Source organism: Dyella acidisoli (assembly GCF_030160295.1).
In the GTDB taxonomy this organism is placed as follows: domain Bacteria; phylum Pseudomonadota; class Gammaproteobacteria; order Xanthomonadales; family Rhodanobacteraceae; genus Dyella_B; species Dyella_B acidisoli.
Genome location: NZ_BSOB01000005.1, coordinates 57,672 through 173,014, shown reverse-complemented (window position 1 = coordinate 173,014; position 115,343 = coordinate 57,672). Strand labels below are relative to the sequence as shown.

Sequence of the window (115,343 nt, the reverse complement as noted above, 5' to 3'; positions counted from 1 at the left end):
GGATATCCATGATGTTTAAGAGAAAAATTATTACGTGCCTGACAATGGCACTTGGGTCCGTTTCGGCACATTCGGACCGAGCGACGCCAGCCATCCGGGTATTTTATTCAAGCTGCTTTGACAGTGCAGTGCGATCGCGATGATCTGTCTTGCGTTATCTACCAGCAGGGGAAACATTATTAGGTCGTGCGCGTCTCGCTGTTTGAAACGGCAAGTGGTTTAGCGTGAACGATAAAGTTCTCTCATGGGGAATCTAGTCTATTGCTTCGATGATTTTCGTCTCGATCCTCTTGCACGGGAGTTGACTCGGAATGGCTCGCCGATTGTGTTGCCCGCCAGCACGTTCGATTGCCTGGTGTATCTGATCGAAAACCGGGCGCGCGCCGTTGGAAAGGACGAGTTGATTGCCGCCGTGTGGGGTCGCGCGGACGTCAGCGACAATTTGCTGGCGCAAACCATCGTGCGTCTACGGCGTTCGTTGAGCGATGCCGGCCATGAGCAGCGTTGCATCAAGACCGTTCCTCGCGTGGGATATCGCTGGGCGCTGGATACGGTGGTGGAATTTCAAACGACCGGGGCGGTATCGGCGCAGGGGCAGGTGACTGAGCCGTTGATCGCACTGGGCCCGCGCAACAGCGCGTCATCGCCTAAGTGGCTGCGGCCCCCTTCGCTGTTGATCGCCTTGCTGCTGACGATCGTCGCAGCTACGGGGTATGGCGTTTTGCAGTACCAGCGCAACAAACCGGCTTCGCCAGTGCAGCGCTTCGATCACAATCTGGCAATCGTGCTGCCGGCCACCGTGAATGGCCCGGAAGATTGGAAATGGCTGCAGCTTGGTTTGATGGAGTTGATTTCAAACCACTTGCGCATTGCGGCGATACCCACCGAAAGCAGCCAAAACGTACTCCGACTGTTGAAGCAGGCGAATAAGGAGCATGGCGACAGTCTGGCCTCTTCCGCGCTGATCATCAGTCCGCGAGTGACGTTGACCGGCACTACCTGGCACGTACATCTGGACGCGAAAGTCCGCAATGGACAGAACTGGCAAGCAGAATCTTCCTCCACCAGTGTGCTCGACGCGGCGCATGCGGCAAGTGACATGCTACTGGCGCAGCTCGGCTACGGTGCCGTTTCCATGCGGCATGGTGGCGATCCGCAGCAGGAATATTTGCTACGGATCGATGCGGCCCATCTGGCGAACCGTTCGGATCTTGCGCGCACGCTGATCGACCAGGCGCCGCCCGCGGTGCGCCGGATGCCGGAGTTCGTCTATGCGGAAGCCAATGTCCATTGCAAGCAGGGCGACCTCGCGCGCTGCAAGCAAGGACTTACCGATCTGCTCCAGCAATTGCCAGCCGATAAAAAACCGCTGTTGCGTGCCAAGGTGCTGACCAGCCTGTGGTACAGCTACTACCAGGAGCGTCAGTTTGCGCAGGGAGAGGCGGCTCTGAGCGAAGCGATTCGTCTCCTGCAAGGACAAAAGGATGCCGAAGCGTTAGCTACCGCTTACCTGGATCGCTCGCATCTTGAATTCTTCGACGGCAAGCTGGAGGAGGCTGCCGGGGATCTAGGCCTGGCACGTGTCAATTACACGCTGGCAGGCGATAGCGCAGGACCATCGAAGGCGGACGTGGCGATGGCGATGATCGCCATGCAGCGCGGGCAATTTGTTCAAGCCCTGCAGCTGCAGCAGCAGGCGTATGAGCAGTATCAGCGCTTAGGTCTGCGCGAGCTGCTTTCCTTGCCGCTACAAGGGCTGGCTTACTCGCACAAGATGCTGCTGCAGTTTCCTGAAGAACTGGCGGTCACCGATCGGTACTGGCCGTTTGAGCAGAAAAACCTGCAGTTTTACGACGACTATGTGCGCAGAGACATGACCATCCTGCGTGCCATCGCGCTGGCCGATAACGGCCGCACGTCCGAAGCCAGCGCCGTGCTCGAACAACTGAGCACACAATTCAAGACCGATGACAAACCGGCCCAGCGTGCATGGGTAGAAGCCTTGCTGGCCAAACTGGCGTTGGAGCGTGGCGATACGCGAGTGGCTTTGTCGTGGATAGCCAAGGCGATGGAAGGATCGGCGTTGACACAGGACGAAGACAAGCGCCATTACGCCGAAGCGTGGTTGATCCACATCAACATTCTGTTGCGTGCAGGCAAGCTCGACGAGCTCAAGCACAGCGTCGCCGCCATGCAAACCTGGGCAACGCCACTGAAGGAGCAAGATGATTGGATCAAGCTTTACCTCGTGCGCGCGACAGCGGCAGAAGCCTGGAGTCAAGACCAGCACCAACAGGCGCTCGATCAGCTGAAACTGGCCATGGCCCAGGCAGACAGACTCGGTGTACCCGAACTTATCGTGAGTGTTGGGCAGTCGTATGCGCAGGCTTTGCTCAATAGCGGCAATGTGGATCCGGCCGTAGCCGTGAGTGGCCGGTTGTCGAACTGGAGCCAACTCGACTGGCGCGCAGCCTGGACGGAAGCCTGTGTGTATAAAGCTTTAGGGCAGATGCCTGCGTGGGAGAAGTCTCGAAGCAAAGCCCAGGAGCTCGCTGGTGATCGCCAGCCCTTGACGGAATCCGCCGTGCTGGGGTTTTGAGGAGAAGGAATTACACCCACTTTATAGAGCGAATGCTTCGCATGTCGGAGAATCGATGCTTCTGTAAGGCCTAACAGGGCAGAAGCCTAGGTAACCCATAAACGGAGTGGTGTGAGTCATGGCGGAGGGTATTTCCTGGGGAGCCGAGGCTCTAGACCGCCAACCCAAATCGCAAGATTGGCGCTAGGTGGGGTAAAAATTTAGGTCGCTACAAATTGCACGAAAATCAAGACAACCCCTAAATGGAGTCGCTACGGTCTTGCCCTAAATGGAGTCGCTACGGTCTTGCCTTGCGGTCGCCCATCAAGCGGGGCGAGTGAACGAAAACTAAGCCGAGAAAGAGTCCCCAGAATGCAGCGCGGATCGTTCTGTATCTTATTGATTAAAAGGGGCGAACCGGCCCTATAACTGTTTTACGTTCCATTGGCACCTTCATTCGAAAACTTGCGCTTGATGCTTAGTGTTTCCGACGCTGCCGTCTGCCGATTAGGCGACGATGGGGGCTACCAAGCCTGGTTCTGACCAACCAAACCCGAAAGCTGTGTCATAAAAAGCAGAACCGTCAATCCTGTATCTTCTTGATTAAGAAGGTCGAATCGGCCTTGTAACTGTTTTACGTTCCATTGCTCCCCAAACCCCTCATTCAGCGCGGCAGACGCCCGTTGTGTTCATGCATCGAATCAGCTTTTCCATTTCACTGGCCGATCCGGATCCGAGGATGGACTCGGTAAGCCAGCAGCGATGTGTACCACGTCCCGCCGTATAACCCGCCCGAGAATGAGCTAACACCGGATAACGTCCAATTATCCGGTGTTAGTTTTTTGGTCCGACCCCTGGTTATGATTGCTTGAAGTATTACGTAATTGCATGGTATGTAATACATTACGAAATAAACAGGGCACCACCATGGCTCGCGGCGGGATATACAGAACCGATATCGAAAAGGCGCGTAATACGTTGATTGCGCAAGGAAAGCGCCCGTCTGTTGACGCAGTACGTGTGGCGCTGGGAAATACCGGATCGAAAACGACGATTCACCGCTACCTGAAGGAGCTGGAGGCAGAAGATACGGCCGGAGGCGACAAATTCCCGATCAGCGGCGTGTTAGCTGATCTGGTCGGTCGCTTGGCCGGGCGGCTCAATGAGGAAGCAGATGCCAAGGTAGCGGAGGCCACACTTCGTTTTGAGGCACAACGGAGAGAGCAGGGGAGCCTTCTGGAGCAAGCTCGGCGCGAATCGGCGGATGCCCTTACGCAGCTACAGCGTACGGAAACCGCGCTCCACGAGGAACGCGCCCAGCACGATACAACTCGTCAAGCGCTGAGTGACACCACGGCGCACCTTCGACAACTCGAAGAGCGCATTACAGGATTGCAGACCCGTTTGGCTGAGCACGAAGCACATGCGCAATCACTAGAGGAGAAGCATCAACATGCCCGCGACGCGCTGGAGCATTACCGAACTTCTATCAAGGAACAGCGCGATCAAGAGCAGCGTCGGCATGAACACCAGGTCCAAGAGTTACAGGTCGCATTGCGCCAAGCCAATGAAACCCTCACAGCCAAGAACCACGATCTGATGCAACTCAATCGCGATAACGGCCGTTTGACCGAACACGTCGCACGACTGGACAAGGATTTGCAGCAGGCACGGAGCGCGACGCGCCTCGCGCAAGAGGAAGTGGCTACATTGAAGCCCGTCGTAACAGAATTGGCCGATTTGCGCACGAGGTGGGGCCAGGATGTAAAAACTCTCGAATGCCTGCGGGCTGACTTGGAAGCCGCCACGCGATCACTAGATTTGGAGTGTGTAAAGCGGCAACGCGCTGAAGACCATAGCTCGAAAATCCAAACGCGGCTCAGCACGTTAGAGGAGATCCTTTCCAAGTTGCAGCCCTCGGCCGTCGCAACGTTGTCACCATCGACATAACTGCATGGTGCCGGTGGCCGGCACCCAACGAGGCGACGATCTTATTTATATATCAATGTGTTATCGCCGAAGTGAGCGTTTTCGGGCAAATGTCGGCCATCCCTCTAACCCTTCAGGTGAATTGTCAGGCGCTACCTGTTCCGACGCTGCCTGCGGCGTCACCGGCAACACCAACGTTACCCACAGTTTCCTGGTGTCCAAGCAGGGCGTCTTCTCAGCGACCTTCGACCCACCGGGTGCGGCCAGTAGTACCAGCAGTGTGGTGATCCCATCTGGCGCAGTCGTTGGTGCTTACACACACCTAAGTGGAACGACATGTTCCACACAGTGCCAAGGGTATCTGCTGTTCCACGGATCGTATGCCACCATCAACTATCCAGGCGCCGCGTTTACGTTTGCTGGCGGTGCCAACGCGCCGGGTGACGTCGTGGGGGTTTACACCGATGCTTCGGGCGTCAGCCACGGTTTTCTGTTTAATGGTGCTTACACGTCGTTCGACTACCCCGGAGCGAGTTTCACTGAGGCGACAGGGATCAACCCTGGCGGTGTCATCGTGGGGCTCTATGTGAACTCCGCGGGCGTCGTGAACGGATTCGTGCGGACGCCGTAGCGACACGAGAGCTAGGCCTCAGGCCGCGTTTTGTAATCAGCCCACGCCGCCTTATCCGGCGGCGTGGGAATCGTGCGTTTTCAGTTCCTCGCCAAACCTGCTTTTGGGTATCTTCTACTCGTCGATGAGTGCAGGGGCAGGGATGGATACTCGTGTGTTCTGGGGCGTGCTTTGCGCGCTTTTGGTTTTTTCCGGCTTGGTCGTAGCCGGTGCCGCTTTGCTGGGTGTCTTACATGCTGATTCTCAGCCGATTGTGGTGCGGCCGATTGCTGATTCTTTTCCGGAGGTGATGCCTCCTGAGGAAATGTCTCGTCGGGAGCTACTTGGACCACGCTGGTTGTGTGCGGGCACAGGTTTTGTGATTGAGCGGATAGATCAGTCGCATATGCGTCAGACCGATTATCGTTGTGCGATGTTGTCTGATCGTAGGCTGCGTTGATCCATCGAAGGAATGCTCGTGTCGTATCGGGCTTGAGCGCTGCGGTCGATCCGGGTGGGTATAGCCGGTCGCCACGCATACGCCTTCAGGCGAGGGCGTTTCCGTGGCACAAATCAGCGCCATGCGGTTGGAAGGTCCATGTAGCCAGGCGTGTACCAGCGTTTCGGAGGCTTCGAATTCAATTTGACATAATATACATTATGCGCAATCAAGGATGGGTCCGATGAAGAATCAGGACCCGGACCAGACCTGGCTGGAGCTGGCCCTACTGCTGCTCGCCCTGGCCGTCGCCGTCCAAGTTGCCGCCGCATGTGGCTCCTGTCTCCTGACGGATTCCGCGAGCTGCGGCTCAGCGTGCGCACGATTCGACACTGGGACGCTGGCCGTTGTCGGGTCCCTTGGTCGGCGGTACGGCTGGTACGGCTTGGTGACCTTGGCGCGCTGCATGACAGTTGGAACGGCTGGACCCTTAACCGTAATGGCTTGTGGTCCCCGGATGGCAAGCGGTATTCGGAGGCGTCCATGCGGCGCTGGTGGCTGACCAGTGAACAGGCCCGTTTCTGGCGTGATGACTATGATCGCCGCGCGCCTGGCGAACCGCCCTGCTGCTCTTTTGCCGTGCGCCGCCACCGCCATATGCGCGCCTTGTGGAAACAAAAGCAATTCGATCAATTTATCGAGAAAATCTTTAGTTTCCACACCGCGGAGAGCCTCATGCGAAGAAGCTATCGTGTGTCAGAAAACGGTTTTGATAACCTTATCTACGCCATCAATTAGTTCCAGCACCTCTTCGTCAGTTGGCTCGCGATGCTTGCCGTGGTCGCAGAGATTCCGAATATCAGTGAGATGTTGCACGAAACGCCACTTGACGAGGTCAATGATGCTTGCGTCTTTGAGCAGTTGATTGAAGTCACCGATGGTTGGATGTCCCTTTCTGCTCTTAATCTGATGCGTCGAACAAACATTGCCCAGATGTTTTTCAAGTACGACCCCTGCCACGGCGCCTGAGGCGCGAACGAAGCCGTTTTTCACCAGAGAGCGTGCAGCGTCCAGTTCGGAATCAAATAGATCAGCCTGGACAACTTCGCGAATGTCAAATAGCGAACTCGAAAATCGCTTTTCGGCGGATTTGACAATTGCTACCTGGGCTCCCATTTTTGGGATAGACGCGTTCGCATCCGCTACAATGTTTACGCCAAATTTGACGACGAGGCTATTCAATGCGTCGGAAATTCCGTATGACGCATATGTGATTTCCTTTCGTTTTTCGTCTTTGTATTGTCGAGTGAAGTCACCGAAACGATCGGGGAGCAATTGTTTTACTAACTGAAGAGCTTCCGAGTACCAAATTTCGTACTTATCTCCAAACTTGGGAAGTTGAAACTTCCGCTCCTCGATAATGGCGAGCTCAGCTTTTGAGAGATTTTTGCAGGCTTTGCGCAGAGAAAAATAGAGGAGCTCACCTTGAGCAGCAAGTGCTGACACTTCGTCTCTCAAGGCGTCGAACTTTGTAGTCATATCAATCCCCGCGACGTGAACTTGCTAAGATACCGAGCCTTCTTCTTTCATGAATTTATCGAGATTGACGCATGGACTGCAGATGTTTGGGGAGAGACATGGAGCTACTTATGGGCGTCTACGCAACACGGGCCTCGGAAAGAAAAAGCAACCTTAAACTTCAACCTATCTCCGGGACGCAAGTCTTGCCATCCCCCGCCTCTTAGCTGTGTGCTGTGTAGGAAGATCGATCCGCTAAGAGCAGAGCAATCGACAAAGCCAAAGTCACCCTTTAGGCTTCTTACTGTTCCTTCAAAGTCAGTCGCTAAGCCCCTCCGATCTTTGACGATTCCTCGCCGCTCGCTTGAGTCCACATAGGGCACGGGGACTGCTTTGAACTGAGCATACATCGTCAGACCCTTCTGACGGTCGCCATACAGGAACTCATGTCGTGCACTCCAGAATTGGGCTTCAAAGTGAGTGTCCCCGTCAGTGAAGCTACGTCGCAAAAGCTTAGATATCTCCCCAGCATTTGCTACTTCGTCTTCTCGCATCAAAATTTTGGCAAGTTGATAGCTGAGCGCCTTGGATGAAGGATTTAATGATACAGCTTTACGCAACACTGCCTTACCCTCTTCGACTTGCGCAGTTTCCTCGCTATCAATTAGTTGTCTTGAAAGACGCAACGCAACGAACTCATTTCCCGGTCCACGCTGGAAAGCAGAACGCAGCATAGCCAGAGCCTGCGGATGCTTACTTAGAACACCATAGAGGCTAGTTCTGACCCCCATCAAATAGGTGTCGTCAGGCCATCTTTGCAGACCCTCTGCCAAGCTCCTTTCCAGTTCCCCCATCTTTCGAATCGCCACTTCCTCGGACAGTTTCTGCGCATTGGACGAATCTGCGTCCATACGTAAAGTGATCTGATCCAGCAAGACTTCGCAGTATGTGACTACTCCATGCTTAGAAGACTTGAGAAGTCCGTGATCCTTAATCTCATTTAACGCAGCCTCGCGATATCTCTCCGCGAGAACAGGATCTATGCCCTCTTCGCGAGAAAGCTCACGCAAGACCACTGCCTTAGTGTGATGTAGAACACCAGTGGATCTCTTACCTGAAGCAATGGCCTCGTCAATGTACTTTTGAGCACGAGCAGCGGATCCGCCAGGATGCCTCAATTCGAAGATCGCCCGCTGCTGAAGAAGAAAAGACCTATCAACGCCGGATTGCTCGGCTGCATCGAAGATTCGATCTGCCAGGGATCGATCGGCAAATTCATCCGCCATGACGCGCCCCCTCAGAAGAAGGGTTGCCGCGTCGTCGTCACTGGAGTAGTCCGTGTTGAGTGAATGAACTACGCGCGCAATCTGGTTCGCTTTATCGGAAGGGGCGGGAAACGCCTCTTCAAATACAATTTGAGCAATTTCGGTGTGCCGCGTTCGATACGCAAAGTCCTTGGATCGCCAATCAGAATAGGAAGTGACTACTTTCTCCAACGGCCGAAAGAAGCGGTCCTCAAATTGGTGGAAGCTGGTTCCACTCATACGCGATATTAAGCCCGCCCTAACAGGGATGTTCAGGCGATGGAGCGAACAAATGTCCAGATACAAAACCTGGGCTTCTGGTGGTGTGATGTTTCGATATTCGTCGCGAAGAATATTTCGAATATCAGACCCCATTGTCGCCTCATGAAGCGCAACCAGAAGCTGACGCTCATACAGCTGCATCAATCGATCAATTCTTTCCGCAGACGGGACGTGCTTAAGCTCACCTAAGCAATCATGTCTCTCCAATAGATCGCACAGCATGCCAGCCTCATCACGAGACAAATCTCCAACTGTGTACTCCTCACCTTGGATAAATTTTGCGCCGGAATGCGCAGTGTTCCACTCATTGGTACGCGCTCCGCAGATGAACGTCACTGGAAGTCCAGCTCTTTCCGCGTAGCTGTAGCACTCGTTGAGGCTAGCAATGTCAAAGAGCGCATTGTCCACGAAAATGAAAATTCGCTCGCCAGAGACCTCATGCAGCTCCTGAAGAACCTCTTTTACGCCCTTCAACGAGGTGTCGCAGTAAAAACAGAGTGCGGGATTCGAATCGCCTGCGAGCCCCCATGCAGCCCTCTTCAGCACGACGCTCTTTCCGGAACCTGCATGGCCATTCACGAGCACGAATTCCGCACCTTTATCGAGCCGAGATAGTCCCGTCACTAACCCATAGGTAGTCCGTCGAGGGAAGTCAAAGCCATGTTTTATCGGGGCCCAGGACGTCGAGTCTCCGCGATAGAACTTCGACGGATCTGGATTCTCAACTGGCATGTCATGATGGACATGTAGTAAGCGTCCGGTCATGACGGCCTGCAAGCTGTGGCTAAGGGTCGCATTAACTTTTATCCAGCGTGAAATCGATCCCATTGACCCAGTGAAAAGCTGACCCAAAACACGTTGGTTGGGAAGAATCTCCTTGTCGATGGTCCTCAGGAACTCCTCAAACGTTCCCGGAATCGCGTCCATTTTGTACTTTGCCCAATACCGACGATCGTGGTCGTCGAAACGGGGATTTATGGCTGTGTAGGAGGGGCGATCCTGGAAGCCCTCTTCCAACGAAAACAGTATTTGAGCAATATGGGCATCGCCCAACTCATACCCGCAAAAGATGACCGGATAGTCCTTGGCCATCTCCTGAAAGGCAGTAATTAGCCTTCCTCTCCCATCCCTGTACTTTGCATACTGTTCGTTCGCAATGATCAAGGGAAGCTGCGTGTCCGAAGCGTTGCTTATGCAGCCATGAATTTTAAAAATAGGGACAGCGTTCGCCTCCCCCTCGTATGTGCGGATATCTCCATCCCGAACTAAGACGAGTGGATCCTGGAGGCGCTCCTTGACCTTCTCATATGCCTTCTCAACTACACGGTCATAGTTGGTAGTAACAATGGCCTTCCATTTGAAACGAGGGATAATCTGATGAAAATCCAGAGGGTCGATAGGATCGAATGCATTTCGAATGAAATGCTGCACTTCCAAGACGCTGCCGTCCGTAGAAGCGTAATCCGCAATTCGCGCAAGAGCTTCGTCTGCGCGCCTCCCACCAAGAAATTCATTGGAAAGTGCCTCGCCCAGCTGCCTTCCGGTCAGCGCACTCTTTGCCCCATCGGCAGACTTGCACCCATAAGAAGCGCCGGCACCGAGAAATAGGATTGCCTTACCTTCCTTGATCTGCTGGATAAGGCGCGGCGACAACTGCAACTTCCTTTGCATAGATGCTCCCCCTGCGAGCCCTATTCAGAAGACAGTAGGGATATCGTATATGAATTTGTCTTTGTGCAAGCATCAACGATGGCTGGCAGATATTTCAGGGCGTTCGGACGGTGATCACCGGCGACATGACCCATCGCCCCGCCAGATGCCGCACCCGGACTAGTCGCTTGGCAACAATGATCCGGAGGCCATGCACTTGCCCGCTCGCTCCGCTTTGCCGGATGCGCTGACCAAACGATCCTTGTCATCGGCCCCACTTTGCCACCCCACCGCCGGCCACACAGTCCGCGACGGCGCAGCCTTCAGATTTGCGGCGTAAGGGCGGTGAGCTCCACTTTTGCTGTTTCAGGCGCCCTTGATCAGCACATTATTAGCTGGCGGCTACAGAAAACGTGCAAACCGACTGAATTATTTGTAGTCGAAACACGTATGGCGGTATTTACGCCCATAAACCAGCAAGCAGCGCGTCAGGCCAATCCATGAGAGTGATGGAGAGTCCAAATGAACATTGGAAGTTACATCCGTACTCTCGATAACACAGGCTAATCGCCCTGCCCTGATGCTGGCTACGGGTCGGAAGCGGGGCTTCACTCTTGCATTCCGAGCTGCCGGGTTATCAATGCAAATCGGCGCTTGCCGGCGCCTCCGCCGCAGCACGCTTGGGAGTATCGGTTGGACACCAGCTCTTGAGGCGCTTGCCAGCCCGATAGAGATCGACGCACTCGCGCATTTGAGCCTGGAAAATAATTTCAGGCGTATTGACCGGGCAGCCTTGCGACAGGCCCTTGCCTTGGCTGTACTCATCGATGCAGGTTAGAAGTGGTACCGGCTTGGCTGGCGTGCCGCCTCCAGCCAACGCCGATGGCGGCAGATTGAGGCGCTCGTCGGTGTCCTTCGGGTCAGGAGGTATCGGCGGCGCGCCGCACAGCAGATTAGTAGCCGTGCTGCGCTTTTCCGGATCGCACATGGTCTTAGCTATTTCCTTGATCACATCGTCGATATGCCGGCCTACCGCGCCACCAAGGGTTTCGTTCGGCGGCGGGAAATACTTGTTGAAGCGAGTCGGCCGGTAATGCGTGAAGTCGGTATGCTCCATGATCTGACGGTCATCCTTCGGCTTGCTCGTCTTTACCTCGGATGGTGTATTGGCCGAGTACTGGATATGTTCGGGCGGCAGCCGGATCGAGCCGCTGGCGGAAAATATTTGGCTGGCGTCAGGTTTGTTGCCAGGCGGGGCTGGCGTTGGCGCGGGCTTTGTAGCCGACGCATCGATCAACGCTTTATGCGGCTTTTCAGTTGGCTTGGGTTTCACAGGCGGCGCCGATGCCAGCGACACCATGACGGGTGCCGCGGGCGACGGCAACTGTTTCGCTGGTGTTGCCACGTCGATCAAACGCACGCTTAGCGGCTGCTCTCTATCCTCCGAGGGCGGTCGCATCGCGTTCCAGAGCACCAGGGCGAAAAGCGCGTGTAGAGCCAGCACTACGGCAAGCACCAGCACCCTCTCCCGCGGATTCAAGGACCGCGCGGACCAGGGCACCTGATTTTTATACGTATCAATCTTGCAACGCGCAGCGTCCTGCACATGTACTTGATCGCGATCCTGTCCGGGCGCTTCGATAACCCCGCCTCATTCAAGCTGATTGCTCACACAACACTAACGCTAGTATCCACGCGTGTATTGCAGCCAGCCCAGTAGACCTGCCGTGTTGACCAAGGTTCCTCGAAAAAACGGTTGTAACGAAATCAGGATCCATCAGGCTAAGTTGAATGCGCAACGCATTCGGCCATTCGTTTTAATTTGCGATCAGGAATCATAGGCCGCGCGAGCAAATCCCGCAGCCTTCATGCTTGCCAGGTTTAAGTGTCCCGATCAGAAGCTCGTAAACGAGTGTGCCTCTAATTCTGTGGATCGATAACCTCAGCTTGCTTCTTCTCGTCGGGCAATGGCAGCTATAGGCGAAAGCAGGCTCCCACCCTACCCTCGATAACCCCATCTAATCGTCATCGCGATAAGAGAGGGGTATCGGGACCACCGGGGCCTGCCTCAACTTCTACTTAAACTAAATTTACAACTGCATTGGTTAATGTGGACGACTCAAACGCGCCAATTCCCTGGCATCCAACGCAATGCGTCCAGCCAAGTCCACAGCTGCACGCTGACAGGCGCTCACCATCTTTACATAGCCGTCAGCAGTAGCTTCATCGAAGCGATCGGTATGCACCACGCGCGCGCTTCCCGGGTCATTTGTAAAGCTCAATTCCCAATCCGCGACTAGTTGGACTTGCTTGCCGGGCCACGCATCAAGGCGGCGGATTTGAACCTTCACTTTCATAACAGGCTTGTCGGACTGGATGGGCAATCCGGCCACATCTTGCGTGCTCAACAACGCGCTCAGTTCGGAAGAGAGTGCGCCGCGAACCTCGTCGCCAAAGGGACTGACCCAGCGCTCGCTATCGAGCACAACCATATCGCTCTGGCCTTGTCGCACCACCAACTGTGACTGGTCGAGTTGAGCGGGAATGCCGACTGGCAACACATCGATCAGAAATGCGGCTGGCGGTTGCGCGGCTGCCTCATGAGTCATGGGCGGTAGCATGGTGTGGTAGTGGACAGGTGTTGAAGCACACGCCGTTAGCGCGAGAGCCAGCGCAATAGGTACCGGGCGGAAGATCAGGCTCATGGCGAATGTCCCGGGTTGGTGACATGGGAGGAAGAGGGAAAATCTGCCGCCGGTGGATCGTTCGGCAAACCCTTGAGCAACGCATCGGGATGGCGGCCGAGCATGTCGGTGAGCGTACGTACCGATTGCGCGGTACGTTGAACTTCCAGCAACGTCTGTTGAAGGTTTTGCTGCAACGGCGCGTTATCACTGAACGCGCCTTGTACCGTCTGAAAAGTGCGGTCCGCCTGCTGCAGGGTTTGCGTGGTGGCAGGCAGTACCTGTCCGTTGACTTGCTTGAGGCTCTTGTCCAGGTCCACCAACGAAGCATCAAGGTGCTGGCCCATGGCATCCAGTGGCATCTTCTCGATTTTGCTCACGATGCTGGCCACTTGTTCCTGCATGTGATCGAAGCTGCTGGGAACGGTGGGTACTGCGATCGGACGCGCGTCAGGGTCGAAGTCGACTTTCGTTGCATTGGGCACGAATTCAAATGAGATGTAGAGCTGCCCAGTGAGTAAGTTGCCAGAGCGCGCCTGGGCGCGCAGACCATGCTGGATCATATTGGCAAGAAAGGAAGCCGCCTGCTGGTCGGGGTTACCGCTGTACTTCGGTAGTTGCGCCAGCACGCCACCAAGGCGGCTGGGATAAATGACGACGCCGACTACGGTCGGAAAGCGGTGCTTGGCCGCGTCATAACCAAGATCGAGCGATGCTACCCGCCCGATATTCAGTCCGGCGAACTCCACCGGTGCACCTATGACCAGGCCACGCAATGAATCCTCAAAACGCAACTGCAAATACTGCGAAGGGCCATCGGGCGGCGCCATGGCCGTTTGCTGATCCTTCGCCAGGTCGAACGTGCGCCGGGCCGGCGCGGGCGCGTCAGCGACGTTGGCTGGATTCGCGAACGCAATGCCGCCGGCAAGCACGGTGGTCAATGATTGCGTATCCAATTTCAAACCATCCGCGCCCAGCGAAATATCTACGCCGCTCGCGTGCCAAAAACGTGTTTGTGCGGTGACGAAACGGTCATACGGCGCATCGATGAATATCTCCAGGGTAACGCCGCGGCCATTGGCATCCAGCTGGTAGGAAGCTACACGGCCGACGCGGATACGGCAGTAGTAGACGGGCGAGCCAATATCCAGCGAACCCAGATCATCGGCATGCAACACGAAGCTTTTCCCCGCCGTACCGTTGATAACGGTAGGCGGTGTTTCCAGCCCGACAAAGCTGTTGCCCGGCCGATGAGACGCTCCCTTGTCGACACCGATGTATGCGCCAGACAGCAAGGTGTCGATGCCCGACACGCCCTGTAAGCCAATGCGTGGCCGAACGACCCAGAAGCGTGTATCGGCGCGGGCCAGGTTCTCGGCACGCTTGTCCAACGTTACGGTCGCGACAACATAGGAGCCGTCCTCGCTCAAGGAAATGGCGGAAACCACGCCAACCGTCACGTCCTTGTACTTCACCGGCGTCTTGTCTACTTCAAGACCCTCGGCCGTTTGGAACATGATGGATATCTCCGGTCCGACCGAGAGCCACGCATGAATCAGCATCGATAAACCGATCAGGGCCGCCAGCACTGGAACGATCCAGATCACGGAAATACGTCGACGGGGCCGAATGATTGCGGCTTCATCCGGAGGCAGCACGTGCTTCATTGCGTCACTCATGTTTCGTTACCATCCCAGGTCAACCGGGGATCAAATTGCATGGCGGAGAGCATGGTGAGGATCACCATGCCACCGAAAAAAAGAATGCCCAGGCGCGGCTCGATGTCAGCCAGCGACTTGAACTTGACGAGCCCCGCGACGATCGCCACTACCAGCACATCTAGCATCGACCAGTAACCGATCTGTTCCACCAGGCGATAGAGCAGCGCCCGCTCGCGTCGAGCCCACGGCGTGCGACGTTGGGCGGTCACCAGCAGTAAACCGATAATCAAAAATTTGGCACATGGCACCGCAACGCTGGCGGTGAAAATGACCAGTGCGATGCCGTAGGAGCCCGACTTCCAGAACTCGACAATGCCCGCGGCGATGGTGCTGCCGCTGCTGCTTCCCAGCATGTCGGTATGCATCACCGGCAACAGGTTGGCCGGGATATAGAAGATCATCGCCGCCCACAGCAATGCCCACGCAAGTGAAAGACTATTTGGACGACGTGCATGCAGAACAGCGCCGCAAAGAAGGCACTGCGTTGCATGGGTTGTGGTGCCGGGTGCTTCGCAAACCAGACCACAGGCATGGCAGCCGATCACACCGAGTTCGTGAGCGCGTGGACGCATGCTCATACCGCCACGTCGCTTTCGGTAAGTGACCACAGATGGCGTGTGTCAGGACTGGCGATGAGCGTAAACAACACCGTCAACACACCCATGGCCCACAGGCCAACGCCAGGGACCACGTGCAGAAAGCCTGCGAGCTTGATGATCGAGACCAGGATGCCGATCAGCGCCACTTCGATCATGCTCCATGGACGAAGCGTGACGAGAAGTTTCATCACGATGCGGAAGCCCGGCGCCCGACGGCCTCGACGTGCGTACAGCAGCACCCATCCAAGCAGCAGCATATGCAGCAAGGGCACGACGATCACCGTCAGTGTCGCCGGTACGGCCATCAATGTGACGGGACCGTGTGCCAGCGCGGCAACGGACCGCCAGAGCGTGGTCTCGTTATGCAGTCCGTTGAAGCTGACACGTATGATTGGACATACGTTGGCTATGACGTAGATGACGGCGGACGTCATGGTCAGGGCCAGCCAGTGATCGACATCCAGCCGGCTCAGGCGTAAGAACGGCGCCGCACAGATTTCGCAGCGCACGCCTTCACCTGGCGCCAGCGTTGGACGTCGGTACACAGCGTCGCAATGTTCGCAGACGATAAGAGTCGGAAAGGCTTTCATGATTTCACAACACCTGCCAACTTCCTGCGAAACGAGGAGCCGGCGGCAAGTAATCGAATGCGCACTACGTGGTTGCCGTAATGCCGTGGGAAATTGGAAACAGTCCCAACCGTCATACCTCTCGATATGAACTAGTGCGCCTGCGACGTATCGGCAATACGTGTGGGTTTCGGCGAAAACCACACCGCCACCGCGGCGAACACGAAACAGAATCCAACCACCATAAAGAGTTGGTTGGTGGCGAGCATTACCGACTGCGACTGCGCAAGATTGCTGATTTGGCCGCGCGCCTGCTCAGCACTCCATCCTGCATGCGTCAACGTGGTTGCATAGTGCCCCGCCTTGTCGACCAGTCCAGACAGTTCCGCGCGAGCGTATTTGGTCTTGTTCTCCCACGACGTATTGACCAGTGCCGTGGCGATTGCTCCACTGAACGTTCGACAAAAACTCATCAGGCCCGCCGCGGAGGCGGTTTCAGCCTCGTCGACGCTGCTTAGCGCGAGTCCCGTCAATGGTACGAAGAAGAACGGCAAGCCGACGCCTTGCAACAACAGCGGAAAAGCAATGCCCCAGAAAGGCATATCCGTGTTGGCGTGTGTGCGTACGATGGTCACCACGCCCAACCACATCACGCCAAAGAAGACGAGCCAGCGACCATCTATCTTGGAAGACAGCATGGCCGCCAAGGGCGCCGACGCCACAGCAAGAATACCGGTCATCGCTACAGCACAGCCGGACCACGTCGCGGTGTAGCCCATGTTGTTCTGCAGCCACAAGGGCGTGAGCACGGCCGTGCCGAAGAATGCACCGAACGCCAGCACGATGGTGATGACGCTCGCACTGAATCCGCGATGGCGGAACACTCGCAAGTCCACCGCCGGATGGCGCTCCGTCAACTCCCAGATCATGAACGCCGCAAAGCCGATGGCTGCAATGATGCCCAGCACGCGGATTTCAGGAGAGGCGAACCAATCCGCATCCTTACCTTCGTCGAGCAAGATCTGCAGCGATCCGACCCAAACGATCAACAGCACGATCCCCACCCTGTCGATGGGCAGCCGCACGAGCGATGTCTCATGGGGCTTGAGCAGACGCCAGCCGAAGTAGCCGCAGAACAGCGTCACCGGCACGTTGATATAGAAGATGTAGCCCCAGTGCATCCAGTCGCAAATCACGCCGCCGAGAACGGGGCCGACGACGGGCCCCAGCAGCGTCGTCATGCTCCACATGCCGATCGCCATAGCGGCCTTTTCTTTGGGAAAAATCTGCAGCAGCAAAGTTTGCGACAGTGGCATCAGCGGACCGCCGGCAAACCCCTGAAACACACGAAACACCACCAGCATGCTGAGCGACGTCGCCATACCGCAGAGCGCGGAACACACGCCAAACATGATCAGCGAGGTGATGAAAACCCGCACGGTGCCGAACCGATTAGCGAGCCAGCCGGTCAGCGGCACGGTAATGGCCTCGGCCACAGAATAGGACGTGATGACGTTGGTGCCCTGACTGGACGACGCGCCCAAGGCACCGGCGATGGTCGGCACGGAGACATTGGCGATGGTCGTGTCGAGCACCGCCACAAAGTTTGCCGCGGCCAGGATCAAACCGGCAGCGATCAGCATGCCGCCCGATAGCGGGGGTAACGGGATATCCCGACTTTGCTGGGAAGACATGGGGAGGCCTCAGCTTGCCGGGGTGTCTTTGCCGCCGCGGGTATCCACGGTCGCTTCCATGGAGAGCCCGACGCCGAGCGGATGCGCGCGAAGATCGTTCGGATCAATCGCCACGCGAATCGGCAAGCGCTGCACCACTTTGATCCAGTTGCCGGTAGCGTTCTGCGCCGGAATCATCGCAAATGCGGAGCCGCTACCGCCGGCGATGCCTGCGACCTTACCGTGGTAAATGACATGGCTTCCATAAAGGTCGGAAGTCAGTTCGACCGGTTGACCCAAATCCACCTTTTCCAGCTGCACTTCCTTGAAATTGGCGTCGACATGCACAGCATCGATGGGTACCACCGACAACAGCGACGCGCCCGGCTGAACCCGCTGCCCGATCTGAACCTGACGGCTTGCGACAATCCCATCGACCGGAGCGCGCAACACAGTGCGATCGAGATCGACGCGCGCTTGGTCTCGCTTGGCGCGCGCCAGCAACACTTCCGGATTGGTGTCGACCGTTGTGTCGATGATCAGCACCTTGTTTGCATTTCGCGATCCGATCGCGGCTTCGCGATTGGCCTTTGCTTGCAAGGCGGATGCGCGTGCGGAGGCCAAAGCCGCTTGGGCGCTGGCGAAGGACGTTCGCGCGTTGCTCAGTTCCTCTCCGGACACGGAACCGGAATTGGCCAACGCTTCGCGACGCTTCAGATCAAGCGCCGCACGATCATAGTCGGCCTGCGCCGAGGTAACCTGCGCGGCCATGCGCGACTCATCGGCGGCCCGTGCATCGATCTGTGCGGTCAGGCCAGCATCGGTCGCAAGATACGCCCGGACTTTCCGCTCAGCCGAGCCGACTTCGGCTTCGGCCTGTGCGAGTGCGAGTTTTGCGTCGGTATCATCGATCACCACGAGCACATCACCTTTGTGCACGTACTGCGTATCGACTGCGTTGACACTTTTCACGATGCCACTTACCGATGGAGTGATCGAAGCGACTTCCGCACCGGTATAAGCATTGTCGGTCGATACGAAGCGTGAGCCGATGAAATGCCAGTAGCCGGCATATCCCAGGCCCGCTACCGCTACGACACCCGCCAACACAGAGAATAACTTTTTACGCTGGACACCATGCGCGGTGAGATCGGCAGGCGAAGCGGACGTGATTGGCCCTTCAGCGGCCACAGATTGGCTCTGAGACATGTTCAAATCCTTAAAATTAGCTTGCTGGTTTCGTGTTTGTTGAAATCGACGGGTGCTGGTAACCGCCGCCGAGGGCGCGCACCAGCGATACATCGAGCGTGAAGGTTCTTGACTGGATGTCGGCCAATTGGCGCTGTGCCGTGGTCATGGTGTCGGCAGCACTCAGTACGTCCAGGTAACCGGAAAGACCCACTCGGTAGCGGTCGACAGCAACACGATGCGCCTGCGCCGCAGCGTCGTAAGCCGCCTGCGTCGCGCGCAGCCGATCGGCCAACGCACGCCGGCTCACCGCAACGTCCGCGACGTCATGCAGCGCTTTGGTCAACGTTTCGTCGTAGTTGGCCACAGCCTCGTCATAAGTGGCACGAGCACCGCGCAATTCGCCGCGCAAACGTCCACCATTGAAGATCGGCAAGGTGATCGCCGGACCTACGTTGCCGACTTCCGATCCTGATTTGCTCAACATGTTCAAGCCGAGCGATTGCACACCGATCATCGCGCCCAGATTGACGTTCGGATAAAACCCGGCGCGTGCGACATCAATGCGTTTGCCAGCCGCCTCGGCGCGCAGTCGCGCAATCACCACGTCCGGGCGACGGCCAAGCAGGCCCAGGGCGAGATTCGCGGGCATGTCGGCGGGCTGCGTCAAATTCACGGCCGGACGCTGGATGCTCAAGCCGCGATCGGGGCCTTCGCCCATCAACGCGGCAATCCGGTTGCGTGCGAGCCCTATCGATTCATCCAGTGACAGCAGGTCCGCTTCTGCGCTCTGCCGTCTCGATTCGGCTTGCTGCACGCTCGCCTGCGTTTCCAACCCATGAGCAAAGCGGTCGGCGAACAATTGCGCGGATTGCGTGCGTACTTTCACGGCGGCCTCGGCGCTGTCGCGTTCGGCATAGAGGCGCGCGAGATCGGCGTACGCATCGGCGATCGAGGCCGCCAGCACCATCCTGGCTTGCGCTAGGTCTGCCCGGGATGCATCAAGTTCGGACGTCGCAGCCGCCAGCGCGGCGCGGTTCTTGCCCCAGAAGTCTATTTCGTAGCTGAAATTGAGTTCGGCGCTACCGTATTCGCGCCACCCCTGGGGCACGAATGCCGCAGGAATACCGTTGTTGTAACTCTGCTTTTCCTTCTCCACCAATCCCTGTGCGCTGACCTGAGGCAGCAATGCCGCGCCCGCTTCCTGCGCCGAAGCCTCGGCGTTGTGCAGGCGTGCTTCGGCAGCCGCCAGCGTTGGCTCACCCTTCAGTGCTTCGGCAATCAATGCGTTCAACTGCGGATCGTTGTAGCGCTGCCACCACTGCTCGTCCGGCCAAGTGGATGCAGGCTGCGCTGCATCGGCCACGAAACTCTGCGCGGTCTGGTAGCTCTGCACGTCTTTCGTCACCGGCTTGGGTGGCATGCTGGGAAATTGCGCGCACGCGCTCAAGAGCATCGCTACTGCCAATGCGCCGCCCATTTGGCTGGGTACACCCCATGTCCTCACGACCTTCTTCACAGTAACGCCCCTTCATAACAATACCGTACAGTCTAGTTATAATTTGGCGAGTGTCAACATATCCAGACCGACTGGTTTAGTTTTGATAGAATCCCCCGCCGGCATAACCACAGTCATACCCGCCCTGCCCTTGGCTGACGTTGGCGCACCTCACGCGAGGAAATTCGATGAGAAAGAAGACGGAAGAAAAACGACAGGCGATCATCGACACCGCCCTTGAGGTATTCCTCGAACTTGGATACGAGCAGGCGTCGATGGCCGAAATCGCCGCTCGCGTCGGCGGATCTAAGGCAACGCTCTATGGCTACTTCGAATCCAAGGAAGAAATGTTCATCGAGGTCATGCTTGGATCGGCAGCTGACGAAATCAAAATCGCGATCGCTTTACTCGATGTTTCGAAGCCTATTCGCGAGACGTTGATGAACTTGGGCAAACAGTACCTGACTGCTTTGCTCAAGCCGCAGTTGCTTGCGATGCGCCGCCTGGCCATGCATGAGGCGGGGCGCTCTTCGATCGGCGTGCAATTCTATGAGCGAGGACCGAAGCACGGCTGGAGCCTGGTGACAGAATTCTTGCAGCAAGCCATCCGACTTGGGCACCTACGCAAGTGCAATGCAACGGTGGCGGCGGCGCATCTTCGCGCGTTGTACGAAGCTGAATTGTTGGAGCCCAGCTCGTTGGGCGTATCAGTGGACACTTCGCCTCGCAATGTTGCGAAAGTTGTCGCACGAGCGGTGGATGCCTTTATGGCGGCATACGGGAATGGTGATGCGGAAGGATGAACCCTAGCCCTGATTTGCTCGTAGAGGGATCAGTCTGCCCTACCCCGATAACGCTCCCCAATCGCTAGCCAAACCCCGCGCCATGGTTCTCCCATGACGAATTCGCTGGCCATGGCGCTAACCGTTACGCCCCACGGCAAAGGCACGTGTCATGCGCCGCAAGGCACGCCGGCACCGGAAATGCCTGGGGTGTCGTGCAAACCGCAGTGAGCATTGATACGCGTGTCCTGCCACTTGGGGCGCGACCTGTTCGCAAACTAGGTCGCATTCCTTGGATTGGCCTGCTAATCAGGTCATGGTTCTCAGCTAGAAGTCGCCACGGACGGCGGCAAGTTATGCAACCGATTGATTTCTAAAAATATAATTTCGACGACCGAGTTAATGAAACTGCGACAAAACCCGACTGCTGTTCTCGGCAGCAAGACCTCAGCACTCACGGCAGAAATCCTACGCAAACTGCGTTCGCCAGAACCGAGAAGCACAGCAAGCTTGCGACGAAAAGAAACTTACCCACAACCTGCTCCTTATTGGTAGAAACCCAGGTCAAACCAGGATGGATATTCGCTGTTAATGCCCGTCGATGGGAAAATTATGAGCCGGAAGACGGCAGAAACCCGTAATACTCACCGTGAAGTACGGCCGACGATGGAATGGTTTTCAGAACTTGGTAGGTCAGCAGCACATCGCCGGACGCGGCCAATCCGTTGATGATGGAGAGCGAGGCCAAGAAAGGCACCCACTCCGCTGGCACCATCGTCGAAACCACATAAGGAACGATGGTCAGAACAACGAATGGCGCCAGGAGCATGACAATGGCGCGGCCACGACTGTGCTCACCATTGTAGGCGGCGTAGAAGAGAAAGCTTTTCGGCAACACGCCAACAATGGAATGTCGCGACAGCCCCATCCAAGGATGAGCCAGTAGGTGAACGAATTCATGCACCACGATGATGGCCGCCAACGTCCCCAGAAAGATGCCAGGAGGCTGGTCGAAAACACCGAAAATGATGTGGTTTTCCCAGCGCATGCGCCAGGCGGCATAGAGGATAGGGCCGACCACGAAAACCCCTATCATCAGGGCAATGATGTGAACCCTTGAATAGTCGGTCACCAACTTACGGGCTTCCACAAGCCTGTAACTGACCGCCGGGGGCATTCCTACTTTGAAACGCATGGACACCTCTACTGCGTGTGGAACCGGGACGGTGCACGCATCCCGGCGTACAGCATAATCTTTAGCCCGTCGGCCTCAAATTACTTACAGCTTGGAGATCTGATAGGCGTCATACGCAATGATGGCGACGTCGAACACGGCCAGCGCGATCAACGGGAGGATGCCACCACCGACTTCATCGGCCTGAGCCATCGAGATTTCCTGAATGCCCATGTTTTCCATTTGCTTCTTCCTTTGCACTTGAATGCGTCCACTTTGCCAAGCATGTCGACGGGACGCGTCGTCGACATATCCATGCAGCACCACCGTCCCAAAGAGCCAGTGGCTTCAAAAACTATGTCCGTTTCCCGCTCAACGATGGGAGCTGCACAACGCGGTCCGCACTGGCAATGGTCTCTGGCCGGTGCGCGATGATGAGCCGTGTCGTTCGAAGTGTTTTGACGGCGCTGTTGACCTTGCTTTCGCAGACCAAGTCGAGATGACTGGTGGCTTCATCCAGTATCAAGAGCCTGGGTTCCCGATAGAGCGCTCGCGCCAAAATGAGGCGCTGCTTTTGACCGCCGGATAGGGCTGATCCCATGTCCCCTACCGCTGACTGGTAGCCCATGGGCAATCGCGCAATGTCGTCGTGCAGCTCAGCGACCTTCGCAGCCTCGATCATGCGTTCGGGTTGCATGACCTGAGCCCCAAAGACGATGTTTTCTGCAATAGAGCCAGCCAAAAGACTGTCGTCCTGCATCACCGCGGCAAGGACAGACCGATACCGCTCCATCCCCAGCTTCTCAATGGGAACGTCCGCAAAGCACACCTCCCCTTCGGTCGGCTTGAGCAGTCCAGCCACGATTTTGGCCAGGGTGGTCTTTCCACACCCCGATGGCCCACAGATGGCCACCGACTCACCATCACCCACTTCGAAACTAACGTTGTGAAGGATCCAGGGCTCCTGGTCCGAGTATCGAAACGACACATTCCGCACGCTCAGTCGCCCGTTGGCCAACGGGCCATCCCATGGCGTGATGGTCTCGGCTTCGACAGGAGACAAGGCGATGTCGGCCAGGCGCTCGGCATGGAGCCCTAGCATTCGGAACTCAATCAACTTGTCGATGAGCCCTGATGCCCGCGTTGAAAACTGGTCCGCGTAGGCGACAAAAGCCACCAGCATGCCGGCCGACAATTGCCCGTCCAGCACTTTGGTGGCAGCAAACCAAAGAAGCAGCACACGCCCCAACCCAAAGAGCGCCTGATTGACAGCGCTGAAGCTGATGGCCAGCCGTTGAGTGTGAACCTCCCGGTTGGTGGTGGTCACTACCGTGTTGATATACCGGCCAGCACGCGATGCCTGCTGGTTCGCCAATTGGATGGCCATGATGGCTCGAATCGATTCCAGGATTTCCGTCTGCTGCTTTGCATTGGCAATGATTTGCTCTTCATTGGCCCGGCGCAGAGGTTTGAAGAAAGCAGTTCTGGCAATGCTGTAGACGATAAACATCGCCAGTACAAACAGCATCAACGGGACACTGTAAAACCCCAGAACGACCAGCGTTGCAATTGACATCACCCCATCGAGCACGGAGCCGATGAATTGGGTTGTCAACGTCCTCTGGATGGTTTGCGTCGCACCAATCCTTGAAATCACATCCCCCACATGTCGCTTCTCAAACCACGACAGCGGCAGGCGTAGCAGGTGATGGGCGATGTTGCCCATCCACTGCACATTGATCACAGCACCCAGCCACGTGGTCATCCAGGAACGAAGAGCTGTGATCGCAGTTTGGAAAACAACAATGAACGTAAACCCGATGCCTAACACCAACAACAGGTCTCGGTCAGCCCCAACCAAGACTTGGTCCATGATCCATTGCATGTAAAACGGGACGGTGAGATTGAGTGCCTCCAGTGCCACCGCCAGCAGGAAAATTTGGATGGTCGCGCTACCCAACCCTTCGACCTTTCCAACCAATGCGCCGATGGAAACCTTTCGACGGTCCTGTACCGGCTCAAATGTCTCGGACCGAACGACTTCCAACGCAATGCCAGTGAAATGCTTCGACACCTCTGCCATCGGCATTTTTCGAATGCCCACGGCAGGGTCATGAATCACGGCAAATTTTGCTGATGCCGATTTCATGACCACGAAATGATTAAGATCCCAATGCAGGATGGCGGGAACCTTCAACTTGGGTAGTGCTGAGAGTTCTACCTTGACGGGTCGACAGTTGAGACCCAATCGACCTGCCATGCCGATGATTTGAGCAAGGGTCAAACCTTTGAGTGACGAGACAAACCGCGCCCGCAGCGCTGGCAAGTCCACATCATGGCCATGAAAATTAGCCACCATGGCCAAACACGCCAAGCCACATTCCGTGACCTCGCTCTGGTGCACCATGCTCAACTGAGGACGCCACGAAAACTGGAGTCGACTGCTTAAGTTGCCACCTGGCTTTCCTGAAGAAGCCTGCGATCCATCAGCCATGCCCTGCATCCAATCTACGTTGCGCGCCATAGAGCGGCTCAAACATCCACTGCAACAGTGTTCGCCGGTCTATGCGGACGTCCGCATCCAGGGCCATTCCGGGTAGGAGCGGTTCCTTCCGTCCATAGGCCTGAACACTGTCCTCGTTGAGGTCCACCATGACGCGATACACCGGCTCGTCCGGATGGGTTGGTCCACCCACCGCACTCACCTGCTCCGCTGACAGAGCCGTTCGTGAAATGTCGGTAATGCGGCCAAAATATTGGCCGAACTCTTGATAAGGGAACGCCCGATAGCGAAGAGTGACCGTATCTCCCTGACGAATGAATCCGATAGCCCGACTAGGCACCAGCAACTGGGCATAGAGTGCAGAGCCACGGGGCAATATCGTCATCAGCGATTGTCCGGCACTGAGCGTTTGACCCGGTTCGACAATCAATGCAGAGACAATCCCGTCTGCCGGTGCATGCAGCATCAAACGATGCTTCTCTTCACTCTCCGCTTGCGTGCGATTCAGTTCTGCCATCTGCCGGGAGGTTTCGTTGTTGCGCGTTGTCGTCTCCAGCGGAATCTGCTCAAGGTCGCGTTTGGCAGCGCTGATCTGTGTCAGCAAATCCAGGCGCTGTCGTGCCAAGAGCTTCTGTTGCCCCTCGTTATCCAGGGAAACGGCTTCCTGTTGTTGAAGCTGAAGGTCTGAAATGTATCCCGATTTATTCAGCGGCTTCATGCGGCCCACCATTTCCTTGGAGGCCGTCGCTTTTTGGTTGATCAAAACTTCTTGGCTGCTGATCTCATCCACCTGCGCTTGAAGCAACGCAATCCGCCTGATGAGCTCATCGGACTGAAGCTTCGCTTCCTTCGAACGCTCGGCCATGTCGCTCTCAAGATGAGAGCGCTCCTTATCTAACTCCGTTGAAACAATGGTGTGCGTGTCGCCCAACGTCGTGGAACTTTGAGGTTCCGTCAGCTCCGCAATCAACTGACCTTTGGAAACGGCCTGCCCTTCACGCACATAAAGCTTGGTGATGGCCCCTTTCGATGAAGCATCGACGGAGATAAGTCCAGTGCCGGGCAGCAATTGACCCGACACCGATTCACGGCGAGTGTATTTCGCAAAGCATCCGAAGAGCACCAGGCATATGACCAACGTCAATGCAAAGATGCTGATAATCCAATGGGATGGTTTCGACGCAACCACAATCGAACCCATCGATGACGTTCGTTGTGCTTGCAAAACTTCAGAACGATAGACAACTGACAACGTGCGCCCCCTGCACAAGCTTCCTTGTTATCCATGCAATCGAAGCTAACAAACAGCCTGCACCTCTGCAACAGCAAATGACGCATTCTTTGCTATCAATTGAAAGAATTTCTTTGCGTGAATCATCAGATCGATATAAGCGCGCATCTGTCCCAAATTGATAGCAATGTCGCGACAATAAATTGTCCCAATCTGACAGTGTTATCAATTGCTCGTTTGAGATTAACCATGAGCAATGCGATCACGTAAAGGCTAGAACTGATTCCAATTACCAAGAGGTAACACCGTCATTCCTATGCCCGCTGCGGGGTGCGAATTCAGCCGGTCGACGCAGCACACTATAGACGCGCAAGCTCCTAACTCAGTGCAAGAAGCCGGCGCACAGCCAAATCTGTGTCGCTATCTGTCCGCAAATTCATTCGCCTGTCTGTCCTGTGCATTTCTTGGCCCATTCTGACCTTGAGCGCGGCCATTCATGAAGCAGATTATCGTCCAACATACATCACTGCCCTCTACGTTAATTCTGACGTGAAGCTGTTTACACGCAGGATGTGTGCACCTGTTGCACGCCCGACATATTGCTCCTCAATAGCAGTTTGGTAATTGATCAGAAGGATCCTCAAGCAGTCGAACAAGGTCGTGGCGGTGAGTTGTCGCCACTGAGTTTAGATGGAGCCGGACGGATGATCCGGATGAGAGGGAAGGAGTGGAGGTCACATTCCGTCGGGAAGTGTTGGAAGCTCAATTCAGCGACTCGCTGGGTGCTATCGAAATCGTATCGCCTCTTCGCCGCCAGGCGTTGGCCGGTTTAATCGGCTCCCTGACGGTCGCGTTGATCGCCTTGCTCTGCTACTGCAAGTTGGTTGTAGCCACGATGCAGGAGGGTCACCTCTTCGCTGGCTCAATCGCTGAGAACATCTCGTTCTTCGATGAACACGCCACCAAGCAAAACATCGAAGACGCAGCAGAACTCGCATCGATTCATGGGGGCATCGTCGCACGGTCCATGGGCTCGATGCTCTCGGGTGGCCAACGCATCCCCCTGGCGCGGGCGCTATACCGGAAACCAAAGCTGCTGCTGCTCGATGAGGCCACAAGCAGCCTGGACATTCAACACGAAGGGATGATGAACGAAGCCATCCGCGCCCTGCCGATGACGCGAGTCATCATCGCACACCGACGAGAAACCTTTGGTTCCGCGGACCGCATTCTGCTCTTGGGGACGCGCCACGAAAACCATGAGATCGAGGACATAACGGCGGCCCTAAAAACCGAGCCGGTTAGCGCGACACCCGTCATGGCATGACATGCCTATTCAAAGCTTTGTGTGCATCGTGCACACAAAAATCGCGGCCATGAAAAAACCGCATCCACTCAAAGGAAAGCAACATGAACGACATGATCGAAATGACCGAGATCGAGGTTGAGGAAGTCAGCGGTGGCTTGCCGGAGCCGAGCGTGCTGGGCTTTATTGCCTACTTGGCAACTGGCTACATCAACGGCGTCAAGTTTTAATCAGATGCCAATCTAAAATGGAAAGGGGACGCCCTGCCCATGCAAAGACAGCCCAGTATGACTGGGCTGTCTTTCTTGTCTCGCGAGGGATATCCCACGTTATCGTATTGCAGCTCCTCACGTCTCGGAATCATTCATGCTCAAGATCGAGGCACTCACCAAAACCTATGCAAATGGCCATAGGGCGCTCGGAGGCGTCACCCTCGATATTCCGACGGGTGTCTTCGGCTTGCTCGGGCCCAATGGCGCAGGCAAGTCCACACTCATGCGCACCATCGCTACGCTGCAGCGGCCCGATGCTGGCTTGATCACCCTGGATGAACAGGACTTGCTCGCTTCTCCGGAGCGCACGCGCCAGTTGATCGGTTACCTTCCGCAGGACTTCGGGCTGTATCCACGCGCTACCGCACAAGCCATGCTCGATCATCTGGCCGTGCTCAAGGGCATGACGGCTCGTGCGGAGCGCAGAGAGTTGATCGAAGGTTTACTGGCCAGCGTCAACCTTTGGAAACACCAGCGCGCTCGCCTACAGGAATTCTCGGGTGGCATGCGCCAACGCTTTGGTATCGCGCAGGCGCTCATCGGCAACCCTCGATTGATCATTGTGGATGAGCCGACCGCAGGCCTGGATCCGACGGAACGTAACCGTGTGCTGGATCTTCTGGCGGAGCGTGGCGAACACGCAGTGGTCATCCTGTCCACGCACCTTGTGGATGACGTCGCCGACCTTTGCCCTCGCATGGCGATCATGGTTGACGGGCAAGTGCGCCTGACTTCGACGCCGGCGAACGCCATCGCCGCCTTGCGCGGACGCCTTTGGAAATACCCCCTCACGCCAGAACAAGCGAGCAAGCCCCTACCGTCGTCCATCATCTGCACCCGCCGCGTGGCGGGCTCGATCATGGCTTACGCGATCGGAGAGTCATCTGCGGTCCACCAAAGCACCGAAGCCGAACCGGATTTAGGCCACGTCTTCTTTTGCATCACGCGCCTGGGTACCACCTCGCCCCAGCCATGCGTAACGCAGGAAACAGCGATCGCATGAGTCCGTTCCGAAGTCTGTTTGTTTTCGAGATGCGTCTGCAATGCGCTGGGCCATTGTTCTGGTTGGTCGTTCTTGCATTTGCGGCCATAGGCTTCGACCTAGCCATCTCTGATCCTGTCCCAATCAACGCAGTCAGGGAGGGATTTCACCGAAATGGACCAACACTGTTGATGATTGCCCTGGGCGGTCTGAGCATCATCGGTCAGTTGGTGGCGGTCATGTTCGTGGGCACTTCGCTGCTGCGAGATGATCGCGCACGCACAGTCGAACTCATCCAAATGACGGGCGTGCCGCGCGCCAGCTATTTCAGCGCGCGCTTCGCAGCGGGTTACCTGCTGTCGTTGTTTACCCTGCTTGCCACGGTCGTGGCGCTAGTCGTGGGCTACCAGATGCCTTGGCTTCCCGCCAACAGTCTTGGACCGATGCCGTGGTCGGCATTTGCGATGGCCACCGGTGCGCTCATCGCACCCAACCTGTTTTTCGGCGCTGCGATGGTCGCGGCGAGCATCGCGTTCACCCGGTCCATGAAATACACAGTGGTGGCTGTCGTTAGCGTTTTGGTGTTGCACAACGTCGGCAACACGATGACGCATGGTGCCTCGATGCTATCGGCCATGCTGGACCCGTTTGCTGGGCAGGCCATGATTCAGATGGCCGATAAGTGGACCGCCGACCAGCTCAATAGCGCGATCCCACTAAGTGGCACTTTTTGGCTCAATCGACTGTTCTGGCTGGCGGTATCAACCGCCTTGGCATGGGGTGCGTATTGGCGGTTCGGCTCACTGCCCGATGCAGGCAAGGCGGCGCATGCCAACAGCACAACGGAATCTGCAGTCCCCCCGATTGCCCATACACCTTCCGTCATCACAGTGCCTCGTGTGGGAGGATGGTCAGAAGTCATCAAAGCCTGGCATATCGCCCGCACTGAATTTGCGCAATACGTCAGTGGCGTTCCCTTTCTGTGCTGCGTTGTTCTGATCGCTGGTGTGGTTGCGGTCTACCTTCTGTTCGAGCGCTCGATCGAAGGCACGCCCGTCTATCCGTTGACCCATTTCATGCTGCGACAGATCGAAGCGGCAATCCCTCTTCCGATATCGGCGATCCTGGCCTTCTACTCAGGCGAAATGATCCATCGAGAGAGAGAGGAACGTTTGGCCTCACTGGTCGATGCCTACCCTGTGAGTGAAGGCGCCTGGCTCGCTGGCAAGACCTTAGCGCTGCTTGGGCTGCTTACTGTTCTGGTGGACACTGGCGTGATGACCGCGATTGGCTTCCAGTTGCTGCGTGACGTCACGGCCATCGAGCCAGCGCTTTATGTACAAGGGGCGCTTCTTATCGCGCTGCCGCTTGGCATCTTTGCGGTTGCAGCGTTGGCCATGCAATTGCTCGCCGGAAATCGGATGGCCGGATATGCGCTGACGGCCTTGCTCGGGGCATTACCGATCGGCTTGGCCAAACTCGGTGTCCAGGACCATCTCGCCCTGTTTGGCACCACACCTCCGATACGTTATTCCGACATGAGCGGCTTCGGTTCGTCCTTGGCCGCGGCGGGTTCGTTCGACCTCTATTGGGGCGTCGTTGGGGTGGCGTTGCTCCTGTTCGCATCGGCACTTCACATTCGCGGTGACTCGGACGATGCCAGGTCTCGCTGGGCGTTGGCCAGAGTCACCTTTCGCAACCGCCGTCGCTGCGCATGGCTGGCCAGCCTCATGGTCGTCTTTGCGGTCACAGGCGCTTGGATTTTCTACAACACGCACCTGCTCAACGATATCCATCCGGAGGAAAGCGCTCAAACGCGACAGGCCACGTATGAACACAACTATCGCAGCTTGATCAAAGTGCCGCAGCCGCGCGTTACAGACGTCAATCTAAGCGTGGACCTTCACCCCTCGGAACGTCGTGTGTGCGTCGATGGCATCTATCTGCTGACCAACGAAAGCAGCCAGCCGATAGATACACTGATCGTTTCCGTCGACCCAACCACGAACACTACGCTGCATGTCATGGGGATGCGGTCGATGTCGACCGATACGATGGCCGGGGTCATCCAGATTCACCTCGCTGCGCCGATCGCTCCGGGTCAGTCTTTACGCATGGCGTTCGAGACCACGGATGAACGACAGGGATTCACCAACAACAGCGAGGACGATGATTTGGTGGCCGATGGCACCTTCCTGGACAACAGGTTGCTGCCATCGATCGGCTATAACCACATGCGCGAACTGACCAATGCGCGAGTTCGGAGCGCGCATGGATTACCGCCCTACATCGCCGTCATGGACGCTACTCATCCGTATGTGTCTGACGATGCAGGCCGCATTACCTTTCACGCGGTGGTGGCCACCGACGGTGATCAAACGCCGCTTGCGCCCGGTCGCCAGGTTCGTGCATGGCGAAAAGACGGACGTTCCTATGCGGAATACGTGTCGGAGCGTCCGATGCTCAATCTCTACGTGTTCCTGAGCGCACGTTGGCAGGTCACTCGCACAACATGGAAAGGGGTCGTCATAGAAGTGTATGCCGATCCGAAGCATCCATGGAACGTCAATCGCATCATCACTGCATTGAAAGATGGGCTCGATGCCTATGGAAAGGCGTATGGCCCCTATCCGCTCAGCGAGATTCGTGTGGCCGAATTCCCAAGTTACCGGGTGTTCGCGCAATCCTTTGCAGGACTGATTGCATATTCGGAAGCCCTAGGCTTCACTTCGCACCGCGATGATCCCAGTGGCATCGACTATCCATACTTCATCACAGCCCATGAATTCGCCCATCAATGGTGGGGGCATCTGCTTGTTCCTGCTGATGCTCCAGGCGCGCGACTACTGACCGAGTCCATGGCTCAATTCAGCGCCATCCAATTGGTTGATCAACACGAGCACACGAGCCTGAATGCACTCCTGGCCAGCGAACGTGACGCTTATCAAACGGGCAAGCAAGGCCTTGCAGAACCCGAAGAACCACTGGATGAAGTGCAACGTCAAGACTTTGTGGCTTATCACAAGGGGGCACTGGCCCTGATGGACTACCAGCGGCTGGCTGGGGCTCCTCTCGCCGAGCAAACAATGCGTCAATTCCTTATCCAATACCGAGAGAAGGAAGCACCCTACCCGCTCGCGCGCGACTTCATCGACGCATTGCGTGCAAGCTTGCCGAGCTCGGATCATGCCCGTGTTGAAGCATGGTCTCATCGTTCCGGGTTACCAGAATAGCAAATGTTGGGTTGGACCCTTATCGCCATCCTGATACTTCATGAGATGCCTCCTGCTAACACCTCCGTAGGTCCATATACGGACCTTTGGACAAGGTTTCAAAAAGCGAACCAAGATCGTTATGGAAGTCTTCCCGCAACCACGTCACTTTGTGACAAACAAATGATCCACAAAGACATAATCAAAAAGTAAGTCGAACAAACCAACCGTGTCGTTTTAGATCAACACAACCCGTCATTGCATACCGCTGATGGCTGATCGAATGTCTTGTCCATAGATCTTTTCTGGATAGGCAAGCAGATCACCATCAAGGTTAAAGACAACCACGTCCTCACTATCCTCGACAGGCAATGCGCACAGCGATATGGCCTCCAAGCTATTTGGAGCAAGCCCCTTGATCACCTGATTGACGGTGACACGGACAAGCAACCGTGATGGCGGAACCCAGCGACTGCTTTGGACCGTTCCACGAGCAATATAAATGGCGTGACGTGCTTCGTTTGCATCCGGAGAAGCCGGACTACAGGCCATGGAACAAAGCGGGATTGCCGTTACGAGAACACCCATCGCGATCTGCAGAAATCTCATATGCACGAACCTCTTTAGCATCTACGCCAAATAGAAAGCGAACATTATTCAAGCTCAACATCATCCGTGGTTACGCTCAACCATTTTTTCGATATCGACATACGGCGCCATGGGTGGCCACGGCGCCTCGCCTTCGAGTCCACGTGAGGCGAGAATGTCATTTTGTATTTCGAGCAGTTTTTCCCTTGGCATCACAATGCTCGAAAGCGTCATGACCGTACGAACCACCCATGTAGAAGATGCTGAAATCAACGATGACCATCACTCCACCTGCCTTTCCTATAGCGTTCGCCTTGGGCTGGAAATGTGAAAGCATCCATCAGATGCATGACCGCCTCCCGCAGGACAGCGACTGGGTAGACACACCTCAAATGCGGCGATTGCAAATGAATAAACATCATTCGCCCCCGTCGATTTCGCAATTGCCTGCCGCCCGGGGAGCTTCTCAGTATCGATCACTAGCGAGCACCGTGATGCCCGTGTACCGCATGAACGCTGCAGTTCACCCAACCGAGAGGGTTTCCGTATGCCTTTGCGCCATTCGACCACTGCACGAGATCGAGCCCTTCCAGCCGCCCACCGTCGGTCGTCTGGAAGCCAATCAAAGTTCCGAATCCTGCCTGCGCTACTTATGGCCGCCGGCTTGTCGCTGTTCTCCGCAAGCGGACGGGCACAGCTGGCGAACCCCACTTATGGATGGAATCTCGGCAATACCCTGGAAGCCACGTGGTCGGGTGTGACCATGCCCACTCAAACGCTGATCAATAACGTCGCGGCCGCGGGCTTCAATACCATTCGCATTCCTTGCGCGTGGGATCACAACGCCGATCCGAATACGCACGTGATCAATGCCTCCTACATGGCAACGGTCACACAGGTCGTGCAATGGGCTCAGGCGGCCCATCTCACCGTGATCATTAACGATCATTGGGACGGCGGCTGGTTCGAGGATTCGAACTTCAACACCTACGACCCGAACGTCAATGCGAAGCTGGTTTCCTACTGGACACAGATCGCGAACAACTTCAGAGGCTATAACACGAAGCTGCTTTTCGCCGTGGCCAACGAGCCGAACGTTTCTTCGCAGGCGCAGACCACGGTTCTGTTGCAGTACTACCAAAACTTCATCAATGCGGTTCGTTCCACCGGAGGCAACAACAGCAAGCGTTGGCTGGTGCTGCAGGGGCCGGGCGGCAGCAACATCGACGATACCAACAACTGGGTGACGTCGCTGCCATCCGATCCAGCAAAGCACCTGGTGTTCGAAGTGCACTACTACGCGCCTTATCAATATGCACTGATGACCGCTGACGCCACCTGGGGATCGATGTGGTACTTCTGGGGGCAGAATTATCATTCCTCGATCCTAACGACCCGCAACGCGACGTCCTCCACGGAGGAATCCTACGTGACGTCGGAACTGCAGAAGATGAGCTCCCAGTTCACCCGCAAAGGAATCCCTGTGCTGCTGGGTGAATTCGGCGCCATTCGCCGCACCGGCACGACAGGTCTGACGGGCACCGAGCTCAACTTGCATCTCGCGTCGAGGACGTATTTCGACAAATATATCGTCAGCCAGGCCAACAGCCTCGGCATCCGTCCGGTGTACTGGGACGATGCCGACAACGGCTCCGGCAACAATGCCTTCGGGATTTTCGATCGGTCCAGCGGAGTGCTGACCCGCCCCGATGACGCCCATGCGTTGACGGGCGGCGCGGCGCTTCCGCCGCCAGGCGGCTAATGTCTGCATGACCGTATGGATTCAGCTGGTTGATGCAACACACTAAAGGCTGCGTGAGCAGCGGGAGTGTTGCATCGACCGGCTGAATCCGCAGTTGAAAACGGACATTAAACATTTAAGCCAACGGCCAATCGATACTAAGCAGAGTACTGCTCATCACCACCAACCTCAGTTTCGCCGAATGGGCCAATGTGTTTGGCGATGCCAAGATGACCACAGCGCTGCTCGACCGCCTAACCCATCGCTGCCACATCCTGGAAACGGGCAACGACAGTTACCGCTTCAGAAACCATGCAACCGACATCAAAAAGGAGAATCGGAACCCGGCACCCATCCCGAGCTAAGCTAACCTGCAGCACTAAACGGGTGGCTCACTTTTCGATGAAAAACCCGGCTCAGTTTTCGGCGGAAATCAACATAGCGTTACGTGATCCAGTCGTCGCCCGTCGGATGTGCGTTTGCATTTCATCCACGTAGCATCTCACTAAATGACATTACTTTCGAGAAAGTTAGTAAGACCTTGGCAGGTCTACTACGTTTGGCTTGAGTAAAGTATTTTCGGTTCGAAACGGGGGCATACGCTTGACGCGATCACCCTCGAAACGCGGAGGTTGAGCACTTGGCTTCAGATGGCGTAGAAGCCATTTGGACAGCTATGCAGCATACTGGCTTATACGTTAACTATCGTAATAGCTGCTGGACGGCCACCCACTTCCATCGCATAGAAGTTAATGGAACATCATCGACTCGCCCCTACCCTCCCTATGCGGTGACGCAGGGTGTAGCGTTGCTGCCGATGCAGCGAGCGTCTTGTCAAATGAGCTCGCAGGTTAGGGGTAAATCCGCGCCGAATATCTTGATCGATTAACGAATGTCGGCGTCGTTGAAGGCCATGGCAGACTAAAATACGAGCGTTGCCGGCGCCGGCAATGGAACGTCACCAGCCAACTGTTGTGCCTTATTGCGGAACCGTTCCCACAAAACGGTTTGACCGAGTGCCTGGTACACGCGCGCTTCTGCGATGAGTTGCTTCATGGCTCGCGATCGTTGCGGGAAACATCGTTACAGGCATCACGAGATACAGAAGCGGATAATTACATTCGCCTGCGTCAACGTTATATTCGGGCAAACGCCTTCTGAGGCATCGCATTCTCCAAGCAGCACCCTATTCCACAATCGACTTAGCCTTTCCCACCAACAGCCCACCGAAATTCACGTTCCGATTGTTGTCTACTTCAAAGACAATTGCTTGATTGCAACCATCTTGCCCATCTCGAATGGTGAACATGACGCGGGCGCTCTTGTCGATCGCCTTATAGTCTACGCGTGACTTTACGTTCTTCTTCACCCAGATGATGCCACCAATAGATTGAGCGCCAATGTCGCCCGTATTACCTAGCGCTATGCCTATCGAGGCCCATTCCCCTTTTGTAGGGTAACTTTCCTCATCGAACGGCCAAAACACAACACCACCATCGGCATCCGAACTCGAAATGGGGGTTGCGAGCCACCCTAAATAGTTAACCGGCAACGTTGCTATGGGTTCGAACTTAATCACATTCGAACATTCATTTTTTTCAGCTGCACAGATATTCGAAGCCATGGCCGCCAGCATAATAAAAAGAAGAAGATTCAAAACTTTGATGCTGGCTCTCATGATCATCTCACCTTTTCCAAAATGGTTCTGCTTTGTAGAAAAATATCGCTCAACAGCTGCTTAATGTTGACCGCCTTCATGAATGTGGTTTTCGTGTTGCTCTACCAGGGAAGAGTTCGTTACCGGCCTCGGCGCGTCCCCCTGCTTCGGCGTCACTTCCACTTTAGAGGGACCAAAATTCTCTCTGGAATTGGGTTCTTGCTCAAATGCATTTTGCAAATTTTGGACTGCATTGGACGATCCTTGAGTTCGAACGTTTTGTCCGTTAACCATATCGATGTCTACTGCCATACCACCTGGGTGGCGACTGGTCGCACTGTGGGTTCCACCCGTACTGCTATTGATGTTAACGGATGATACGCCTGATCGAATCACTGCGGACTCCACCATTTTCGCGGTGGCGGTCGTGACCGGTTGATTAGGCGAAGCGCCCCTTGGATTATCGTTGACGAACGTAATGGTTGGTCCGTTAGGCCCTGCAGGATGTACATCGATAGTCGACATTGAGCAGTCCTTATTGGCGCAGGTCGATTCACCATTAGGGTCCATCTTAGTGATCGGATTCGAATCTGCGTAGGTATAACGACTGAATGTTCTGATGTCCGCAGCCCTCACCGTTTTCGGGTCCACAGACAGAAAGCGGCCGGTGGCAGAGTCAAAGTACCGTGCTTGCATGTAGACGAGATTTGTCTCAGGGTCATTCACATGCCCGGTGTATCCCGGCCCATTGGGAGGCGCTCCCAATGCAGTCGTACCATACGGCGTGTAATCGAACGTCGCAGTGATGTTGCCCTTCGCGTCCGCTTCCGCGAGCGGCGTGCCCTGCGGATCGGAATACACGTAGGTGACGGTGCCCGCATGCGCAGAAACGGCCGCGATACAGAAAGCGAGAATCATCAGCAGATTTTTCATCATTGGCGCCATGTCAATTCCCTGAGGCAAGCAAGATGGAGACATATCCGCTCCAGCCGGAGCACCCGCCCGCGTTGCAGGCTTGAACTCGGAACTTCACTGTGCCGTTGACCCTCATTACCTGGCCGAATCCCGTGGAATTGCCGCTGTAGGGCATACTCACCACGTTGCCGGGGTTCGTCTGCTCAACGTTATATTGAGTGGCCGTAGCAACTTGATTCCAAGTGACCGTCACGAAGGTGTTAGAGGATGGACCTGACGCACTGACAGACAATCCACTGGGTGCGCTGCTGGGAGGCAAAATCACCGTGATATTGGCGGTGCTACTCCACGGGCCGCATCCGGCCACGTTACAGGCCTGCACGCGATAACCGTACGTGCCATTCCCTCTCCCACTGGTGGACCAGCTTGTTGCACTGTTTGACTGCACCGTGGCCCAGCCTCCACCGTTTGCCTGCTCTTGCAAGGTGTATTGCACGGCAGCCGGGGTGCTTACGCTGCTCCAGCTAACGGTGTAACTGCCGTTGTAGCTATTACCGGGCACGCTCAAGGTCGGTGCGCTGCTCGGTGGCAACAACACACCTACACTGGCCGTACTGCTCCAGTTGCTGCATCCAGCAGCATTGCAGGCTTGCACACGATAGTGGTAGGTGCCGTTACCTCGGCCGCTAGTGGACCAACTCGTGACACTGCTGGCTTGCACCGTCGTCCAAGCACCGTTATCGACCTGTTCCTGCAGGATGTATTGCACCGTAGCGGGTGTAGTTACGCTGCTCCAGCTCACGCTGAAGCTGCCATTGAAGCTGCTGACTGGCGTGCTGATGCTGGCTGGGGCTGGAGGCGGTAACAGCACACCCGTTTTTTGAACGGTACTCCATGGCCCGCATCCGCCGCTGCCGCACGCCTGTACGCGATATCCATACGTTCCATTGCCGCGGCCGCTGGTACTCCAGCTCGTTGCGCTGCTGGCCTGCACAGTCGACCAATTGCCGCTGTCGACCTGCTCTTGCAGGTTGTACGTTGCGGCACCAGCGACACCGCCCCAGTTGACGCTAAAGCTGCCAGTGAAGCTACTGATTGGCGCATTTACATTCACCAGCGGCGCGATCTTGATCGGTGTGGTGCCATAGTCCGTGAACCACGCGAGGCCTTCTTGCACAGGCACATACAAAATGCTGTTGCCGGTACCAAGCACGCCGTTGCTTGGCATCGTGATGGTGACGGCCGTGTGCGTGCCCGGTGCGATGTCCGGAATATTGGAACGTGTGCTGACATCGTTCGCTGGGGAGTTTCCTGATGCATCAATGAGACGGCTGCCCAGGTGCACGGGATACGTACCCGAGGAACTCAGCGTGATCATGCCTAGATTGCTGATATCGATCACGCTAGTCAGCGTCTGGCCATCTGCAGACAGCGTCGGACCACTGGTCAGACTCAACGCGACATTGACTTGGCCGGCAGTAAAACGATTGCTGGTATTGCAAAGTCCAGTGCTATTGCTTGCACTGCATGTGGTAAACGGCCCGAGCGTTACCGGCTGCGTACCCCAGGCGTTGAACCAGGCAACACCTTCCTGCACCGGCAGATACTGGATGGATTTGCCTGTGCCGAGCACTTGGTTGGCCGGAACAGTGATAGTGACGGCCGCATGAGCGCCAGGTGCAATATCTGGAATATTGGCGCGTGTAAGGTCGTTCACCAGGATGTTGCCGGAACCGTCCACCAGATGGGTGCCCAGGTGCACGGGATGTGGCCCCGACGAGGTCAACGTAGCGCTACCGTGATTGCTGATATCGATGGTGGCAATGAGTTGCTGACCATCAGCCGACAGACTTGGCACACCGACCAAGGCCACCGAGACGTTCACCTGTGCTGCCGTCAGCACGCTCACGTCCGTTACGTTCTTAGCGATCAGTTGTCGCCCCAGGTAGATGTAATTAGTAGCGAGATAGGTGGCCGGGTTGTACTGAAACATCAACTGCCCGGCCTGATCGTAGAAGTAATACGTCGCACTATCACCGGCTGTGGTTTTGGCGACACGCCGTCCGCTGGCGTCATACGAGTAGTTTTCGAGGCCGGGGATCTGCAGCAATCGATTTTCTGCGTCGAAGTTGTACTGCGTGGTGGTGCCGTTGCTGGAAAGACGGTTACGGTTGCCTTGCACGTCGTAACCGTAGCTGGTCACCGTGCTGCCGGCCTGCATGACGTTCGCCAAGTGATTGGCAGCGTCATAGTTAAAAGTCAATGTGTTGCCGCCGGTAAGACGGCTACGCAAGTTGTTGAGAGCGTCGTAGGTGTAGCTTTCCGTGCCGTATAGATTGTTTGCCGTCGCACTGGTGAGGCGGTTCAGTGCGTCATAGCCGAATGCTTTGGTACGTTGGCCGTTCACCAAGTCGTTGACGTTGGTGATGTTGCCGTTGCTGTCGTAGCTCAGGTCTTCGCTGAGATTGAGCGCGCTGCCAATACCGTAGCTGAAGTTGTTGAGCAGCTGTCGCCCATTCTGCTGGGCCACGTAACTTGCACCATTGGCGAAGTTGAAGCCAGCCACCTGCCCATTAGCGAAGTACGTAATGCCGCTGGCATAGCTCCCCACCTGCGTAGCACGGCCTAGCGCATCGGGATTGTAAGCCACGCCTTCGCTAAGGCCATTGGAAGCTGGATAACCGACAGCATTGAGGTGAGCGTAGCCATCGTAGTTGTAGCCAATGCCCCAGTTGTAGCTGGTGCCTGCAATGGACAGAGTTTGGCTTGTAAGCAGATTGCGCGTGTTGTAGTTAAAGGTTTGAGTGGCGATGTCGGAGACAGCAGTCTTGACGTTGCCGAGCGCATCGTAGGTGTAGATCGTGCTTTGCGTGCCAGTCGGTGGCGCGATAGTCAGGACCCGGTTCATGGCATCATACGTGCGCGCCGTCTGCGCCGTGGAAGCCACCTGATCCTGGCCGCAGCCGCTTCCCGAAATACTTAAACCTTCCGCACTCCAGACAAGATTGTTGGCCGCGTCATAGGCCATCACCGTGCTACCACTCTCCGGTTCGGTGGTGCGGCACACGCGATGATAGGTGTCGTACACCAGCGTTTTGGTGACGCTGTCGTTTTCGCTACCGTAGGTGCCGAATTGCGTAATGGTTGTGGGGTCGCCATACAGATCGCGAGCAATGCTTTGTGTAATGCCCGCTGGTGCATTCACGCGGATAGGATTGTTGTAAGTGGGCTCGTCGAACACCTGGAAATAGGTCGTTGTGACATTGCCCTTCGGATCCGTGATTTGCTCGCCCGCGCCAGCCAGATAGACCGTAGCTGTGGTGAGCGCGCCCAGTTCACTGTCAGCCTGGGTTTGCGTTTCCCGTCCCAGAGAGTCATAACCGTGATGCGTACCAGAGGTGACACTTCCAATATCAGGTGACCCGGTTACTGGGTAGGAGGTGAACGTGGCTTGGTCGCGCCAGTCATACGTACCTGTTGTAGTAATGTCTGCACTGCCGCTAGATGCATCGGTAAGCACTGGGCGCAACATGGCATCAAAGTACGTTACCGTCTTTGCATTGCCGATGGTGATGGTGCGGTCCCAGTGACCGCCGGCAACCCCTCGCTCGGCACTAGTGGCGTAGTTGTACGCGATTTGCTTGGTATACCAAGCCACGCTGTCCCCGCTGGGATAAGCGACCTGTGTCACGCGACCAATCGCATCGTAGTTGTAGTTGGTGGTATGGCCAGCTTGGTCAGTGACGGCAGTGATCTGACCAAAATCGTCGACGGCGAGGCTTTCCGACGTGCCGTCCGGGTAGCCGATCGATTGCGGAATGCCGCGCTTGTAGTTGCTTAAGCTGGTCGTATGGCTATTGCCGTCGGTGAAACTGGCCAGCTGGCCGGCGCCGTTGAACGCATAACTCATCAGCACTTGGCCGAATCGCGCACGCGATTGCAAGGTTACGTTGGTCAGATTGTACGTATCGAGAGTTTCGACTTCGCCGGTGCTGAGGTTATCGGTTTCCTGCAGCAAGCCAAGCACCCAGTGTGGTAGGTCGTTGAGATACGTCGTCTTCTTGGTAATGGCACTTTGGCCTGCAATCGAGTTGGAACGCACCACCTGACTGGGGTGTGCGTAAGCGTCGAAGGTTTGGACCTGCCAGGTATAGGTGTCACCATCCTGCTGAATCACGCGAAGATTCTGAGGAGATAGCTGCTCCAACTGTGCCGCATTCATGTTGGTCAGAAGGGTGCTGCCAAGATGCGTTGGCCACGGCCCCGTAGTGGTAGGTGCATAGCCAAGGGTTTCGCTGCGTACCGGACTTCCACTGATGCCTCCCGAATAAAGGCTAGTGGAAAGTAATTGGCTCTCCGTTGCGTCGTAGCGATTGCTAAAGGTGTAACGGGTACTGTTGCCAGAAGGATCGGTAACATCCGTCCAGGCTGTTGTCGCGCAGCCGCTTGCACAATCACTGCCCCAGCTTGCGTTGGCCGGAGAATACGCGTATGTCCAGGTTGGCGAGCCTGATAGCCCTGCACCGGAGAATTGCTTGCTTACCAATGCCGTCGAGGCGTAAACGTCCGGTTGTTCCAGGTAGGTATGACCGCTACTGGTTACGTCGCAAGCGCGCGGAACGTATGAACGTCCGCGGATCGTAGTTTGAGTAGTAAACGTGCCGGTCAAGCCAGAAGGATGCGTGATGGTACCCGTTGCGGTGACCGCGGCCTCAGGGTGCAGATCGAAATGACAACCATCATAGGCGTCATAAAGGATCATGACGCTTTCGCTAGATGCGCGAAAGCTCCCTAGGTTGAATGACCAGGACGAACCATTGGGCAGCGTCACACTTGCTAGGCGTACTGGGGTATTTGCATAGCCGTAGACCCAGGTTCGGGCTGCGGCATTAGATGGTTGCAAGGTAACGCTATGGATCCTCGTGGTCGGCGAGGTCATGTCCGGCCCTTGCCAGAATTCGTAGCTCAACGATAGTCCGCGACCATCACTGGCTTGAATGGCGGTGAGGTTGCCATTGCCGTCGTAGCTGTAGGAGAGGCTATTGCCGAAACGATCCTCTTCACGCGACACCATCATCATCGCAACGTGCCGAGCCATGCCGCCGAATCCCGGCTGGGCGAAGCCGACGTTCTTGGCTGATTGCAAAACCAGCCAATCCATCCAGTATTTTTCGCCTGCCGGAGATACCACCAGGAAACCTTCGCCCGGCATCCCGTTGGATGTTTTGGCCAGGCAACTCACCTGCCAGTGCTGCTTGGTGACAATGCCGAAGCTCATCGGGGAGCCATCGGCCGCCGTCATCTGCGGAGAAAGTGCATTGCCGGCCGCATCGCGCTTTAGAAGATCCTGGCTCCCCTGACCTGGAACAATCAACTGGTAGCCACGCCACCAGTTACCCGCAAAATAGAAGTTCGGCTGCGTTGACGAACCCGATGTCACGGTGATCGTGGGAGCTGCGCGGAAATTACTGCAACGGTCTGTTGAACTGGAGAAGAATGTGTCCGCATCCGCAACCAACGTCTCGATATGAGGCAACTCGAGCCGCCAATCGACAAAGGCGCGATTGTAAGGATCGGCAGTATCCGCCACGGCAAACGTGCGTACTAATTGCAGCCGCGGCCCTGTCCCGGCTAAATCGATGTCCGTTTCCTGAAACGAGAGGCTGCCGTTGTACAGGCTTACGTTCTCGCCAAACGGATTCTCTCCAAGTGGATGAATATCCTCATTAACGCGGATAAGCTGTTTGAACTCGCTTTCTGGCGTCACGGTTTGCGACCAGGCTGTCCAAGTCACCAACAAACTTAGGCACGCAAACACACTACGGCAGATCCTATGCCGGCATCCAAGCATCACTTGTTTCCTCTTAATTAGCGCATCTTGACGAAGCTTCGCTTCCAATCAGCTGGTTGCATGACAGTACGCGAACTATCATCGAGACAGACTTCAGCGAAAGTCACATCTTCGACGTACCAGGCACACGAGAGCGCACCGGAGGGTAACGCCTCGAGACCTATTGCTCAATGTCATCATGATTGCAAAACCTGTCCCGAGATGACTTGGCCGCTTCGATAAGATCATCTAGTACGTCTCCGACACCATAGACTACGTAGTCGTTGACGCAAGGCGCGAATCGTTGCCATTACAAAATAGGCCATGCCGAAATCTCTCACAGCTTGGCGAACCGATTTCAAACTCAATACAACCTTTCACAAGTTAGGCGGCACTCATCCGCGCAAGACCCTTTTGCGCCTTTGCTTGAAGGTTGTTTAACACTTGGCACAAATCTGAGGTGTCAGGTAGCCACGGCCATCAAATTGGAAACACGTCTGTCAGAAGGCAATCGACGACATGCACACTGGAGAGCAGTATCACAACTTCATTCTGACCTCGCAGCGTGATCTTCTGGTACGCGGCAGGTTTCAGAAGATGGCATTGGATCTGCTGCCTGAGGGGGCGGATGTGCTCGACTTTGGCGCCGGGACCGGTATCGATGCCAAGGCCTTTGCCGCCAAAGGTCATCGTACTTTCGTTTATGAGCCGTCGGAGGCAATGGGTGAGTATCTGGCAAAGTATTGCAGCGACGAAATCGAACGCAAAAGCATCGTCGCCGTACCATCGCCGCTTGCTTGCAAGGTTCAAGGTGTTATCGCGAACTTTGCGGTGCTCAATCATTTCGAGAGCCACGCACTGCTTTTCGAAGAGTTGTCGCGCGTAGTTCATCGAGGCGGCTTTGTGCTGACTAGTATGCTCAACCCTTATTACCTAAGCGATGCGCGTTACGCATGGTGGCGGGCGAATCTCCTTAATCTTCTGCTACGCGGCCATTACGCCATCGACAGCGAAAGCCGTATCCACCGTTTTACGCCGGGTGCCGTAGCGCGTGCCGCAGAACCCTATTTCCAACTGGAACGCCTCACTCCGCGCGGCTTCGGGCTGGCCACTCAGCTCTATATGTTCCTGCTATTCCGGCGCATCTGACATGTGGAAAGATTGGATAAGGCCGTTCGTTCGCCCCCTACCGCAATGGTCGCCGGTTGCTATTGTGCCTCCGTCGCATGCAGTGACTGCGACCCTGCATTGGGATGGACAGTCGATGGATGTCACGACTGATCACACGGTGGCGTCGCTCAATCCGCTCATGATTGCGATCAGTTTTGATGCCAGCGAGCAGGTGATGCTTGAGTATAACGATAACGCCACGGGAAAGTTGCTCGGCCTTTTGCGGTTGTCGCGGACAGCCCTTATTGCTATCCAAGATGCATCGGTTGCCATCTACCACGTTGAAGCCGGTGAGCATCATTGTCTTGCGTGGCCGCGGCGCTCATGGAACACGTGGCTTCAGAATCGAAGCATGCTGAAGAACCGTGCGTCGAATCACCTGAATATGGCCCCTTTGGCGGCGCAACAGCTCATGGTCGCTTACCTGTGCCCGCGGCCGGTCGTTCTCGTCTCCGTCGACGCGCCCGGTCAGCAAAATATCTTCCCGATGGATTTGATTGGCCCGCTGAAACGGAGCGGACTTTTTTCCTTCGCACTACGTAGCACCAACGTGTCGGAGCCAGTGATGCGCGAGGTTCGCCGGGTTGTGTTGTCCAATGTCCCCGCTGCCATGAAAGGGATCGTTTACAAGCTCTCTGTGCACCACAAAGAGCCCCTTCAAGATTGGAACGCACTTCCATTTCCTATTCGACCGTCGAAGGAATTCGGTATTCCCGCCGTCGTCGAAGCACTACGTATTCAAGAGTTGAACATCGTGCACAGTCAGGTGATCGGCTTGCACACTTTTTTCCTTGGCCACGTCGTTTCCGACGAGCACTGGGCGGAAGGTGCGCAACTGCACCACACGGCAGGTTTTCATCAAATTTATCGCCAAAGGCAGGATATGGCGTTTGCGGAGGTTTAACTCGTATAGGGCGCTGGAATCACGACGAGGCGACTGAAGATCGTTGAGAGCCTGCACAACCATAACTCAGGTGCTATCAGCTCAAAGCGTCAGCAGCACTCAATCTTCCGCAAGTTGCTGTGCTCTCGTAAGTTACGTTAGTCCCTAGGCGACTGCGTGATCAATAGGCAGGGCTTCATGCAAACGGAAACACCCGGATAGAACAGAACTCATCCGGCACACAAAAAGTGTGCACGCCTGGAGGGCACGCCAGGCACTGATTCTTTTCGCTCCAACATGTTCTAGTAACCATGTCACTTTTACCGAAAAGCATTTGGCTACCCTACCCGCGATAACGCTCCCTAATCACAACGAAAAAAATCACAAATTTTGTGGTTTGCCTGAAAAACTCTCAACTTTTCTGGTTAGCCCTGCGGAGTAAAGTTGCGACACGAACGCATCAAAGGTTAATAAAGTCAATAAGCTATTCATGACCCACCGCTCGCATCTTTAGTGATGCAATGTCCGATCGGACGTTGTTGCCCCTGGAGCTTCTTGATTTCAGGTTCTTGGTTTGGGCCGCAGCGGCATTGGTTCTACACCCTGTCAGCATCTGGGATTTCGCAGGCTACTTTTCCCTGACTAAAGCAGCGCAATCGGCAAGGCAGCGGCATCGCCAAGCCAGTTGTTATGGGCAAGCGCATTTTGGTGTTTTGCTTCTTCCAAATGCCCCGTGGCTTGCTGGCAGTCCGCCAAGATTTTCAGGCTCTGAGGATCCAACGGCCAGTGCAGGAGCGCCTCGTTTACCTCGACCTCTGCGGCTATCGGATCGCCTTTGGCCAGCAGCGCAGCGGCAACACTTCTGCGTATGGGATACCACCAGGTCGGCGGATCGGTGAATGCCCCTAGCTTCGCATCCTGGATATCTGCCGCTTTGCGATAGTCGGCTTCGGCGTCGCTCCACCGCTTCTCGATCATCGCAACGCGGCCCTGTAAAACCAGTCGTGCTATATCGACCATCGATTCCACTTGCGCAGCGGAGTCCCCGAATTTGGCGAGATCGGCGTGATCGATCGCGATTTTTTGGGCTTCTCGTTGAACGCCCAGGGCGTCGCCGTTTCGCGCATCGGACTCCCCTCTCGCGTAATGCCACATGGCTAGCGCATACGGGAGTGTTTTGTCCGGCGGAGGCAGGGACGCCACCGTTTGCGGCGAGGCAAATCGCCCGAAGACGAAATAGGCGGTGACGAACTCAAATTGATGGAGGAAGCTTGAAGCATTGGACGCCGACACTTGCTGCAACTGTGCCGTCGCCAGTGCGAGCCCTTCTTTTGCATCGCCATCAATCAACGTTGCCGCCTCGCCATACTGCACGTTGTGTCCGTGATAAGGGAGCCCAAAGACGCCACCCCTTGGCTTCAATCGCATTGCATTTTCACTATCGATTTTCACGGCTTCGAGATTCGCATTCTCTGCGGCGCGATATTGCCCCACCCAAAAATATGTATGAGATGGCATATGAATGAGGTGACTTGCTGCTGGCGCCAGCCCGGGCAATTTCTCTGCATAGGGAAGCGCCTCTCCCGCAACCCCGTCCATTTCCGTCGCATGAATATAAAAATGGATCGCGGCGCTGTTGTCGGGCGCCCGATGCAGCACGTTTTCGAGAATCTGCACGGATCGATCCAGATGGTCGCGGTTACCTTCCTGCGCAGCAGGGATCATCCAGGCGTCGGCCGTTATGACCGCGATCTCATCATCTGAAGGATTGGACTCGTACAAGGTATCCATGGCTTGCGCAAACGCCATATCGCCCGGACCTTTGCCGCCACCTTGGTGATAGCGCTTTTGCAGGGCGGCAATCAGCGCCTGCTCCTTGGGCGAATTGTCTTTCGCGAGCGCAGCGGCATGATCAGCAAGGCTGGCCAATTGCGCTTGAACCGTTTCGCTGATCGGATAGTTAATCGTAGGTCCGCGAGCCCACGCTTCTCCCCATGCGCACATGGCGCATTGAGGGTCGAGTTGCTCGGCGCGCCGAAACGCTGCGATAGCCGCCTTATGCGCGAAAGCATGTGCGAGCTGCATCCCGTTATTGAAATAGGCCTGGGCTTCCTGACTCGAGGTTTTCACCGCAAATCCACCGGTGCCGTAACCCGTTAAAAGAGTTGTCGCCGCCGGCACGGGGTTGGCGGAAGCCATAGCCATCATGTGCCCCGCCGACTTTATCGGCTTGGCCTGCTCACTATGGATATCAGCAAAGGCCTGCGATGGCACAAGAACGAAGATCCATGGCGCGATCAAGCGCGTCCACGCCGAGCCTGAGAGAAGTGATTCGACGACCTTTGTCGACTGCATTTATTCCTCCAACTGCACATAGCAAATTGAAAGTGAGTCGTAATGCGTAATTGTGGGGAAGAACCGCAAAAAACTTGAGTTACTCGGCACGAAAAGTTGAAGCAGATGGCGCTGCAAGGTAGATTGGAATGTAGCTTCGAGCCAGTGCTGGACGTCATAGCAAAGCAGGCACTGCTTGTACCATTGCCATTGGAAAATGTGGCCAGAAAAACTTGGGCACTGTGCTTGATCCAGGCATGCGCTGAACTCCGCGCTCTCCTGCGCGCTTGCATGAAATGTCTACAAACCCATGTCACGCGACAAGCCTCAGGTCCACGTTGGCATGGCCTGCCTCTTCAGCGTATACGAACCCCAGCATCGCATGTAGAGGACTCAGTCTGCCCTGCCCTCGATAACCCAATCTAATCGCCCTGCTCCTCAGATCTGCCATGAGTGATCAAACTGTTTTACGCGCAGGCACTCAGCACGTTCGATTGGCTTTGCGATGTTTTGGTCAATTGGATCTTTCTAGTCGAAGCTGATGTTATGACGATGCGGCGTCCCAACTGGTTATGAAGCAATGATTTGCGATTCCAGTTCAAGGGTTACCGCTGAGTCGCTACACGTGCACTTCACCTTTGCTGTGCGCTGCAAAGGTGATCGCTATTGCAGGATTGAAATCGGGGCGCCCGGCTAGCGCCTTGACACCACCTTTCATAACGAATTCACCGCACGACTGGCGATAGAACGCTCGCTCCCCACACGTATTCAAGAACGTTTTCGCGTCTCCGCCCGCCCGGGCGGCTTGCCACCTTTTGCCTGCTCCTAAGTCGAAACGCCCTCAGTAACACACGTGCAAACCACCACACAGGAGAAATGGTTATGAGTAAGCGCGTATCCCAGAGAGGCACTCGCACCTTTTATTTACTCGGAAGAGTCATCGCCGTCATGGCGTTGGCTGTGCTTTTGTCGGCAGCCTGCGTTCAACCACCGTGGTTCGCAACCTGGTATGCGGCGCCGCAGAACTACAACATCCTTTACCCCGGCGTCACCGTTCCGCCTCTCGCCATCTCAAACCAGTCAATTCGCCAGATTGTCCACACATCGCATGGCGGCAGCCTGATCCGCGTCAAGCTGTCCAATTTCTTCGGGACCACACCCGTCACGTTCGGCGAAGCCCGGATTGCACGCAGCACGGGCAACGGTGGCGTCGACCTCGCTACCGATCACACGCTTCGATTCGGCGGCAACAGCACCGTAACGCTCGCGCCCGGCGAAGAGCGATGGAGCGACCCGGTCTACCTGCAAGTACCGACGCAATCGGATCTGGCAATCAGCCTGTACGTTCCACTGAACACGCCCGTCGTCACCACTCACACGATAGGTATGCAAACCAATTACCTCTCACCGGGCGATCAGGCGGGTGCCGTTGTGATGGGCAATGCCACGACAACGAGCATGTACTACTGGCTCAGCGAAGTTGACGCATCGACAGCCGATGCATCTGCCAGCGTTACCGACCAGGCGGCGCATCCGTACAAGGTGGTCGTGGCGTTCGGCGACTCGATTACCGACGGATACGGTTCCACCCCGGATACCAACCATCGCTGGCCCAACCTCCTCGACAATCGCGTACAGGCCGCTGCTGAGGACCTCGGCCGTGCGAGCGTAGTCAATGCCGCCATCGCCGGTAACCGCTGGATCTACGACGGCGTCGGCCCTGCCGGCGTGACGCGATTCGCCCACGATGTTGCCGGTGTTTCGGGCGCGACCCACGTCATGATCCTGCTGGGCATCAACGACATCGGCATCGGCGAGCTCATTCCGCAGCAAAACGTTTCCGCCGATCAGATCATCGCGGCCATGCAGGCCACCATCGCTCAGGCGAAAGCTAGCGGGATCAAGATTTACCTGGGAACAATCACCCCTTACAACGGCGCCTCGTATTACGACGCCGCAGGGGAAATGAAGCGCGAGGCCGTGAACGCCTTCGTGCGCTCGGCGAACGGCGCCGACGGCGTACTCGATTTCGACCAGATCGTGCGAGACCCGTCCAATCCCACCACCCTATTGCCCGCTTACGACAGCGGCGATCATTTGCATCCCAACGACATTGGATACCAGGCGATGGCGAACTCCATCGACCTTGGTGTGCTCGAAGACTGATACTCGACAGCAACCAGCGACTGATGATGGAGGGCGGCGCCTGTTTTGGCGGCGACCGCCCTGCTCGCCATAGGTGCGGCCTTTAGGGCTGGAACGCGTGGAACCCCAAGATGCGTTGGAATTTCACTCCCGCGGCCGTAACTCTCGTATACCTTTTCCAAGCCGCCGGCGCAGCAGCGTGCGCAGCGTCACGCCGTCCGCATAACCAATCTGTTCGGCAATCTGATCGACACTGTGCTTGCTGGTTTTCAGCAAATGGACAGCACGTTCGATGCGCAAATCTTGAATGTATTCAACCGGCGTCTTGCCTAGCACGCTATCGAGACGTCGTGACAACGTGCGCTTGCTGGTTCCTAGCGCTTCAGCAATCGAATCGAGCGCGAGTGTCGAGTCGAGATGTTCCCGTACCCAACGGTCGAAACGCTCGATCAAAGGATCGGAATGGGCGACGTGATCGGAAATCACATAACCCGACTGCGACAGTCGCGTATCGAATACAAGATATTTGGCGACGAGCGCCGCAAGTTCAGGGCTGTTGTTGCGAATCAACCAAAGCGCAAGGTCGAGATGACTGAGCGCCGCACCCGCCGTCACCATCATGCCACTTGGCACGACAAGGCGATGCACATCCAGGTGTACATCCGGATAGCGCTGACGGAACACTGGCGTGAGCCACCAGGTTGTCGTGGCTTCGCGTCCATCGAGCAGACCGCTTTCGGCCAGTATGAAAGTACCGGTACACGCTGCCGCAAGACGAGCACCTGCATCGCGCCATCGACGCAGGACGTCAAGCGCATCCACAACATCATCGCGTGCAAGCGTAGGTAACAATCGCTCGGGCACGATGTCGGCGAGCGCCGGCACGATGACCCAATCGGGGATCGGCGCGTCAGCAATTTCGTGCACTGGCACCTGCAGCCCGAGCGCGGTGTGCACTTGGGGACGCACTCCCATCACGGTGACGTCAAAACCCGGCGTAGACATGCCCGTCCATTGCGCGAGTGTGTTGGCCGTCGTCAGTGCGTCGAGCACCGTCGCCAGACCGGTGTCGAACATGCCCTCCAGGGCAAGTATGTAAATACGCATGGCACGATCGATATCAAAGATGTCAATCGAGTCAGTATCTGCCCGGGGACCTCGTTTGTAAAGTTTCGCCCACTGCGCAGCCCACCCAAGCCAAATACTGGAGAAACGACGATGGTCAAATGCGGATTGTTCGTCCGGCTCGAAGCGAAGCCGGGCAAAGAGCAGGCGGTTGCAGACTTCCTTGCTGCCGGCCTGGAATTGACGAATCGAGAGGCGGGAACGCCGATTTGGTTCGCCATCAAGTTGTCGCCTACGACGTTTGGCGTCTTCGATGCCTTTGCAAATGAAGCCAACCGTCAAGCGCATCTGAACGGCGATATGGCCAAGGCCTTGATGTCGCGTGCCAGCGAATTGCTAGCCAACGCACCGTCGGTGGAACCGATCGACGTCCTGGCGATGAAGAACGAACTGCCCTGATGTCTTTGCACCCCGGTACGCCTGCGCACAAACGCAACCAAAGCGTCCGCATGACACGGCCAGTTCGAGCTGGCCGGACAAGCACGGGTACCGGGGCGCTCTTTTACACACAACCACTACTGCTCCATGTTTGCCGAACAGCCATTAGCTGAATCACAACGTCGAGCAAACCAAAACACTTTTGGAGATTGAAATGCTCACACTACGAAAGAAGATCGCCGTTGCCGTTCTGCTCGCACTGGGCGGCACGGTTGTACACGCCGCACCGCAGCCGGCTGCAAAAGATATCGTCATTGTTCATGGTGCACTGGTGGACGGCTCCGGCTGGCGTGCCGTTCACGACATCCTGACCAAGGATGGTTTCCACGTAACCATCGTGCAGGAGCCACTCACTGGACTTGCCGAAGACGTCGATGCCACCAAGCGCGTTTTGGATCAACAGAATGGCCCTGTTGTACTGGTCGGCCATAGCTATGGCGGCTCGGTGATCACGGAAGCAGGTGCCGATCCGAAAGTCAGTGCACTCGTCTATGTCTCCGCACTCCAACCCGATGCGGGTGAAGCCGGTGGTCAACTGCTGTCGAAGTTCGCCGCGCCAAACGACGCGATGCGCGCAACTCCGGACCAGTACTTCTATATCCCCGCAGCGAAATTCCGTGCGACCTATGCAGCGGATCTTCCCGCAGCAGAGGCGCAGTTCCTGGCGGATTCACAACAGCCGCTCGCGCAGAAAGCGATGGGCACGCCTATCTCCGTGGCGGCATGGCGCACCAAGCCCAGCTACGCCATCCTGACCACCGAGGATCGTGTCGTCAGTCCCCAGTTGCAACGCTGGATGTATCAACGTTCGGGTGCCAAGGTCACCGAAGTTGCAGGAAGTCATGCTGCTTTTATCTCTAAGCCGGCTGCCATCGCTCGCGTGATCGAGGCTGCCGCAAAGCAGATCAACTGATTACTGATCGTCTGCGATGGGGGCATGTCCGTCCCCGTCGCAGATGCGCACTTATAAGCCGCGCAAATCGCTCCATGAATCCACCTCGGATGTCGCCAGCATGCTCTTACTTATCCTTGCTTACCTCGGCGGTGCACTGACCATTCTCAGTCCGTGCATCCTGCCGGTACTGCCCTTCGTCTTCGCGCGTGCGGACCGTCCGTTCGTACGCAACGGGCTGCCCATGCTGGTGGGTATGGCGCTCACTTTCGCAGTGGTCGCCACGCTGGCTGCCGTGGGTGGCGGCTGGGCGGTTCACGCCAATCAATATGGCCGCATCGTCGCCTTGGCTGTGCTCGCCGTGCTTGGCCTCACCTTGCTTTCCAATCACTTCGCCGAATGGATTAGCCGTCCATTCGTAACGCTTGGCAACAAGCTCTCTCAAGGCGGCAACGGCGAGAATGATTCGGTGCTCTCGGCGGCGGGGCTTGGCGTAGCCACAGGATTGCTGTGGGCGCCGTGCGCAGGTCCGATCCTGGGTCTATTGCTCACCGGCGCGGCGCTCAACGGAGCCAGTGTTCAGACCACCTTCTTGCTGCTCACCTATGCCGCAGGTGCTGCGACATCGCTTGCGCTGGCGCTCGTCGTTGGTGGACGAGTATTCGCTTTGATGAAGCGCTCACTCGGTGCAGGTGAATGGGTGCGTCGCGTGCTGGGTGCGTTGGTGTTGGCCGGCGTCGTCGCCATCGCACTGGGGCTGGATACTGGATTACTGACTCGCGTATCACTGGCGAGCACTAGCAGCATCGAACAGAAGCTGATCGATGCCGCGCACCCTGCCCCTCCCGCGCAAGCCGTCGTCAAAGCCGGCACGCCACTACCGGTGGAAGGTGAGCTGCCCTCGCTTGATGGCGCTAGCCAATGGCTCAACAGCCCTCCGCTCACGGCGCAATTGCTGCGCGGCAAAGTAGTACTGGTCGACTTCTGGACCTACTCCTGCATCAACTGCATTCGCGCACTGCCTTATGTGCGTAGCTGGGCAGACAAGTACAAAGATTACGGCCTGCTAGTGATCGGCGTGCACGCGCCGGAGTTCGCCTTCGAGAAAGATCCGCACAACGTTATCAACGCCGTAAAAGACCTCGGCGTCGACTACCCAGTCGCACTCGACAACCACTACGCCATCTGGAAGGGCTTCGACAACGAGTACTGGCCCGCGCACTATTTCATCGACACGCAGGGACGTATCCGCCATCACCATTTTGGCGAAGGTGGATACAACGAGAGCGAAGACGTGATCCGACAGCTGCTCACCGAGGCAGGTCAAAAGAACCTGCCTGGCGGCTATGTGGAGCCGAATGCACAAGGTGCAGAAGCTACTGGCTCTGGCGTTGCCACGCGCTCGCCGGAAACCTACCTTGGCTATGCGCGTGCCCAGAACTTTACCGGTGGCCAGATCGTGCAAGACAGCAGCTCGGCGTATCACGCACCTCAGACACTGATAGCCAATCAGTGGGCGCTCGATGGACGCTGGATAGTGAGCGAAGAAAATGCGCAGCTCGACAGCGCCAACGGACGCATCGTCTATCGCTTCCGTGGTCGCGACTTGCACCTGGTGCTGGGACCTAGCGATGGCGCTAAGCCCGTGCGTTTTCGCGTGCTGATCGACGACAAGGCGCCCGGTGTCGACCATGGCGTAGACATTGATGCGGATGGTAACGGCACCGTCACTGCGCAACGCCTCTACCAGCTCGTGCGACAAGCCCATGGCAGCGGTGATGAGCACACGTTCGAAATCACCTTCCTCGATCCTGGCGTGCTGGCTTATGCCTTTACCTTCGGCTGAATCTCGTTATGTATATCAGGGCGGCCCATCCAGCGCTGCAGTCGGTATTTAGAACCGACTTCCAGGGTCGGAGGAGGAGTTGAGCCTCGATAACAGTCCCTAATCGCTATAACTTGGCGATGAAGATTTTTAGTGATGCAAACTCAAAACTTGTGACTTCGGCCACGCCTGCGCATGACAGGAGACGGCGGTGAAGGTACGGCTCGGTATTCGCAATGCCTGGGTACCCGCATCAGATCACTTCTCGTTGACGAGCTTCTCAAGCGCCAACGTTCGCTTGATCAAGTCATCCAACTCAAAACTCTCCGACTGTAAGAATGCAGCGTCCCCAATATCCTCCGGTTGTGCAGCCAGGCGGTGGGTCTCGCTCAAATGATGCTTGAGCCATGCTCTCTGTTCTTGTTGCAATTGAGCCCGCTCCTTATCCTTGTACCTATGCAGAAGGGTCTGATAGGCCGCATTCAGTCTCGGGTCCCATCTGCCGACTTCAGCCTTATGGCATTCCAACATTGCCCCGGAAGCGCCAGCGGCTTGATCCAGGCATGCGCTGAACTCCGCACTCTCCTGTGCGCTTGCATGAAATGCGGCGATACAGATGACGGTGCAAAAAACGAGAGATGATTTGCGGAACATCATAGCGATCTCTTGAGTCTTTCTGAGTGAGGCAAGGCGTGGCCAACTGATAGCGGACCATTTTTCGCTCAAAAAAATGCGCGCCCCGAAGGGCACGCACGACAACCTCAATACGAGGCTTACGGCAATAGCCAGCTGATAAACAATCCGAAAAAGTGCTTCAGATCATCGGTATTAATCATGGCGCACCTCCGAAAATGGTTGAATGTCTGCAGAGACGCGAGGGATCATGTCTGCCATCTCCACATGGTTGGATCGTGTTTCTTATTGAAGCATCAGGGCAAACCCCTGCCCACTAGGATGAACCCTAGCCCCTGACTCACTCGCAGAGGGCTCAGGATGCGAGCGATTTGATTGAGCAGCTACGCATCAGGCAACAAATGAATGACTCGCTCTACAAAAGCTTCGCGACGGCGCTCAAAGGCTGCGCTATCCAACATGGACAATTTGTTGATGACGGCCATGGCCGCCAGCGCGGTCATTTGGTCCGGCGGCGGCACTGCCGCTGCCCCAGGCGGCGTCATGCTGCCACCGGACCAGCCCGTCGCAGCGGCCAACCAGGCACCAAGGGTGCGTTTTTGGTCCGCCGTCCAGAAATTCAGCGCTGCATAACGATGCGTTTCATTCGGCTCGCGCACCCACGCATTCGCCAGGACCACACCAGCCCGATCATTCCATTCGAGCGGAATGTCGCGCGTGCAATCGCATAACCAGGCCACCACGTAGATCTTTGGCAATAGTCGCGCTATCAGCTTCAAGGCATCAAAACTATGCCCGCGATCGAGCAAAGTGCGCACGGCGGGCCGTGGAGCCATGCCGGATTGGAGGCAACCCAAAGCAGGCGCGGAGAGTTCCATATCCAGCGCTCCTTGCATGACCGTTAGCATGGAACGTGCTCAACCGATCATGATGAGGCCACCGGAAACCTGCATCTCACCGCTGCCCTCGATGCTGGTCATTGCCCCTTTGATGCCAACCTGCGATTGCCCGTTGATCGTGAGATTGACACCGTTGATCTCGACCTCGCCGCTGCTTTTCAGGGTGATGCTTGCCGAGCCGCAAACCAGCTGAAGCTGCGAGCCCGCGGTCAAGGTGTAGTTCTGCTTGATGTTCTGTGTATCGTTGTTGCCTATCGAATGCGAACGGTCGTTCTTGATAGTGACTGTTTCGTTGTGGTCGATCGTTACCACCAGATCGTTTTCAACCTCTTGATGCATGTCTTTCTGTGCATGCATGAAGAAATCTTCGCTTCCTTTCTTGTCTTCAAAACGCAATTCATTGGCATCTGCTGCCGTGCCTAGCAGACTGCGGCTGATGACGCCGCTGCGTGTCTTGTTATCGGGCAGGCTGTATGGTGGCATGTTGCTTGCGTTGTAGACGCTGCCGATAATCAATGGGCGTTCCGGGTCGCCCTCCAGAAAACTCACCACAACTTCCTGGCCTACGCGTGGAATGCTGATGGCGCCCCAATTCTTGCCAGCCCAAGACGTCGCCACGCGCACCGGGCAGGAGCATTTGGCATTTTTCTTATCCGGCGTGTTCCAGTGGAAAGTGACCTCCACTCGGCCGTATTGATCGACCGCGATGTCCTCATCGGTTTTGCTGCCGGTGACCACCGCGGTCTGCAGGCCAACGATCTTCGGCTTTTCGGTCTCGATTTCCTTGCGAAAAGGAATGCGACTTTCGAGCGCGTCGAAATAGCATTGGAAGGACTGCGAGCTACCACTACCCGAAGCACGGCCACCGCCATGCATATACGTCTTTGTGCCAATGATCAGATATTCCTGATTGAGTTCCAGACGCGGGAAATGGGTCAGCGTGAAAAGGCCGCCTATCTGCGCACTGCAAGCCTCGGTCCTCGCCATGTATTTCGAGCGGGAAGCGGTAAACGCTTCGGCACGCACGTTGGCATAGTGCTGGCCCAGGGCCGTGTCACCGTGTGCGCCCGGGAAATCAAATACGCTGTAGTTGATCTCCGGCTGATGGCCCTCGGTGGTATCCGACGAGAGTAACGATGCCTTCGGCTTCAAAGGGTTGTAGTCGGTCAGCTTGAAGGTGGCCGCATCCACGCCACGCGCCGAAGCGAAGCTGCTGATCGTCGCCTGTTTACGCAGCACGCTATCGACCTGGGACGCATAAGGCACCAAGGCGAAACCGTCTGTCGCAGAATGCGCACCCAGGCTATCAGCCAGCACCATGGTGTGCGTGCTCTCGTCATGGGTGAAGTAGTAATAGATGCCGTCCTGCTCCATGAGACGATGGACAAAGCTCAGGCAATCTTCGCGGTACTGCACGCAATACTCGCGTGGGGTGTAATTGCCGGTAAGGCTCAGCTTGATGTCGCTATAGCCGGACTCGGTCAACAGCTGCTTGATAATGTCCGACGTGGTCATGTTGGTGAAAATGCGACAATCCACCATCTGCCCCAGCAGCCAGAGTTTAGGCACCAGCGTGACGGAATATTGCGCATACACCAGATTTTCGATCGACGAGACGCCGGTTTGCGCCGCCTCGCAGACAATACCGTTGAAATAGCGGATGAAGCCGTTTTCTGTGGTCAACGTCACAGTCATCGGCGAACCGAGCAGTGCGCTGAGGTCGATATTCGAGTCCTGGGATTCAAACTTGACGCGAAATTTGAAGAGTTCGCCCAGTTGTTCTTCCGCGTTCAATTCAATGAAATACAGGTCGTCGCACTTGGCCGAGGTGATCGTCATGGCTACGGTCATGCGGCTACGCTCCTTGTAAAATAGATATCATCCCTAAAGTGATCGGATGGTAGCATTTTTCAATGGGACCACTACCATACCCGGCAAGGGGAGTCGGTGCTTGAGAGGCATATGGGGTTCGGCGCCGACGTACGATGAGTGGACATGTTTTCGCCTTTTCCCAAAAGGCCCACAACAATGGCACAAGGATGGCAAAACAATATGCGCGAGTTTGATCCCAGGTATGAGGTAAGCGGTTCAACGACTGGTACTGGTGCACCGGCGGAGTCGCAAAAGGTCATAGCGTTCTTTATTGGAGGCGCAGGCGATAAGGAGTCTTATTACGGCGCAGGGCCTTATCACAATATCGAGGTACCCAAAACCATTCTCGATAATTGGGAAGGTGGCCTCAAAAGCAAAGACCTCTATATCTCGTATGACCTTGGGTATTACCAAATACACAACGACTCAGACATAAAAAAGTTTGTCATCGATGTCATTCCCACGAAGTCCAACCCCGTGTATATCGTCGGGCACAGCCTGGGCGGCTGGAACGGGGCGCATCTTTCGAGGAAGCTTGTCGATGCGGGCTACAACGTCCAGATGCTGGTGACGCTTGATCCGGTGGGCAAAGGTTTTCTGGTCGAGCTCTTTTCCGCCATTCCTTTCCATCCGGAAACCACGCCCAAAGCCAAATTCTGGATCAACGTCCATGCGACGCCGGCAACCTCCGATTCATCAGATGACGTTGCGGATTTTGGCGTGCGCTGGGTGATACCGTCCGGACCCGATATCAATGTAGATTCCAATACACATCACGCTGACGCCGGAGGGTTGTTCAACACCACCGCCGGCGATGGAAAGTCGGTGGCGGGCATGATGTACATGTCCATTCGCAGCAACACGAACGGAGCTCCGACGAATGCCGACTCCGATGAGTGATCGCATGAAAAGGTTACTGTTACTGCCGCTGATGCTGAGCTGCGCGGGCTGCGTCAAGCACCTGCAAGAGCCACCGGCAGCCGTGAGCTTCGTTCGATTTGAAAAGACGCGCTATGCATACAAGCTCACGTTCAATTCAAACACCGGCTTTCTTGCTGCATCCTATACCGACAAGTTGCCAGTCGTGGGACATTGGCTGATCTGCTCCCTCGATGGAGATACTGATTTCTCCATCGATCACGCGTTCTCCTTGCGACGGTTCATGCGAGGCATCACCGAATCGGCAGACCATGCGGAGAAAGGACAGCAGCCCTCATTCGCTTATTCATCTGAGCTGACTTTCAGCGAGACGCTGGATGAGGGTACATCCGATCATGCTTTAAGCAAGACCGACGTCAACAGTTTGCTTGCAGGTCGCTCCAGCATTCCATGCAAGGTGGTCATGACCATCACCGGATACGCACCCTATTACTCGATGACCATGCAGGTTCCGGCAAAGGCTTTGCTGGACGAGGTCAACCGGTAACGGCTTAACCACCCAACAGCACCGTAAAGCATCCAAGCACGACCACGCCCCCGTGTTCCGTAGCATCCCCTAATCGCGCAGCCTGTTGGCCGCCGATTTTCACTTTTGATGAGCCCGCCGATAGGGAATCCGGCGGCCCGATGCATATCGCCATATCTCCAACACGTGCCGCGGGCAGGCCACCGATCAATACCTTGGGCGCGCCGGGGGCGCAGATCGGACCTCCGACGTGCGGCACCGGCCCTGTGGTCATAGGGCAGGTATGCATATCGGTCAGGCGCGCGGCGGGGCGCCCCATGCCGATCGGGGCCAGCGTCATGCCGGAAGAAAGCGCGTCGGACAAACTTGGCATAGGGGACGAATCGACGCCCAATGCGTCGGCGACCTCTTTGGATAGAACTACGCCTGACCCACTTTTGGCGTTGAAAATACCGCGGGGTGCTGCGCGAACGAATGCTGTTTGAACCTTCGACAATACCGCCTTGGTACCGCCTTGCGCATTCGCTGCCCGCAAATCCGCTACCGGTTGCTTGCCCAAGCTGGCCACATGGCTGTCGTTCAAAACGGCAGGCACTTCGACCTGACCGAAAACGCGATCCGGGCTGGCGGCGGAGGCCACCAACACCACATCGCCCTTCAAGGATGATGCGAATTCATGCGATGCCTGCCCCCACAAACAGCCCCTCAAGGAGGTAGGGCTACCGGCTGGAGCGTTACCGCTACCGTAAAGAAAGTTGGATGCCTCTGCTTCCGCCTCTGGCCGCACCATACCTTGCGACTCCAGGATATTCGCCACGCGATTCTTGATAGCCCCTTGAGCGGCCATCAGGAAGCCGGCTCTGGGGGTGCTATTGATGACGCTGTATCCGGTCTTGTCCGCCAGGGCCAAGGCAATCTTTTCCGAATTCGTATCACCCACGCGACCGCTGTAGAGGATGCCGCATTTGCCTGTGCCTTTAGCCGGGAAATCGGCGGCAATCTTTTGAATATCCTGCAAAGAAGAAGCCTTGGATACCTCTGCTATGGATGCCAAATAATCCATCATCGTCGCCATGTCCTTATTGGTCTATGCGTTCCTTCAATTGGCGTGGGTGTTGATCCAGCCGTCCCGAAAAACCACTTTCCCCGAGAACTTGGATGTCTTGCCGCGAGAAAGTACGAACGGGGGATTATCGCACTGGGACACAATATGAATCAGCCGCGTCACCATGGTCTTGATCTTTTCCATATCAAACGCCGAAAAAGCGACCCGTGCAGACGCTGGCATGCCGACATCGGAGGATTGCTTGTAGCCGAAAGAGAGAATCTCCGAGCTGAAGTCGTCCCCCTCCCAATTCTTTACGACTTCGCCGTACCAGGACTTACCGTTCAATTCCGCGCAAAACGTCTCATGGCCGAGCTCGTCCCAACCTCGTATGCCACCGGAAAAGCGCGCCCTGCCGCCCTCAAAATCAACCCAGTCGTACATGTCCATTGACTACTGCCATGTTGGTCCATTCCGCGAATACTACCCCGAAAAGGTGTGAGCATTGAGGTTGGGGTGGAGCGCGAGAGGCGCTTCACAATCAATGTTGAGCGAGTGATCGGCCGCTCTTGCACGCTCTTCAAGCGTTATGCTTGTTATTAGATCGCCATGGTTTCGATCAATGTGCCGGGCAATTAACCAAGTCGTGAAAAGTTCGTGATAAATCCACGACGATCCGCGAGCCGAGGAAGGGCTGGTCCACCTGGGGGCGTAAGCATGCGAACAGATCGCTGGGTCGTCGTGTTTGCCGTCACAATTCTTTGTGTTTTCCTTCAGGCGTGCTCCACCCTCCCGCCCAGCACTGAGAAAGCGGAGACGCACCACCTGCCGGCAGCCGTCGATACTGCATCGGCCCGGTACGCGCATGCGGAGGTGGCCAAACATCCGAACCAGTCAGGTTTTCGGTTGCTGACGCTGAGCACGAACGCACTACTCAGTCGCGTGGCACTGGCCGATCATGCTGCGCACTCGATCGATTTGCAGTACTACGTCTTCGCCAGCGACATGACCGGACGCCTGATGATGCAGCATCTCCTTGCCGCTGCCGACCGTGGCGTGCGCGTGCGGATGCTCATCGACGACGACAACTTCGATGACAAGGATCATCTGTTCGAGGCGCTGAACTCCCATCCGAACATCGAAATTCGGCTGTTCAATCCATTCCGAACGCGGAACCCAACCCTGCTGTCTCGTGCTGTCCAGTTCATGATGGAGTGGCGGCGCCTCAATCGGCGCATGCATAACAAGGCGTTCATCGTCGACAACAACGTGGCCATCATCGGTGGACGCAACATTGGCGATCCTTACTTCGACGCAGGCAGCGACACGCACTTCCGTGACCTCGACGTGGTCGCCATCGGTCCCGTCGTGCAGCAAGCTTCCGATGCGTTCGATGCGTACTGGAACTGCGATGCCGCCTATCCACTCGACCAGCTTAAAAAGACGGATGAATCCGGCAAACGCCTCACTGCTGCTCGGTTGATTCTGCAGAAAGAGGTGCGCAAATTCGCGCAATCCGACTACGCGCAAGCGGTGCTGGACCAGTTGCCCGATGGGCCGACCGCCGACAAGCGAGGGGCATGGTTTTGGGGCAATGCCGAGTTCGTGGCCGATCAGCCGGAGAAAATCGAGACCGACGGCGACGTGCCGGCGTTGCGCATCGGCCCGCAGCTCAAAACCATGCTGGACGGCGCCCAGCACGAGATACTCGCAACGACGCCCTACTTCATACCTGGTGATGCCGGCAGCAAGCACCTCGTGTCGCGGGCTCAGGGGGGCGTGTCCATCAAAATACTGACGAACTCACTTGCCTCGACTGACGAGACAGCGGCACATGCAGGCTATGTGCACTATCGCAAGGCGCTGGTCGAAGGCGGCGTGCAGCTCTACGAACTCAAACCCACGTCGGGCCAGAGTCAGCCATCCACATCCATTGGCAAATCGTCGGGCATCAGCCTTCACGCCAAGACCATTGTCGTGGACGACCATGAGGTATTCATAGGTTCTCTCAACATGGATCAGCGCTCCAAGCTGCTCAACACTGAAATGGGTGTGATCGTGGATTCGCCTGGATTGGCCCACGCCATTAGCGACTTCTTCCACACCGCCACACAGCCTTCAAATGCGTACCAAGTGACGATCGACCCGGCTACCCACCAGCTGATCTGGCAGGCCGAGGACAATGGTAAGCCGGTTACTTTTCAGAGCGAGCCCGGTGCAAGCACTAAGCGACGCACGGAAGTGACGCTGCTGCGCCAGCTTCCTATCGATGGTTTGCTCTAACCATCGCGTGGATGACACCCGCATCAATCAATGCCTGGCGTCACTCTGCCCTTCCTGCACCCTCTCACATTTGTCCTGCTGAGGTCGGCTTTGGGTTGCGGATTCAGCCGGTGGATGTTTTGCGTTTTGCGCGTACAACGAATGGCCTAACGAGAACAAACCAAACAATAGCCATTGCAACGAACGAATTGAGAAGACCTGCAAACAACATGACTTGAGTTAACGGGTGGCCTCCTAGGCCAAAGATGCTAATAACCACGTTCATCGGAAATCCTAGAATCCTCAAAGCAACCGCACTTTCCTCAGATATGCATTCCGGTCGCGCTTCGCAATTGAGGATGGGAATTTCTATCGCAAACAACGCGCAAAGATGAAGAATGCCTCCAATTACGATGAATGGTAGTGCCGTTAGACGACCCATATCACCTTCGCTCCACTGCACAACGGTATCCAAATATAGCCCGCCCGGCAGCCCGGGGTCCGCTTCGGGTTGCGGACCTTCTAGCCTGTATTAGTTGGCCCGACGAATGAGAACCAGCTGCGAAGCGACGTCGGCTTGAATGAATTGTCAGCGCCCACCCGGTACGACTGAGGCGGAGCGCTCTTGAATTGCACGAAAGTAGGCAAAGTAGCGCATGGCGTACTTGTTGCCCACTGGCGCTGTAACCGACATGCGGGGCCAAAACTCCTCAAAACCGACTTTCCGAAGCAGGCGGGCATACTCTTTGAACTCGCGAGGCGTATTGCCTGCAGCCAACATGGCTGCGACCCGCCGCCTAATACGGGTTTTAAGGGCTGGCGAAAGATCGGCTCTCTTTAGAGCCCGCGCAGTATTGCTCTTAAGTACCCGGCCAAAGGGAAATGTAGTGTCCTGCTCCATGAACTCCACGCCCAGCGTTGCGCAAGCAGTGTCGCCAGCTTTGATGCCTTCAATGACCGGCTCCATGATCGGATAGATCCAGGTCACATCTTGCCGCTGGTAGATCTTGGGCAGCAGCTCGCGCGGAATCTCAACACCCAGTCGGCCACAGTACTCCATGTACCGCCCTTGGACGGCTTCTACACTCCACATACCTTTGCCGTTGTAATCGTGAATGAGCATGTGCGGGCGGCGCTAACGCTTGAGCTCAGCTGCACTTGCGGCGGCCGTGGTTGAGGAAGCAACCGCAGGCGACCGGGCAAGTGACAGCTGCAGCGATTTGTTAGAAGTCATTGCCAAGAAGTTTCCAGTTTCTGGAAAAATAACTCTCGATACCTTTGCCGGGATTGTATCGAGGATAAAGTTCCTGAAAGCTTCGCCGCGCCAACTCGTACGAATCAGCGGGAATGGCAGAAAGCCCCTTCGCTAAGAAAAGCAGAGCCAAAGATGGCGCCCTGGACTCACCCAGGTTGCAGTGGATGAGCAGTGGATGAGCAGTTGCTGTCCAGCCTGCCAGTGATTGTTAGAAAATTCCAGAAATCGAGTAAACAATGGGGGCATGAAGAGAGGCACAGATGGATCAATGATATTTAGAAAAATATCGTTTTCCCTCTCAAGCACAAGATAATTGGGATGGGTGTTAGGCAACGTTCCACTGTATCCCACTGCGATCTGGTGGCATGGACTTTTGCACGCGTGGACCACAGCGACGCTGTCGTCGCCCCTTCTACAACTGAGGTCGCTAGCAACGGTCACGCGCTCATAAATTTGCATGGCCCCCCATGACTTCTAACTATTGAATGTACGGACAAACCTGCCCGGTTATACATCCCGATCGTGCAAAGAGATCCGTGCTCAACTCATTGTTCTTGCTGAAGCTTATCCCTGCCGCGTCCGACTAGCCACCGGACTTTTAACCAGACAGAGAGCCCCGGCCCGGGACTGCCAGCTTCGGGGCGGAGGCGGACACTCAGCTATCACAAAACTCGACCGCTAAGCATCCTGCCGAATATATGCGCGAAGTCAAACTAGTGATGGCCAAATCGGTAAATTACTGCCGGACTTCGTGGAGGCATAGATTCAAAGGGGCGTTCGTAATCATCGACTGACCATCGAACGAACCGTAGCACGCAGATGCCCTCCCTAAACTGACGCGACGCCTCGTCCAGCATGTCGCGTACGGTTCGAGAATCGTCTTTAAAAAATGGCTCTGCATGTAACGATTCAAGATCCGTTGCTACGTTAGCAGCGATATGCATCGTCACATCATTAATGAATGTTCGAAATTTCTCAGATTTCGCCACGAAATCCGAATCGCACCCAAATTCAGCAAGAACTCCAATTCGGCCAAGATGGACGCAAGAGTGCAAAACTCGATAGGAGGGCATTCTTATCATTGGCTACACCTAAACAGCAATAGATGACACCTACTTTAGGTCCGTTTTGGGTCGGAAGCGAACCATCCAAGATTCAGTAAAACAATACAAACAAGAAGCAAGCTCCTCCAATCCCGGATATTGCCATTGAAAATATGGCTCGCCATCTTGCCATCCGAAAAGTTCCGATTGCGAGAAAAGCTGAACACAAAGTCAGGCAAAAACCTAAGATGGATAAGCTCCAGAAAGAACGCAGCTTGAGTGCTTGTCCCGGGGCCTCGAAGCCGTGCCTGGGGTCACCAAGCAAGGACGTCAGACCAAAGAACAGAACGGCCCAAGATAAGAAGGCGATCGCGATAGCTGCATTTGCACCTAAAGCTTGCCTCATGCCGACATTCTCCACTTAGTTGAAGCTGGATGGGTTCGCAGTGGGAAGCGAATACTCGCCCTACTCCCTACAACAATCGCCTGATTGGCTCATTTTTCCGACGAAGGTCAACCTGAGTGCCATCACTGGCGAAGCTTTCGCAATCAAGACTTCCATTCCTCGGTGTAGGCAAAGCGAGTGGGTTGCAGCGACATATATTGCACGACGCGTGGTCGCTGTGCGCGGTTCGGACTGCTGCCATGCGGCAGCAGGTGATGCCAGATGATCATGTCGCCGCGCTTTGCGGCAACCGGCTTCATCGTCAAGGTGCGCCGCGCATGATCATGCGCACTCACGCCCTCGGGAATGCTTTTCAGCCAATGCTTCAGCGTGCGATGAAAGCCCGGTACGCAACTAAATGCCCCCTGGTTCTCATCGACGTCGGCGAGATACAGGATGCCCTGCAATGCAAAGCAGTGCGGTTCGGCGAGCGTGGCGTCCCAGTGCAAATGCGGTCCGGGAAACGGCCAGTTTTCGCGCTCCGGTGGATTAAATCCGACTTGGTCGATGGTTACCCAAAGATCTTCGCGCCCCCACAGTTGTGCATGAGCCTTGTGAATACGTGGCGCGCGACGATTGGCCGCCAGCGCCGGATGCCGCAGTAACGGCACCCAGATGGAATGGCCCAGCGATTCGCGATACCAGGACTCCGGATCGTCACGGCCCATGCCTAAAAAATCGTAGATGGCCATCTCTGCGATCTCCGCCGCTTCCGGGGTGATTGCGTTGCGCAGGATGACGTAGCCATGCTCATGCCAATGTGCAAGATCGTCCGCGGTCAGACCTTCGACACGCTCGAGGTTGCCGACTTCGGCGTCGACGGTCTCGCCTGCTAGTGCACGCCGCAAGCGATTCAGCGAGACTTCTTTCAGCTCACCGCCATTGCGCTCACATACCCAGGCTTCAAATTGCGCATAACTCGGCTGTTCCTGATGCAAATAGCGCAGGGTTTCCAGCACGTTAAGACGCAAGCCAGCGAGCAACGTCTTCACGACATCCTGCGATAGCGGCGCAGCAGATCCTGGCGCGCACTCGCGAGCCCAGTAAGTATGCAACTCATCGATACCAAGACTTGTCGCTGTCTCGACCATCGCGCTCCTCACTACGTCAAAATTTTCCTCACCCCGGACGTCTCGGCGACGCTGCGCGAAATCATGGGTCGTTTCGTGTCAGCAGGAAAGGTGCCTAAGTAGCCATGAAACAGGCAAGCCTGGCATCGGATAACGCGGGAAACCTCAAGATCTACCTTCTTTTTCGATCATAGCCTCCCCTTTTCAGCTGCGTCGACGGATAGATATTTAAAGCGATCTAAATTTGTCTGACTTTTTTTGGTACAAACCCATCGCTTGGCGATACTTGACCCTGAGATCAAACGCGAGAAAGATAGCGGCGCACATGCCCAGGAAGTGGTGTGAGAGTTATGCGTGACGGGCGTGACTGCTTGATCATTCCGCAACTCAAGGGGAAGCCACCTATGAAGCGCCATTCGTTGTGCTGTGCGTTGGCTGTTGCCGTGATCGCTGGGGCCTTGTCGATGCCGCTTTCCGCAGGCATCTACAACAACGGCACCAGTACCGCCACTTTTAATGTCACCCTGACGCTGCAGGCCAATTGCAGCATTACTGCAAATCCGCTGAATTTCGGCACCACGGGAGTGCTATCGGCCGCCATCAACCAGCAGACGACGCTGTCGGTAACCTGCAGCAACACCACACCTTACAACGTCGGCCTGGATGCCGGCACAGTGACTGGATCCACCGTTACCAACCGGCTTATGGCAGGCACGACGACGGGCAACACAAGCACTACCGTCGCCTTCGAGCTGTACCAGGACACCGGTCATACGACCTTATGGGGTAATACTCAAGGCACCAATACGGAAGGTGGCACCGGGACTGGTTCCGCGCAAGCCATCACGGTGTACGGCCAGGTACCTACGCAAGCGACACCCGTCCCAGACACGTATCAGACGACCGTTACTGCAACGGTGTATTTCTGAGCCGGGGCGCCGCTGTGCGACGCCTGCTGCTTGCGGCAGGGATGCTGATGCCTTGCGGCATCGGGCAAGCGTCGTCGTTGCAGATTTCTCCGGTCATGATCGAGCTTCGGCACGGCGAAGGTGCAGTCACCATTACCTTGCAAAACCTCGGCGATCGATCGCTGTACGGGCAAGTGCGGGTTTTTCACTGGGACCAGGCCAGTGACCAGGACAACCTCTTAACCACCCAGGATTTGGTGGCCAGTCCGCCCTTGATCGAAATTCCTGCGCACGGCGAGCAGTTCGTTCGACTGGTACGAAGCGATACGGGAAATTCCAGCGAAGAGCAAAGCTATCGCCTTCTGATCGATGAACTATCTGCTGCCGATAACGCTGGTGAAAATGGCGTGATGATACGGTTGCGCTATTCCGTGCCAGTGTTCGTCGAACCCGACGGCATGACGGGAGCACCAGCGCTGACCTGGCATGCGCGACATGATGCCGGAGGCTGGTGGTTGCGCGTCACCAATACCGGGCGGCGTCGAGCACGGATAAGCATGGTGCAGTTCGTGACCGCTGATGGGAAAACCTACATGGTGGACAAGGGGCTGCTTGGCTACGCGCTGGCCGGCCGCTCCATGCAGTGGCGGGTGAATCTGGACAGCCATAGTGAGCTTAAGGCGCCCTTGAATATCCGCGCCGACGTCAATGCGCTGCCGATTGAAGATCATGTCGCCATCGACACGTCACCCTGACGCGTGGTCAATCACCGAGCCCGCTGCGAAGCACATCGATGCGTGCTCTGCCGCAGCAGAGGCTGCTCGGGTCATGCTGTTCGAACCTTTCCTCGCGAGGCGCTGCTAGGCGTGGCGCTGGCCGGCGCACTCGTGACATTCGCTGGACGCGCAGCCGTTCCTGCAGCATTCGTGGCGGATATGCAGCAGGCTGAAGACGTTTACCTGGAAGTAACGGTGAACGGAGAGGCGCTGCCATTCATCGTGCACTTTCGGGCGACCGGGAGAAAGTTGTCTGCCGCAGGAACCGATCTTGCGCGCATCGGCATAGCGATCGACACGTTGGGGATCACCGAATCAGCCCAGGTGCAGCTCGATGCGATTCCAGGCGTTCGCTATCGCTACGATAAAGCGCACCAACGTGTCACCATCATGCTGCCGGACAATGTGCGCAAACCTTTTGTGGTCGATTCGCGGCAGTTGCCGCAAGCGATGCCAGCGACATCTGGACGCGGCCTTGTACTCAACTACGACGCCTTTGCGCAAAACGAAACGGGCAATCGTTTTGCACTCTGGACGGAACAGCGCTATTTCGATCCTGATGGGGTATTCAGCAACACCGGCATTGCGTATCTCGACGCTGCTTCGCGACGCTATTTACGGTACGACACATCGTGGAGCCAATCTGATCCAGATACGCTGCGCACCATCCAATGGGGCGATGCGATTACGTCATCATTGTCATGGTCGCGCTCAATCCGCTTCGCCGGCTTCCAGTGGCGCAGCAACTTCGCGTTGCGTCCCGATCTGGTCACCTTCCCTCTTCCCGTCTTGACGGGGTCGGCATTGGTGCCGTCATCGCTCGACCTGTACGTGAACAACATGCAGCACTTCAATGTGCAGGTGCCGAGCGGTCCGTTCGTGGTCAATGAAGTACCCGGCATCACGGGCGGCGGCCAAGCCACCCTGATAACACGCAACGCCCTGGGGCAAACCGTAACGTTGTCGATGCCCATCTATATCGACACGCAGATGCTGGCGACAGGCCTGTCGAGCTATTCGATGGAAGCAGGTTTTTTGCGGCGTGATTACGGTATCGCTTCTTTCGACTACGCCCCGCACTTGGCCGGTAGCGGGTCCTGGCGCTATGGCATCAGCGATGCACTCACCGTCGAAGCGCATGGCGAGGCGACCGATCATCTTTTCAATGCTGGCGCTGGCACGCTCGTCAGGCTTGGCATGGACGGCGTCGTCAATAGCGCGATCGGGTTCAGCAGTGGCCGGTTGGCGGGCACCCAGGTCAGTGTGGGGTATCAATGGATCGAACCACACTATGCCATCGATGCACAAAGCATTCGCACGTTCGGCCACTATGGCGACCTTGCGGCGCTCGATGGCGCACCCGTCCCCACGCACACCGATCGCCTGACGATATCCCTACCCTTTTTCCGTAACCAGAATTTCGCCCTGAGCTACATCGGAACGAAACTTCCGCATGTGGAAGCATCGCGCATTGCATCACTCTCCTACGGCTTGAGTTTGCGTCACAACCTGTCCTTGAATCTGAGCGCTTACCGGGATATTTACCAGCACAGTTCACGCGGCGTGTTTCTCAACATCAGCCTTGGGCTGGAAAACAACGTGTCATTGAATGCGGTGGCGGGAAGCCAGGGCGGACACGCGTACAACAACCTGCAGGCGTTTCGGCCAGTCGATTACGGCGGCGGCTGGGGCTGGGGCTTGCAAAGTGGTGAATTCAATCAATTGGGATTTCACCAGGCGCAATTGCAATACCTGGGTAATGCCGGCCAGCTTACCGGCATTGTGCAGAACTACGCCGGACACACTACGGCATCGTTCGACGCCCTTGGCTCCATCGTGCTGATGGATGGCGACATTCAGTTTTCCCGCCGTATTTACGATGGCTTCGCAATGGTATCGACAGACGGCGTGGCGGGCGTGCCAGTACTGCACGAGAATCGCTTGCTCGGCCATACCGACGATCACGGCTACCTGCTCGTTCCGGACCTGAATTCATATCAAGACAACCATGTATCGATCGATACCTCCAGGCTGCCGGTCGACATGCGCATCGATGCCACGGCGATGGTACTTGTGCCTCAGGCCCAATCGGGTGTGCTCGGGCGATTCCTGATCACACGATACGCCGCCGCGTCGATTCTTTTGCGTGACGCATCGGGCAAACCGATACCTGAGGGAACGCGGGTGCATCATGTCGAAAGCGGCACTGACACCATCGTTGGCTATGACGGCCTCACGTTCGTCAATGGTCTGCAAGCCACCAATCATCTTCAGCTCGAAGGCATTGCATGGCGTTGCACTGTCACCTTTCCTTACAAGCCCCCCACGCATCACGCCTTACCTTTGATTGGACCGCTGACCTGTCGCCGCGGGGCTGTGCAGCCATGAGCAAATGCAATGGATGGCGCCTGTTGCTGGCCTCTCTGCTCCTGCTCATCGGGCAAATGGCTCATGCGCAAACCTGCTCCGCCACCATTACGACCATCAATTTCGGCAACGTGAATCCCATCAGCGGCGCCGCTGTATCGGCTAGCGGTTCCATCACCGTAACGTGCAACTGGACGATCATTTCCTTGGCGCCCAACGCACAGGTCTGCCTCAACCTCAACGCAGCCGCGCCGCTCAGCATGACCAACGGCAGCAATGCCTTGCAGTATGGGCTGTACCAGGACGCCGCCGATTCCATCGCCTGGGGCTCGACCACCGCAGGTACGACCCCCATATCCGTCACGCTAGCCAAACCGTTGATTGGCACCTCCGCAAACCAGACGGTTTCGTTCTATGGCCTTATCGCGGCCAATCAGCCGCTGGTGCCAACCGTTGGAGACAGTAGCACCGTGTACAGCGAGGCCTTCAGCGGCGCCCAGACCGTACTCAACTATGAGTACTATTTGCTGGGACCACCGGGTTGCTCGACCATCACTACACCGGCTACAGCGTTTCCATTTACGGCCACCGCCACCGTGGTCAATGATTGCCTGATCAGCGCCAGCAACCTCAACTTCGGTACGACCGGACTGCTGAGCAGCGGCATCAATGCCACGACGTCGATCTCGGTAACCTGCACCAACAACGATGCCTTTCGCATCGCACTCAACGGCGGCAGCAGCAGCAATGTGAGCGCGCGCACTATGCCTCGGCAAGGCGGGGGTGGCACGGTGTCCTATCAACTTTACCTGGACGCAGCCCACAGCACTCCATGGGGCGACGGCACCGCGGGAACCAGCATGTACACCGCCACCGGCACAGGCAGCTCTCAGACTGCGACCGTCTACGGCCGCGTACCTGCACAAACGACACCCGCACCAGGCAATTACAGCGACACCATCACGGCAACTGTCGCGTTCTGACGACACTCAAAATTCGACGACCCATAGCCCTTCCACGGACGTTCCGCGATAAGCCGCATCGGGTGATGTCGAATCGGCATTCTGTTGCCTGGGTGCATGTCGAAACAATCGGTAAGACGTTTCGTGCTGGCATTGCACAACAGGTGACTCCTTCTCTCCTGAGCCGGTTCGCGAGGTGATCTGGCAAAGCTCCTCGATTTTGAGGCTGACCTGCATCAACGTCGATCGATTGGAAGAGGCAGAGACATTGGCAACGACTGAAAGAAGAAGTGCGGCAATTTCGATACGCAACAAACGTGACGACATAATCTGCTTTGCATGACAGTAAACAACCGCTCGTATCGCAAATACGGCGCACTCTATGGGCTATCGGCCAACGGCACCAAAAGTTGAGGACGCTCCGTCACCCATAAGCCCATTTCTCCGAACAGACATTCCACCGGAGAGCCACGCGTCATCTCATCGCCCATGCGTTCTCAATACGCGTGTTGAGACTGAATTCTAGCTTTCGCCGGAATGACGGTGCGCGCTGAAACAGGACCGGCGCAAACCTCCCGCCCCCCTCTTTTAGCGTGATCGACCGCACCGTTCGCCCAGTGGACTGTCACCTCTTCGCAATGCCATGGCATCATTAACCCTGGCCTCTAGCTCTAAATGACTCAAAGGAACGAGGACGCTTCACTTACACGGCGCAGGTGGGCAGTGTCGCAACTTCCCAAGATCAGGCTATTGCTCTTGTACGGCAGGCAAAAGGCGAGGGTTTTGACGCGATCAAGATCTACGGTTCGTTCAATCCTGCATGGGTGAGCGCTACGACTGCAGAGGCGCACCGCTTGGGCCTGCATGTGCATGGGCACCTTCCCTTTGGGATGCGTCCCGCGCAAGCCATTGCAGACGGTTACGATGAGATTACCCACATCTTCTATGTGATCATGCAAGCCATGCCGGACTCGGTAGTATCGGCAACGGGCCTTACCCGTGTGCAAGGGACAGCACGTTATTCCAAGGATGTTGATCTTCATGCGGAGCCGATGACATCGCTGATTGCGACGATGGCGCAACGTAAGATCACCGTCGATCCGACACTTTCCATCGTCGAAGCTTTCTACGTCCAAAACAATGGCGACCTTTCGCCCGCGTATGCGCCGTTTGCCGGCACCTTGCCCGCGAGCTTCGAGCGTAGTTTGCGCCAGGGCGGCCTAGCCGTTCCTGCCGGTCTCACACGTGCGGACTATCGCGCGAGCTTCGCCAAGTTGCAGAGTCTGGTAGGCGTCCTGCACAAGGCAGGTGTGCCCATCGTCGCAGGAACGGATGGATATGGTATGGAATTGGTGCGCGAGCTTGAGCTCTACGTAGGCGCTGGATTCACCACCCCCGAAGCACTTGCAAGCGCCACCATTGTGCCGGCGCACCTGGTTGGTGCCGACAAACGCACGGGCTCCATCGAAGTCGGCAAGACTGCCGACCTGCTGCTGGTCGACGGCAACCCGCAACTCAACATCGGCGAACTGCGCCATACCAAACTGGTGATGATGGACGGTGTGTTGATGGATGCAAACGCCTTACGTGCGGTCGGCGGTTTTTCCGGCGTACCGGCGGATTAGTGTTGACTGGTTCAACAGTAATGATCGGTCGCCACGGCTATCTGCAGCCATAACCTTGCTGCATCCCCCGTCTCAGCGCTATGTCATGTCACTTTTACCGAACAGCATTTGGCTATCAGTGACTATGCATGCTGGCAGGCGTTCCGTCGGACCAATTTGGGACCGCGACTAAGAACACAAGAATAGGTGGCAACCCTTTCGTTTGAGGCTGTTCCTCCTGAGAGAAGGACCAATAGGGGCTAGACATAACGGGGGAGCCCTCCGCTCCAGAGCCCCAGTCGCTACCGTCTTTGACGTGGGTGTAAAACATGACATGAGGCATGTCGTGGCTCCCTTGGTCTGTCAGATACGACGACTTCGACATCATGTAATCCATGGCGCCGCTTTCGAGGTCCGGCAGCTGCTTCTTCTCAAACGCCGCTTTGAGTGCCGACACCGTCTCCGCCTTGGAACGGCCAGCCATTACCATCTTGGCGCGCAAATAAATGATGGGCACCATCGAACGTGCAGCTTGGGGGTTCAAACAATCGGCGGCCAACACTTTCGGGTTCCAGAATTCGGGCCAGTCAAACGGCCCCATCCAGCTTCTAGCTACCCAGCAGACAAACCCGTTCTTGCCTTCGATCGCTTTCTCGTAGCCCTTGCGTCCCAGAACCAGGATCGTCGCATCACGGGAAATGGATTCCGGCGCTGCGCTGCGCGCCAAGGCTATCTCCGCGGCGTTATCCGCCATGAGGTATTGATCGACCGGGGCCATCTTCGGATAGCTTGGCGTGGCATCTTGCGCCATCACCTGGTGCACCATGCCAAGCCCAACAAGTAGTGCGAAGCTCGTGATTACCGTTGCACCAATCTTGTTTTTGCGCATAGCCCCTCTCCTCACAATCGGTCATTTCACACAGAAACGTGTCGTGCACCCACCCTCTACGCAGCACTCGTTCGCTGCTGCCGTACCGCTCAGCTCTCCGCGGGCGCAGGCATAAAGAAAATCTCTCGCACCTCGACCACACCCGGGAGCGCCTTGGCACCTTTGCGCATCCATGCCAGCACCTCTTCCAGATTCTCGGTTTCCAGTATCGAAAGACCGCCCACATACTCTTTCGCCTCGATATAAGGCCCGTCGGTGACGACCACCTCACCATCGGCTTGCGATCGAATGGTCACTGCCTTCGGACTCAGACCACACGCGAACTTCCTCACACCCGCGGCAATCATTTCCCTGTTGAGCGCGTGGATGGCTTCGACGGTTTCTTCGGTTACGAGCGACGGGTCAAAGTCGTCGGGAATGTAGGTAGAGATGAGATATTGAGGCATTTTCGTCTCCTGATAGGGTCATTAGCCGGGCTAGTTACCCGATCTTTGCTATAGCGACGAACGACAAGATCGAAATTCGACAAGCCCCCTGAAAATTTTGGTTCTTTTCGCATTGGGTATGGATTGACTCAAGGGACGATGGCTAGCGTGACCAGAACTAAGGCACCTGCTACAGCGAAGGAACACTTGAGATAGCGGGTGACCATGCTGGGTCGAAAGCGCCGACTCTCGGCCTACCCTCGACACCCCCTCTAATCGCGATAAGAGTGCCCCCACCCTACTCCCTCCACAGGCGATCAGTCGATGTAGAAGAATCTGACAATATATATTTGTCGTATGATAAAACCTTTACCCGCACCGCCCATGCTCATCAACGATGATTAAAGGGGTTTCTCGCTCGATGAAATTTCCAAAAGCATACGCCCGCCGTTACCTGGCGATCCTTGGTGTGATGGTGTTGGCTGCATGTGGCGCGATGGAAGATGCGCGCGCTGCGGCCAGTGACAGCGCCGCACATATCGATGTATCGGGCCATGTCTTCCGGCTGGATGCGGCCAAAGTGACCTACGCGTTCGGGGTCAACGAAAAGGGGCAGCTGCAGTCGATCTATTGGGGGCCGCGACTGGCATCGGGCGATCCTTTGCCGACTCCCGTTGCGCCTCCCGGTCGCGACGCGATTGATGGCGTGGTCAACGTGATCCCGCAGGAATATACCGGTTGGGGCGAAGGGCTCTACTACGAGCCGGATCTCAAGGTGACGTTTCCAGACGGCAATCGTGATCTGGTCCTGCACTACGTTTCGAACAGCGTGCACGACAACGTGCTGTCCGTCGTCATGAAGGACATCGAGCGCCCGATCGTCGTTACCTTGCAGTACGAGATTGACCCAGGCACGGGTATCGTGCGGCGCAGCGCGTTCATCGAGAACCACACGGAAACGCCGGTTATCGTGGAACAAGCGAGTGCGGGTACATGGATCTTGCCGCGCAGCCACGACTACACACTGCGGTACCTGGCGGGCCGCTGGGCGGCCGAGAACGACATCTACGAACGTCCGGTGCAACCAGGCAAGACCGTGCTTGAAAGCCGCCGCGGCAGTACCGGTATGCAGAACGAGCCGTGGTTTGCGATTCGCCGTAACGACGCAAACGAAACACATGGGCAAGTCTGGTTTGGCGCCCTGGCTTGGAGCGGTTCCTGGCAGATTGCGATCGAGCAAGACCAGGCCGAGCAGATACGCATCACGGGCGGCTTCAATCCGTTTGATTTCGGCTACAAGCTGGCGCCCGGTGCAAGCCTGCAAACGCCCAGCTTCTATGCGGGCGTCACCAACGGCGGCATGGGCGAGGCTTCACGTTTGATGCATCGATTGGAGCTCACTCGCATCCTGCCGCAGGCGCCGCATCCGCGAGCGCGCCCCGTGCTTTACAACTCTTGGGAGGCAACGGAGTTTGATGTCAACGAAGCCGGGCAGATCGCGCTCGCGGAGAAGGCGGCAAGCATCGGCGTCGAACGTTTTGTGATGGATGACGGCTGGTTCGGTGCGCGCAACAACGACAAGGCCGGGCTGGGCGACTGGACGGTCAATCCGCAGAAATTCCCGCACGGGTTGAAGCCCTTGATCGATCGCGTCCACGCACTGGGCATGGACTTCGGCATCTGGGTCGAACCGGAGATGGTCAACCCGGACAGCGACCTGTACCGCGCGCATCCGGACTGGGTGCTCAACATGACCGGCCGCCCGCGCAACCTGGGCCGTCACCAGATGGTGCTCAACCTCGCCCGGCCGGACGTGCGCGCTTATGTGCTCGGTGCGCTAGACAAACTGCTGAGCGAAAACCAGATCGCCTTCCTCAAGTGGGACTACAACCGCAGCTGGTCTGAACCAGGTTGGCCACAAGTGCCGGCGGACCAGCAGAAAAACGTCTACGTCGACTTCGTGCGCAATGTCTACGGCATTCTCGAAGAACTACGCCGCAAGCACCCGAACGTGGAGATTGAATCGTGCTCCAGCGGCGGCGGTCGCGTGGATCTTGGCATCATGCGTTTCACCGACGAAGTCTGGCCTTCCGACAACACGGATGGGTTCGACCGTCTGCGTATCCAGGACGGCTTTACCCAAGCACATACGCCAGGTGTGATGATGGCCTGGGTCACCGACTCTCCCTCATCGATGAATAAGCGCAGCATGTCGCTGGAATATCGTTTCCTGTCATCCATGCAGGGCTCGCTCGGTATCGGTGCGAACCTGACGAAGTGGAGCGCGCAGGACATGGCCACCGCACAACGTCTGATCGCCGACTACAAAGTGATCCGCGAGACCGTGCAGCATGGCGATCTGTATCGCCTGATGTCACCCGATAACGGCAGCGAGCACTCGGCCACCGAGAACGTATCGCCCGACAAGGCTCATGCAGTGCTGTTCGCATTCCTGCATTCCAGTACCGAAGGTTATCCGTATCCAACGGTGCGGTTGCAAGGACTCGATCCGGATGCACGTTACCGCGTGCGCGTGCTGCAGGGAACGATGGCCGAGCGCACGCCAACCGTGGCGAGTGGCGCCTATTGGATGAACGTAGGCATCGATGTCGTGATGCGTGGTGATTTCCAGGGCTCAGCAATCGCTTTCGACCGCGAGTAGACGAGCCAAGAGAGAACATCGCCGATGAAGAAATCACAGGGCAATGGCGCGAAAAACGATCATGGCAACGTTGACCATGCTGCACGCCGCCGCTTCCTGAAGATGACCGGCACGATGGCAGCGTTGCTGCCTTTGTTGAGCGCGCCCGGATTCGCCGTCACAACTATCCCTGTACAAAATCCAAGACGGACACGCGCACCTTCGATGCGCGGCCCCACGTTGTGGTACCCCGCACCCGCTTCTGAATCGAATGTCATCCAGGAAGCGACGCCGATCGGCAACGCGCGCATGGGGGCCTTGATTGGCGGTCATCCAGCAAAGGACTTCCTGTATCTCACTGATAACTCCATGTGGCTCGGCGGACCGAACAATGCCCTCGATGCTGATGGGCAATTCAGTTACGAGGTGAAGGATTTCGGCAGCTTTACCATGCTTGCCAAGCTTTTCCTTGAAGTGAGTGGCCATGAGCTGTCGGGTATTAGCGACTACCGGCGGGAATTGGATCTCGCCAATGGCTATGTGCGGATTGCCTATCGCAAGGATGGAATCCGTTATCTGCGCGAGATATTTGCCAGCCATCCGGACGATGTCATCGTCGTACATCTCTCACAGAGCGGTGGCGGCACCTTGTCGGGTACCATCGACTTGCAGGGAACACACGGAGAAACCACCCAGTTTGCGCAACAGGCAGCGAGCAGTCACTTCAGTGGTGCACTCGATAACGGCTTGAAATATGCCGCCAGCGTAAAAGCCATCAGCCGGTCCGGCTCCGTATCCGTCGAGAACGGCAGCTTGCACTTTACCGGCTGTGACGCACTGACCATCCTGTGCTGCGGCGGCACCAACTACACCCCGGATGTAACGAAAGGCTACCTGGATCATTCACTCGATCCGCTGACGCTGGTGAAGCAGAAGCTTGAGGCGGCAGCTTCATTGACCGCGGATGTTCTTCTACATACCCACATCGCCGACTACGCCGCACTGTACGACACCATGCAGGTCAACCTTGGCGCATCGACGCCGGAACAACGCGGATGGGATACGTGGACACGTCTGCAGGCACGCGCAAAACCCGGTGCCGCTGCAGACCCTGAGCTGGAAGCGGCATACCTGCAGTTCGGGCGCTACCTGACGATCGCCGGGTCGCGCGACAGATTACCCACTACCTTGCAGGGACTGTGGCTCAACAACAATGCGCCCGACTGGATGAGCGACTATCACACCGATATCAACATCCAGATGAACTACTGGCTGCCAGACCGCGCCGGACTGTCCGCCTGCTTCGATGCACTGACGAATTACTGCCTGTCGCAGCACAAATCCTGGACCGCGATAACCCAGCAGCATTTCAATGATCCAAGCAACGGTTTTCGCAATAGCTCCGGCAAACTGGCTGGATGGACGGTAGCCATCTCCACCAATATTTTTGGCGGCAATGGTTGGTGGTGGCATCCTGCCGGCAACGCCTGGCTATGCAACAGCCTCTGGCAGCACTACCAATACACGCTTCAACACGATTACCTCGTGCGCATCTACCCTCTTCTCAAAGGCGCATGCGAGTTCTGGGAAGCACGCTTGCTCACGCTGCGTGTCACCGATCACGCCAGCGGACTTGAGCGTGAAGTGTTGATTGACGACAGCGACTGGTCCCCGGAGCAAGGCCCAAAGAATGCAAAGGGCATCACCTACGCCCAGGAACTGGTGTGGGATCTGTTCAACAACTACCGGCAAGCAGCCGCCATCCTGGGTGTGGACGCGCACTACAGTTCGATCATTGGCGGATTGCAAGCAAAGCTTTATCTACCGGAGGTCAGTAGTGAAAACGGTTGGCTGGAAGAATGGATGTCGCCCCAGAATCTGGGAGAAACCAAGCATCGTCATCTATCGCCGCTGATCGGATTTTTTCCGGGAGACCGCATCACCGTAGACAACAGCCCGGCATCCTTAATGGATGGCGTTACGCGCCTGCTCGACGCACGCGGCATGACCAGCTATGGCTGGGCGTGTGCGTGGCGGGCGATATGTTGGGCACGCCTGAAGCATGGCGAACGCGCCTATCAACTGATACTCAACAATCTTGCGCCTTGGCAGATTCGCGGCAATGGCACCGCCATGAACCTGTTCGATATTTATCAGATGACGCCTCATTCGGGCATATTCCAGATCGACGCCAACTTCGGAACGCCGACGGCCATGCTGGAAATGCTGCTGTATTCCCGGCCAGGTTCGATAGAGCTTCTCCCTGCCCTGCCGAAAGCTTGGGCAGCAAGCGGTGAAGTCACCGGCATAGGCGCACGCAACGGCTTCGTGGTGGACATGCGTTGGCAGGATGGCGAGATCACGAGCGTTACGGTGCGCAGCATCGGTGGCACCCGGACACAGTTGAAGTTCGGCAAGCATGCTCGGGACATTGCACTGCAATCCGGGCAATCCATAACGATTACTCCGGGCTCTGATCGACGTCTCACAGGATAAGAAGCAGGCCTTTATGTCGACGATGTCGGAACCACATAAAAGAACACAGCCAGAAACTGCAGCACGCTTCCCGCCAGCACAAAGGCATGCCACACCGAATGGTGATACGGCAGCTTGCGCCACAGATAGAACGGCACCCCCAACGTATAGGCCACGCCGCCCGCAAGCAGGAACACCATGCCCCCGGCCTGCAGATGCGCCAGCAACGGCTTGAAGGCAATCATGCCAATCCATCCCATCGCCACGTACAGCAGCACCGCAAAACGCCGGTAGCGATTGAACATGCCCAGCTCCAAGGCACTGCCAAGCAAGGCAAGGGTCCACACCATGCCGAATAGGCTCCAGCCCCACACGCCACGCAATGCGATGAGGGTAAACGGCGTGTAAGTGCCTGCAATCAGCAGAAAGATCGCAATGTGATCAAGCGTACGCAGCCATCGCCGAGCCGATTCAATGCGAATGGCGTGATAAAGCGTGGACGCCGTATAGAGCGCGATCAGCGACACGCCGTAGACCGCACTGGCCAGGACATCGCTTGGGCGACCTGCCGCCGCGCTATGCATAACCAGTACCGCCAGCCCGGCAACGCTCAACAAAATGCCAATGCCGTGGATCACGCTGCTGGCGAGTTCGTCGCCGAAACCGTAGCGCGGAAGCGCCACCCCGTTTGCTGCAGACATGCTGACCACTCCAAGGACGAAGTCAGCACGTTACCTCTTCCGAAGCCATTTGCCCAATTCGAAATCGACATTAGTGCTCGATGATGAATGCGCCTGACGCAAGCCATCGTCGAGGCAACGGTACGCCATGCAGGCAAAGGGGAAATCCATTTCCGTTTTAAACTGATTCCTCAAGAACAACCGGGTGACCGGACAACGAATGAACGTTACTGCTTCGTCAATTCGACGCGGCGGTTCTTGGCGCGCCCTTCCTCGATGCGGCTGTCAGCAATCGGCGCCTCCTGCCCAAAGTCACGTGCCGTCAGGCGCGATGCGTCAATGCCCTGCTTGACGACCGCCTGCATCACGGCCTTGGCGCGCTGGAGAGAGAGTGCTTTGTTGGCAGCGGGCGAGCCGACATTGTCGGTATGGCCATCAACCGAAATCTTGAGGTTGGGATTGGCCTTCAGCAGCGCCACGATCTGTGCGACCACTGGCTCACCTTCGGGCTTGATCTCGGATTTGTTAGTTTAGAAATTGATGTACAAGGCGACGAAACCCACCTTGTTGATCGTTTGATACAGCGCGTCTGCCAAGATCAGCTGCTGACCCGCCTGCGGTTCGATGAACGTCAGCGAATAGTAGTGCGCATGGTTGCCTTCGGGCTGTACGCAAGTCGCGGCACTTCGAATCTCGCCAAGTTTGTTACTCCCACCCTTTGAGCACTCGGCGGCAGTCTATCCCGCGATCGCCAAGCACCGGAGACGACCGGTAGCGGCACGACACGAGGAAGAACGGCATGAAAAATATAGCTGTGTGGGGCTTCAGCTGGGTACCACCCTTTGCCCAGGGTCTGGTGCGCGATCTGCGCGTACGCTGGGCGCTTGAGGAGGCGGGGCTTGCCTACGAGAGCAAGTGGGTCGACGCCAGTGAGCGGAACTCCGAGGACTACCGGCGCAAGCATCCTTTTGGAATGGTGCCCGCGCTCGACACCGACGGCGGAACCCTGATCGAATCAGGCGCCATCGTTCATGCCATCGCCGAGCAGTGCGAAGCGCTCATGCCGCCCGACCTGCGCAACGAGACGCTCGCCTGGATGTTCGCCGCGCTCAACACTGTCGAACCACCGCTCTGGAATCTATTCGCGATTGACCGGCTGCACGGCGATGAGGCTTGGACGACGCTGCGCCGTCCCGGCGCGGTCGACCAAGCGAAGGCTCGGTTGGCTGCGCTTTCTGCGTGCCTCGAAGGCCGTGACTACTTGCTTGGGCGCTTCACGGCCGCTGATATCTTGATGGCGACCGTGCTTAGGTTCGTGCGGCATACGGATCTGGTGGCGGAGTTCTCGCCGCTCAATGACTACCTCAAGCGTTGCGAGGCGCGGCCGGCACTCCAGGCTGCCTTGCGCAACCAGTCGGCAGGTTACCTGCGCAACGCCCCGGCCGCCGCCTGAGTTCGAAGCGCTTAGGCTGGGATGGCCATCCCAGCCTAAGCGCTAATCAGGTTCAGGCACGCCAACCACTGGAGCGTTGTATGACGACTGAGTCCTGTGATTTTTGCGAAGAAAAGGCTTTTCGACGAAGCGGTAAGAAAGATACCCGGCAGTCAATGCAAGAACGAGAGATATCGCCATTCCAAGCCAGAATCGATGTGTAATTTCATTAATAACGATTTGCTGGATCGGGAATCCGTAAATATACACACCGTACGAAATGTCGAATTTCCCGTTTATCAGCTTTTCGCTGAATGACTCTCCGATAGTCGCAACAGCGATGGTAATGCCAAGCGTTCCGAGAACACTGTATTCGAGCTTGCCTGGCATGAGGAACATGCCTGCAAGCCCAAACATCAATAGTAACCACTTGTTCGGATACCAAGTCTCTTTTGTTACGGACAGCAGAGCCCCACCACTAAAGCATATCCCGAACATGCAAAGGTAATTCAGTGGTACGCCGTAAAATGAAAATCCGGTGCCGGTATGCACAAGCGATGCTGTTCCCAGGATCGACCCAGCAAAGAGCGCAAGAATGACCTTCCACGATTGTGAAAAAGACAGCGCGACACCGATTGCGATGTAACAGACACATTCAACGGGCAGCGTCCAGAGACTTCCATTGACCGCGTTTGGATAAATATAGTTTGCAAAAACTCTCGGGATCGCCGGGCCCGAAAATATCGAATATTTCAGGAACGTCACCAACGCAAAGTTGGACGTCAAGTAGTCCCATTTGGGCCCGCTTGTGTAGATAGCGCCCAGAACATAGGTCATCAAGAACGAGCACACCACCATGGCGGGTAACAGACGCCTTAACCGCCGTTTGCTAAATTCAATGAAATTGCCGGAGCGTTTAAAGCTAGCCGGCATAAAGTAGCCGGAGATTGAAAAGAAGATGGCGACTGCAACGAAGCCATAGGTATCCCAAAATGGATAAATAGGCTCCACTTTTCCATGCAGCGCAAATTGATGGCTGTATAGCACGAGCACAGCAGCGAAGTGCCGCATCAGGTCGTAAGAATTCCCCCGATCATTTCCCTGATTTTCCCCTGACACAGATTCCCCTTTTTTTGCTGTTGCGCCAAAGCTCGGTAGGTGCGGCTAGTCTGCAAAAAGGTTGCGTTTTGGGGAGCTCATGTAAAGGCCAACGCATTGGCCTCTCGAGACAAGCACCAGCCCCTAGCCCAACCGATCAGCAGCTTCGACAAAGCGCTTACACCTGGCAACTCACACGGAACAACACCCATGGTTGACACGACACTAGCGAACCCTGAGTCAACCTCAGCGATGTCGAGACAATCAACATCGCCCCGTTTTCAGTGCATAGGCTGGGATGGCAATCACAGCACGTCCATACCTCTTGTTGCTTAGATTGGCATCCCAGCCTACATCCATCCAACTTTGCAAAGGTGTTGATCACGCATCATTAGCGCGCCGAAGCTTCAATACCCTTCTCCCATTTCCGCAACTTGATACGAAAAATCAACAGAAGTACCACCGGAACTACTGACGCCGCTATTAAGATGGCGACCACATTGTTGATAAGTGACTCCTTCGGATCCGCGCCCATACTTATTCTTGGATCTTCGGGTAGATAGTGGACGGAAACTGGAGTGCCTGACTTTATCTGATGGCACTGATCCGAGGTTGCCAATCCTTTATAAGTGGCGCCATTCACGACAAACTGGTAGCTAAATGTCAGGTGCTGATCACACTGCGGTTTAACAACAGAACCTGTTGCTACTTGTGCGTGACTTACCAATTTGTATTGGTTCAACAGATCCGACGCATAGGCCATTAACACAGCCACAGTAATGCCGGCAATGAGGCCAAAGAGAAGCGCATGCTTAATGAGAATTTTAATTAGTGGCATATGCTTTTCCGTCTATAGAAAGTACCTGCGGCCGTTGTGACCACTTGATATCGGTTGAAATCAAATCCCAATCCCTTGGAGAAACCGACTGACCACACCCAAGTCCCATCAGCCTCAGCCCATTGGAAGGAGAGGAAGGCAAAATTCAGCGTTGAGGTATCGAATGGCCCTAGCAATTGCTCCGCGCTATTTGCATTCGTACCCCATATGCCTGCTCCCAACCCGGCAGAAGCGCCAATGGCCATCGTGGAGTATCCGTTGTCGGGGGTATATCCACTCATATCCTGATTTCCGGGCATGTGATAGTCGAAATTGCCCCGACCAGCAAAGCTGCCACTAGCGGTATACCAGCCCGCGTTTAAGCCATTCCCCCAAAAAAGACCTGCACCAGAATTTGCCTGCATCGCGCCGCCATGTACCACACCCGCCTGCGCACTACCCCCTGCATTCAATCCAAATCCACCAAGCCCGGATGGATCAATCAAGTTTATGGGACCACCGTCCACATAGGCATACGTGTTGATCCCGCCACCCAACCCAATCGGATCACTCTCAAGATACCGCCCAACCCAGTAAAAGTAATCCCGATACCCATTGTTCCAAAGGTTCAACTCCGCATCGAAATACTGGCCAGGGAATCCGATGTTCAGGGGCACCGCATTGTTGGTGGCCACCGACCGCGAGAACGGGAAGTTCATCGCACGCCATGCGAGCGCTTGACTGGCGTCTGTCATCGCCTCAGGACGTCCCAGTTGGTCCACATGAATATCTTGCACTTGCCCCGCATGGATGCGACCGATCAGTCGACCGTTGAGCCACAGGTAGTCCACCCACACGCCAGCATCATTCTCGGCGATCAGGTGGTTGCTTTCGTCCGGCGCGAAATAAGTTGTCGTGCCGCTGACCGACTTCATCAATCGCTGCCCTTGCGGATCGATGTAATACGTATTACCAGAATCCGAGGTCATGCGATTGAAGGGATCGAATTGCCATCCGCTTTTTCCATTCGCGGTGGTGGTGTTCCCCACTGCGTCATAGCCGAACGTGACGCCCCCGGCATTGATCATCCTGTTGCTGCCGCCTTCGTAGAAGAGGTTCATGCTGGTGCCGTTGACCGTTTGGGCGATGCGGTTGCCGTTGGCGTCGTATTGATAGCTTTCGTTCTCCGCACCACCCGTTTCTGAGACCAGCCGCGACTGCTCGTCGTAACCAAAGTTCTCCGTCAGAACAGGCGAGATAAAGTCTTGCTTCTTGGCGATGCGATTAGCGTTGTCGTAGTAAATGCCGTAAGTGAGCACCGCCGGCACGTTGGCACCTGTGAACCGGCCGTCGGTGTCGTAATACAAGTGGGTGGTCAGACCATTGCTCCCCACCCAACTCGCCATGTTGCTGTCCTGGGGCTGATAGGTGATCTGGCTGGCTGCGGTCTTCCCTACGCCCCCGATATTCAAGCTGATGGAAGACACCACGCCATTGGTGTAGTTGTAGATGGCCTGATTGCCATCCGGGTAGATCACCGCAGCAACATCCCCTGTTGCGTTGTAACCATAACCCAGCGAATAACTCGCGCCCCCGACGGTGAAGGAGCGATTGCTCACCCAGCCCTCTGGGGTATAGCCATAACCCACGTGACCGCCGGCATTGGCCGCGCTGCACAAGCGACCAAGGCCATTGGCGCAGCTATCGTAAGTGAAGGTTTGAGACTGCCCACCCGCACTGATGCCGGTGGTGCGGCCGATGGCGTCATAGGCATACGTGGTCAGCACACCGTTCGCACGCGTCATGCTGGTGCGGCGACCATTCCCGTCGTAGTTATAGCTTGTGGTGCCGGTATCAGGGCTGGTCTGTTGCCAAAGCTGCCCTAACCCATCGTAGACATAGCCGGTGATGAGACCACGCGGATCGGTGACACTTGTGAGCTGGTTCCCGGCGTCGTGCATGTAGCTGATCGTTGCACTCGCTTGAGCTGTGCTGCCGACCGATGGGCTGGCGCCACCACTCTCGACGGTCCGGGTGGCACGGTCCAACGCATCGTATTGATGGCTGGTCACATGACCGGCTGCATTAGTGACGGATGCCACGTTGCCGTTGCCGTCATAAACGTAAGTGAGCGATTGACCGTGCTGGCCCAAGCGCTGATAAACCCGCCCCAGTCCATCGTAAATGACATTCTGGATCAGGGTGGTGGTGGTGCCGCGAGCGATCGTGTGTTGAGTGACGTCTCCATTGGCGTCGTATTGGAAACTCTCGGTGGAGGTTCCGTCTTTATCGTTATGGGTGATGCTTTTCACCTGCATCACCTGGTCTCGATTCCAGGTGGTGACTTGCCCATCCGGCCCGGACAGACTGGATAGCAAACCGAAACCATCGTAGCCATACGTCCACGTGGCGCTACCGCCGTTGGGATGCGTCGTCTTGGTCCATACCCTGCCACGCGCATCGTAGGTGTAATTCACCGTGTCGCCGTTGGGCCCTGTAACCGCACCAGGCTCACCCAGCCCGTTGTAGTTGCCATAGGACGTCGTCTGACCCAGACCGTTGCTGATGGACGTGACATTGCCCAGGCCATCGTAGCGATAAGTATCGGTATCGCTGCCGTTGGGCGACGGCTTGGTGACCGTCATGGTCTGCACCAGACCATTGCCATACAGCGCGTATTGATAGCTGGTCGTCAGCGTCTGCCCTGCACTGCCGTTCGCAGAAAGATTGGTCACGCTGACGGAGGCGATGCGATTCTGGGCGTTGTAGGTGTACGTTGTCTTGCGGACGCCTTCCACGGTCACGCTAAGCGGCCGGTTCAACGTGGCAGTGGGATCCCACACATAGTCGGTCTTGCGCGCGAGGGATGTGCCAGCCGCTTCTGTTTCGGTTTGCAGTTGCCCGTTGGCTGCGTAGTTGTAGGTATGAACGTTGCCGTTGTTGTCGACCGTCTGAGAGAGGTTGCCGTTGCTGTCGTAAGTTCGAGTGTGAGCGGTGGGGCCACACGTGGTCGTAGCGCCATCGCTGATGGTGCTCAGCAACCCGTTCACGCCTGCATAGGTGTTGGTGGTGACGTGTCCCAGCGGATTGGTCACCGTGGCCACCAGGTGACCAGCACTATCTGTGCTGTAGGCGATCGTGTTTTTGCCACTGCCATCCGCGTAATAAGTGCTGGTGGCCCATCCCCAATAGGGACCGAAATTCGGGGTGCCGTTGTTGACGCTCAAGACAGTCGTATCGTAGGTCGTGTACGCATACGGCGTACCGTTGTAATCCATCTCGCCAAAGATGCCGCCCGACGTTCCCTTGAAGGAAAGCGTGGTTGCAGGACTCCCTGGAAAACTTATCGAACTTACGACATCGTTTAACGTGTAATTGGCTGGGGATTCCGTGCCCGTGTAGTTATAGGCATTGCCGGCAGGATCGATGACCGTGACGGTGGGTGCACCGCCGTTTGCCGAAGGCACGTAGGTAAAGCGGATCGACTGGCCATTGGTATGCGTCACCGATGCCAACAGCCCGCCGCTATAGGTGAAGACCCAGCCGATGCCAGAAGCATCCACGATCAACTGGATGGCACCCGATGATGCATACACCTGCGTGCTGCCGTCGTCATCCCGCAAGGTGTAATTGCCACTGGACGGATCGCGTGTCAGCACTTGCACGCCATTGCCCATGATTGGGTAGGACGTGTTGTTCGCACCACCACTGAAGGCCACCATCGAACCATCCGGGCGATGCAGAGTGACCTGACTGCAATTGGTCACCGTGGCGCCTTCCGCCAAGCTTTGGTAATGGCAGGTGGTATCCAGCATGTAATCGAGATTGCTCGTCCATGGCGCCACGTTGCCGCTGTTGTGATACAGCACGAACTTCAAGCCCATCTCGCCGGGCGTTTGGAATAGCGGAAATGTCTCGATCTTGCTGCCACTGCTCAGCAACACGGGATCTGCCTTTTTATCCCCGCCACCATTCGGGTTCTTCTTGCAATCGGTGCTGGGAGCAGCGCTCTGAGGAGAGAACGGCCGCTTAGGTGAGAAGGCAAGCCCCTTAGCGATCGGAGGAAGAGAGCCGAACGGGTTCTGCGGAGGCGAGTAGGAGAGGCTCGCCGGCCCTCCTGTCGCATCGAATAGATCCATGTAACTCGCGTGCACATAAATCGTGCTTTGATTTTTGGTGTCTTGCGCGGCAACCGTAAGCGGCGCTGCTTGCAACAAAACCATGGCAGCGACTGCCGCGGAAAGAAGTCCTCGATGACGTGCAAACCATGCGCCATTCGAAGCTGACGAATCGGCCTCAGCCGCGGCAATTTTGATGCGTTCCACGCGCATCATTCCCTGATTTCCCCTGGACAAAGACTTCCCCTTTTAGCCGTTGCGTCAAACCTGCATATGTGCGGCTAGTCTCCGGAAAGGCTGTGTTTTGGGAAGCTCCAGTAAAGGCCAACGCAATGGCCTTTCGAGACAAGTATCGATCCCCACCCCGAATGACACTTACTTAGGCGTAGAGGGTTTGCTGACTAACTTAACCAACTGTCCCGTTCGCATGAGTAGATCCATGAAAGTATGCCCTCCCTCACGGCCGTCATTCCCGCGAAAGCGGGAATCCATTTTTACGGATGCATCAGAGCAAAGTGGATTCCCGCTTTCGCGGGAATGACGGCCGGGTGGAAAATTTTTCATCACGACATCGATAAGCACACTTGGCGGGGCGAATAAGAGTTCGAGCTTATCGACATCATCCAAGCTCTTTCGCATGTGCCAAGTAGGCATTCGCCAACGCAGCGAATCACTCGGACCCGACAGATTGCACGATGTATTTCATGCGATGGTGTCATTGTCGAGCGTGATCATCCGCTGTGATGACTGCGACACGCCCGACATGAGTGAAGTAGCGCGGATTGCCTGGGCTTAGGCCCCCAGACAATCCGCTGGCCACCATCAACTTATCTGGAGTCAACAGTGGTTACATCGAATCATACGGCACCCGCACGCTTGCGTGCCCCCGCCAAGGTGCATTTCCCCTACTTCACCGCCGCGCAAACTGCGCGGCGTCGAGCCAAAGTGGGCATTCGTCGAAACGGAAGCAGCTGATTCCGACACAACGAGCAGGATTTTTCCTGAAGCCCTTCACGCCGCGCGCAACACGCGGCGTGACCTAAGCGTGTGGAGAACACCATGAAAGACATGCAAGCCGACCGCTGCGGACCGCAGCTCTATCTATTGTCCAGAGACGGCTACGAAAACCTGAAACACCTGCAGGACATGCTGACCCTGATGGCGCATATCACTTATAACGAGGACAACGCTGCGAACGGCAACGCCATGATGACCATAGGCCGCGCCGAACTCTATTTCATCTTTGAAGCGATCAACACAAAGATTGACGAAGTGCTAGCGCGGTTAGGCGATGAGAATTGGCTTGGATTGCAACGCCAGACGTGGCAGTAACAGAACAAGCGTTTTTCTATTGGCATGAGTTTCCCAACTCATGAACGTTTAATTCGCGCACTACTCATCCGTCAACCCTCCGCGCTGTGCTCGTTACACGAGCCAGAAACTCCGCACTCGTCATTCCAGCGAAAGCTGGAATCCAGTGTCTTTCAGCTCAACGTCGCTGGATCCCAGCTTTCGCTGGGATGACGGTTGTCGTGATTCTGGACATGAGTGCACCCTTGAGTTCAGAGCATTGAGGCTTCAGGCCCTGCATGGCTGGCACTCCCTCCTTGTCAACACGTATCCCCATCCCGGCCGCGCGCACTACAATGCGCGCCCTTTTCTTCTCATACTGGGCGAAGCGGACTTGGACATCATCGTCAACGAAGAACTCAAGGCCTACATTGATCCTCTGACGCCGGAGGAACACGAGTCGTTGGAGCGCAGCCTTCTTGCAGAGGGCTGCCGCGATGCCCTGGTGCTGTGGGGCAACGTATTGGTCGATGGTCACAATCGCTATGGCATTTGCCAGAAGCACGGCCTGCCGTTCCAGACGATGCAAAATCCCCGCTTCCAGTCGATCGAGGATGTGCATTTATGGATGATCGACCAACACCTGGGCCGGCGCAGTGTGTCGGATTTTCAACGTGGCGTTCTGGCCCTGCGCAAGCGCGAGATCCTGGCGCAACGATCCGCCATACAGGCCTCGACACCCCCAGTGCCCACCACCGAGCACGAGGACAAGGACGAGGCAGCTTCCCTCGACGAACCACCCGCTCCTACCCCCCACCCCGCTGAGCGACCACCTAGCCGAGAGGCACTCGCGCGCGAAGCCAAGCTCAGCGGCAATCAAGTAGCCCTGATCGAAAAGATCCAGAAGCAGGCAGCACCTGAAGTCGTCGCTGCCGTGCGCTCGGGCATGATCTCTATCAATGCCGCGGCAGCGGTGTCGAGCCTTCCGGAAGAGGAACAGAGAGAGGCGGCCCTGGCGGGAAGCAAGGAACTGAAGGAAATGGCCAAGCGAGTGCGCGATGCCAAGCGCAAACCACGGGACGTGGCCGCCAAGGAGCCGATCACGCCATCGCCAGTGACAAGCGCCGATGACGACGCAGACGAACTGATCACCCTGCGCAGGCAGGTGGCCGAACTTCGAGAAGAAAACGCGGCGCTGCGCAAGGAGCTGGCCGATTTGCGGGCAGTGTCAGGGTGATTTTGCGTACACAGGAAGTGAACCTAGGCCTGAGGTATCCCAACGTTTTTGAGATAAATAAAGGGAAGGCCTTATTGCCCGAAACGCCCATTTTTTCCTTGTCGTCATTCCGGCGAAGGCCGGAATCCATCGCCAGTACGAAGCATGGATTCCACCTTCGCCGGAATGACGACAAGGTTATTTCCAAGATTTCAGCCAGACTGCCGATTTCATTGGAACCTGTACACAAAAACGTGGGGAACCCTCAGTGTCAGAGCCATTTTTCAGTAGCAGCATCGACGGGGTTCCTTTGAATTTACTCCGGAATCCTAAATACCTTGCGTGGTTCCGCATACGAAGGATTCCTGTCCAACACGGGAATCTCGTACTTTAAAATCTGATCATTCAGTCGACGGACAAACAGTTCAGGATTTTTGAGGCCCCTCCTATCGAGGATGAGAGTCTTGCGATGTCTAGCTTTCGCAAGCTCCGTCGGATTCAGATAGAGCTGACTCACCTGATACCGCCCGCGCGACTTGATCGCATCGATGGAGGCCATGTCGTTCCAGTCGAGTTTTCCAGAAACCCGTTTGTTACGTGTCTTGGTAACCCCTTGCTCGTCGATAATAATCTCGATATTACGCTCAAAAATTGCACCTGCGACTGCACCCACGGCAAGCACAAATAGAAAGCATCCAAAGATTGCCATGGGCCAGTGCCGCGTCTCTTCATAGTTAAGGAAAAAGGCCCCGCATAACACCAGTAGCATGATGACGACCACGATGGTCGCTATGACATTTGACAATCCGCTCCCCACATATCCGAATACATCACAATCACTTCGCGCAACCATGCCATTTTCCGCAGAATGGGATATCACCGGTGTTGGCGCTTGTTGGAAGTCGGATTTCATTGCCGGCCTGCATCGATTGGAGTTGAGGTACGGGATCTTGCGTAGTTGCGCGTGCCCGGTTTGCTTTTCAAATACCGGGATACGGTGCTTCGAGATGCGGTCATTTATACGTTGGACATACAAATTTGTATTGTCAAGATAATCACTCATGACGACCAGCGTCTTTTTTTTGCAAGTTCGGTCGGTCGCAAATCGATGAGTATCCTAAGCTCCAACGATGGAGAAAAGGTGGCAGGGCCATTTTTCAGCAGCCGCATGGCCCGGAAAAAAACTCTGACCCTGAGGTTTCTCATCACGACCCAGAATATCACCTGGCCGTTTACGATCAATTGCGCGAGGGAACGGAAGCTACGGGTGGGCGAAAGAGTCTTCGATCCATCAAGGGACAATTGCTTTCAGGCGTTCTTTCGCTCTAATTCGGAGACAGCAAGACCATGATTTGGGAATTGCGATATGCCTCGATCAACGACTACGCCATGGTCGTTTCCCTCGATGACGACGACTCGATTTCGGGTCGATTTGACATAGACGGCAAGCCGAAAAATTGGATGGATCGGCCATTGGTAGGTTTTGCCGACAGCAAACGGCGGAAACATAAACTTCCTCCTGCAGATGTCAGTGCAATGGTTCCTGGCGCTTTGGTACTCAATGAACGAGCCAAAGAAACGCTGGGCGCGTTCTTGTCAAAGTTCGGACAATTGTTAGAGCTTGATTGCGAAGGCACAGGCGAGATCCGCTATCTCTACAACGTCACGAACATCGTGCCTTGCGTCGACGTGGCGCGGTCGGAAAAGACCGAACGTGGGCGCATTAAAATGGAGGCATTCAACGATATCGCCGTACCCAAAGATGCCTCCATTTTTAAAGACCCGTCGACCGTGACTTCGAGGATCTATATAAATGAAGAAGGTAAAGCGATTTTTGGATCCACTCATAGCCGCTTCGAAATTGACCGGCATTGAGTGTGGTGCGCTAATGCCTCGCTCAGGTTAACGCCAGCAAATCTGGGGCTTTCTCGGGGTAGGAGCCGAAATCCAAAACTCGCAAAAAGGGCTAGGTTCACTTCCTACGCACGAGTAGAACTTCGAGGTGTGAAGCAAGAACTTGCAACCGGCGTGCTCCCCTATTAAGTGCGGTGATGCACAATGAAAAAAGCCCGCCATGGTGGCGGGCTATGGCATGATCACTTGGCTTCCTTAGCGGCCACCAATTTCTTTGACAGAGATTGAATGAAGATCAGGTCAGTGGCTGTGTCTTCCATCTCTTCTTCCTCCTGCGCCATGAGTCCTTGCTCATATTTTCGCAGCGAGAGTAGAAGGTAAGTTAGTTCCCTTGCGGATAATTCAACGTTGATCATTAGCTGCTCCTTGGGCCGACAAAATCGGTCCCTTTTGAAACGAAGGTGATCATTGCAACTAGCTCGAGGAAGGCGCGGACAGTTCTTGTTTTGTCAGTCGTAAGCGTGCAATGACCTGGTGGAACGCCGTCGTAGATCAGCGTAAGGCCAACAGGAATGGGCTTATCTTGTTCGATGCCCCACCACGAAATCTTCTTCTTGTCCTTGCCAGCATTTTTCCAAGTCGCCGCATCCATGAGGACCATTCCCTCTGGAATCATCCGTTCCAAGAACAAGGATATTCCTTGCCCGGGTTCCACCATGAACTTGTCGCCATCTTCTGGAGCAATGCGCCCATCTGACTGATGGTTTTCAATATCGATAAAGCGTAGGTAATCAACGTTAGGCTTTGATGCGGCACCTGATCGGAATACCTCTCGCGAGAGGTCGACATCCACACCCCAAAGAACAGTTCCTTGTGCGGGAAAAGGTGTTGCGCTTGACATACGTGGCTCCATGAGTGATCTCAGGCACAGCACAGGATTGCGCTAGTGCTCCAGCATGTAATAGTCGATTACTTGCAACGACGTCCGGCCACCCAAGTTGATCTTGGGGGTCTTGCTATCATATGGCGATCAGAATGCAGGTCAATGGCTGCGTAAAGTGACATGGCTGCCGCCTGTCGCTGAACGATCATCGAAACTGTGGTGGTCTCGAATGTACCGCCAGCACGGGAAGCGGCGACATAAGTTTTCAGATTCCTTTTTCCTTGCGACGTTCACCGATAAATGGTTCACTCCCTAGCCCTTCGACGCCTTCAAGACAGGCCTGGTCGTCTCCCGATCCTTAACTGAGCGCCTTGATTGCCTTGCTTATATCGTTGCGTAAATCAAGGGTCATCCCAGTAATGATGTAAAACCCGTTTTGCCACTCGGGATCCACAGCACTGGTGCGGGCGATTCGCTCCTGATCTTTTTGAGCTGGCGAACCCCCATTAACCTCTACGCGCTCATAGTGACAGGCCGTAAAGAATAATTGCGCAGAGCCGCACCTTGCCACGATTCTTCGCGCGCCACGATTGTTTACACCGGGGGTTGGCACTGTGTATTCGCGATAGCGGCCGTCAGGCAAATCACCAAACCTATTTCCGAAAATCGACCCATCTTTTACCGGATAGGGGAAAGGTCCGTTGGAAATAATGAGACTGATGGTGTGACGCGCTTCCCTGGGAAGTCGGTCGTAGTCGATGGCATATAAGGCATTCCCCATGTTGCCTCCGCGCCCGAGCATGCCCGATCGTCGCATCGCATGCTCTTCGATAGCCCTATCGTATTTTTCGCTGCTGGTAACGGGCGTAACCATTTTTTCATCCTCTCGTTGAGTGCACTTTCCATGTGGCCCTGCGGCAAACTTCTTCGAGAGCCACGCCGGCTTGCACGCCGAAGCTATGAACGGATTCCGTCGGCGTACATTCAACTTCTTTGCAACGCTTGTGCTTAAGGAAGACCCGAACAAATCCCCCGCTTTATGCTTTCATCGCTAGCAGAGATTTTCTACGCATGTCGCAGATAAAGTAGTGAACCCAACCTCGTTTCTGCAATCACCCAACAATCGGTAGCTCTAGTCGTGACTCATCAGGCCTGCTATGGACGAGGATGCTCCTGCAATAGCAGAACCCTTTTGCGTCGCTCCATACCCAAAGCTGAATTGGCGTCTTACCCACAACTTGTCTTCGTCTGAGGTCTCAAACATGTAGAGCCTATAGAGCACGATGAACGTCAGAAGGCGAGACGCTACCAGATTGTTTTTCACCTTCTTCTGGAGATATCGCAGTTGGGCGCGAGGAAGGCCATTACCTGAGTCGAGACAAATGGCAATGGCAATGAGGTCGAACGCCGTCGTGGAGGCTTGCTTAGCGACAGCCTCGACATTCTCAGTGAGCTCCGGCGACCGAGCGCACTCGGCTGCGTGCATCACATAAGCGAAGCTGATCAATTCAATTATGAGGGCGATCACGCGCTCTACCCGCTTACGCCGGTCTTCCAGTGCTTTGGATGCCTGTTCCGCCAGTTGCTCAGCCCCTTGTTGTAAGAATTCAGGCCGACGAATCAACCCGTCATAGACAGAGTGCAGTCCACGCATCAATCCATTGAACATGCTAGCAAGGAGCGCTTGTTTCCGATCATGCCGCAATCCCGAGTATTGGGCCTTTAAAATCAGACCGAGCACTTCTGTAGTCTTGAACAGGGTTGTCATCTCGGCCTGAAAGCTCACATGGTCGCCTGGCTCTGGTGCCTCCATAAGCCCATCGCTACCATCGTCCATGTCATCATGAAGTTCCGCGGCCTTGATACGATGATCTTCCGGCGTCCCACCGTTGAATACGATCTTGGGCGCATTCGTGATTAGGGCTGTTACGTCCGTGACATCACCATCGAAAGTTACCGCCGGGCAATCTTCAAATAGTCCATCCAAAGACCGCTGGATGGATTGGATGAAGAATTCATCGTGAGCGTGGTGGGCAAGGAACAGAACGGTATTGGCGTTATCACGCACATAGAGTTGAGTGCATGCATTCTCGATGTAAGCGCGTACATCCGGCTCCTCCAATCGCGAGGCGAGATACCGCCCTTTCAGATAGTAGTGCACGTACGGATAACGGAAGGCAATGGATGATCCTCGTCGCTCAAGGATCTTGGCATTAAGCAAAAATTCCAGTCGGGGCTGGAAATCCACGGTTGTCCACACCTTCGAATACTCGTTCGTGAACTGACGCAGCATGGTTTCGGATAATTCGTCCGTATCTTTTCGGTAGAACTCCCATGCCAGATGGGAACAGTAATCGAATAGTTCGTTGAACTTATCCAGGGAAGCTTTCGCACCACGAAAAGCTTCTGTTATCAGATAGTGATAGTAGTGCCCGAGGCTACTGTCGATCAGCTCGGCCCCTCGGCGAACGGTAAGGCTCTGCAGAAGAGTCACAAGATACAAGGGAAGGGCTGGAATGACCTTACGCGTCATTACATGATTAACGACACGCTCGGATTCGTCGCAGCGCACGAGGAACTCAGCTTCGCTCAGGTCGGGATCAGAAAATCCGTGCCAGCGCTTGATGAGTTCGTGCCTCGCGCGGAAGCCGAAAGGCTGGAGACCGAATCGCCGTAGTTTTGCGCTGCTTAGCTCGAAACGCTCGGAAGGGATCGACTTGTCGCACGAAAATAGGAGGCCGCTGGCAAATTTTCCAAGGTTTTCCAGCAAAACAGAACGGTGTTGCTCATTCTTGATCGGGGTGAACTGGAAGTCATCGACAATGAGAATTTTATTGGTCTTGCTCAATTGCTCGAATTCGACGTAAGCGGTCTCGTATTGCGCTTCGTAAGCGGCTCGGACTACGCGCCCAAGCATCTCCGGCTGCGTATGTTTTAAGTCCTCACCGGATATCAACACCGGAACCAATCCAGCGTCTCGGTAGCGCAAAAACAGCTGATAAAGCAAAGATGTTCGGCCGGACTTCTCCTCCCCGATAATGAACACTCCAGGCTTAATGATATCGAGCTTACACAGGTCGCTGGCCGGGTAGATATTTACGGTGCCCGACTTTCCTTCTGTAGAAAGGTCAGCCATGTCGGGGAAAACAAAAAAATCAGCCAGTTCGATTTCCCGGCCATTGGCATCCAGGATGGGAGCGCCAGGGTCATTGAGAGACCACTCAAATGCATGTCGTAACCGAAACGCCTCATCTTCGGCAAGCATCAAGGCACGCTCTTGCTCCCATGGGAAGTCGGGCGATTGAACGTACCGCTCCCCGTCGAAGCGAAAGTTCCGTGCCGATAGCTTTTCGTTAGACGTATCTATGGTCAAAACAAGGAAACTCGAACTCTCAAGGCTCGTTCCTTCCTGAAGCGGACCGCATTCGATGAATGCAGTTGTGGCAGCTTCAGTGTCAATGGTGACCCCAACATTTGGGACGTGTTCGTGCCCGGTTATGACCAGATGCGATCGCTGCTTAAGGAACGCACGGTACGGCCGATACGTAGTCTGCGAAATCCAGTTGGCAGGATGATGTTGAATAGCTATGCGCAGCCCCTTCTCGCTCCCCGACCCTGCTCCAGGAGCAACTTGGTTCCAAGGGAACGTCAAGCCACCAACCGTCTCTCGCAGCTTAGATAACCAGGCCATATTGATGGCCTCGACTGTGATTGTTTCTTGGGCCACCTGCATCGTGGTCGATCGCCACAGGTGGTCTTTGGCTGTACCGTCGCCGGTGTTGTCTTCCAATTGGTTTCGGAAAGCGAAAAACTCAAGCTGGACGCTCGTACAAAGGTCGATGAGTTGATCGTCCACAGGCCCACCCCGCAATACCCCATCGATGAGTGTCTGCCGAACGGCGCCATCTTTGTCGAAATCACAATCGTGGTTGCCTGGAACGGCAAACCATCGGACAGGCACCTTTCCTTCCGCTTGCAGCCATTTGGTTATCTCGGCAAAGAACTGTGACGCGAGGACGTATTGATCTCGCTTACCACTAAAAGCCACATCGCCGGCAACCAATACCAACACGGCATCGACGTGCGCAAGGATTGGATATGTCGCGCATGCGATGTCACGGGCTTTAGCAAGAATGGGATCCTGAGCCGAAGTGATGTGAATATCACTGAGGACAAGCAAGGCAGCCTTCATGATTCAATCCTTTGTCTAGGTCGACACTGTCATGCGAGAAGACGCGCTACACGTAACTGGGTCAGAGCCACTTATAGAGCAAGATAAGTCGCCTCGACCCAGTTTCTCCCGTCAATTTTTACAGACCATGCTCATGCAGTACACGCGATTCAATCGCTTGGTCATGGCAACGAATCCAAATGCATCTGTTTCAGGAAGGGATCGTAGAGCGTCTGCGCCTGCGAGCCAGACAAACCGGAGATCTGACCACTCTTGTCGCTGCCACTGATGCTCAACGCGTAGCGGTCCCTGAGCAGGGCCTCTACTTCCGCCGGCGTGTGATCATCCTTGGCACCCACCTGGATTACCAGCGGGTCGCCGGTCAGGGTGCTTTCGATGATTGGCAGATAATCCGGTCCACCGATCGCCTCCAAGGCCCCTGGCACGGCTGGCGTATTCTTGCGGGTGTCTACCGAGGTCTGCACGATAAATTGGGCCGATTGGCGCACGGTTTCACCCATGTGCGTGTAGAAGTCGTGCAGCGAGTCCGGTTGCGAGTTGATATTTGGCGAGCGCGTATCGGTCAGTGTGATCTCCACCTCCTTGCCGCCCTTCGTGCCGTACTCGGCGCGCGCGGTATTGAAGGTGCAATCCCATCTCTCGAACGGCAGGTCGTTGATGGTGGTTTTGGGTGGTAGCGCCTTGGTCAGCAAATTGTTGCTGCATGCCTCTTCCGACTTGGCGTGGCCATTGCCGTGGCTTGAATCGGCAACCGTTTGAATATCGGTCTTCTGAGCGTTTTGGTTGGCGGGTGCGCTGCAACCCGTCATCAGAATCAGAGTCGTGGCGATGACCAGCGTGTGCAGCGGCGTAACGAGCAGTACCTTGCTCATGCGTTTATTTTCCTTGATTGGATGCGTGCCCGCTTTCTATGCAAGCTCCTACACAATAGGCACTTGGCTAATATTGTTCTTCGGATCCATCCAGAACGACTCATTCACGAAGCGACCAAAAATTTCGCGCGGCAGGATGGATACGCGCTCGATCGGCTCGACCTTTGGGCGCACGGTGTGTAGGCCGGGCATGCCGACGCGGGCGTCGAATTCGTCGGCGTTATAGGCGATGTGGTCGAAGTCGTGTTCGAACCAGGGTTCGCCGATGAATTGGTAGACCGCGCGCATGGCTGCTGCCGGGTTGCGCACCAGGCTTTCGTAGGTCAGTAGTAGCAAGTGGCCTGGGGCGTATTGGCCGTAGAACGCGTCCTTGGTGGCCTGGAAGGCGAAGCCCACCATGCCGCGCGGATCGGTTAGCGCTTCGACGCGTGAGTACACGGTGGTGTTGGTGTCGAAGCGGAATACTTTGCTTACGCTGACCGGTTGCTTGCGCACCAAGCGTTCCACGCTGTCCAGCACCCAGGACAACTGGCGCACGCAGGCGATGACTTTCGCTTGTGGAAAAAGTGTGTCGAGCAATTGCATTCGGCTGCACCATAGTCGGCTGGTGTCGAACACCAGGCTGGCGTCGCCGTAGCCTGCGTAGAAGTTCTCGACGAGGCCGCGCAGCATTGCAACGCGTTGCTCGTCGGAGACGTCGAACGAAAAGTCGTTCTTGCTGCTCGCCTCTGCCATCACTGCGCCCATGATGTCGGCAAGCGGGCTGGTCATGCCTGCGCGGAAACGCGGGTTTTGGTTGAGGATGGCGGCGAGGAGCGTGGTGCCCGAACGTGGCAGGCCTGAGATGAAGTGGAACTTGCGGGATGGCTTCGCGACGTCGGGGGTGGCTGGCATGTGGGCAGTCTCCTGTGGATCGGTGATGTGGATGGCAGAAAAACGTCCCAGTTACGAACTTAAGCGTAATCCCCACATTCGTCATCCCAGCGAAAGCTGGGATCCAGCGACTTACAAACAACCCAAGACACTAGATCCCAGCTTTCGCTGGAATGACGATACATGGATTACGCTTAAGTTTTGACGATCCTCAAGTCACTGGGTCCCGGCCTTCGCCGGGACGACGGATGTGAAGTGAACGGCCTAGTTGGGTTCAACAGCAATCAAGTACCGAAAAACGCTTCATCGGGCACTGCCTGATGGTATGCAATCAATGCTGTGCCGGTGGCGCAGTGGAGGCACGGATGCACATTTTGTAGTCAACCTCGACCATCCTGGGCTCCCCTTTGTTGAGCACGCGAAGCAACAGTTCCTGGGTGGCGCATCGGCCCATCTCGCGCACGGGCTGGTGGATGGTGGTGAGTAGTGGCCACACTTGCGTTGCGATTGTCGTATCGTCAAATCCACAAATGGACATGTCGCGGGGGATCGACACGCCTGCTTCGGCTGCTGCCCAGATTGCGCCGACAGCCATGTCATCGTCGCCCGCGAAGATGGCGGTGGGCCGACGCGGCAGTGCCAGCAACTGTCGCATGGCCTCCACGCCCGACTCGAAAGAAAAACGGCCTTGGACCATGTAAACGGGGTCTTCCTTCAAGCCGGCGCGCTCGAGACCATCTCGATAGCCCGCCAGGCGCCAGATGCCAGCACCGTGTTCCAGATCGCCAACAATGTGTGCAATGCGGCGATGGCCAAGCGACACCAGGTGTTCCACCATCGCGGCGGCGGCTTCGCGCTCGCGCAGCATGACGCCAATGCAGTTTTCGGGTTGGCGCGGTGCGATCGAGGCGAACGGTACACCGTTCTCGCGCAAGCAATCCAGCAATTGCGGATGGTCTGTGAGCGGTGGCGTGAGGATCAATCCGTCGGGCTGGTGCCGCACCAGAATGTCCTCGACCCGCTCGACGAAGTCGGCTGCCGTCGAAACCAGTGGCTGCACCATCATGCTGTAGTGCTGAGCTTCGCACGCTTCCAGCACGCCGGCCTGCACTTCCATGATGTAACTGGGTGAGCGGTTGTCATACAGCAGGCCGATCATGAAGGAGCGATTGGTTGCGAGGCTGCGTGCCGAGGTAAGCGGCCGGTAGTTGAGTGCCTCGACAGCGGACTGCACACGCTGACGCAGGGATTCGCTCACGTTCGGATCGTTGTTGAGCACCCGCGAAATGGTTTTTTTGGACGTCCCCACCATGCGGGCGACATCGCTCATGGTCACGCGCGTCATGCAAGTCTGGCCTGGTTCAATTCGTTTTGACCACCGGTACGCTTCGGGTTGGAACGTTCCATCCGCTCACTTCGATGACCGGCGTCCCTGCCCCCTCTTCCGCATAGTGCGCGATGAGAGTAATCGATTCGCCAGGCCACAGCGTAACGTCATTGTCGCTCCACACGATAGGCAGCGCGAGCTTGCCGTCTGCGCGCTTGATCGAGACGTGTTGGAACAGTGCCATGGCCTTGGACGACGCGGGTACCGTTAGTGTGACGGTTACCGTGTTTTCGCCCCCCACGTGCTGCATCGTCGCTTGAACCTCGCTCGACGTGGTTGGCAAGGACTGCAGTGCGGTCAGGTCCGCGTGTTGCGTTACCGGCGTAAGGTACCAGTTCGAATGGGGCCAATCGAGTTGGTCGGGTTGGGTGGAGAGCCAATACACGTTGCGGCTGACCGGTTTGCCGTCGGCGGAAGCAAGCTCAAGCTCGACGAAATAGGTGCGCGATAAATTGGCCAGCGCCGGCAGCGTCGCCAATTGCCGCGTGTGGTTGCCGTCGAGATCGATATCCTGCAAGCGCTTCTTGTATGGCACGCTTCCGTCCATGTTGTGCACGCGGATGCTCGCCCGCAAGCCGTGCTCGCTGGTGAGTGTTTGGTTGACCAGCATGATCGCGTGCGTGTCGTAGGTGTACTGGATGTGCACCGGCTCGTTGGCCTTCTTCGCACCGAAGTACGCACCAGCCGGGTTAAGAAAATAGTCGTACAAGTGCCAGTGCAGCGACGGCCATGCGTTGTTGAGCATCCAGTAGATCACGCCGGTCGAGGGCTTCGGCGCATCCATGTGCGCGTTGAACGCTTCGAACTGTGCACGCACGTTGTCGTAGTTTTCGAGCTGGGCCTTGGCGACGTAGTCCGCAAGATTCTTGGGTGCGCCATAGCGCTTGGCTAGCGCGGTGTCGAAGTCATCGATGCGCGCGAATGGCGACCAGGCTGCGGAGGCGTGGTACTGCCGCACCTGCGGGTACTTCCACAGCGCCTCCAACTCCTGCGGCGAAAGCATGCGGGTTAGATCTTCCAACCGCGGAATGTCGGCGCCAGCGCTGACTTCGGAATCGAAGCCGAACGCGCCGCCCAGCTTGTCGGCATACCAGTACGCCGGTGGAATCCATGCATAGGGTCCGGCCATCTTCATACCGGATGGCCCGGTTTCGGCCGTGCCCTGATCCGATGCTGCGGCGATGATCGGTGTTGACCAGTCTTCGGCATGCAAGGTGTCGACGTACATTTTCGCGATGGCTGGTGGCGGCGCATTGTCGCTGCCGATCAGAAATCCGATCACCGATGGATGATTCCGCAGCAGGCGCGCTTCGCTGGCCATCGAGTCTTTCGCAACGGCTTCGTCCGCAGCGTCCCACGGCGCACCGCCCGTTTGGGCTGCCGACTCCCATTTGTCGCAACACTCCCAGCCAGCGAGGATCATGATGCCGTTACGGTCGGCCAGGTCGTAGAAGCGAGTGTTTTCCAGCTTGCCTTCGCTGCGGATGGTGTTGAGGCCGAGGTTTTGGATGTAGCTGAACTCGGCTTCCATGCGTTTGGGATCATCACGCAGGAACATATCCGGCGCCCAGCCTGCGCCGCGAATCAGGATCGGCTTGCCGTTAACGATGAACTGGCGATAGCCCTGCTTGGTGAGTTTGGAACTGACGCTGCGTATGCCGAATGTTGTGCTGGCCTGGTCGGAGGTTGCGCCATCGACAGTGGCGGTCATCTGCAACGAATACAGCGGATGCGCACCCATGCCGATGGGCCACCAGACTTTCGGATGACTGAGGTCGAGGCCCGAATCGGTCTTGGGTGAAAACGATACGGTCAGTGTTTGTCCGGGTGCGAGGTGGATGGCTTGTCGTAACGAAACGCCAGCCACCTCGCCTGTGATTGTTGCATCGTACGCCACTGCATCGAGGTTCCGTGCTTCCACCTTCACAGTCAGCGCAGCGCGAGTGAGATCAGGCAGCGACAACGTCGACATCACTTGCGGAAAGCGCAACTCAATCGGCCCTGTCTGCACGATGTCCACGCCCCGCCACGGACCCATGTTGTTGTCCGGCGGTGTCGGGTTCCAGTCGACCCAGCCGATGGATAGACTCCTTCTTGGATCACCCGGATGCACGCGCAACGTGACGATATTGCTCCCGACATGCACCCACTGCGTCACGTCGAATTCGTGCACGGGATAGGCACCGGCGACGATTGCATGGTCGGCAACCAGGCGCCCATTCACCCACACATCGGCGCTCGCGATCATGCCGTTGGTGCGCAACAACGTGTGCAGTCCTCGTCCGCCCTCGGCAAGCGTGAACTCGGTGCGATACCACCAGGGATTCACGAACAGATTGCCGCTGGCATCGGGCACCTGCACGGCCTGCAGGTTGTCACTGTAGAACACATCATCCTTGTACACCCCGTTCTCCAGCAGCCCTGCCATCACCGTCGCGCGGCCGCTTACTGGATACCAGCCATCGGTGGAAAAGCGGGGTGTGGAAATTTCGGCGCCGCTTTGTTGTGCTTTGTCGGTGGACTGGATTTGCCAATGGGTTATGGCGGTCGTGGAGCCGGCGCCGTCGTGTACCTGTGTGGGCGCGTACGTGGTTGCGGCGCGAGCGAGCGGTATGCTCGCAGATGCAACCAGCACCATCATCGTCAAGAACATGGGCTTGACCGAACGGCGCCTACTTAAGCGCGCAACTCGACACTTGCCGATATGCACCCCCTCCCCTGCGATAGTAGGGGAGGGCTGGGGTGGGGTTGCTTGTGCTTTAGCGTGTAGCCAAGTGCAGCCAAGAAAGTGTTTTGTAGCGACATTGGCTCTCCGCCGCTCGCTTCGCTCGCACCCCACCCTAACCCTCCCCTGCACGCAGGGGAGGGAATCGTCTTTCGTGACATCGAAATGCGCGCCCTGTTTCAATGCGCTCCGCTTCAGTAAGCGCCATTCGGATTTAGCCAGAATTCGCATGACGTCAGTCGTTCCCTAGATAGGCTTCGCGGATTTCCACGGGCGCGAACGGCCAGGACCGATTGACTCTGGCCCAGATTGCGAACACCACAAGACCAAGAACGACCCAGGCGCCCGACAGGATCAGCGACAACGCGGACGCCGATACGTAGACGTAGATCCAGCCCAGCAGCGCAATCACACACGGTACGGGATACAGCCATTGCTTGTACGGCCGATTGAGCGTCGGCTGACGCTTGCGCAACACCACCAGCGCAGCGATTTGCGCGATGGACTGCACGATGATGGTTGCAGCCAGCAGCATGTTGATGACTTCGGTCAAATCGAAGAACGTGCCGATAGCGGTCACCACGCCCATCGTTAGCAATGCCACGTGGGGAAACCCGTGTTTCGCGTGCAGCTTGCCGAACACAGACAGGAACACCTTTTCGTGCGCCGCCTGAAACGGCACACGCGAGCCGCCCAGCAAGCCGGCAAACACCGAGGCGAATGCCGTCACGATGATGAGAATCGTCATGACCGAGGCCGCCATATGTCCCCAGCTACGCTCCACCACCAGCGATGCCACGGATTGCGATTGGGCGATTTCCTGCCACGGTGCTACGCCAAGCACGCTGATGTTGAGCGTGAGGTACACGAACATCATCGCGATCACCGAGATGATGATGGAGCTTGGCATGGTGCGGCCCGGGTTGCGCAACTCGTCGCCCATGTAGGCGGTTGTGAAATAGCCGAGGTAATCGTAGATGCCGATGATGAGCCCCGCCCCTAAACCTACGAAGAAGTGGCCGCCAAACACGCCGGCTGGATAGGTGAAGGCGAAGCTTGGATGGAAATCCGAGAAGCCCGCCGCCGAGACGCCGATAACAGAGAGCAGCATGATCACCCATAGCGCGATCGTGATCACGCGGATCGATTCAATTCGCCGGTACAGCAACAGCGTGACGAGACCCGTCGATGCCAGGCTGACGAGATGCACCGGCCACCAGCCAAGATGCGGAAAGAAGAACCCCAGGTACTCGACCATGCCGATGATGCCGGTCGACATCAACAACGGGATCGTCAACAACATCGTCCAGATAAACAGGAACGGCATCAGCTTGCCGCTGCGGTATTGGAAGGCTTCGCGAAGGTAGACGTATGTTCCGCCGGAGCCGGGCATGGCAGCGCCCAGCTCTGCCCAGACCATGCCGTCGGCTACCGCGAGGATGGCACCGGCGATCCAACCTATCACTGCCTGCGGTCCACCCATGGTGGCAACCATGATCGGGATGGTGATAAATGGCCCGATGCCACACATCTGGGTCATGTTGATCGCCGTTCCCGAGAACAGGCCGATGGAGCGGTGGAAATTGCCGGCGCGGGTGGAGCATGTGGTTTGGGGACCGTGCATGTCAGCCTTGTTGTTGTCGGATGCGGTTGGTCACAGAGGGCCGTCATTCCTGCGAAAGCGGGTATCCATTTTCAAGGATGCATCAGAGCAAGATGGATTCCCGCTTTCGCGGGAATGACGACATAAGCATTGTTTTTTTCACAGGCTCTCCAGGGGAATATGGCCCACAGCCGCCATGCTTGATAGCTCGTCGTCCCGGCGAAGGCCGGGACCCAGCGACTTGAAGATCGTCAAAGTCACTGGGCCCCGGCCTTCGCCGGGGCGACGAATCAGTGATGTTGAACCTGCGCGGAAAATGCTGGTTTCCCAAAGGAGCAAAACTTGCACGCAGCCATCGAGTTTCTCGCAAGCTCAGCCCCTCACCCTAACCCTCTCCCCGAAGGGGAGAGGGGACTGGTTCACGCACTTGTTCAGCACCCATCTTCGCGATCACCACTGCCCCCGCACACCAACCATAAACATCCGCTCCGAGAAGTTCGAGTGCGCCGGTTGATCAGGCCACACCAAGTAATACCGCTGATACTCGTTGGTAAGGTTGGTGCCATCCACGAACACCTCCGCATATTTGCTGATCTTGTACGACACCGATGCATCGAGATACTTCTGCGGCGCCTCGTACATCTCCATGCCCGTGATGCCGCCGACGTCTTCCGACACCGCGCGCCGGGAACGGTAGTTGTACGCGACGCGTGCCTGGAATCGATCGCTCTGGTACCACAGGATGAGATTCCCTGACTGGGTCGAATTGTCCTGGAACGGAATCTTGCTCCCGGACAGATCCCTTTCTCCCGTGTTGCTCGGTGCATAGGTGGCGTTGATTTCGATGCCGGTCTTGGACAGGATGCCAGGCAGGAATGTGAAGCCCTGGCGGTAATCGAATTCCGCACCCTGGATGCTGTTGCCGCTACCCTGCACCGGCTCGGTGATCGTGATGCAATGATCACGAACGACACCATCCTCATCCGGCAACGTGCAATTGATAACGCTGCCGCTCTTGATGAAGCTCGCCACGTTGATGCGGAACCCTGCGAGGCTGATCATGCTGGTGGGGTTGATGTAGTACTCAAGCGATGCGCCGAAGTTCGTGGAACGCCACGGCTTGAGGTTCGGATTGCCGGTCGACGTACCTTGCGAAACGCGGAACAACGGGCCTTGTGGCGTTTCCTCCAGCGAATAGTTCAACTGCAGGCCGCCGCCCCACTGACTGAGGTTGAGCGGCATCATGTTCTTCGAATACGCGAGACGAAGCTTCAGAGCATCGGTGAGGTCCAGCGCGAAGTTGAGTGCCGGCAGGATGTCACGGTATTCACGCCGGGTGACCTGGGTTCCAGCATCGGCGGGCTCATCACCGTACGCACCCGGCGCACCGGTCAAATGCTGGGTGACATCCAGGTTGGTGCGGATCACGCGCACACCGACATTGCCGCTGTACGGCATGTCGCCGAGCATGCCCTCGATATCGCCCTGCGCGTAGCCCGACGTTTCCTTCACCCCCACGGCCCAGGTGGTGCCTGGCTCACCCACCCGCGTGGTATCGGGATAAAGCGACTTCCAGTAGCTCTCTGGGTCGTTCATCGCATTCGGATCGATGGCCCAGAAGGTGATGCCCGATCCGAGCAGGTTGGCGTACTCCTTCCAGTTATTGGCCAGCGGCGCCGGCGTGTTCGGTAACTGCTGTGCTGACAAGGGGCCGGCGCGGAAGTAGCCCAGCGCATTGCCTGCCGTACACGAACCGCTATTGAGCACCACGTCGGCACCCACATAACGCACCAGGCAACCGTTCGGATCGCTGGCACCGATGCCGGCGTACACCGGGGTCTCCAAGGTGAACCCGACGTTGTTGGCGCTACGAATGTTGTTGCGCACGCCGAAGTCGAGTTTGATGCCATCGCCGAAATCGTAATGGCCATCAAAGCGCAGCACGTTGAGCCCGACTGAGCGATCGTAGTCGCCGGAGGATTCCAGCGTCTTCATCGTCCAGCCGTCGGTGTTGGCAAATTGACTGGCGAGCGATCCAGGCATGCCGACCGTGAGGTAGCGGCCGGTGAAATTCGCGATGATCGGCACCGTGTTCTGTGGGGTGCCATTGGCATTGAATACGCGGTTTCCGCCGAGTTGGCTGGGATAGATGAAGGTGCCATACGGTACGGCATTAGCCGGGACGCCAGGCATCAGCACGTTGGGCCACAGGCCACCATCGGAATCGGAAATATTGATGTCGGTTTCGACCAGAGATTGTCGTGCTGTATCGCGAATGCCGCGCACACTTCCAGTGAACGGCCCGCCATTGTCGAAATCCAGCTGCATATTGAAGTTCTGCGCATAGGATTCCTTCCGCGTGATTTGCGAGAACGATTCGACGTCGCCCGGCCACTTTTCATAGACCTGCGTGGTGTACAACTGGCTGCCGGCCCAACCCGGTTCCGGTGTGGCGTACTGACCGGCAATAGGGCTACCCGTGTTGCGCGATTGCAACGGCACGTACGTCGCGCCCTGCCAGTTGGTGGAGTTGAACTGGATACCGACGTTGCGAACGAACTCGGCCTGGTGCGCGTAAAAGTAATCACTGGTGAAGGTAAGCCCGCTGCCAAGATCCATCTGGAAAGAGGCATTGCCGGACTTGCGCTTACGCTCGGTAGTGATGTCGTACAGGCTGATGTCCTGGCTACCCATGAACACGCCGTTGGATTTTCCATCGCCGTTCACGTCGACGCTGCCGTCGGGATTCTGCACGATGCGGGAAGGAATCGGCGCACCATTCCACGCTGTCAGAAAACCGTTGTAGCTGCCTGCGCTGGCTGCATTCTCGCCGTTGAGCACCACACCATATTGGTCCAGGCCTTCGCTCGAGTTCGTTCGCGTGGTGTCGGAATAATCGGCGGAAACCAGAAAACCCCAGCGACCGTGGTCGTTGTACGAGATAAGGCCGTTTGCCTCCGGCCCCCATTGATTGCTGGTGCGGCCACGTTCTCCATCGGCGGAATAACTGTAGGTGAATCCGCTCGGCAAATCCCACGGCCGATAGGTATGCAGATCGAGCGCACCGCTAATGCCACCGTCGGTCGTGCTCGCTTGGGGCGACTTGATGACATCCACGCTATGGAACAGCGTGGCGGGCAGCATGGTGAAGTCGGGTTGTTGTGAGTCGATCTGGTCCGCGGTGATGAATGACTCACCGTTCAACATGGTGCCGACTTCGGGCAGACCACGTACGTCCACCGTGGTACCTACGCCTGCATCGCGGTTGATTTGCACGCCGGTAACGCGCTGCAGTGCGTCGGTGATGGTTACATCGGGCAATTGGCCGATGCTCTCCGCCGTGATGCTGTCTTGGATGTTCGCAGCGTCGCGCTTCGTTTCGATCGCACGCATCTGCGATGCACGCACACCGACAACGTTGACGGCAGCCAACGTGGCCGCCTTTTTCTTGGCCTCCGCATCTGTATCTGTAGCGTTGGCGCCAGGCTTGGTTTTCTTCGCATCAGGCGACGGCGTTGCCGTTGCGTCTTGGGATGCGGTGGCTTGCGCCGCCTGAGCACCCGTAGGCTGCGACGCCATGGCTGATGTCGCCACAACGGCGAGCAAAGACATCGATATGGCAAATGACAAGGGGTGCTTGCGATGTAACGTGTACATGAGCCTTACCTCTTGATTGTCTTCAACGCGTGCACCCAGGTGTCGTCTGTTGCGTGGCGTATCGTTGTAATGCCGATCCAACCGTGGCACCTGCGTGCCACGACCGCTCCCACTCCGTGTTTCCCCTGCGAAATGCCTATTCCACGTATTACCTATTTGCCGAGCGGGTGATTCGCGTCGGTAGTTCACTCGTGCCCCCCCTCAACGCTCCGAACTTAATGCCCGCATCAACGCTGTTTCAGAGCGATCCGTCATTCCGGCGCAGGCCGGAATCCAGTTTGAATACGTCGTGCGAAGCACACAAAACCCTTATTTCGTGTGCTTCGCACATCATTCTTGACTGGATTCCGGCCTGCGCCGGAATGACAATTCGCTTCGAAACTGCAGCGACGTTGACGTTAAGCTCGGAACATTGATGCAACCCTCCCCTGGGTTGCTCAAAATTTTTTGGCGCCGATGCCGTCATGCGATTCATCGGGTCAACCCGGCCGCGGAAAAATGACTCGACTTCGCGTCTCCAGACAGACCGCGCCGGAGATACCACTTGGCTGCCCCCAATACACCTTTGCGACCGTGCTCCGTTACCCACACTGGAACCCGCGACAGAAACGCGCGCGCACTGCGCCCGTGCAGAAATCGTTCTTTGAAAGCGCTGCGTTCGAGCAAGGCGAACAGCGAATACAGAAAGCCGCCGGCCAAATACACACCGCCCAGCGTCATGAACGTCATGGCAAGGCTGCCAGCAAAATTTCCCAGCGACGCACAAAAGATTTCCACGGCCTCCACCGCTTGCGCATCACTGCACGTCACAGCTGCGTCGGTCACGGCCTCAGGCGTTGAAAGTTTTGGTGTTTCGCCGCGCAACGTGCACAGCGCCGAATACAAGGTCAGCAGACCGGGGCCTGACACAATGTGTTCGTACGCCACGTAGCCACCATTCGGCGCCAAGTGTGCGAGCACCTCGCGTTCGCGAATCGAATTCGGCGCGAAATCCATCTGACCGGCTTCCGTCGTCAGCACGTGATCACCCGCAGTGCAAGGCAGACGTACTGCTGCGCCAAGGCCTGTTCCTGGGCCAATCACCAACGCGGGGCCATCGACCCGCGTGTCTGGCCCGCAAAGAAGACGAGCGCTGCTGTCCGCGTGGTAGTCGAGCGCGTATCCCAGCGCTTCGAAGTCATTGAGGACGCCAATATCGTCCAGAGCCAACGCCTGACGCAGCTGCGACAAGTGGATGGGCCAAGCGGAGTTGTCGTGCAAGACCTCGTTGCCGATGACCTGACCAGCACAAGCGATTACGCAGTGCCGTACCGGGGTCCGCGCATCGACATCGACGAATGTCTGCAACAGTTCCGCCAGCCCTCGGAAGTCCGCACACGCGAACTTGCGATAAGCAAGCACCTCGATCTCATGCCCCTCATCTTGCGAGGTCCGGACCAATGCAACACGCGCATACGTCCCACCGACATCCGCCGCCAAAAACGGCATCGTCGGGACACTCGCTGGTCGATCCAGAAGGTCGATGACTGCGTTCACTGTGCCTCCCCGCACCGGGAACGGGCATCAGATTGCGGATCATTGTCACCGGTGTCAACTTGCGACACAGCATCAATAATTAACAGTACATAAGATATGTATTAAATTGATAAATATGTATTTTATTAATAAGCATAGCGACAAACTTGGCTAAATATGATGCGACGCACCAATTGTGAAGATTTGCCGCCAATTAACCATGACAACGACTGGAATTTAGGTGCCCACTGGTCACACCCTCCTCCGCAAACGGCACATCACGCCGGCTGCGCGAAGAGTGCTTGCCCGATTTGCGGGTCCGACCGAAGGGATGTTGAGGCAGTCGAGTGCCGTGGTTTGTCCAACTGAGTGGAATGCCAGCAGGAATAAAATCTTTTTCTGCGCTATCCGCGATAACGCTCCCTGATTGCGACGAGGAAGATTTATCGCGCGTGCGAGTAACGCTTACTCATCATCACAGCAGTCCAACGAAAGTTGGCCAGACGATCGAAACTTGTATGCCTTCATCACTTTCCCCTGATTTTATTCAACTCACGCACTGGCTATTTATTCTGTAGATCATGAGAGCAGTAAATTTCGCTTTTGGGTGTCAAAAAAGCCGTTGAAACAGATGCAGGAAGGAAGCGTTACTCAGATTTTCCTGAGCCGAGCGTCCCGACGAGAATGATGCTGAGCGGAGTGGCCGTATGTTCGGCGCGTGGTGGAGGACGAGGCAATCTGTCAACCCTGGATGGTCACAGCGTTCGGTCACTACGTTCTGGCACGTTTGCTCGCAGCAAATGACCTGCTACGGTCACCTACACAAATATCTTTTCTCGGCGACGCATTAATTGTGTACTGCCGCTCTCAGGGGAGTGAGCTCATTGTCATGACTGAATCGCATCTAACATTTGCTACCCAGAATGAATGGGAAACCTGGTTGGCAAAAAACGAAGGTGCTTCGACCGGGACATGGCTGCGCCTAGCGAAGAAGAACGCCAAACAACCGACCTTGACTTACGCACAAGCGCTGGAGAGCGCTCTCTGCTATGGCTGGATTGATGGTCAGAAGCAGGCCGAGAGCGAGGAATACTGGTTACAGCGCTTCACTCGACGCTCCGCGAAAAGCATCTGGTCCAAGCTCAACAAAGACAAGGCTGAAGCACTGATCGCTGCAGGCAGAATGCGTCCGCCAGGCATGCAAGAGATCGAGAAGGCCAAGAAAGACGGTCGCTGGGAAATGGCTTATACGTCCGCCAGCAACTCAACGGTGCCGGACGACCTGCAGGTCGCCCTGGACGCAAATCCCAAAGCCAGGACGTTTTTTGCAACACTGAACAGCCGCAACCGCTATGCCATCCTATTTCGGATACAGAATGCTAAAAAGCCCGAAACACGGGCACGCAAGATCGAGGAATTCGTCGACATGCTGAACCGAGGCGAATCCTTCTATCCCTAGAGAGGGGGGCGTGAGATTTAGATTTTAGCCAAATGACCAAGCAGCAGATTTGAGCGACAGCTAGAAGTGAATCGAGGCGTTTGCGTCGACGATGGGCGTCTCGGGTCCGCTTTCGACCCTATGCGGACCTTGCTGGCGAGGCCGACGACGCAATCGATACTCTACTATTTAAAAGTTGTGGCATGGAGTTCGAAATGAAGCGCAAATGTTGCATGAAGTCGTCAGTTGGATCAAAGAAACAAAAATATGGTCCGCGATTTGCTACAAAGCATCAGGTAACGAGTTTTCTCTTACTGCTTTTGTGCTTCATATTTCTTCCAATAGAAGCAAGAGAGATTCCGCCAGGTGGCGCGGATTATCCAAAGCCTAATCCAAATCCCAAGTATCTATTTCTCGTTCACGGGCAGATCGACTCTTCGATCAAGGTAAGCCTTTATGAAAGATTTGTGGCCACAAATCCCGCGTGTTCGGATTTCACAAGGCAAACCATTTGGGTTGGCACGCGTGAGCCATATGGCGTAACCGTGCCTCTAAAGCTTGGCATGGACGGCCTTCGTTACAGGACTCGTGTCGCCGTCGATGCTGTGCTTCCTGGGCGCTGCCTTTGGGAGTTTCGCGGGGTAATCGCGAAGGGGTCTGATATCCAAGGTTATGAGTTGGCATTCGTCAATGGAGCGAATCTGACTCCGATAAATTCTCCGCCGCTTAAGCCGGGGCAAAGTCCTGACGGTGTGCTTGATGAGCGCTGCACGTTGGTACATATTGAAAACGGGATTTCTCCGCCGCTTTCAATGGAATGTAAGGCCGCCAACATACCCTACCGTACGTCCGCCATGTGGTGGTATCCATCGACGCAAGACATCGAGATTAACTTTCATCAAGGGTGAATAATGCCCGCTTCCGAACCGAAGCGGACATGGTCGCTTTGTATTGCCATAACTTTAGGGAAGACATGCGAAAGTTAAAGACTGCACTTCTGGCCACATCACTCTTGGTGTCGTTGTTTTCATATGACACATCTAGCGCCACCAGCGCTCAAGATTTAGTGCATTCGCAATCTTTGAAGTCTCAATACTGCCTTACTTCCATATGGAAGATGTTGCTTCCTTTAATGGCAAAAAATAACAGTTACATAAGCATCGAAGACATGGAGCAAGTGACAGGTGTGAAGATACAGCATGTGGTCAAGGTCGGCCCGATAGATACCATTGGCATTTACGAACAGCTGGCAACGCCGTTGGCAAGTGGCAGTTACTCGACCTTTCTTTCCCTTAGGGTGGAAATACACGAAGACAACCTTCCGCCCATCGAAACCTTTTCCACATGGCGTGCATTGCAATGGCAGCCCGGCTCCACCTCCACGGTAGACCTTTCATGCAACTCAACGCTCTCCGTAAAACAGGCCGAGGGAGATTTAAGGGCGTTGGGTCTACGTTCGGCCGGCGTGCTGTCTAAGGGAATTGAACGCGCGGAAGTCTTTGTAAACGACTGGAATGAACAGGTTTATCTTTATTACACAATTCCAACAATAGTTAATCCGCTAGTTTCTTCTATACGAATCATTGGCCAGAAGGCTCCGAAAAAGCCGCCGATCAAGTGGCCGCAATGATTTGAAAAAAAACGCTTCGGGCGAATCGATGCAATAGCAAAGTCCGCTCCCGACCCGGAGCGGACATTTACAGGGGCGCCTTAAATATTTGACGTTGCGCGTAGGGAGCAGGGATGGATAGCGGGATTCGCATCAAGAAGATATGGCAGGACGAACGCGCTCTCGAGCTGGAAATCACGACCAACAGTGCCGATTTCCTGTTTTGCATCCAGGTGTACGTGGGCCATGAAGAGTTGACCGATTTGGCCAAGGGTCTAGCTCTATTCAAAGGCGATATCCAAAGCGGGACCTTTGCAAGCTGTCCCGGCGATCTTGTTTCCCACGAATGCATTACCTACGAGGGTTACGCCGCTGCAGACAGATGGGAGTTTCGCTTCGAACGAACTTCTCAACTGATCCAGGTAGCGTCGCGCCTCACAGTGAATTCGGCTGAAGCTGCTGTCATTGCAGCTATCGCTGACGCAGGTATTGCTCGTGTTCTATCTGACCAAGTGGCCAAGCCATTGAGATCGGGTGCGTTGGTGCGGCTTCTTCAAGCGTTCGAACCAACGCCTATGCCTGCCAGTCTTGTGTATCCGCAACAACGCCAAGTGCCATTGAAGCTGCGCGCATTCCTGGATTTTGCAACACCGCGATTGCGGCAGCGCCTTGGCTATGAAAACGCAAAAATCTCTTGAGGATCCGAATCATTGTGGGCGTCAAGGTTGACGTCCCATTGACGCGATGCGTACTAAGCTTTCACGCCGCGATTGAACAAACCTGCCGGGGGGCGGGTGTACTTCCAAATAGTCGCGCCCAGAGTTGGGGCTACGTTCGCTGGAAGAAAGTGCATGCCAGTGAGCCAGGTGGATCGCGAGTCCTTTATTTTCCTGCCGTAATTTTGCTACCGGTTGGCGTGCGTTCCTGGTCGACGCCACATGTCGTGTAACTGGCAATGAAGAGGCGGGATGCCAAGGTGTGGCGAGCCCTGCTCGCAATGAGCACCCGTTGGGAATCTTGAGCATTCGAGACGGTTAGATCGGTCACGGGAAACCGCGGCCTGTGTTTTCCGTCTTGTGGGCGATGGTCGCGAGGTCAACGCCGTCAACGGCACTGCCTCGTCCCGATGCATGACTGAGGGAGGACATATGGCGAACCTATTTCAACGGCACGCCACAGCCGACGCTTCAAGGATTAGTCCACACCACCCATGGCAACGACGGGCAAGGCTATCCCCCTTCCGATCTCAACCGGGTTCCGCCATCAGCACCCCGCGCACGAACCAGATTGCCACGCCGGTAGGCATCGTCGATCCGCGACCACTGCCGCGACCGACGCTTGGCCCGGGCCTGGGTCAAAACTTCCACATCATCGTCCTGCAATGGGCACCGGCGTGGTTCTACAGCGCGCTGTGCTGGCTGGGGCAAAGCTATTTCGATGCATCCAACACGCAGCGTAGCTTCGGCACCGCTCTGGTTGGTGCCAACGTTGATCCCTATCAACGGTTGGGCGCAACCCGGCTGTTCGTCATTCAATCTGTGCGGAACGAGTTTTTGCTTTCCATCGCGGCAGATATCGATTCTGACGCGCCGCTGGAAGGCAGCGGCGTCCAACATTACGAGCGGACGGACAGCGGCATCCTCCAGATGTACAAGGATCTGGCTGCCAGCGACATTTTCTCTTTCGTCACCCATGCCTATGTTCCGGGCAGGGTGGACATCATTCCCCCTTCGCTGATGGTGGGAACGGAAACGACGGGTTATGACCCGGCCACCGGGCTGCGGCGAATCCTGATGGGATCGGCGATGGCGCAAGTGGTGCCGATCGGCGATTTTTCGCAAGTGGGTAACCGGCAGGTGTATGACGAGAGCCCTATCATCGTGCCGCTGGCAACCTCGCTGGTTTATGACGTCACCACTCATAACGCGATTGGTCAGACCACCTTCGTGCTACCGGTCGCCTATGTCGTCGATCAGGCGACGCAAGGGCAGTACGCCGTCAACCGCTTCGGCGCAACACAGACGACGCAGCAGGGCAATCAGGTCACCTCTCTCGATTACGGCCAAACCGCCGTGTTTCAGAACGGCCCAGGCTACGACGCCACCAAAGCCGAAACGCTGACGGCTTCGATCGAAACCCAGCTCGTTGCTCCTGACCATGAATTCGTCACCACGCAATTCAAGGACACCATCGCCTACTCGATCGCTCCAGTGGGCGGTGGCGTCGTAGCAGGCGTTTCGGCACTCACCTGCACTGCGTTGATGCCGCTGTCGGCTTTTTCCAGCCAGCGCATCCTTGGCTTTTATCGCGACAACGACTGGGCGAAGAGCCTGGGCTATCCGATCTACGACTATCAAACCAACAATTCGGCGTTCGAGATTGCCAATGTCGTCAATGCGCTATCGCCCGAGTTGATCTATGACCCGGCGACCCCCTTCCTGAGCGGCGGCAACCTGCCCAATGTGCTCGCGAAATTTGCCGCAGCGAGCTACATCCTCTCGCCCGACCAACTGCAGCAGATGATCGAGTACGCCGGCGCCTATTCCGTAGCTGGCGTGCCTGCCGGGCTGAGCGTGATGAGTGCGGCGCTCGCCTTCGACATGAGCTCCAATCCGGTGGCAGGCATCACCGACGAGCTGACGGTGCCGATAACCGCCACGGTCACCACCACGCCACCCGCGCCGGCTGTGCCTGCTGGCAGCGGTGCAGCAAACGCAGCAGCGGCGAAGGCTGCGACGCCGCGCCCGGTGCTCGCGCAGGCCGTCAATCCTGCGAACAACGTTCCGATCATCGCGCGCTTTCCGGGACAGCCGATCCTGTTGCCGGTAGGTCAAGGCGGCAACACGCCCTCCACCACTCCGAGTCCGCCTACCACCGTGCAGGCGGAGTTGGACGCATTCATTCCGATCGAGGCGCTCGCCAGCACGGGCATCAGTGCCATCCCGATCGGCACTGCCTTCTTCGAGCAGGCGTTAGGTGATGGCGGCACGTTCCAGGCCAATGCTTCGGGCAGCATCTTGAATCTGTGCGACGCCCATCGCGACCGCCCCGCGCTGGCACCGATCGATCTGCCGCTTGCCACGGCTGGCGTGACGCTCGCCGCTGGCACTCAATATGTCTTCAGCCTGCAGGGCACCGCGCTGACGGTGCGGGCCGCGGACGGAACCAAGCAGACTGCGACGCCGCAACTTGCCAACCCCGATCCGCAGCATCTTTATGTCGGTGCCATCGTCTTCACGACGGGGTTGACGAGTATCCGTCTGTATCCGCTTCTCTCCCTCAGCCTGCCTGCACCCGCGGTCGGCAGTAACGGCATCGAGCAAGGAGAGGTGTATTCGGTTTGCCTCCACCATGCGACGAAGCAGTCACTGCTCGACATTCTCGATGCCGATCAGGTTGTCGTCGCCAGCGGCGTTGCGGTGACCACTCCCACACCGACCGACAATTCCAAGCCGCAAACCGGCGATCTCTATTTCGGCAGTTTCATCGGTGGTGCCGCAACGATGACGGTGTGGGCGGTGCCGATCTTCCTGTCCGTTTCCCCTTCGTCGCTGCCGGGTGCTTCCTTCGACGGCAGCATGGTGCTGGGCGCAGTGAGCAGTGGCCTGCCCGCCTATGCGTTGCAGATCACCGACAGCTCGCTGTTCGTCTTCACCAATATCGACGTGGACAACGGCGAGGCTGGATCGACAAGCTCGTCGAACGTCTATATCGCCGGCATCGCCATCAACTCCACGCCCGACGATCTTTCCGCCAAGGCCTTTGCACCGACGCAGTTCGTGCTGGGGCTGGTCCGTCAGGCCAAGGTCGGCACGGTAACGAAATTCGTGTTCGTACCGGAAACCGACAGCGTGATGATTG

Annotated in this window: 84 protein-coding genes and 1 pseudogene (1 of these 85 only partly in view); 37 read left to right on the top strand and 48 right to left on the bottom strand. The window is 56.3% G+C overall.

The annotated features are described in order from the left end of the window. Positions 1 to 244 precede the first annotated feature (244 nt). The 5 genes from QQJ86_RS02710 (at position 245) to QQJ86_RS02690 (ending at position 6,354) form a co-directional block, all read left to right on the top strand. Positions 245 to 2,599, top strand: a complete 2,355-nt coding sequence (locus QQJ86_RS02710; RefSeq protein WP_284319365.1) for a winged helix-turn-helix domain-containing protein — start codon at positions 245 to 247, stop codon at positions 2,597 to 2,599. Positions 2,600 to 3,505: 906 nt separating this feature from the next. Continuing rightward, positions 3,506 to 4,528, top strand: a complete 1,023-nt coding sequence (locus QQJ86_RS02705; protein WP_284319364.1) for a DNA-binding protein — start codon at positions 3,506 to 3,508, stop codon at positions 4,526 to 4,528. 121 nt (positions 4,529 to 4,649) lie between these two features. Then, positions 4,650 to 5,138, top strand: a complete 489-nt coding sequence (locus QQJ86_RS02700) for a hypothetical protein (RefSeq protein WP_284319363.1) — start codon at positions 4,650 to 4,652, stop codon at positions 5,136 to 5,138. A 142-nt stretch (positions 5,139 to 5,280) separates the two neighbouring features. Beyond that, positions 5,281 to 5,577, top strand: a complete 297-nt coding sequence (locus QQJ86_RS02695; protein ID WP_284319362.1) for a hypothetical protein — start codon at positions 5,281 to 5,283, stop codon at positions 5,575 to 5,577. 309 nt (positions 5,578 to 5,886) lie between these two features. Beyond that, entirely contained in the window at positions 5,887 to 6,354 is a 468-nt protein-coding gene (locus QQJ86_RS02690) for a DUF3653 domain-containing protein (protein ID WP_284319361.1), read from the top strand. On the opposite strand, the gene QQJ86_RS02685 is transcribed toward QQJ86_RS02690, so the two are convergent. From QQJ86_RS02685 to QQJ86_RS02640, 10 genes are all read right to left on the bottom strand, one after another. Beyond that, complete coding sequence (locus tag QQJ86_RS02685; RefSeq protein WP_284319360.1) at positions 6,313 to 7,095, bottom strand: hypothetical protein; 783 nt, start codon at positions 7,093 to 7,095, stop codon at positions 6,313 to 6,315. The genes QQJ86_RS02690 and QQJ86_RS02685 overlap by 42 nt on opposite strands. A 104-nt stretch (positions 7,096 to 7,199) precedes the next feature. Continuing rightward, positions 7,200 to 10,331, bottom strand: a complete 3,132-nt coding sequence (locus QQJ86_RS02680) for a P-loop NTPase (RefSeq protein ID WP_284319359.1) — start codon at positions 10,329 to 10,331, stop codon at positions 7,200 to 7,202. A 616-nt stretch (positions 10,332 to 10,947) separates the two neighbouring features. Next, positions 10,948 to 11,730, bottom strand: coding sequence for a hypothetical protein (locus QQJ86_RS02675; protein ID WP_284319358.1), 783 nt, complete (start codon positions 11,728 to 11,730; stop codon positions 10,948 to 10,950). 685 nt (positions 11,731 to 12,415) lie between these two features. Then, a complete protein-coding gene (locus QQJ86_RS02670; protein WP_284319357.1) occupies positions 12,416 to 13,015 on the bottom strand; it encodes a PqiC family protein in 600 nt (199 codons plus the stop codon). Further along, complete coding sequence (locus QQJ86_RS02665; protein ID WP_284319356.1) at positions 13,012 to 14,673, bottom strand: PqiB family protein; 1,662 nt, start codon at positions 14,671 to 14,673, stop codon at positions 13,012 to 13,014. The genes QQJ86_RS02670 and QQJ86_RS02665 overlap by 4 nt, the downstream gene beginning before the upstream one ends. Beyond that, positions 14,670 to 15,287, bottom strand: a complete 618-nt coding sequence (locus QQJ86_RS02660; RefSeq protein WP_345782807.1) for a paraquat-inducible protein A — start codon at positions 15,285 to 15,287, stop codon at positions 14,670 to 14,672. The genes QQJ86_RS02665 and QQJ86_RS02660 overlap by 4 nt, the downstream gene beginning before the upstream one ends. Before the next feature lie 2 nt (positions 15,288 to 15,289). Next, a complete protein-coding gene (locus QQJ86_RS02655; RefSeq protein WP_284319354.1) occupies positions 15,290 to 15,904 on the bottom strand; it encodes a paraquat-inducible protein A in 615 nt (204 codons plus the stop codon). 131 nt (positions 15,905 to 16,035) lie between these two features. Further along, entirely contained in the window at positions 16,036 to 17,577 is a 1,542-nt protein-coding gene (locus tag QQJ86_RS02650; protein WP_284319353.1) for a DHA2 family efflux MFS transporter permease subunit, read from the bottom strand. A gap of 9 nt (positions 17,578 to 17,586) precedes the next feature. Next, positions 17,587 to 18,765: an HlyD family secretion protein gene (locus QQJ86_RS02645; protein WP_284319352.1), complete on the bottom strand. Its 1,179-nt coding sequence runs from the start codon at positions 18,763 to 18,765 to the stop codon at positions 17,587 to 17,589. Positions 18,766 to 18,781: 16 nt separating this feature from the next. Then, positions 18,782 to 20,263, bottom strand: a complete 1,482-nt coding sequence (locus tag QQJ86_RS02640; RefSeq protein WP_284319351.1) for an efflux transporter outer membrane subunit — start codon at positions 20,261 to 20,263, stop codon at positions 18,782 to 18,784. Between the two features lie 167 nt (positions 20,264 to 20,430). On the opposite strand from QQJ86_RS02640, the gene QQJ86_RS02635 reads away from it, so the two are divergent. Then, on the top strand, positions 20,431 to 21,045 hold the full coding sequence (locus QQJ86_RS02635; RefSeq protein WP_284319350.1) for a TetR/AcrR family transcriptional regulator: 615 nt from the start codon (positions 20,431 to 20,433) through the stop codon (positions 21,043 to 21,045). 589 nt (positions 21,046 to 21,634) lie between these two features. On the opposite strand, the gene QQJ86_RS02630 is transcribed toward QQJ86_RS02635, so the two are convergent. The 4 genes from QQJ86_RS02630 to QQJ86_RS02615 all read right to left on the bottom strand — a co-directional run bounded on the left by QQJ86_RS02630 (position 21,635) and on the right by QQJ86_RS02615 (position 25,953). Further along, positions 21,635 to 22,219 (bottom strand): DUF3267 domain-containing protein, encoded by a 585-nt coding sequence (locus QQJ86_RS02630; RefSeq protein ID WP_284319349.1) that lies wholly within the window; start codon positions 22,217 to 22,219, stop codon positions 21,635 to 21,637. 84 nt (positions 22,220 to 22,303) lie between these two features. Beyond that, a complete protein-coding gene (locus QQJ86_RS02625; RefSeq protein WP_284319348.1) occupies positions 22,304 to 22,441 on the bottom strand; it encodes a hypothetical protein in 138 nt (45 codons plus the stop codon). A gap of 112 nt (positions 22,442 to 22,553) precedes the next feature. After that, positions 22,554 to 24,722, bottom strand: a complete 2,169-nt coding sequence (locus tag QQJ86_RS02620) for a peptidase domain-containing ABC transporter (protein ID WP_284319347.1) — start codon at positions 24,720 to 24,722, stop codon at positions 22,554 to 22,556. Further along, positions 24,685 to 25,953 (bottom strand): HlyD family secretion protein, encoded by a 1,269-nt coding sequence (locus tag QQJ86_RS02615; protein WP_284319346.1) that lies wholly within the window; start codon positions 25,951 to 25,953, stop codon positions 24,685 to 24,687. Before QQJ86_RS02615 ends, QQJ86_RS02620 begins: the two co-directional genes overlap by 38 nt. A gap of 706 nt (positions 25,954 to 26,659) precedes the next feature. Here QQJ86_RS02615 and QQJ86_RS02610 point away from each other — a divergent pair. The 4 genes from QQJ86_RS02610 (at position 26,660) to QQJ86_RS02595 (ending at position 31,725) form a co-directional block, all read left to right on the top strand. Further along, entirely contained in the window at positions 26,660 to 27,259 is a 600-nt protein-coding gene (locus QQJ86_RS02610; RefSeq protein WP_284319345.1) for an ATP-binding cassette domain-containing protein, read from the top strand. A gap of 83 nt (positions 27,260 to 27,342) precedes the next feature. Beyond that, positions 27,343 to 27,468 (top strand): hypothetical protein, encoded by a 126-nt coding sequence (locus tag QQJ86_RS02605; RefSeq protein WP_284319344.1) that lies wholly within the window; start codon positions 27,343 to 27,345, stop codon positions 27,466 to 27,468. A 136-nt stretch (positions 27,469 to 27,604) separates the two neighbouring features. Beyond that, the gene (locus QQJ86_RS02600; RefSeq protein WP_284319343.1) at positions 27,605 to 28,513 is read left to right on the top strand and encodes an ABC transporter ATP-binding protein; all 909 of its coding nucleotides are present in this window, start codon (positions 27,605 to 27,607) and stop codon (positions 28,511 to 28,513) included. Between the two features lie 170 nt (positions 28,514 to 28,683). Next, positions 28,684 to 31,725 carry a M1 family aminopeptidase gene (locus QQJ86_RS02595; protein WP_284319342.1) on the top strand — a complete coding sequence of 1,014 codons (3,042 nt, stop codon included), beginning with the start codon at positions 28,684 to 28,686 and terminating at the stop codon, positions 31,723 to 31,725. Positions 31,726 to 31,959: 234 nt separating this feature from the next. On the opposite strand, the gene QQJ86_RS02590 is transcribed toward QQJ86_RS02595, so the two are convergent. Further along, positions 31,960 to 32,313, bottom strand: coding sequence for a hypothetical protein (locus QQJ86_RS02590; protein ID WP_284319341.1), 354 nt, complete (start codon positions 32,311 to 32,313; stop codon positions 31,960 to 31,962). A 631-nt stretch (positions 32,314 to 32,944) separates the two neighbouring features. Here QQJ86_RS02590 and QQJ86_RS02585 point away from each other — a divergent pair. Both QQJ86_RS02585 and QQJ86_RS02580 read left to right on the top strand, forming a co-directional pair. Beyond that, positions 32,945 to 34,054, top strand: coding sequence for a glycoside hydrolase family 5 protein (locus tag QQJ86_RS02585; protein WP_284319340.1), 1,110 nt, complete (start codon positions 32,945 to 32,947; stop codon positions 34,052 to 34,054). Positions 34,055 to 34,203: 149 nt separating this feature from the next. Next, positions 34,204 to 34,398, top strand: a pseudogene (locus QQJ86_RS02580) (ATP-binding protein); the annotation flags it as partial. Between the two features lie 556 nt (positions 34,399 to 34,954). Here QQJ86_RS02580 and QQJ86_RS02575 read toward each other — a convergent pair. The 4 genes from QQJ86_RS02575 to QQJ86_RS02560 form a co-directional block, all read right to left on the bottom strand. Beyond that, positions 34,955 to 35,089 (bottom strand): hypothetical protein, encoded by a 135-nt coding sequence (locus tag QQJ86_RS02575; protein ID WP_284319339.1) that lies wholly within the window; start codon positions 35,087 to 35,089, stop codon positions 34,955 to 34,957. A gap of 130 nt (positions 35,090 to 35,219) precedes the next feature. After that, a complete protein-coding gene (locus tag QQJ86_RS02570; RefSeq protein ID WP_284319338.1) occupies positions 35,220 to 35,711 on the bottom strand; it encodes a hypothetical protein in 492 nt (163 codons plus the stop codon). A 60-nt stretch (positions 35,712 to 35,771) separates the two neighbouring features. Continuing rightward, the gene (locus QQJ86_RS02565) at positions 35,772 to 36,635 is read right to left on the bottom strand and encodes an RHS repeat domain-containing protein (protein ID WP_284319337.1); all 864 of its coding nucleotides are present in this window, start codon (positions 36,633 to 36,635) and stop codon (positions 35,772 to 35,774) included. A 1-nt stretch (position 36,636) separates the two neighbouring features. Continuing rightward, entirely contained in the window at positions 36,637 to 42,399 is a 5,763-nt protein-coding gene (locus QQJ86_RS02560) for a hypothetical protein (RefSeq protein ID WP_284319336.1), read from the bottom strand. 555 nt (positions 42,400 to 42,954) lie between these two features. On the opposite strand from QQJ86_RS02560, the gene QQJ86_RS02555 reads away from it, so the two are divergent. Both QQJ86_RS02555 and QQJ86_RS02550 read left to right on the top strand, forming a co-directional pair. After that, positions 42,955 to 43,584, top strand: coding sequence for a class I SAM-dependent methyltransferase (locus QQJ86_RS02555; protein WP_284319335.1), 630 nt, complete (start codon positions 42,955 to 42,957; stop codon positions 43,582 to 43,584). A 115-nt stretch (positions 43,585 to 43,699) separates the two neighbouring features. Continuing rightward, on the top strand, positions 43,700 to 44,509 hold the full coding sequence (locus tag QQJ86_RS02550; RefSeq protein ID WP_284319334.1) for a flavin reductase: 810 nt from the start codon (positions 43,700 to 43,702) through the stop codon (positions 44,507 to 44,509). 621 nt (positions 44,510 to 45,130) lie between these two features. Here QQJ86_RS02550 and QQJ86_RS02545 read toward each other — a convergent pair. Then, positions 45,131 to 46,789 carry a hypothetical protein gene (locus QQJ86_RS02545; RefSeq protein WP_284319333.1) on the bottom strand — a complete coding sequence of 553 codons (1,659 nt, stop codon included), beginning with the start codon at positions 46,787 to 46,789 and terminating at the stop codon, positions 45,131 to 45,133. A gap of 981 nt (positions 46,790 to 47,770) precedes the next feature. On the opposite strand from QQJ86_RS02545, the gene QQJ86_RS02540 reads away from it, so the two are divergent. Next, complete coding sequence (locus QQJ86_RS02540) at positions 47,771 to 48,988, top strand: SGNH/GDSL hydrolase family protein (RefSeq protein ID WP_284319332.1); 1,218 nt, start codon at positions 47,771 to 47,773, stop codon at positions 48,986 to 48,988. Positions 48,989 to 49,111: 123 nt separating this feature from the next. On the opposite strand, the gene QQJ86_RS02535 is transcribed toward QQJ86_RS02540, so the two are convergent. Then, positions 49,112 to 50,074 carry a GlxA family transcriptional regulator gene (locus tag QQJ86_RS02535; protein ID WP_284319331.1) on the bottom strand — a complete coding sequence of 321 codons (963 nt, stop codon included), beginning with the start codon at positions 50,072 to 50,074 and terminating at the stop codon, positions 49,112 to 49,114. A gap of 111 nt (positions 50,075 to 50,185) precedes the next feature. Here QQJ86_RS02535 and QQJ86_RS02530 point away from each other — a divergent pair, with 111 nt between their 5' ends. The 3 genes from QQJ86_RS02530 (at position 50,186) to QQJ86_RS02520 (ending at position 53,268) form a co-directional block, all read left to right on the top strand. Further along, positions 50,186 to 50,491, top strand: coding sequence for a putative quinol monooxygenase (locus QQJ86_RS02530; protein WP_284319330.1), 306 nt, complete (start codon positions 50,186 to 50,188; stop codon positions 50,489 to 50,491). Positions 50,492 to 50,684: 193 nt separating this feature from the next. Beyond that, entirely contained in the window at positions 50,685 to 51,443 is a 759-nt protein-coding gene (locus QQJ86_RS02525) for an alpha/beta fold hydrolase (RefSeq protein WP_284319329.1), read from the top strand. Between the two features lie 100 nt (positions 51,444 to 51,543). Then, complete coding sequence (locus QQJ86_RS02520) at positions 51,544 to 53,268, top strand: cytochrome c biogenesis protein DipZ (RefSeq protein WP_284319328.1); 1,725 nt, start codon at positions 51,544 to 51,546, stop codon at positions 53,266 to 53,268. Positions 53,269 to 53,505: 237 nt separating this feature from the next. Here QQJ86_RS02520 and QQJ86_RS02515 read toward each other — a convergent pair whose 3' ends face one another. The 3 genes from QQJ86_RS02515 to QQJ86_RS02505 form a co-directional block, all read right to left on the bottom strand. Next, positions 53,506 to 53,904, bottom strand: coding sequence for a lysozyme inhibitor LprI family protein (locus tag QQJ86_RS02515; protein ID WP_284319327.1), 399 nt, complete (start codon positions 53,902 to 53,904; stop codon positions 53,506 to 53,508). Positions 53,905 to 54,263: 359 nt separating this feature from the next. After that, on the bottom strand, positions 54,264 to 54,758 hold the full coding sequence (locus tag QQJ86_RS02510) for a DUF6931 family protein (protein ID WP_284319326.1): 495 nt from the start codon (positions 54,756 to 54,758) through the stop codon (positions 54,264 to 54,266). A gap of 39 nt (positions 54,759 to 54,797) precedes the next feature. Next, positions 54,798 to 56,630, bottom strand: coding sequence for a type VI secretion system Vgr family protein (locus QQJ86_RS02505; RefSeq protein ID WP_284319325.1), 1,833 nt, complete (start codon positions 56,628 to 56,630; stop codon positions 54,798 to 54,800). 144 nt (positions 56,631 to 56,774) lie between these two features. On the opposite strand from QQJ86_RS02505, the gene QQJ86_RS02500 reads away from it, so the two are divergent. Both QQJ86_RS02500 and QQJ86_RS02495 read left to right on the top strand, forming a co-directional pair. Then, positions 56,775 to 57,551 (top strand): hypothetical protein, encoded by a 777-nt coding sequence (locus QQJ86_RS02500; RefSeq protein ID WP_284319324.1) that lies wholly within the window; start codon positions 56,775 to 56,777, stop codon positions 57,549 to 57,551. Then, on the top strand, positions 57,532 to 58,077 hold the full coding sequence (locus QQJ86_RS02495; protein ID WP_284319323.1) for a hypothetical protein: 546 nt from the start codon (positions 57,532 to 57,534) through the stop codon (positions 58,075 to 58,077). The genes QQJ86_RS02500 and QQJ86_RS02495 overlap by 20 nt, the downstream gene beginning before the upstream one ends. Positions 58,078 to 58,081: 4 nt before the next feature. On the opposite strand, the gene QQJ86_RS02490 is transcribed toward QQJ86_RS02495, so the two are convergent. Together QQJ86_RS02490 and QQJ86_RS02485 are read right to left on the bottom strand one after the other, a co-directional pair. After that, positions 58,082 to 58,396 (bottom strand): PAAR domain-containing protein, encoded by a 315-nt coding sequence (locus QQJ86_RS02490; protein ID WP_284319491.1) that lies wholly within the window; start codon positions 58,394 to 58,396, stop codon positions 58,082 to 58,084. A 759-nt stretch (positions 58,397 to 59,155) separates the two neighbouring features. Beyond that, on the bottom strand, positions 59,156 to 59,551 hold the full coding sequence (locus QQJ86_RS02485; RefSeq protein ID WP_284319322.1) for a hypothetical protein: 396 nt from the start codon (positions 59,549 to 59,551) through the stop codon (positions 59,156 to 59,158). Positions 59,552 to 59,974: 423 nt separating this feature from the next. Here QQJ86_RS02485 and QQJ86_RS02480 point away from each other — a divergent pair, with 423 nt between their 5' ends. Further along, positions 59,975 to 61,384, top strand: a complete 1,410-nt coding sequence (locus tag QQJ86_RS02480) for a phospholipase D family protein (protein ID WP_284319321.1) — start codon at positions 59,975 to 59,977, stop codon at positions 61,382 to 61,384. A 568-nt stretch (positions 61,385 to 61,952) separates the two neighbouring features. Here QQJ86_RS02480 and QQJ86_RS02475 read toward each other — a convergent pair. The 3 genes from QQJ86_RS02475 to QQJ86_RS02470 form a co-directional block, all read right to left on the bottom strand. Next, the gene (locus QQJ86_RS02475; protein WP_284319320.1) at positions 61,953 to 62,486 is read right to left on the bottom strand and encodes a hypothetical protein; all 534 of its coding nucleotides are present in this window, start codon (positions 62,484 to 62,486) and stop codon (positions 61,953 to 61,955) included. 845 nt (positions 62,487 to 63,331) lie between these two features. After that, positions 63,332 to 63,691 (bottom strand): hypothetical protein, encoded by a 360-nt coding sequence (locus tag QQJ86_RS22780; protein ID WP_423372954.1) that lies wholly within the window; start codon positions 63,689 to 63,691, stop codon positions 63,332 to 63,334. Positions 63,692 to 64,210: 519 nt separating this feature from the next. Beyond that, positions 64,211 to 65,197 carry a phytanoyl-CoA dioxygenase family protein gene (locus QQJ86_RS02470; protein ID WP_284319319.1) on the bottom strand — a complete coding sequence of 329 codons (987 nt, stop codon included), beginning with the start codon at positions 65,195 to 65,197 and terminating at the stop codon, positions 64,211 to 64,213. 383 nt (positions 65,198 to 65,580) lie between these two features. Here QQJ86_RS02470 and QQJ86_RS02465 point away from each other — a divergent pair, with 383 nt between their 5' ends. The 5 genes from QQJ86_RS02465 to QQJ86_RS02445 all read left to right on the top strand — a co-directional run bounded on the left by QQJ86_RS02465 (position 65,581) and on the right by QQJ86_RS02445 (position 71,814). Further along, the gene (locus tag QQJ86_RS02465) at positions 65,581 to 66,105 is read left to right on the top strand and encodes a Csu type fimbrial protein (protein WP_284319318.1); all 525 of its coding nucleotides are present in this window, start codon (positions 65,581 to 65,583) and stop codon (positions 66,103 to 66,105) included. Positions 66,106 to 66,119: 14 nt separating this feature from the next. Beyond that, positions 66,120 to 66,839: a fimbrial biogenesis chaperone gene (locus QQJ86_RS02460; protein ID WP_284319317.1), complete on the top strand. Its 720-nt coding sequence runs from the start codon at positions 66,120 to 66,122 to the stop codon at positions 66,837 to 66,839. Positions 66,840 to 66,950: 111 nt separating this feature from the next. Further along, a complete protein-coding gene (locus tag QQJ86_RS02455; protein WP_284319316.1) occupies positions 66,951 to 69,248 on the top strand; it encodes a fimbria/pilus outer membrane usher protein in 2,298 nt (765 codons plus the stop codon). Next, entirely contained in the window at positions 69,245 to 70,210 is a 966-nt protein-coding gene (locus tag QQJ86_RS02450) for a Csu type fimbrial protein (protein WP_284319315.1), read from the top strand. The genes QQJ86_RS02455 and QQJ86_RS02450 overlap by 4 nt, the downstream gene beginning before the upstream one ends. Positions 70,211 to 70,905: 695 nt before the next feature. Then, entirely contained in the window at positions 70,906 to 71,814 is a 909-nt protein-coding gene (locus QQJ86_RS02445) for an amidohydrolase family protein (protein ID WP_284319314.1), read from the top strand. Positions 71,815 to 71,929: 115 nt separating this feature from the next. On the opposite strand, the gene QQJ86_RS02440 is transcribed toward QQJ86_RS02445, so the two are convergent. Together QQJ86_RS02440 and QQJ86_RS02435 are read right to left on the bottom strand one after the other, a co-directional pair. Beyond that, a complete protein-coding gene (locus QQJ86_RS02440) occupies positions 71,930 to 72,682 on the bottom strand; it encodes a hypothetical protein (protein WP_284319313.1) in 753 nt (250 codons plus the stop codon). 89 nt (positions 72,683 to 72,771) lie between these two features. Beyond that, positions 72,772 to 73,128, bottom strand: a complete 357-nt coding sequence (locus tag QQJ86_RS02435; RefSeq protein ID WP_284319312.1) for a YciI family protein — start codon at positions 73,126 to 73,128, stop codon at positions 72,772 to 72,774. 400 nt (positions 73,129 to 73,528) lie between these two features. On the opposite strand from QQJ86_RS02435, the gene QQJ86_RS02430 reads away from it, so the two are divergent. Beyond that, a complete protein-coding gene (locus QQJ86_RS02430; protein ID WP_284319311.1) occupies positions 73,529 to 75,769 on the top strand; it encodes an alpha-galactosidase in 2,241 nt (746 codons plus the stop codon). A gap of 24 nt (positions 75,770 to 75,793) precedes the next feature. Continuing rightward, positions 75,794 to 78,244: a glycosyl hydrolase family 95 catalytic domain-containing protein gene (locus QQJ86_RS02425; RefSeq protein ID WP_284319310.1), complete on the top strand. Its 2,451-nt coding sequence runs from the start codon at positions 75,794 to 75,796 to the stop codon at positions 78,242 to 78,244. Between the two features lie 11 nt (positions 78,245 to 78,255). Here the strand turns inward: QQJ86_RS02425 and trhA are convergent, their stop codons facing one another. Both trhA and QQJ86_RS02415 read right to left on the bottom strand, forming a co-directional pair. Continuing rightward, complete coding sequence (gene trhA, locus QQJ86_RS02420) at positions 78,256 to 78,924, bottom strand: PAQR family membrane homeostasis protein TrhA (protein WP_284319309.1); 669 nt, start codon at positions 78,922 to 78,924, stop codon at positions 78,256 to 78,258. A 206-nt stretch (positions 78,925 to 79,130) separates the two neighbouring features. Next, positions 79,131 to 79,418: an OmpA family protein gene (locus QQJ86_RS02415; RefSeq protein WP_284319490.1), complete on the bottom strand. Its 288-nt coding sequence runs from the start codon at positions 79,416 to 79,418 to the stop codon at positions 79,131 to 79,133. 284 nt (positions 79,419 to 79,702) lie between these two features. On the opposite strand from QQJ86_RS02415, the gene QQJ86_RS02410 reads away from it, so the two are divergent. Beyond that, entirely contained in the window at positions 79,703 to 80,356 is a 654-nt protein-coding gene (locus QQJ86_RS02410; protein ID WP_284319308.1) for a glutathione S-transferase family protein, read from the top strand. A 42-nt stretch (positions 80,357 to 80,398) separates the two neighbouring features. On the opposite strand, the gene QQJ86_RS02405 is transcribed toward QQJ86_RS02410, so the two are convergent. The 3 genes from QQJ86_RS02405 to QQJ86_RS02395 form a co-directional block, all read right to left on the bottom strand. Further along, entirely contained in the window at positions 80,399 to 81,454 is a 1,056-nt protein-coding gene (locus QQJ86_RS02405; protein WP_284319307.1) for an acyltransferase family protein, read from the bottom strand. A 370-nt stretch (positions 81,455 to 81,824) separates the two neighbouring features. Continuing rightward, complete coding sequence (locus QQJ86_RS02400; RefSeq protein ID WP_284319306.1) at positions 81,825 to 82,271, bottom strand: hypothetical protein; 447 nt, start codon at positions 82,269 to 82,271, stop codon at positions 81,825 to 81,827. Next, the gene (locus QQJ86_RS02395) at positions 82,262 to 86,575 is read right to left on the bottom strand and encodes an RHS repeat-associated core domain-containing protein (RefSeq protein WP_284319305.1); all 4,314 of its coding nucleotides are present in this window, start codon (positions 86,573 to 86,575) and stop codon (positions 82,262 to 82,264) included. Before QQJ86_RS02395 ends, QQJ86_RS02400 begins: the two co-directional genes overlap by 10 nt. A gap of 852 nt (positions 86,576 to 87,427) precedes the next feature. Here QQJ86_RS02395 and QQJ86_RS02390 point away from each other — a divergent pair. Continuing rightward, a complete protein-coding gene (locus QQJ86_RS02390) occupies positions 87,428 to 87,700 on the top strand; it encodes an XAC0095 family protein (protein ID WP_284319304.1) in 273 nt (90 codons plus the stop codon). A gap of 334 nt (positions 87,701 to 88,034) precedes the next feature. After that, the gene (locus tag QQJ86_RS02385; RefSeq protein WP_423372981.1) at positions 88,035 to 88,895 is read left to right on the top strand and encodes a plasmid replication/partition related protein; all 861 of its coding nucleotides are present in this window, start codon (positions 88,035 to 88,037) and stop codon (positions 88,893 to 88,895) included. A 295-nt stretch (positions 88,896 to 89,190) separates the two neighbouring features. On the opposite strand, the gene QQJ86_RS02380 is transcribed toward QQJ86_RS02385, so the two are convergent. After that, complete coding sequence (locus tag QQJ86_RS02380; protein WP_284319302.1) at positions 89,191 to 89,937, bottom strand: STM3941 family protein; 747 nt, start codon at positions 89,935 to 89,937, stop codon at positions 89,191 to 89,193. 284 nt (positions 89,938 to 90,221) lie between these two features. Here QQJ86_RS02380 and QQJ86_RS02375 point away from each other — a divergent pair, with 284 nt between their 5' ends. After that, the gene (locus QQJ86_RS02375) at positions 90,222 to 90,749 is read left to right on the top strand and encodes a hypothetical protein (RefSeq protein ID WP_284319301.1); all 528 of its coding nucleotides are present in this window, start codon (positions 90,222 to 90,224) and stop codon (positions 90,747 to 90,749) included. A gap of 221 nt (positions 90,750 to 90,970) precedes the next feature. On the opposite strand, the gene QQJ86_RS02370 is transcribed toward QQJ86_RS02375, so the two are convergent. From QQJ86_RS02370 to QQJ86_RS02320, 11 genes are all read right to left on the bottom strand, one after another. Continuing rightward, positions 90,971 to 91,144 carry a hypothetical protein gene (locus QQJ86_RS02370; RefSeq protein WP_284319300.1) on the bottom strand — a complete coding sequence of 58 codons (174 nt, stop codon included), beginning with the start codon at positions 91,142 to 91,144 and terminating at the stop codon, positions 90,971 to 90,973. Then, complete coding sequence (locus QQJ86_RS02365) at positions 91,144 to 91,629, bottom strand: Tse2 family ADP-ribosyltransferase toxin (protein ID WP_284319299.1); 486 nt, start codon at positions 91,627 to 91,629, stop codon at positions 91,144 to 91,146. The genes QQJ86_RS02370 and QQJ86_RS02365 overlap by 1 nt, the downstream gene beginning before the upstream one ends. A gap of 340 nt (positions 91,630 to 91,969) precedes the next feature. After that, positions 91,970 to 92,485, bottom strand: coding sequence for a guanyl-specific ribonuclease (locus QQJ86_RS02360; protein WP_423372947.1), 516 nt, complete (start codon positions 92,483 to 92,485; stop codon positions 91,970 to 91,972). 258 nt (positions 92,486 to 92,743) lie between these two features. Continuing rightward, positions 92,744 to 95,803: an anti-phage protein gene (locus tag QQJ86_RS02355; RefSeq protein WP_284319298.1), complete on the bottom strand. Its 3,060-nt coding sequence runs from the start codon at positions 95,801 to 95,803 to the stop codon at positions 92,744 to 92,746. 161 nt (positions 95,804 to 95,964) lie between these two features. Continuing rightward, on the bottom strand, positions 95,965 to 96,675 hold the full coding sequence (locus tag QQJ86_RS02350; protein WP_284319297.1) for a hypothetical protein: 711 nt from the start codon (positions 96,673 to 96,675) through the stop codon (positions 95,965 to 95,967). A gap of 48 nt (positions 96,676 to 96,723) precedes the next feature. Continuing rightward, positions 96,724 to 97,569: a sulfotransferase family protein gene (locus QQJ86_RS02345; RefSeq protein ID WP_284319296.1), complete on the bottom strand. Its 846-nt coding sequence runs from the start codon at positions 97,567 to 97,569 to the stop codon at positions 96,724 to 96,726. A 310-nt stretch (positions 97,570 to 97,879) separates the two neighbouring features. Then, positions 97,880 to 98,893, bottom strand: a complete 1,014-nt coding sequence (locus tag QQJ86_RS02340) for a LacI family DNA-binding transcriptional regulator (protein WP_284319295.1) — start codon at positions 98,891 to 98,893, stop codon at positions 97,880 to 97,882. Positions 98,894 to 98,909: 16 nt separating this feature from the next. Then, entirely contained in the window at positions 98,910 to 101,588 is a 2,679-nt protein-coding gene (locus tag QQJ86_RS02335; protein ID WP_284319294.1) for a glycosyl hydrolase 2 galactose-binding domain-containing protein, read from the bottom strand. Between the two features lie 307 nt (positions 101,589 to 101,895). Then, on the bottom strand, positions 101,896 to 103,284 hold the full coding sequence (locus tag QQJ86_RS02330) for an APC family permease (protein ID WP_284319293.1): 1,389 nt from the start codon (positions 103,282 to 103,284) through the stop codon (positions 101,896 to 101,898). Positions 103,285 to 103,713: 429 nt separating this feature from the next. Further along, positions 103,714 to 106,842 (bottom strand): TonB-dependent receptor, encoded by a 3,129-nt coding sequence (locus QQJ86_RS02325; protein WP_284319292.1) that lies wholly within the window; start codon positions 106,840 to 106,842, stop codon positions 103,714 to 103,716. A 549-nt stretch (positions 106,843 to 107,391) separates the two neighbouring features. After that, the gene (locus tag QQJ86_RS02320; protein WP_284319291.1) at positions 107,392 to 108,456 is read right to left on the bottom strand and encodes a glucokinase; all 1,065 of its coding nucleotides are present in this window, start codon (positions 108,454 to 108,456) and stop codon (positions 107,392 to 107,394) included. Positions 108,457 to 109,324: 868 nt separating this feature from the next. Here QQJ86_RS02320 and QQJ86_RS02315 point away from each other — a divergent pair. The 5 genes from QQJ86_RS02315 to QQJ86_RS02295 form a co-directional block, all read left to right on the top strand. Continuing rightward, positions 109,325 to 109,894 carry a YdeI/OmpD-associated family protein gene (locus QQJ86_RS02315; protein WP_284319290.1) on the top strand — a complete coding sequence of 190 codons (570 nt, stop codon included), beginning with the start codon at positions 109,325 to 109,327 and terminating at the stop codon, positions 109,892 to 109,894. Between the two features lie 212 nt (positions 109,895 to 110,106). After that, a complete protein-coding gene (locus QQJ86_RS02310; protein ID WP_284319289.1) occupies positions 110,107 to 110,781 on the top strand; it encodes a hypothetical protein in 675 nt (224 codons plus the stop codon). A 29-nt stretch (positions 110,782 to 110,810) separates the two neighbouring features. Then, positions 110,811 to 111,503, top strand: coding sequence for a hypothetical protein (locus tag QQJ86_RS02305; RefSeq protein ID WP_284319288.1), 693 nt, complete (start codon positions 110,811 to 110,813; stop codon positions 111,501 to 111,503). A gap of 113 nt (positions 111,504 to 111,616) precedes the next feature. Further along, complete coding sequence (locus QQJ86_RS02300) at positions 111,617 to 112,180, top strand: LysR substrate-binding domain-containing protein (RefSeq protein ID WP_284319287.1); 564 nt, start codon at positions 111,617 to 111,619, stop codon at positions 112,178 to 112,180. Between the two features lie 450 nt (positions 112,181 to 112,630). Beyond that, on the top strand, positions 112,631 to 115,343 hold the beginning of the coding sequence (locus tag QQJ86_RS02295) for a beta strand repeat-containing protein (protein ID WP_284319286.1). It continues 13,511 nt past the right edge of the window; the window shows 2,713 of its 16,224 coding nt (coding positions 1-2,713); it begins with the start codon at positions 112,631 to 112,633; its stop codon lies beyond the right edge, outside the window.

Coding starts and splice junctions, on each gene's coding strand:
- QQJ86_RS02710 (WP_284319365.1), top strand. CDS start 245: ATGGGGAATCTAGTCTATTGCTTCGATGATTTTCGTCTCGATCCTCTT.
- QQJ86_RS02705 (WP_284319364.1), top strand. CDS start 3,506: ATGGCTCGCGGCGGGATATACAGAACCGATATCGAAAAGGCGCGTAAT.
- QQJ86_RS02695 (WP_284319362.1), top strand. CDS start 5,281: ATGGATACTCGTGTGTTCTGGGGCGTGCTTTGCGCGCTTTTGGTTTTT.
- QQJ86_RS02690 (WP_284319361.1), top strand. CDS start 5,887: ATGTGGCTCCTGTCTCCTGACGGATTCCGCGAGCTGCGGCTCAGCGTG.
- QQJ86_RS02685 (WP_284319360.1), bottom strand. CDS start 7,095: ATGACTACAAAGTTCGACGCCTTGAGAGACGAAGTGTCAGCACTTGCT.
- QQJ86_RS02680 (WP_284319359.1), bottom strand. CDS start 10,331: ATGCAAAGGAAGTTGCAGTTGTCGCCGCGCCTTATCCAGCAGATCAAG.
- QQJ86_RS02670 (WP_284319357.1), bottom strand. CDS start 13,015: ATGAGCCTGATCTTCCGCCCGGTACCTATTGCGCTGGCTCTCGCGCTA.
- QQJ86_RS02665 (WP_284319356.1), bottom strand. CDS start 14,673: ATGAGTGACGCAATGAAGCACGTGCTGCCTCCGGATGAAGCCGCAATC.
- QQJ86_RS02660 (WP_345782807.1), bottom strand. CDS start 15,287: ATGCGTCCACGCGCTCACGAACTCGGTGTGATCGGCTGCCATGCCTGT.
- QQJ86_RS02655 (WP_284319354.1), bottom strand. CDS start 15,904: ATGAAAGCCTTTCCGACTCTTATCGTCTGCGAACATTGCGACGCTGTG.
- QQJ86_RS02650 (WP_284319353.1), bottom strand. CDS start 17,577: ATGTCTTCCCAGCAAAGTCGGGATATCCCGTTACCCCCGCTATCGGGC.
- QQJ86_RS02645 (WP_284319352.1), bottom strand. CDS start 18,765: ATGTCTCAGAGCCAATCTGTGGCCGCTGAAGGGCCAATCACGTCCGCT.
- QQJ86_RS02635 (WP_284319350.1), top strand. CDS start 20,431: ATGAGAAAGAAGACGGAAGAAAAACGACAGGCGATCATCGACACCGCC.
- QQJ86_RS02630 (WP_284319349.1), bottom strand. CDS start 22,219: ATGCGTTTCAAAGTAGGAATGCCCCCGGCGGTCAGTTACAGGCTTGTG.
- QQJ86_RS02625 (WP_284319348.1), bottom strand. CDS start 22,441: ATGGAAAACATGGGCATTCAGGAAATCTCGATGGCTCAGGCCGATGAA.
- QQJ86_RS02620 (WP_284319347.1), bottom strand. CDS start 24,722: ATGGCGCGCAACGTAGATTGGATGCAGGGCATGGCTGATGGATCGCAG.
- QQJ86_RS02605 (WP_284319344.1), top strand. CDS start 27,343: ATGAACGACATGATCGAAATGACCGAGATCGAGGTTGAGGAAGTCAGC.
- QQJ86_RS02600 (WP_284319343.1), top strand. CDS start 27,605: ATGCTCAAGATCGAGGCACTCACCAAAACCTATGCAAATGGCCATAGG.
- QQJ86_RS02595 (WP_284319342.1), top strand. CDS start 28,684: ATGATTGCCCTGGGCGGTCTGAGCATCATCGGTCAGTTGGTGGCGGTC.
- QQJ86_RS02590 (WP_284319341.1), bottom strand. CDS start 32,313: ATGAGATTTCTGCAGATCGCGATGGGTGTTCTCGTAACGGCAATCCCG.
- QQJ86_RS02585 (WP_284319340.1), top strand. CDS start 32,945: ATGGCCGCCGGCTTGTCGCTGTTCTCCGCAAGCGGACGGGCACAGCTG.
- QQJ86_RS02575 (WP_284319339.1), bottom strand. CDS start 35,089: ATGAAGCAACTCATCGCAGAAGCGCGCGTGTACCAGGCACTCGGTCAA.
- QQJ86_RS02570 (WP_284319338.1), bottom strand. CDS start 35,711: ATGAGAGCCAGCATCAAAGTTTTGAATCTTCTTCTTTTTATTATGCTG.
- QQJ86_RS02565 (WP_284319337.1), bottom strand. CDS start 36,635: ATGGCGCCAATGATGAAAAATCTGCTGATGATTCTCGCTTTCTGTATC.
- QQJ86_RS02555 (WP_284319335.1), top strand. CDS start 42,955: ATGCACACTGGAGAGCAGTATCACAACTTCATTCTGACCTCGCAGCGT.
- QQJ86_RS02550 (WP_284319334.1), top strand. CDS start 43,700: ATGGATGTCACGACTGATCACACGGTGGCGTCGCTCAATCCGCTCATG.
- QQJ86_RS02540 (WP_284319332.1), top strand. CDS start 47,771: ATGGCGTTGGCTGTGCTTTTGTCGGCAGCCTGCGTTCAACCACCGTGG.
- QQJ86_RS02535 (WP_284319331.1), bottom strand. CDS start 50,074: ATGCGTATTTACATACTTGCCCTGGAGGGCATGTTCGACACCGGTCTG.
- QQJ86_RS02530 (WP_284319330.1), top strand. CDS start 50,186: ATGGTCAAATGCGGATTGTTCGTCCGGCTCGAAGCGAAGCCGGGCAAA.
- QQJ86_RS02525 (WP_284319329.1), top strand. CDS start 50,685: ATGCTCACACTACGAAAGAAGATCGCCGTTGCCGTTCTGCTCGCACTG.
- QQJ86_RS02520 (WP_284319328.1), top strand. CDS start 51,544: ATGCTCTTACTTATCCTTGCTTACCTCGGCGGTGCACTGACCATTCTC.
- QQJ86_RS02515 (WP_284319327.1), bottom strand. CDS start 53,904: ATGATGTTCCGCAAATCATCTCTCGTTTTTTGCACCGTCATCTGTATC.
- QQJ86_RS02510 (WP_284319326.1), bottom strand. CDS start 54,758: ATGGAACTCTCCGCGCCTGCTTTGGGTTGCCTCCAATCCGGCATGGCT.
- QQJ86_RS02505 (WP_284319325.1), bottom strand. CDS start 56,630: ATGACCGTAGCCATGACGATCACCTCGGCCAAGTGCGACGACCTGTAT.
- QQJ86_RS02500 (WP_284319324.1), top strand. CDS start 56,775: ATGTTTTCGCCTTTTCCCAAAAGGCCCACAACAATGGCACAAGGATGG.
- QQJ86_RS02495 (WP_284319323.1), top strand. CDS start 57,532: ATGCCGACTCCGATGAGTGATCGCATGAAAAGGTTACTGTTACTGCCG.
- QQJ86_RS02490 (WP_284319491.1), bottom strand. CDS start 58,396: ATGACGCTGGCCCCGATCGGCATGGGGCGCCCCGCCGCGCGCCTGACC.
- QQJ86_RS02485 (WP_284319322.1), bottom strand. CDS start 59,551: ATGGACATGTACGACTGGGTTGATTTTGAGGGCGGCAGGGCGCGCTTT.
- QQJ86_RS02475 (WP_284319320.1), bottom strand. CDS start 62,486: ATGCTCATTCACGATTACAACGGCAAAGGTATGTGGAGTGTAGAAGCC.
- QQJ86_RS22780 (WP_423372954.1), bottom strand. CDS start 63,691: ATGCCCTCCTATCGAGTTTTGCACTCTTGCGTCCATCTTGGCCGAATT.
- QQJ86_RS02470 (WP_284319319.1), bottom strand. CDS start 65,197: ATGGTCGAGACAGCGACAAGTCTTGGTATCGATGAGTTGCATACTTAC.
- QQJ86_RS02465 (WP_284319318.1), top strand. CDS start 65,581: ATGAAGCGCCATTCGTTGTGCTGTGCGTTGGCTGTTGCCGTGATCGCT.
- QQJ86_RS02450 (WP_284319315.1), top strand. CDS start 69,245: ATGAGCAAATGCAATGGATGGCGCCTGTTGCTGGCCTCTCTGCTCCTG.
- QQJ86_RS02440 (WP_284319313.1), bottom strand. CDS start 72,682: ATGCGCAAAAACAAGATTGGTGCAACGGTAATCACGAGCTTCGCACTA.
- QQJ86_RS02435 (WP_284319312.1), bottom strand. CDS start 73,128: ATGCCTCAATATCTCATCTCTACCTACATTCCCGACGACTTTGACCCG.
- QQJ86_RS02430 (WP_284319311.1), top strand. CDS start 73,529: ATGAAATTTCCAAAAGCATACGCCCGCCGTTACCTGGCGATCCTTGGT.
- QQJ86_RS02425 (WP_284319310.1), top strand. CDS start 75,794: ATGAAGAAATCACAGGGCAATGGCGCGAAAAACGATCATGGCAACGTT.
- trhA (WP_284319309.1), bottom strand. CDS start 78,924: ATGTCTGCAGCAAACGGGGTGGCGCTTCCGCGCTACGGTTTCGGCGAC.
- QQJ86_RS02410 (WP_284319308.1), top strand. CDS start 79,703: ATGAAAAATATAGCTGTGTGGGGCTTCAGCTGGGTACCACCCTTTGCC.
- QQJ86_RS02400 (WP_284319306.1), bottom strand. CDS start 82,271: ATGCCACTAATTAAAATTCTCATTAAGCATGCGCTTCTCTTTGGCCTC.
- QQJ86_RS02390 (WP_284319304.1), top strand. CDS start 87,428: ATGAAAGACATGCAAGCCGACCGCTGCGGACCGCAGCTCTATCTATTG.
- QQJ86_RS02380 (WP_284319302.1), bottom strand. CDS start 89,937: ATGAGTGATTATCTTGACAATACAAATTTGTATGTCCAACGTATAAAT.
- QQJ86_RS02375 (WP_284319301.1), top strand. CDS start 90,222: ATGATTTGGGAATTGCGATATGCCTCGATCAACGACTACGCCATGGTC.
- QQJ86_RS02370 (WP_284319300.1), bottom strand. CDS start 91,144: ATGATCAACGTTGAATTATCCGCAAGGGAACTAACTTACCTTCTACTC.
- QQJ86_RS02365 (WP_284319299.1), bottom strand. CDS start 91,629: ATGTCAAGCGCAACACCTTTTCCCGCACAAGGAACTGTTCTTTGGGGT.
- QQJ86_RS02360 (WP_423372947.1), bottom strand. CDS start 92,485: ATGGTTACGCCCGTTACCAGCAGCGAAAAATACGATAGGGCTATCGAA.
- QQJ86_RS02355 (WP_284319298.1), bottom strand. CDS start 95,803: ATGAAGGCTGCCTTGCTTGTCCTCAGTGATATTCACATCACTTCGGCT.
- QQJ86_RS02350 (WP_284319297.1), bottom strand. CDS start 96,675: ATGAGCAAGGTACTGCTCGTTACGCCGCTGCACACGCTGGTCATCGCC.
- QQJ86_RS02345 (WP_284319296.1), bottom strand. CDS start 97,569: ATGCCAGCCACCCCCGACGTCGCGAAGCCATCCCGCAAGTTCCACTTC.
- QQJ86_RS02340 (WP_284319295.1), bottom strand. CDS start 98,893: ATGACGCGCGTGACCATGAGCGATGTCGCCCGCATGGTGGGGACGTCC.
- QQJ86_RS02335 (WP_284319294.1), bottom strand. CDS start 101,588: ATGTTCTTGACGATGATGGTGCTGGTTGCATCTGCGAGCATACCGCTC.
- QQJ86_RS02330 (WP_284319293.1), bottom strand. CDS start 103,284: ATGCACGGTCCCCAAACCACATGCTCCACCCGCGCCGGCAATTTCCAC.
- QQJ86_RS02325 (WP_284319292.1), bottom strand. CDS start 106,842: ATGGCGTCGCAGCCTACGGGTGCTCAGGCGGCGCAAGCCACCGCATCC.
- QQJ86_RS02315 (WP_284319290.1), top strand. CDS start 109,325: ATGACTGAATCGCATCTAACATTTGCTACCCAGAATGAATGGGAAACC.
- QQJ86_RS02310 (WP_284319289.1), top strand. CDS start 110,107: ATGAAGTCGTCAGTTGGATCAAAGAAACAAAAATATGGTCCGCGATTT.
- QQJ86_RS02305 (WP_284319288.1), top strand. CDS start 110,811: ATGGTCGCTTTGTATTGCCATAACTTTAGGGAAGACATGCGAAAGTTA.
- QQJ86_RS02300 (WP_284319287.1), top strand. CDS start 111,617: ATGGATAGCGGGATTCGCATCAAGAAGATATGGCAGGACGAACGCGCT.